This window comes from Streptomyces sp. NRRL S-37, assembly GCF_000721605.1.
In the GTDB taxonomy this organism is placed as follows: domain Bacteria; phylum Actinomycetota; class Actinomycetes; order Streptomycetales; family Streptomycetaceae; genus Streptomyces.
In genome coordinates, this window is the sequence record NZ_JOIZ01000005.1 from 683,119 (window position 1) to 795,271 (window position 112,153).

General features: G+C 71.5%; 107 protein-coding genes and 3 tRNA genes (1 of these 110 cut by a window edge). 49 read left to right on the plus strand and 61 right to left on the minus strand.

Annotated features, from left to right (window positions below; all coding sequences use genetic code 11):
- On the minus strand, positions 1–614 hold the 5' portion of the coding sequence (locus tag IH50_RS0109975; protein ID WP_030859495.1) for a sensor histidine kinase. Its footprint begins 529 nt before the window's first position; only the first 614 of its 1,143 coding nucleotides appear in the window; the start codon lies at positions 612–614; its stop codon lies beyond the left edge, outside the window.
- Between the two features lie 131 nt (positions 615–745).
- Between IH50_RS0109975 and IH50_RS0109980 the strand changes: the two genes are divergently transcribed.
- Positions 746–1,534, plus strand: a complete 789-nt coding sequence (locus tag IH50_RS0109980; RefSeq protein WP_051767235.1) for a DedA family protein — start codon at positions 746–748, stop codon at positions 1,532–1,534.
- 43 nt (positions 1,535–1,577) lie between these two features.
- Here IH50_RS0109980 and IH50_RS0109985 read toward each other — a convergent pair whose 3' ends face one another.
- From IH50_RS0109985 to IH50_RS0109995, 3 genes are read right to left on the minus strand one after another with little or no spacing between them, the layout of a single operon-like run.
- Positions 1,578–2,390 (minus strand): hypothetical protein, encoded by an 813-nt coding sequence (locus IH50_RS0109985; protein WP_030859503.1) that lies wholly within the window; start codon positions 2,388–2,390, stop codon positions 1,578–1,580.
- Entirely contained in the window at positions 2,390–5,056 is a 2,667-nt protein-coding gene (locus IH50_RS0109990; protein WP_030859506.1) for a phosphoribosyltransferase, read from the minus strand. The genes IH50_RS0109985 and IH50_RS0109990 overlap by 1 nt, the downstream gene beginning before the upstream one ends.
- A 59-nt stretch (positions 5,057–5,115) precedes the next feature.
- Positions 5,116–6,282 (minus strand): HpcH/HpaI aldolase/citrate lyase family protein, encoded by a 1,167-nt coding sequence (locus IH50_RS0109995; protein WP_030859508.1) that lies wholly within the window; start codon positions 6,280–6,282, stop codon positions 5,116–5,118.
- A gap of 181 nt (positions 6,283–6,463) precedes the next feature.
- Here IH50_RS0109995 and IH50_RS0110000 point away from each other — a divergent pair, with 181 nt between their 5' ends.
- A complete protein-coding gene (locus IH50_RS0110000) occupies positions 6,464–7,405 on the plus strand; it encodes a TerD family protein (RefSeq protein ID WP_030859510.1) in 942 nt (313 codons plus the stop codon).
- 29 nt (positions 7,406–7,434) lie between these two features.
- Here the strand turns inward: IH50_RS0110000 and IH50_RS0110005 are convergent, their stop codons facing one another.
- The 6 genes from IH50_RS0110005 to IH50_RS0110030 form a co-directional block, all read right to left on the minus strand.
- Positions 7,435–8,172, minus strand: a complete 738-nt coding sequence (locus tag IH50_RS0110005) for a TerD family protein (RefSeq protein WP_030859512.1) — start codon at positions 8,170–8,172, stop codon at positions 7,435–7,437.
- 127 nt (positions 8,173–8,299) lie between these two features.
- Complete coding sequence (locus IH50_RS0110010) at positions 8,300–9,439, minus strand: DUF475 domain-containing protein (RefSeq protein WP_030859514.1); 1,140 nt, start codon at positions 9,437–9,439, stop codon at positions 8,300–8,302.
- A 49-nt stretch (positions 9,440–9,488) separates the two neighbouring features.
- Positions 9,489–10,064, minus strand: a complete 576-nt coding sequence (locus IH50_RS0110015; RefSeq protein ID WP_030859516.1) for a TerD family protein — start codon at positions 10,062–10,064, stop codon at positions 9,489–9,491.
- Between the two features lie 136 nt (positions 10,065–10,200).
- On the minus strand, positions 10,201–10,776 hold the full coding sequence (locus tag IH50_RS0110020; protein ID WP_030859518.1) for a calcium homeostasis/redox stress adaptation protein: 576 nt from the start codon (positions 10,774–10,776) through the stop codon (positions 10,201–10,203).
- A 161-nt stretch (positions 10,777–10,937) separates the two neighbouring features.
- Positions 10,938–11,396 carry a peroxiredoxin gene (locus IH50_RS0110025; protein WP_030859520.1) on the minus strand — a complete coding sequence of 153 codons (459 nt, stop codon included), beginning with the start codon at positions 11,394–11,396 and terminating at the stop codon, positions 10,938–10,940.
- A 108-nt stretch (positions 11,397–11,504) separates the two neighbouring features.
- Positions 11,505–11,942, minus strand: a complete 438-nt coding sequence (locus IH50_RS0110030) for a DUF3052 domain-containing protein (RefSeq protein ID WP_030218400.1) — start codon at positions 11,940–11,942, stop codon at positions 11,505–11,507.
- Positions 11,943–12,348: 406 nt separating this feature from the next.
- Here IH50_RS0110030 and aceE point away from each other — a divergent pair, with 406 nt between their 5' ends.
- The gene (aceE, locus tag IH50_RS0110035) at positions 12,349–15,096 is read left to right on the plus strand and encodes a pyruvate dehydrogenase (acetyl-transferring), homodimeric type (RefSeq protein ID WP_030859522.1); all 2,748 of its coding nucleotides are present in this window, start codon (positions 12,349–12,351) and stop codon (positions 15,094–15,096) included.
- A 232-nt stretch (positions 15,097–15,328) separates the two neighbouring features.
- Here the strand turns inward: aceE and IH50_RS0110040 are convergent, their stop codons facing one another.
- Positions 15,329–15,637: a hypothetical protein gene (locus IH50_RS0110040; RefSeq protein ID WP_030859524.1), complete on the minus strand. Its 309-nt coding sequence runs from the start codon at positions 15,635–15,637 to the stop codon at positions 15,329–15,331.
- A gap of 171 nt (positions 15,638–15,808) precedes the next feature.
- Positions 15,809–17,428, minus strand: coding sequence for an MFS transporter (locus tag IH50_RS0110045; RefSeq protein WP_030859526.1), 1,620 nt, complete (start codon positions 17,426–17,428; stop codon positions 15,809–15,811).
- 111 nt (positions 17,429–17,539) lie between these two features.
- On the opposite strand from IH50_RS0110045, the gene IH50_RS0110050 reads away from it, so the two are divergent.
- The 3 genes from IH50_RS0110050 to IH50_RS0110060 all read left to right on the plus strand — a co-directional run bounded on the left by IH50_RS0110050 (position 17,540) and on the right by IH50_RS0110060 (position 20,416).
- The gene (locus tag IH50_RS0110050) at positions 17,540–18,229 is read left to right on the plus strand and encodes a TetR/AcrR family transcriptional regulator (protein ID WP_030859529.1); all 690 of its coding nucleotides are present in this window, start codon (positions 17,540–17,542) and stop codon (positions 18,227–18,229) included.
- Between the two features lie 54 nt (positions 18,230–18,283).
- The gene (locus tag IH50_RS0110055; protein ID WP_030859531.1) at positions 18,284–19,501 is read left to right on the plus strand and encodes an alpha/beta hydrolase; all 1,218 of its coding nucleotides are present in this window, start codon (positions 18,284–18,286) and stop codon (positions 19,499–19,501) included.
- A gap of 66 nt (positions 19,502–19,567) precedes the next feature.
- On the plus strand, positions 19,568–20,416 hold the full coding sequence (locus IH50_RS0110060) for a DUF4429 domain-containing protein (RefSeq protein ID WP_030859533.1): 849 nt from the start codon (positions 19,568–19,570) through the stop codon (positions 20,414–20,416).
- A gap of 108 nt (positions 20,417–20,524) precedes the next feature.
- Here IH50_RS0110060 and IH50_RS0110065 read toward each other — a convergent pair whose 3' ends face one another.
- Both IH50_RS0110065 and IH50_RS0110070 read right to left on the minus strand, forming a co-directional pair.
- The gene (locus IH50_RS0110065; protein ID WP_030859535.1) at positions 20,525–21,541 is read right to left on the minus strand and encodes an aldo/keto reductase; all 1,017 of its coding nucleotides are present in this window, start codon (positions 21,539–21,541) and stop codon (positions 20,525–20,527) included.
- Complete coding sequence (locus tag IH50_RS0110070; RefSeq protein ID WP_030859538.1) at positions 21,541–22,011, minus strand: MerR family transcriptional regulator; 471 nt, start codon at positions 22,009–22,011, stop codon at positions 21,541–21,543. Before IH50_RS0110070 ends, IH50_RS0110065 begins: the two co-directional genes overlap by 1 nt.
- Before the next feature lie 96 nt (positions 22,012–22,107).
- Here IH50_RS0110070 and IH50_RS0110075 point away from each other — a divergent pair, with 96 nt between their 5' ends.
- Both IH50_RS0110075 and IH50_RS0110080 read left to right on the plus strand, forming a co-directional pair.
- Positions 22,108–22,578 (plus strand): GNAT family N-acetyltransferase, encoded by a 471-nt coding sequence (locus IH50_RS0110075; protein ID WP_030859540.1) that lies wholly within the window; start codon positions 22,108–22,110, stop codon positions 22,576–22,578.
- 18 nt (positions 22,579–22,596) lie between these two features.
- Positions 22,597–23,418 (plus strand): serine hydrolase domain-containing protein, encoded by an 822-nt coding sequence (locus IH50_RS0110080; protein ID WP_030859542.1) that lies wholly within the window; start codon positions 22,597–22,599, stop codon positions 23,416–23,418.
- A 60-nt stretch (positions 23,419–23,478) separates the two neighbouring features.
- On the opposite strand, the gene IH50_RS0110085 is transcribed toward IH50_RS0110080, so the two are convergent.
- The 3 genes from IH50_RS0110085 to IH50_RS0110095 all read right to left on the minus strand — a co-directional run bounded on the left by IH50_RS0110085 (position 23,479) and on the right by IH50_RS0110095 (position 25,201).
- On the minus strand, positions 23,479–23,745 hold the full coding sequence (locus IH50_RS0110085; RefSeq protein WP_030859544.1) for a hypothetical protein: 267 nt from the start codon (positions 23,743–23,745) through the stop codon (positions 23,479–23,481).
- 155 nt (positions 23,746–23,900) lie between these two features.
- On the minus strand, positions 23,901–24,335 hold the full coding sequence (locus IH50_RS0110090) for an ATP-binding protein (protein ID WP_420709042.1): 435 nt from the start codon (positions 24,333–24,335) through the stop codon (positions 23,901–23,903).
- A gap of 203 nt (positions 24,336–24,538) precedes the next feature.
- Positions 24,539–25,201 carry a pirin family protein gene (locus IH50_RS0110095; RefSeq protein ID WP_030859548.1) on the minus strand — a complete coding sequence of 221 codons (663 nt, stop codon included), beginning with the start codon at positions 25,199–25,201 and terminating at the stop codon, positions 24,539–24,541.
- A gap of 59 nt (positions 25,202–25,260) precedes the next feature.
- Between IH50_RS0110095 and fasR the strand changes: the two genes are divergently transcribed.
- The 5 genes from fasR (at position 25,261) to fabF (ending at position 30,246) form a co-directional block, all read left to right on the plus strand.
- A complete protein-coding gene (gene fasR, locus IH50_RS0110100) occupies positions 25,261–26,466 on the plus strand; it encodes a fatty acid biosynthesis transcriptional regulator FasR (RefSeq protein WP_030859550.1) in 1,206 nt (401 codons plus the stop codon).
- An 89-nt stretch (positions 26,467–26,555) separates the two neighbouring features.
- Positions 26,556–27,467, plus strand: coding sequence for an ACP S-malonyltransferase (locus IH50_RS0110105; protein WP_030859551.1), 912 nt, complete (start codon positions 26,556–26,558; stop codon positions 27,465–27,467).
- A 22-nt stretch (positions 27,468–27,489) separates the two neighbouring features.
- Positions 27,490–28,521 (plus strand): ketoacyl-ACP synthase III, encoded by a 1,032-nt coding sequence (locus IH50_RS0110110; RefSeq protein ID WP_030859553.1) that lies wholly within the window; start codon positions 27,490–27,492, stop codon positions 28,519–28,521.
- Positions 28,522–28,601: 80 nt separating this feature from the next.
- Positions 28,602–28,850, plus strand: a complete 249-nt coding sequence (locus tag IH50_RS0110115; RefSeq protein WP_004931691.1) for an acyl carrier protein — start codon at positions 28,602–28,604, stop codon at positions 28,848–28,850.
- Positions 28,851–28,974: 124 nt separating this feature from the next.
- Positions 28,975–30,246 (plus strand): beta-ketoacyl-ACP synthase II, encoded by a 1,272-nt coding sequence (gene fabF / locus IH50_RS0110120; protein ID WP_030859555.1) that lies wholly within the window; start codon positions 28,975–28,977, stop codon positions 30,244–30,246.
- A gap of 235 nt (positions 30,247–30,481) precedes the next feature.
- Here the strand turns inward: fabF and IH50_RS0110125 are convergent, their stop codons facing one another.
- Positions 30,482–30,976 (minus strand): DUF3145 domain-containing protein, encoded by a 495-nt coding sequence (locus tag IH50_RS0110125; RefSeq protein WP_030859557.1) that lies wholly within the window; start codon positions 30,974–30,976, stop codon positions 30,482–30,484.
- 183 nt (positions 30,977–31,159) lie between these two features.
- On the opposite strand from IH50_RS0110125, the gene IH50_RS0110130 reads away from it, so the two are divergent.
- The 3 genes from IH50_RS0110130 to IH50_RS0110140 all read left to right on the plus strand — a co-directional run bounded on the left by IH50_RS0110130 (position 31,160) and on the right by IH50_RS0110140 (position 34,879).
- Entirely contained in the window at positions 31,160–32,071 is a 912-nt protein-coding gene (locus IH50_RS0110130) for an SGNH/GDSL hydrolase family protein (RefSeq protein ID WP_030859559.1), read from the plus strand.
- 15 nt (positions 32,072–32,086) lie between these two features.
- Positions 32,087–33,064 carry an aldose epimerase family protein gene (locus tag IH50_RS0110135; RefSeq protein ID WP_030859561.1) on the plus strand — a complete coding sequence of 326 codons (978 nt, stop codon included), beginning with the start codon at positions 32,087–32,089 and terminating at the stop codon, positions 33,062–33,064.
- A 564-nt stretch (positions 33,065–33,628) separates the two neighbouring features.
- Positions 33,629–34,879 (plus strand): hypothetical protein, encoded by a 1,251-nt coding sequence (locus tag IH50_RS0110140; protein ID WP_030859564.1) that lies wholly within the window; start codon positions 33,629–33,631, stop codon positions 34,877–34,879.
- Here IH50_RS0110140 and IH50_RS0110145 read toward each other — a convergent pair.
- The 3 genes from IH50_RS0110145 to IH50_RS0110155 all read right to left on the minus strand — a co-directional run bounded on the left by IH50_RS0110145 (position 34,851) and on the right by IH50_RS0110155 (position 37,391).
- Positions 34,851–35,465, minus strand: coding sequence for a LysE family transporter (locus IH50_RS0110145; RefSeq protein ID WP_030859566.1), 615 nt, complete (start codon positions 35,463–35,465; stop codon positions 34,851–34,853). The two genes, IH50_RS0110140 and IH50_RS0110145, sit on opposite strands and share 29 nt — an antisense overlap.
- Positions 35,462–36,256, minus strand: a complete 795-nt coding sequence (locus tag IH50_RS0110150) for an EI24 domain-containing protein (protein WP_030859568.1) — start codon at positions 36,254–36,256, stop codon at positions 35,462–35,464. Before IH50_RS0110150 ends, IH50_RS0110145 begins: the two co-directional genes overlap by 4 nt.
- 115 nt (positions 36,257–36,371) lie before the next feature.
- Complete coding sequence (locus IH50_RS0110155; protein ID WP_030859570.1) at positions 36,372–37,391, minus strand: NADP-dependent oxidoreductase; 1,020 nt, start codon at positions 37,389–37,391, stop codon at positions 36,372–36,374.
- 92 nt (positions 37,392–37,483) lie between these two features.
- On the opposite strand from IH50_RS0110155, the gene IH50_RS0110160 reads away from it, so the two are divergent.
- Complete coding sequence (locus tag IH50_RS0110160) at positions 37,484–37,921, plus strand: MarR family winged helix-turn-helix transcriptional regulator (protein ID WP_030859572.1); 438 nt, start codon at positions 37,484–37,486, stop codon at positions 37,919–37,921.
- Between the two features lie 250 nt (positions 37,922–38,171).
- Here IH50_RS0110160 and IH50_RS0110165 read toward each other — a convergent pair whose 3' ends face one another.
- Positions 38,172–39,038 (minus strand): SCO2400 family protein, encoded by an 867-nt coding sequence (locus IH50_RS0110165; RefSeq protein WP_030859574.1) that lies wholly within the window; start codon positions 39,036–39,038, stop codon positions 38,172–38,174.
- A gap of 241 nt (positions 39,039–39,279) precedes the next feature.
- Between IH50_RS0110165 and IH50_RS0110170 the strand changes: the two genes are divergently transcribed.
- The 8 genes from IH50_RS0110170 (at position 39,280) to IH50_RS0110205 (ending at position 49,801) form a co-directional block, all read left to right on the plus strand.
- Positions 39,280–40,443, plus strand: coding sequence for a mandelate racemase/muconate lactonizing enzyme family protein (locus IH50_RS0110170; protein ID WP_030859576.1), 1,164 nt, complete (start codon positions 39,280–39,282; stop codon positions 40,441–40,443).
- A gap of 28 nt (positions 40,444–40,471) precedes the next feature.
- Positions 40,472–41,476 (plus strand): zinc-dependent alcohol dehydrogenase, encoded by a 1,005-nt coding sequence (locus IH50_RS0110175; RefSeq protein ID WP_030859578.1) that lies wholly within the window; start codon positions 40,472–40,474, stop codon positions 41,474–41,476.
- Between the two features lie 151 nt (positions 41,477–41,627).
- Positions 41,628–42,596 carry a hypothetical protein gene (locus tag IH50_RS0110180; RefSeq protein ID WP_030859579.1) on the plus strand — a complete coding sequence of 323 codons (969 nt, stop codon included), beginning with the start codon at positions 41,628–41,630 and terminating at the stop codon, positions 42,594–42,596.
- A 137-nt stretch (positions 42,597–42,733) separates the two neighbouring features.
- Positions 42,734–43,843, plus strand: coding sequence for a multiple monosaccharide ABC transporter substrate-binding protein (chvE, locus tag IH50_RS0110185; protein ID WP_030859582.1), 1,110 nt, complete (start codon positions 42,734–42,736; stop codon positions 43,841–43,843).
- Positions 43,844–43,875: 32 nt separating this feature from the next.
- Positions 43,876–45,426, plus strand: coding sequence for a multiple monosaccharide ABC transporter ATP-binding protein (mmsA, locus tag IH50_RS0110190; RefSeq protein WP_030859584.1), 1,551 nt, complete (start codon positions 43,876–43,878; stop codon positions 45,424–45,426).
- The gene (gene mmsB, locus IH50_RS0110195; protein WP_030859586.1) at positions 45,423–46,670 is read left to right on the plus strand and encodes a multiple monosaccharide ABC transporter permease; all 1,248 of its coding nucleotides are present in this window, start codon (positions 45,423–45,425) and stop codon (positions 46,668–46,670) included. Before mmsA ends, mmsB begins: the two co-directional genes overlap by 4 nt.
- Positions 46,671–46,725: 55 nt before the next feature.
- Positions 46,726–47,883, plus strand: coding sequence for an aldose epimerase family protein (locus tag IH50_RS0110200; RefSeq protein WP_030859588.1), 1,158 nt, complete (start codon positions 46,726–46,728; stop codon positions 47,881–47,883).
- 157 nt (positions 47,884–48,040) lie between these two features.
- Positions 48,041–49,801 carry a pyridoxal phosphate-dependent aminotransferase gene (locus IH50_RS0110205; RefSeq protein WP_030859591.1) on the plus strand — a complete coding sequence of 587 codons (1,761 nt, stop codon included), beginning with the start codon at positions 48,041–48,043 and terminating at the stop codon, positions 49,799–49,801.
- A 20-nt stretch (positions 49,802–49,821) separates the two neighbouring features.
- Here the strand turns inward: IH50_RS0110205 and IH50_RS0110210 are convergent, their stop codons facing one another.
- From IH50_RS0110210 to IH50_RS0110275, 14 genes are read right to left on the minus strand one after another with little or no spacing between them, the layout of a single operon-like run.
- On the minus strand, positions 49,822–51,081 hold the full coding sequence (locus IH50_RS0110210; protein ID WP_030859592.1) for a lytic transglycosylase domain-containing protein: 1,260 nt from the start codon (positions 51,079–51,081) through the stop codon (positions 49,822–49,824).
- Between the two features lie 49 nt (positions 51,082–51,130).
- Positions 51,131–51,871, minus strand: coding sequence for a hypothetical protein (locus tag IH50_RS0110215; protein WP_030859594.1), 741 nt, complete (start codon positions 51,869–51,871; stop codon positions 51,131–51,133).
- 49 nt (positions 51,872–51,920) lie between these two features.
- Positions 51,921–52,469: a nuclear transport factor 2 family protein gene (locus tag IH50_RS0110220; protein WP_030859596.1), complete on the minus strand. Its 549-nt coding sequence runs from the start codon at positions 52,467–52,469 to the stop codon at positions 51,921–51,923.
- Between the two features lie 26 nt (positions 52,470–52,495).
- Positions 52,496–53,122, minus strand: a complete 627-nt coding sequence (locus IH50_RS0110225) for a membrane protein (protein ID WP_030859598.1) — start codon at positions 53,120–53,122, stop codon at positions 52,496–52,498.
- Positions 53,119–53,634: a hypothetical protein gene (locus IH50_RS0110230; protein WP_030859600.1), complete on the minus strand. Its 516-nt coding sequence runs from the start codon at positions 53,632–53,634 to the stop codon at positions 53,119–53,121. The genes IH50_RS0110225 and IH50_RS0110230 overlap by 4 nt, the downstream gene beginning before the upstream one ends.
- Entirely contained in the window at positions 53,631–54,905 is a 1,275-nt protein-coding gene (locus tag IH50_RS0110235) for an MCE family protein (protein ID WP_030859603.1), read from the minus strand. The genes IH50_RS0110230 and IH50_RS0110235 overlap by 4 nt, the downstream gene beginning before the upstream one ends.
- Positions 54,902–56,134, minus strand: coding sequence for an MCE family protein (locus tag IH50_RS0110240; RefSeq protein WP_030859604.1), 1,233 nt, complete (start codon positions 56,132–56,134; stop codon positions 54,902–54,904). Before IH50_RS0110240 ends, IH50_RS0110235 begins: the two co-directional genes overlap by 4 nt.
- Positions 56,131–57,153 (minus strand): MCE family protein, encoded by a 1,023-nt coding sequence (locus IH50_RS0110245; protein ID WP_030859606.1) that lies wholly within the window; start codon positions 57,151–57,153, stop codon positions 56,131–56,133. Before IH50_RS0110245 ends, IH50_RS0110240 begins: the two co-directional genes overlap by 4 nt.
- Positions 57,153–58,193, minus strand: coding sequence for an MCE family protein (locus IH50_RS0110250; RefSeq protein WP_030859609.1), 1,041 nt, complete (start codon positions 58,191–58,193; stop codon positions 57,153–57,155). The genes IH50_RS0110245 and IH50_RS0110250 overlap by 1 nt, the downstream gene beginning before the upstream one ends.
- Positions 58,190–59,254 carry an MCE family protein gene (locus tag IH50_RS0110255; RefSeq protein ID WP_030859611.1) on the minus strand — a complete coding sequence of 355 codons (1,065 nt, stop codon included), beginning with the start codon at positions 59,252–59,254 and terminating at the stop codon, positions 58,190–58,192. The genes IH50_RS0110250 and IH50_RS0110255 overlap by 4 nt, the downstream gene beginning before the upstream one ends.
- The gene (locus IH50_RS0110260) at positions 59,251–60,516 is read right to left on the minus strand and encodes an MCE family protein (protein ID WP_030859613.1); all 1,266 of its coding nucleotides are present in this window, start codon (positions 60,514–60,516) and stop codon (positions 59,251–59,253) included. The genes IH50_RS0110255 and IH50_RS0110260 overlap by 4 nt, the downstream gene beginning before the upstream one ends.
- A 1-nt stretch (position 60,517) precedes the next feature.
- The gene (locus tag IH50_RS0110265) at positions 60,518–61,324 is read right to left on the minus strand and encodes an MlaE family ABC transporter permease (protein ID WP_030859615.1); all 807 of its coding nucleotides are present in this window, start codon (positions 61,322–61,324) and stop codon (positions 60,518–60,520) included.
- Between the two features lie 6 nt (positions 61,325–61,330).
- The gene (locus tag IH50_RS0110270) at positions 61,331–62,095 is read right to left on the minus strand and encodes an MlaE family ABC transporter permease (protein WP_030859617.1); all 765 of its coding nucleotides are present in this window, start codon (positions 62,093–62,095) and stop codon (positions 61,331–61,333) included.
- On the minus strand, positions 62,092–63,102 hold the full coding sequence (locus IH50_RS0110275; protein WP_030859619.1) for an ABC transporter ATP-binding protein: 1,011 nt from the start codon (positions 63,100–63,102) through the stop codon (positions 62,092–62,094). The genes IH50_RS0110270 and IH50_RS0110275 overlap by 4 nt, the downstream gene beginning before the upstream one ends.
- A gap of 651 nt (positions 63,103–63,753) precedes the next feature.
- On the opposite strand from IH50_RS0110275, the gene IH50_RS0110280 reads away from it, so the two are divergent.
- From IH50_RS0110280 to IH50_RS0110295, 4 genes are all read left to right on the plus strand, one after another.
- Positions 63,754–64,386 carry a hypothetical protein gene (locus IH50_RS0110280; RefSeq protein ID WP_030859620.1) on the plus strand — a complete coding sequence of 211 codons (633 nt, stop codon included), beginning with the start codon at positions 63,754–63,756 and terminating at the stop codon, positions 64,384–64,386.
- 101 nt (positions 64,387–64,487) lie between these two features.
- Complete coding sequence (locus IH50_RS0110285) at positions 64,488–66,092, plus strand: DUF6801 domain-containing protein (RefSeq protein ID WP_030859623.1); 1,605 nt, start codon at positions 64,488–64,490, stop codon at positions 66,090–66,092.
- A 47-nt stretch (positions 66,093–66,139) separates the two neighbouring features.
- The gene (locus tag IH50_RS0110290; RefSeq protein WP_030859625.1) at positions 66,140–67,081 is read left to right on the plus strand and encodes a hypothetical protein; all 942 of its coding nucleotides are present in this window, start codon (positions 66,140–66,142) and stop codon (positions 67,079–67,081) included.
- Between the two features lie 218 nt (positions 67,082–67,299).
- Positions 67,300–68,511, plus strand: coding sequence for a helix-turn-helix domain-containing protein (locus IH50_RS0110295; RefSeq protein ID WP_030859626.1), 1,212 nt, complete (start codon positions 67,300–67,302; stop codon positions 68,509–68,511).
- A gap of 29 nt (positions 68,512–68,540) precedes the next feature.
- On the opposite strand, the gene IH50_RS0110300 is transcribed toward IH50_RS0110295, so the two are convergent.
- The 3 genes from IH50_RS0110300 to IH50_RS0110310 all read right to left on the minus strand — a co-directional run bounded on the left by IH50_RS0110300 (position 68,541) and on the right by IH50_RS0110310 (position 71,234).
- Entirely contained in the window at positions 68,541–69,518 is a 978-nt protein-coding gene (locus IH50_RS0110300; protein ID WP_030859628.1) for an arabinan endo-1,5-alpha-L-arabinosidase, read from the minus strand.
- Positions 69,519–69,689: 171 nt separating this feature from the next.
- On the minus strand, positions 69,690–70,424 hold the full coding sequence (locus IH50_RS0110305) for a PH domain-containing protein (protein WP_107062005.1): 735 nt from the start codon (positions 70,422–70,424) through the stop codon (positions 69,690–69,692).
- 159 nt (positions 70,425–70,583) lie between these two features.
- Positions 70,584–71,234 (minus strand): DUF4360 domain-containing protein, encoded by a 651-nt coding sequence (locus tag IH50_RS0110310; RefSeq protein WP_030859633.1) that lies wholly within the window; start codon positions 71,232–71,234, stop codon positions 70,584–70,586.
- A gap of 294 nt (positions 71,235–71,528) precedes the next feature.
- Here IH50_RS0110310 and IH50_RS0110315 point away from each other — a divergent pair, with 294 nt between their 5' ends.
- Positions 71,529–74,366, plus strand: coding sequence for a beta-galactosidase (locus tag IH50_RS0110315; RefSeq protein WP_030859635.1), 2,838 nt, complete (start codon positions 71,529–71,531; stop codon positions 74,364–74,366).
- Between the two features lie 17 nt (positions 74,367–74,383).
- On the opposite strand, the gene IH50_RS0110320 is transcribed toward IH50_RS0110315, so the two are convergent.
- Genes IH50_RS0110320 through IH50_RS0110335 form a run of 4 tightly spaced genes read right to left on the minus strand, consistent with a single transcriptional unit; the run spans position 74,384 to position 79,102 of the window.
- Positions 74,384–75,889, minus strand: coding sequence for an alpha-N-arabinofuranosidase (locus tag IH50_RS0110320; protein ID WP_030859637.1), 1,506 nt, complete (start codon positions 75,887–75,889; stop codon positions 74,384–74,386).
- Positions 75,890–75,945: 56 nt separating this feature from the next.
- A complete protein-coding gene (locus tag IH50_RS0110325; protein ID WP_030859638.1) occupies positions 75,946–76,809 on the minus strand; it encodes a carbohydrate ABC transporter permease in 864 nt (287 codons plus the stop codon).
- Positions 76,806–77,747, minus strand: a complete 942-nt coding sequence (locus tag IH50_RS0110330) for a carbohydrate ABC transporter permease (RefSeq protein WP_030859640.1) — start codon at positions 77,745–77,747, stop codon at positions 76,806–76,808. Before IH50_RS0110330 ends, IH50_RS0110325 begins: the two co-directional genes overlap by 4 nt.
- Positions 77,744–79,102 carry an extracellular solute-binding protein gene (locus IH50_RS0110335; RefSeq protein ID WP_030859642.1) on the minus strand — a complete coding sequence of 453 codons (1,359 nt, stop codon included), beginning with the start codon at positions 79,100–79,102 and terminating at the stop codon, positions 77,744–77,746. The genes IH50_RS0110330 and IH50_RS0110335 overlap by 4 nt, the downstream gene beginning before the upstream one ends.
- 286 nt (positions 79,103–79,388) lie before the next feature.
- Between IH50_RS0110335 and IH50_RS0110340 the strand changes: the two genes are divergently transcribed.
- From IH50_RS0110340 to IH50_RS0110355, 4 genes are read left to right on the plus strand one after another with little or no spacing between them, the layout of a single operon-like run.
- Positions 79,389–79,886, plus strand: a complete 498-nt coding sequence (locus IH50_RS0110340) for a toxin (RefSeq protein ID WP_234328120.1) — start codon at positions 79,389–79,391, stop codon at positions 79,884–79,886.
- Complete coding sequence (locus IH50_RS0110345) at positions 79,883–81,073, plus strand: MAB_1171c family putative transporter (RefSeq protein ID WP_030859647.1); 1,191 nt, start codon at positions 79,883–79,885, stop codon at positions 81,071–81,073. The genes IH50_RS0110340 and IH50_RS0110345 overlap by 4 nt, the downstream gene beginning before the upstream one ends.
- Positions 81,074–81,104: 31 nt before the next feature.
- On the plus strand, positions 81,105–82,304 hold the full coding sequence (locus IH50_RS0110350; RefSeq protein WP_030859650.1) for an MAB_1171c family putative transporter: 1,200 nt from the start codon (positions 81,105–81,107) through the stop codon (positions 82,302–82,304).
- Positions 82,294–83,700, plus strand: coding sequence for an NAD(P)/FAD-dependent oxidoreductase (locus IH50_RS0110355; RefSeq protein ID WP_107062006.1), 1,407 nt, complete (start codon positions 82,294–82,296; stop codon positions 83,698–83,700). The genes IH50_RS0110350 and IH50_RS0110355 overlap by 11 nt, the downstream gene beginning before the upstream one ends.
- 181 nt (positions 83,701–83,881) lie before the next feature.
- On the opposite strand, the gene IH50_RS0110360 is transcribed toward IH50_RS0110355, so the two are convergent.
- Both IH50_RS0110360 and IH50_RS0110365 read right to left on the minus strand, forming a co-directional pair.
- Positions 83,882–84,736, minus strand: coding sequence for an SMP-30/gluconolactonase/LRE family protein (locus tag IH50_RS0110360; RefSeq protein ID WP_030859655.1), 855 nt, complete (start codon positions 84,734–84,736; stop codon positions 83,882–83,884).
- Positions 84,733–85,506, minus strand: a complete 774-nt coding sequence (locus tag IH50_RS0110365; RefSeq protein ID WP_030859657.1) for an IclR family transcriptional regulator — start codon at positions 85,504–85,506, stop codon at positions 84,733–84,735. The genes IH50_RS0110360 and IH50_RS0110365 overlap by 4 nt, the downstream gene beginning before the upstream one ends.
- Positions 85,507–85,614: 108 nt before the next feature.
- Here IH50_RS0110365 and IH50_RS0110370 point away from each other — a divergent pair, with 108 nt between their 5' ends.
- Complete coding sequence (locus IH50_RS0110370; protein WP_051767238.1) at positions 85,615–86,250, plus strand: hypothetical protein; 636 nt, start codon at positions 85,615–85,617, stop codon at positions 86,248–86,250.
- Here IH50_RS0110370 and IH50_RS0110375 read toward each other — a convergent pair.
- Both IH50_RS0110375 and IH50_RS0110380 read right to left on the minus strand, forming a co-directional pair.
- The gene (locus IH50_RS0110375; RefSeq protein ID WP_030859662.1) at positions 86,231–87,103 is read right to left on the minus strand and encodes an ATP-grasp domain-containing protein; all 873 of its coding nucleotides are present in this window, start codon (positions 87,101–87,103) and stop codon (positions 86,231–86,233) included. The genes IH50_RS0110370 and IH50_RS0110375 overlap by 20 nt on opposite strands.
- Positions 87,104–87,205: 102 nt before the next feature.
- Complete coding sequence (locus tag IH50_RS0110380; RefSeq protein WP_030859664.1) at positions 87,206–87,913, minus strand: FadR/GntR family transcriptional regulator; 708 nt, start codon at positions 87,911–87,913, stop codon at positions 87,206–87,208.
- A gap of 180 nt (positions 87,914–88,093) precedes the next feature.
- Here IH50_RS0110380 and IH50_RS0110385 point away from each other — a divergent pair, with 180 nt between their 5' ends.
- The 4 genes from IH50_RS0110385 (at position 88,094) to IH50_RS0110400 (ending at position 93,549) form a co-directional block, all read left to right on the plus strand.
- A complete protein-coding gene (locus tag IH50_RS0110385; protein ID WP_030859666.1) occupies positions 88,094–89,452 on the plus strand; it encodes an SLC13 family permease in 1,359 nt (452 codons plus the stop codon).
- A gap of 79 nt (positions 89,453–89,531) precedes the next feature.
- Entirely contained in the window at positions 89,532–90,983 is a 1,452-nt protein-coding gene (locus tag IH50_RS0110390) for an acyl-CoA synthetase (RefSeq protein ID WP_030859668.1), read from the plus strand.
- The gene (locus IH50_RS0110395; RefSeq protein ID WP_030859670.1) at positions 90,976–92,325 is read left to right on the plus strand and encodes a carboxyl transferase domain-containing protein; all 1,350 of its coding nucleotides are present in this window, start codon (positions 90,976–90,978) and stop codon (positions 92,323–92,325) included. The genes IH50_RS0110390 and IH50_RS0110395 overlap by 8 nt, the downstream gene beginning before the upstream one ends.
- 186 nt (positions 92,326–92,511) lie before the next feature.
- Entirely contained in the window at positions 92,512–93,549 is a 1,038-nt protein-coding gene (locus IH50_RS0110400; protein WP_030859671.1) for a rod shape-determining protein, read from the plus strand.
- 43 nt (positions 93,550–93,592) lie between these two features.
- Here IH50_RS0110400 and IH50_RS0110405 read toward each other — a convergent pair whose 3' ends face one another.
- Both IH50_RS0110405 and IH50_RS0110410 read right to left on the minus strand, forming a co-directional pair.
- Positions 93,593–94,546, minus strand: a complete 954-nt coding sequence (locus IH50_RS0110405) for an anti-sigma factor RsbA family regulatory protein (RefSeq protein ID WP_030859673.1) — start codon at positions 94,544–94,546, stop codon at positions 93,593–93,595.
- Positions 94,543–94,839, minus strand: coding sequence for an STAS domain-containing protein (locus IH50_RS0110410; protein ID WP_030859675.1), 297 nt, complete (start codon positions 94,837–94,839; stop codon positions 94,543–94,545). The genes IH50_RS0110405 and IH50_RS0110410 overlap by 4 nt, the downstream gene beginning before the upstream one ends.
- Before the next feature lie 258 nt (positions 94,840–95,097).
- On the opposite strand from IH50_RS0110410, the gene IH50_RS0110415 reads away from it, so the two are divergent.
- Both IH50_RS0110415 and IH50_RS41990 read left to right on the plus strand, forming a co-directional pair.
- Positions 95,098–95,778 (plus strand): ANTAR domain-containing response regulator, encoded by a 681-nt coding sequence (locus tag IH50_RS0110415; protein ID WP_030859677.1) that lies wholly within the window; start codon positions 95,098–95,100, stop codon positions 95,776–95,778.
- A 66-nt stretch (positions 95,779–95,844) separates the two neighbouring features.
- Positions 95,845–96,009 carry a hypothetical protein gene (locus tag IH50_RS41990; RefSeq protein WP_199822063.1) on the plus strand — a complete coding sequence of 55 codons (165 nt, stop codon included), beginning with the start codon at positions 95,845–95,847 and terminating at the stop codon, positions 96,007–96,009.
- 18 nt (positions 96,010–96,027) lie between these two features.
- Here IH50_RS41990 and IH50_RS0110425 read toward each other — a convergent pair whose 3' ends face one another.
- The 7 genes from IH50_RS0110425 to IH50_RS41995 all read right to left on the minus strand — a co-directional run bounded on the left by IH50_RS0110425 (position 96,028) and on the right by IH50_RS41995 (position 99,520).
- The gene (locus IH50_RS0110425; protein WP_030859679.1) at positions 96,028–96,435 is read right to left on the minus strand and encodes a PIN domain nuclease; all 408 of its coding nucleotides are present in this window, start codon (positions 96,433–96,435) and stop codon (positions 96,028–96,030) included.
- Positions 96,432–96,665 carry a type II toxin-antitoxin system VapB family antitoxin gene (locus IH50_RS0110430; protein WP_030859680.1) on the minus strand — a complete coding sequence of 78 codons (234 nt, stop codon included), beginning with the start codon at positions 96,663–96,665 and terminating at the stop codon, positions 96,432–96,434. The genes IH50_RS0110425 and IH50_RS0110430 overlap by 4 nt, the downstream gene beginning before the upstream one ends.
- A 162-nt stretch (positions 96,666–96,827) precedes the next feature.
- Positions 96,828–97,349: a hypothetical protein gene (locus IH50_RS0110435; RefSeq protein ID WP_030859682.1), complete on the minus strand. Its 522-nt coding sequence runs from the start codon at positions 97,347–97,349 to the stop codon at positions 96,828–96,830.
- Positions 97,350–97,612: 263 nt separating this feature from the next.
- Positions 97,613–97,921, minus strand: a complete 309-nt coding sequence (locus IH50_RS0110440) for a hypothetical protein (protein ID WP_030859684.1) — start codon at positions 97,919–97,921, stop codon at positions 97,613–97,615.
- Between the two features lie 33 nt (positions 97,922–97,954).
- Positions 97,955–98,785, minus strand: a complete 831-nt coding sequence (locus IH50_RS0110445) for a hypothetical protein (protein WP_158801182.1) — start codon at positions 98,783–98,785, stop codon at positions 97,955–97,957.
- A gap of 340 nt (positions 98,786–99,125) precedes the next feature.
- Complete coding sequence (locus IH50_RS0110455; protein ID WP_030859688.1) at positions 99,126–99,353, minus strand: hypothetical protein; 228 nt, start codon at positions 99,351–99,353, stop codon at positions 99,126–99,128.
- A complete protein-coding gene (locus IH50_RS41995) occupies positions 99,350–99,520 on the minus strand; it encodes a hypothetical protein (RefSeq protein ID WP_199822064.1) in 171 nt (56 codons plus the stop codon). The genes IH50_RS0110455 and IH50_RS41995 overlap by 4 nt, the downstream gene beginning before the upstream one ends.
- A 164-nt stretch (positions 99,521–99,684) precedes the next feature.
- Between IH50_RS41995 and IH50_RS0110465 the strand changes: the two genes are divergently transcribed.
- Complete coding sequence (locus IH50_RS0110465) at positions 99,685–99,939, plus strand: GntR family transcriptional regulator (RefSeq protein WP_030859695.1); 255 nt, start codon at positions 99,685–99,687, stop codon at positions 99,937–99,939.
- Positions 99,940–99,991: 52 nt separating this feature from the next.
- Complete coding sequence (locus IH50_RS38705; RefSeq protein WP_051767241.1) at positions 99,992–100,621, plus strand: hypothetical protein; 630 nt, start codon at positions 99,992–99,994, stop codon at positions 100,619–100,621.
- Positions 100,622–100,708: 87 nt separating this feature from the next.
- Here IH50_RS38705 and IH50_RS0110475 read toward each other — a convergent pair.
- The 3 genes from IH50_RS0110475 to IH50_RS0110485 form a co-directional block, all read right to left on the minus strand.
- Positions 100,709–100,785, minus strand: a tRNA-Ile gene (locus IH50_RS0110475).
- Between the two features lie 177 nt (positions 100,786–100,962).
- Positions 100,963–101,035: transfer RNA gene (locus tag IH50_RS0110480), tRNA-Asn, on the minus strand.
- A gap of 5 nt (positions 101,036–101,040) precedes the next feature.
- Positions 101,041–101,113 (minus strand) — tRNA-Asn (locus IH50_RS0110485).
- 147 nt (positions 101,114–101,260) lie between these two features.
- Here IH50_RS0110485 and IH50_RS0110490 point away from each other — a divergent pair.
- From IH50_RS0110490 to IH50_RS0110505, 4 genes are all read left to right on the plus strand, one after another.
- The gene (locus IH50_RS0110490; protein WP_030859698.1) at positions 101,261–101,566 is read left to right on the plus strand and encodes a YtxH domain-containing protein; all 306 of its coding nucleotides are present in this window, start codon (positions 101,261–101,263) and stop codon (positions 101,564–101,566) included.
- A gap of 172 nt (positions 101,567–101,738) precedes the next feature.
- Complete coding sequence (locus tag IH50_RS0110495) at positions 101,739–103,193, plus strand: FGGY family carbohydrate kinase (RefSeq protein WP_037872202.1); 1,455 nt, start codon at positions 101,739–101,741, stop codon at positions 103,191–103,193.
- A 104-nt stretch (positions 103,194–103,297) separates the two neighbouring features.
- A complete protein-coding gene (locus IH50_RS0110500; RefSeq protein WP_030859704.1) occupies positions 103,298–105,031 on the plus strand; it encodes an ABC transporter ATP-binding protein in 1,734 nt (577 codons plus the stop codon).
- Positions 105,031–106,959: an ABC transporter ATP-binding protein gene (locus tag IH50_RS0110505; protein ID WP_030859706.1), complete on the plus strand. Its 1,929-nt coding sequence runs from the start codon at positions 105,031–105,033 to the stop codon at positions 106,957–106,959. The genes IH50_RS0110500 and IH50_RS0110505 overlap by 1 nt, the downstream gene beginning before the upstream one ends.
- Before the next feature lie 164 nt (positions 106,960–107,123).
- On the opposite strand, the gene IH50_RS0110510 is transcribed toward IH50_RS0110505, so the two are convergent.
- Entirely contained in the window at positions 107,124–108,395 is a 1,272-nt protein-coding gene (locus IH50_RS0110510; protein WP_030859708.1) for an RNA polymerase sigma factor, read from the minus strand.
- Between the two features lie 137 nt (positions 108,396–108,532).
- On the opposite strand from IH50_RS0110510, the gene IH50_RS0110515 reads away from it, so the two are divergent.
- Entirely contained in the window at positions 108,533–109,153 is a 621-nt protein-coding gene (locus tag IH50_RS0110515) for a hypothetical protein (protein ID WP_030859709.1), read from the plus strand.
- The gene (locus tag IH50_RS0110520) at positions 109,150–110,142 is read left to right on the plus strand and encodes a nucleotidyl transferase AbiEii/AbiGii toxin family protein (RefSeq protein WP_030859711.1); all 993 of its coding nucleotides are present in this window, start codon (positions 109,150–109,152) and stop codon (positions 110,140–110,142) included. The genes IH50_RS0110515 and IH50_RS0110520 overlap by 4 nt, the downstream gene beginning before the upstream one ends.
- A 6-nt stretch (positions 110,143–110,148) precedes the next feature.
- On the opposite strand, the gene dnaG is transcribed toward IH50_RS0110520, so the two are convergent.
- Positions 110,149–112,077, minus strand: a complete 1,929-nt coding sequence (dnaG, locus tag IH50_RS0110525) for a DNA primase (RefSeq protein ID WP_030859713.1) — start codon at positions 112,075–112,077, stop codon at positions 110,149–110,151.
- Positions 112,078–112,153: the final 76 nt, after the last annotated feature.

Sequence of the window (112,153 nt, forward strand, 5' to 3'; positions counted from 1 at the left end):
CCGTCGTGCAGGTCCCGCTCGATGCGCCGCCGCTCGTCGTTCACCGCGTCGACCACGGCCGCGCGGCTCGCGGACAGTTCGGCGATGCGCCGCTCCAGCGCGTCCTGGTGGCGGGGGCCCAGCAGGCGGCGGGCCAGCTTCCCCTCCAGTTCGGCCACGCCGACTATCCCCTGGACGGCGAGGAAGAGCAGGAAGAGCCCTCCGAGGGAGGTGAGGGTGACCGCTCCTGGGGTGCGTATCTCGTCGACCAGCAGCCAGAGGTACAGCCACGATGTGCCGTAGCCGAGGCCGATCGCCACCGAGAGCATCACCACCGCGCCCAGGACGCCCAGGGTCCAGCGGCAGGCCAGGTATGCCAGGGCCTGAGTGTCCTCGTACGCGGGTGAGGTGTGTGCTCCCAGCCAGGTCCGCAGCCGGGTGCGGTTCAGCTCCGTCAGTCCTCGCGCGCCCGCGAGGACCGGGCGGAGCACGGCGCGACGGCCGCGCGGCCAGGCCACGACGAGCAGGAGGGGCAGGCCGGCCAGGACGGTGTAGAGCAGCTCGACGACGGCCGCGGCGGCGCCCCAGATCAGCCCCACCGCGCACCGCGTCACGCGTCGCACCATGTCTCGCATGATCGCGAGGCTAGTCGGACGCGGCACGAGGGCACACTGCGGAAAACCGCAATCGCCGCTGCGGAGTACCGCAGGGCATCGTGCGGTTTTCCTCAGCGTTCCTTCAGCTCCGGCTCTCTAGCGTGGCAGGCATGACAGCCATCGCAGCGCACACGATCACAGCGGCCGCGGACGGGAGTGCCGGACCGCAGTGGGTCAACGACCTCATGGACGCCCTGGGCGCCCCCGGGGCCGGCCTCGCCATCGCGCTGGAGAACCTCTTCCCTCCCATCCCCAGCGAGGTGATCCTGCCGCTGGCGGGCTTCGCCGCGAGCAGTGGGCGGATGGGTCTGCTCGCCGTGCTGCTGTGGACGACCGCCGGCTCGGTGATCGGCGCGCTCGCGCTGTACGGGGTGGGCGCGCTGCTCGGCCGGGACCGGACGGTGGCGATAGCGGAGCGGCTGCCGTTGGTGAAGGTCGCGGACATCGAGAGGACGGAGGCCTGGTTCCTGCGGCACGGGTCGAAGGCGGTGTTCCTCGGCCGGATGATTCCGCTCTTCCGCAGTTTCATATCGGTGCCGGCCGGCGTGGAGCGCATGCGGCTGCCGCTGTTCCTCGGTCTGACCACGCTGGGCAGCGCGATCTGGAACACCGCGTTCGTGCTCGCGGGGTATGCGCTGGGGGACAACTGGGAGCAGGTGTCGACCATCGTGTCGGCGTACTCGAAGGTGGTCCTCGGCGTGGCCGCGCTGGCCCTGGTGGCGTTCGTGGTCCTGCGGCTGCTGCGTTCGGGTGACGGCCGCCGGCGGCGGGACGGGCGAGCGGGCGCGGATCACATACGCCCGTCGCACCCGGCCGCCGGTGCCGAGCGCGCCGACGGGGGCACACCCGCCCACGGGTCCGACTCCGCCGACACGATGAGTCTGCGGCACCACCGCTGACGCCCCGGCCGCACGGACGTACGGCCTCTCGGCCGGTACGGTCTCACCTGGGTGAGCGCACCGTCTGCAGGAATTCGCGCAGGATGCGCTCGCCGGCCAGGACGCCCCGCTCGGGGAGGGCCCTGAGCGCGGGGGCGGTCCAGTCGGCGTCGGCGAGTTCGCCGTGGCCGGGGCGCCAGCCCCGGTCGGCGGCGAGGAGCAGGTCGGCGTCCAGGAGGGAGTCGCCGGCGGCGAGGGTGAGATCGGCGCCGGTGCGGCGGGCGACCTCGCGCATGGCCGCGCTCTTGGTGAGGGGCTTGGGAACGGCGTAGATCTTGCGGCCCTGGAGGGACACGGTCCAGCCGCGGTTCTCCGCCCACTCCCCGAGTTCCTTCACCCACTCCTCGCGCAGCAGTTCCCGCTCGACGACGAGGTAGGCGAAGAGGTCCTCGGCGACCCGGTGCTTGCGCACCCAGACCGGGTCGGCGGTCCGCAGCAGGTGTTCCTGCACCTCGGACAGCGGGGCGCACTCGTCGGCCAGCCGGGCGAGCACCCGGGCGTGCCAGTCCTGGTCGGACACGCCGTCGACGAGGAGGTGTCCGCCGTTGGCGCAGATCGCGTAGGTCGGCGGCGGGCCGGGGAGGTTGATGCGCTGGTACTGCTTGCGGGTGCGGGTCGTCGTGGGGACGAACACGGCCTCGTCGCCGAGGTCGGTGAGGAGCCGGGCCGCCGTCTCCGTCATGTAGGACAGGGGCTTGCTCTCGTGGACCTCCACGCACAGCAGCCGGGGTGCCCGTGCGTCCGGCATGGTCAGGGCGAGGGCGGCGGCGGAGTAGATGAGTGTGCGGTCGAGGTCGCTGGCGACGATGACGGGCATCAGCGGGTCACCGCCTTGCCGTCGGCGCCGGTGGCGCCACGGGTGTAGCGGGGGTGGATCAGTCCGACGCAGGTGTAGGGGAGTCCGTCGACCTCTTCGACGGGGACGCCCCGCTGCTGGGCGAGGAGGCGTACGTGGGCGAGGTCGCTGCCGGCTCCGGTCCGGGCGAGCACCTTCCAGGGCACCCGGCGCAGCAGCACCCGGGTGGTCTCGCCGACGCCGGGCTTGACGAGGTTCATGTCGTGGATGCCGTACTCCTCGCTGATGCGTTCGACCGCCGCCCAGCCCTCCCAGGTGGGGGTGCGGTCGGTGGAGAGGAGTTCCTTGGCCTGGGCGCGGGCGGCGTCGGTGACCTCCGGGAAGCGGGCGGAGACGGCGTCCAGGAAGGCCACCGAGAGGTCCGCGCCGGCGAGTTCGCGGTAGAACTTGGCGCCGTGGAAGTCGTGCGGGCCGACCAGGTCGGCGCGGAGCACGGTGCGTGAGATCAGGCCGGACACCGTGGAGTTGAGGCAGGCGGAGGGGATCAGATAGTCCTCGCGGGTGCCGTAGGTGCGGACGCAGGAGCCGGGGTCGGCCAGGACCGCGATCTCCGGGTCGAAGCCGGTGATGCCCTCGGTCTTCTCGAACTCCTCGATGGCCTGGGCGAGTTCGCGGGTGATGGCGCCCTTGCCGGTCCAGCCGTCCACGAAGACCACGTCCCGGGGGTCGTGGTGGGCGGCCAGCCAGCGCAGCGCGTTGGCGTCGATGCCCCGGCCGCGGACGATCGAGACGGCGTAGTGAGGGAGGTCGAGACGGTGGTGGTACCGCGCCCAGCGGCGCATCAGGATGCCCACGGGGGTGCCCGCGCGGGCCAGGGAGACGAGCACCGGCCGGGGAGACCGCTCGGCGAGCACGGTCTCGGTGACCACGCCCACCGCGTGGGCCAGGCGTGCCGCCGACTCGTTCAGGGCCGCGTGGAACAGTTCCTGGTACTGCTCGCTCGGCTGGTACTCCACCGGCAGCGACTCCGCGTAGTGGGCGCCGCCGCTCTGGATGGCCTCCTCGCGCTCCTCGGTCGGCGCCTCCAGCGTCACGTCCGAGAGGTCCTGGAGCAGCCAGCCGACCTCCTCGGGCGCGTACGAGGAGAAGGCGGGGCCTCTGAGGGGCTCGGGCAGCATGGTGGCGGGCCTTTCGGGGGCGTCCGGTCGGGCGTCCTTGGGGGCGTCCTGGGGGGCGGGTACGTAGGAGGGTACGACCGCGAGGAGGACCTGCGGGGTGTGCGCGGCGAGCCGGGCGAGCAGGCCGTCGGGCGCGTGCAGTGCGGGGGTGTCGGCGGCCGAGTCGACGACGGCGACGACGGCGTCGAAGCCGCCGCCGGCGACGTTGTAGGCGTAGCGCTCGCCGGGACCGTCGGCGGGGTCGTCGTGGGCGGGGAAGACCAGGCGGGTGCGTATCGCGTAGCCGGGGTCGTCGACGGCGAGGACGGGCGAGCGGGTGGTGGTGGAGAAGCGTACGTCGGCGCGGACGGTCCGCTCCAGCTCGCCCGCCAGGCGCAGCGGGGTGTACATCAGTTCCTCGAAGCCGAGGACGAGGACGCGGCGCGTGTCCTCGGGGAGTGCCTCCGCGAGGCGGGCGGCCATGCCGGGGAGTGCGTGTTCGAGGCGGGCCCGGTGTGCGGGGGTGAAGCCGTGGCGGCCGCCGTCGGGGAGGCCGTCCGGCCAGCGCAGGTCCACTCGTGTGGCGCGGCCGGGCCCGTCGGCCGGGTGCGGGCCGGAGGCGGCCGGTTGCGTCCCCGCGGCGGTGGCCGCGGATCCGACCACGTCCCGCGTCCCCGGAGGGTGAGCCCGGGCACCGGCTTCCGGGCTCGGGGTACGGGCGTCTCCCTCAGGGGGCGCGGGGAACCGCGCGACCGGCCCCGACGCAGCCGCGGACGACCGATCACCCCTCGTGGCGCCCTCGTACCGCGCCACCAGCTCCTGCCCCTTCTCCAGGACGCCGTCGGGCAACCGCACCGTGCCCGACGCGGTCGTCACCAGGTCGATGCGTGCCCCGATCCCGCGGGCGAACTCGTCCAGGCGGCCGGTGTCGGCGGGCGACCGCATGTCGACGAGGGCGACCACGACATACCGCCCCCGCGGATACCGTGCGTGAAGATCCCGGACGGTGTTCAGCACCGTGTTCCCCGTGGAGAACTCGTCGTCGACCAGGACCAGCGGGCCGTCCCCGGCCAGCAGGGACGGGTCCTCCGGGAGCAGCAGGTGGGACGTGGCGTGGGAGTGGGACTCCTCGAAGCCGCCGGCCGTGGCGGTCCCCGTGACCGGGCGGCGGGTGGAGTGCAGGTAGGGGGCGACGCCCAGGCCGTCGGCGACGGAGTGGCCGAGGCCGGTCGCGGTCTCCGCGTACCCCAGGACGACCGCGTCCTCGGCCGAGTCGCCCAGCAGTTCCCGGACCCGGCGGCCGAGCGCGACGCCGTGGCCGTACACGACGGACGGGGACTGGGGGACGTGCTTGCCGAGGACGTTGGAGACCAGCAGGTGGGCCCGCTTGGGGTTGCGGCGCAGTGCCAGCCCCAGCAGGCCGGGCAGACTCTCGTCCCCGGCCAGTTCGACGCCGAGCCGTTCCGTGACCCAGCTGCCGGACCATATGTCCTCGCCGGTCCGGGTTCCGTGACGCACCGGCCGGCGCATCCCCTCGTTCACGGTCTTCTCCGTCCCGGTCTTCCCCGTCCCGGTCTTCTCCGTCCCGGTCATTCGGCCAGGCCCGCCGCGAGCAGTTCCACGAAGCCGATGTCCTCGTTGGTGACGCCGAAGACCTCGGCACGCAGCAGGGTCCGCTCGGCCCAGGCGCGGTGGGGTTTCACCTCGTTCATCTTGTTGGTGTAGGCCGACCTGAGTACACCCCCGCCGCCGCGTTCCGGCCGGAGGATGTCCTGGGCGTCGCTGAACTCCTCGTGACTGACGACGGACAGCGCGTGCACGGGGAGGACGTGGGAGGGGTGGATGCAGGTCTTGCCCAGCAGGCCGTTGGCCCGGTCGAGGGAGATCTCGCGCAGCAGGCCGTCCATGGCGTGTTCGATCAGCTTCTCGCGCAGTGCCACGGCCTGCACCTCGTGGAAGGGGCTCTGCCGCAGGAGCGGCTTGAACATGCGTTCCTGGACCCGGAAGTACTCCCAGACAGGTCCGGTCACGGTGAATCCGGTGCCGTCGGCCCGGGCCAGCATGTTCACCACGTCGGAGATCACGGAGGCGACGACCTGGATGTCGTACGCCGTCATGTCGGGGCCTCTGCGCAGCCCGTAGGAGGAACAGAAATCGGTCACGCCGAGGCGCAGTGCGAGGACGCGGTCGCGGTACTTGTCGACGGCGCGGAAGATGCCTTCGAGGGTCTCGACGCGGGATTCGCGGTAGAGCAGCTCGGGCGACTCCAGCACGGGCATGGCGAAGAGCCGGTGGCCGCTTTCGGCCTCGGCGGTGGCCAGCGCCTCCAGGAACGGCAGACCGCGTTCCGCGGTGAACTTCGGCAGGACGAATCCGGACAGCAGCGCGACGGCGGGGCCGAGGCGGCGGACGAGGTCGGGGATCTGCTGGGGGGTGCGGACCCGGATGAACAGCAGCGGCAGATCCGCCCCGGGCCGCCCGGCCAGGTCGACGAACTGCCGTACGAGGTTCTCCTCACCGGCCGGCACGTCGGCGTCGCTGATGGAGTCCTCCAGGCACAGCACCATGGAGACCACACCGTTTCCGCCCTGCTTGACGATGTCGTCGGCGAGCCGGGGCCGGGTCGCGGGGCTGTAGAGCGTGGCGCCGAGGGCCGCGGAGAGCAGCCGGGCCGGGGAATCCGGCGTGAACTCGCCGGGCTCCCGGTAGAAGAGACGTTTCCGCACCGCAGGGGCAAGATGCCCGAAATGACGCATTGAACTCCCCCGTGGCCTCTCTGAATCCGTGGAATCTCTGGAATGTCGGTAGGTGGCCGGTAATAGTACGTAGGGATCCATGTCGGCGGTTCCCTCGGGGCGTGAACTCGAGGTAACCCCGCCGTGTCGACTCCAACCCCCCGCGTTGTCGTGACCAGGACGGAGAAGGCAGGATGACCGCATGACGCACGCGATGCTCAAGGGGTCGAACGTCCCTCTCGAGGCCACCACAGTACGTGCCGTACTGCGCTGGTCGCCCGGTCAGGGGGTGCCGGACATCGACGCCTCCGCGCTGCTCCTCGGCCCCGACGGTCGTGTGCGCTCCGACGAGGACTTCGTCTTCTACAACCAGCCGCGGCACCCTGCCGGGCAGGTGTGGCGGCTCGGCAAGAAGCGCGTCGCCGAGGGCCTGACCGACACGATCCAGACGGACCTCGCCGGTGTCGAGTCCGGTGTCGGCCGGATTCTGCTCGTCGCGTCGGCGGACGGCGTCGCCTTCGACCGCGTACGGGACCTGCGCATCCTGCTGTACGACGCGCAGGCCGCCGACGGGGACGCGCTGGCGTATTTCGACATCAAGCCGGAGACCGGCGAGGAGACCGCGCTGATCTGCGGTGAGCTGTACCGGCGCGGTGAGGGCTGGAAGTTCCGGGCGCTCGGCGAGGGCTATTCGAACGGCCTGAAGGGGCTGGCGACCGACTTCGGCATCTCGGTGGACGAGTCGGAGGCCGCGCAGGAGCCCGATTCCTCCGACGTCACCCAGCTTCCGCCCCCGACGGCGCACGTACCGGCCTCCGACCGGACCTCCTCCGAGGCGCTGACGCAGCCCCAGGCCCCGCTCGTCCCGTCGGCGCCCGAGGTGTCCCGGCCGCTGCCGCCCGAGCAGCCGGCGGGGGTGCCCGCGCAGCCCGCGTACGGCTATCCGCCGCAGCAGCCCGCGGCCACGCAGCCGGCCTACGGCTATCCCCAGCCGACCAGTCAGCCCGCCTACGGATACCCACCGGCGCCCGCCACGGCCGCCGCGGGGGCACCGGGCGGGTACGGTTTCCCGCCGCCGGCCGCCGTCTCCCCCGACCCGGACTTCCGGCTTCCGCCGCAGGGGCCGCAGTTCATCGGACGCTGACCGGCCGGTACCCGCGCGGTCAGGGGCTCCTAGTGGCCGGCCTTCGTCTTGAAGCCCCTTCCCCACTGGAGCCCCCACCCGTACAGCCGGTCCAGCTCCGCCTGGAATCCGTACACGAACTTCACCTCGCGGCGGACGAGGATCTCGTTCTTGACGTTCTCGATCATCACCACCGCGCAGGAGCGGGCCTGGGGGTGGCGTTCGTCGAGGCCGATCTCGATCCGCGGTCCGCTGCTGGGGTAGAGCGTGACCATGGCGTGCGTGCGGTCGAACGCGGGCGTCTGGTCGTAGATGTAGGCGAAGACCAGCAGGCGCTTGATGTTCTCGCGGTGGTCCAGGTTGACGTACATGGTCTCGCCCGAGCCGGACCCGAACCGGTCGTCGCCGCTGAGCTTGACGTACGGCGCGGCGTTGACGTCGCCGAGGAGGCCGCCGAGGGGCTGGACCACGCCCTTGGTGCCGTCCTGGAGCTCGTACAGGCACCCCAGGTCGAGGTCGACGTTGACCATGGACTGGCTGTGGCCGACGACCTCCGGCGGTTTGAGCGCCTTGAGGGGGTGGCGCAGCAGGCTCTCCCGCTGGGAGCCGCCGAAGTCGGAGGTCCGCATCCGCCAGCTCAGGTTGATCCGCAGATGGCCGGTGGCCGCGCCCTGTTTGGTCAGGGACACCTGACCGTGCCGTTTGGTCAGCTCGATGGCGTTGCTGGCCGCGCTGCCCGAGTCGAAGGCGCTCTCACGTCCGCGCCACAGTCCGTCCAGGAAACCCATTCCCGCCCCAAGTCCAGTCGCCGAGCCCCGCTCGGGCCGCCGGACCTCCCGGACGGCCGACGGGGCGGCCCCGAGGAGTGGTCCTCGGTGGCCGCCCCGTCGAGAGCGTTCCTCACCCGGAGGGCTGTCACACCCCGGAGGTGACCTCAGTCTTGTCTCCGGCGTTCCCCTCGGCTTCCGCGAGCCGCTTGTTGCGGCGTACGGAGGACCAGAAGGAGGCGCCGATCAGGACGACGCCGACGAGGCCGGTGATGATCTCGTTGATCTCGTACTGGATGGTGACGAGCAGGATCAGCGCCAGGGCGCCGATGGCGTAGTGCGCGCCGTGCTCCAGGTAGACGTAGTCGTCGAGGGTGCCCTGGCGGACCAGGTAGACCGTGAGCGAACGGACGTACATGGCGCCGATGCCCAGGCCGAGGGCCATCAGGACGATGTCGTTGGTGATGGCGAAGGCGCCGATCACGCCGTCGAAGGAGAAGGAGGCGTCCAGCACCTCCAGGTAGAGGAACATGAAGAACGCGGCCTTGCCGGCCATGGCCACCACCGTGCGGGGCTTGCCCTCCCGTACGGCCTTCTCCTCCTCCTCGTGCTCCTGCTCCTCCTCCTCTTCGAGCTTGTCCTCGAAGTAGCCGGAGAGACCGCCCACGATCATGTAGGTGATCAGGCCCGCGATGCCGGCGAGCAGGACCGTCTCCGCCTTGTCCACATGGGCGCCGCCGTGCTGGTGGGCCTGGGTGGCGAAGGTGACCGCGGAGATCAGCAGGACGATCAGGGCGATGCAGACCGACAGCATGTCGACCTTGCCCAGCTTGGCCAGCGGGCGCTCCAGCCAGGCCAGCCACTTGATGTCCCGGTCCTCGAAGATGAAGTCCAGGAAGATCATCAGCAGGAACATGCCACCGAACGCGGCGATCGCCGGGTGGGCGTCGGTGACGAGTTCCTGGTAACGGTCCTTGTCGCTGAGCGCGAGGTCGACCGCCTCGATCGGGCCGAGCTGGGCGCTGATGGCGACGATCACGACGGGGAAGACCAGCCGCATGCCGAAGACGGCGATCAGAATGCCCACGGTGAGGAAGATCTTCTGCCAGAAGGCATTCATCTTCTTCAGGATGCCGGCGTTGACCACCGCGTTGTCGAAGGACAGCGAGATCTCGAGGATCGAGAGGATCGCCACGATTCCGAAGGCGGTCCACCCCCCGAAGAGGATCGCTGCGACCAGGCCGAGCGCGGTGACCGCGAACGACCAGCCGAAGGTTTTCAGAACCACTGGCTACCCCAGGTGTGTTAACGGGTCTCCCCCGCTGCCGTGATCGGCTTTACGAAACGTTGACTCCGAAGTCTAGAGCGATGCCCCGCAACCCCGACGCGTACCCCTGTCCCACCGCACGGAACTTCCACTCGCCCTGATAGCGGTAGAGCTCGCCGAAGATCATCGCGGTTTCGGTGGATGCGTCCTCGCTCAGGTCGTAACGGGCGAGTTCCTGGCCGTCCGCCTGGTTCACCACGCGGATGAAGGCATTGCTGACCTGGCCGAAGGTCTGGCCGCGCTCGTCGGCCAGGTGGATGGAGACCGGAAAGACGATCTTGTCGCACTGAGCCGGCACCTTGGGGAGGTCGACCAGCAGGGACTCGTCGTCCCCCTCGCCCTCACCGGTCAGGTTGTCACCGGTGTGCTCCACCGAGCCGTCCGGGCTCTTGAGCTGGTTGTAGAAGACGAACCACTCGTCCCCCATGACCCGGCCGCCGCTGCACATCAGCGCGCTGGCGTCGAGGTCGAAGTCGGCTCCGGTGGTGGAGCGCGCGTCCCAGCCGAGCCCGATCATGACCTGCGTGAGGTTGGGTGCGGCCTTGGACAGGGAGACGTTGCCCCCTTTGGCAAGCGTGACGCCCATGATGCTGGTCCCTCCCCGGGTGGTGATGTTTCTCAGGTGGTCCTGCGCGTCCGGCGCCGCACGTAAACCGTGCGGCGCCGGACGGTGCGGCCGCGGAAGGCGGCCGGGGTCGGGCGTGGCCGCCCCACGGTGCCTCTCAGACGTTCACGCCGAAGTCCTGCGCGATGCCGCGCAGACCCGAGGCGTAGCCCTGGCCGATGGCGCGGAACTTCCACTCCGCGCCGTGCCGGTACAGCTCACCGAAGACCATGGCGGTCTCGGTGGAGGCGTCCTCGCTCAGGTCGTAGCGGGCGATCTCGGCCTCGCCGGCCTGGTTGACGACGCGGATGAACGCGTTGCGCACCTGGCCGAAGGACTGCTGGCGGTTCTCGGCGTCGTAGATGGAGACCGGGAAGACGATCTTCTCGATGTCGGCGGGGACCCCGGCGAGGTTGATCTTGATCTGCTCGTCGTCGCCCTCGCCCTCACCGGTCAGGTTGTCACCGGTGTGCTCGACCGAGCCGTCCGGGCTCTTGAGGTTGTTGAAGAAGATGAAGTGCGCGTCACTGGCGACCTTGCCGCTGCTGTTCAGCAGCAGGGCGCTGGCGTCGAGGTCGAAGTCGGTACCGGTCGTGGTGCGGATGTCCCACCCCAGACCGACGATGACCGCGGTCAGGCCCGGCGCCTCCTTGGTCAGCGATACGTTGCCGCCCTTGCTGAGGCTGACTCCCACGAGTCCTCCATTGGTGTCCTGGGGCGGGGTGCCCCGTAGTGCGTCGGATGTCGGATCAACGAGTCGATCCTAGTGACGGGTTCCCGGCCACCGCAGGCCCGGCGGCCGAGGAATCCCAGGGTGTCGGCCCGGATCCACGGGTGTCGAGCGCTTCGACGTGACTACAGGGCGTCGAGCGCCTTGACGTACTCGTTCAGGTCACGGGCGTCCGGCAGGGCGTTGACGACGGTCCAGCGCACGACGCCCTCCTTGTCGACGATGAACGTCCCGCGCACCGCGCACCCCTTGTCCTCGTCGAAGACGCCGTACGCGCGCGAGACCTCGCCGTGCGGCCAGAAGTCGCTGAGCAGGGGGTACTCCAGGCCCTCCTGCTCGGCGAAGACGCGCAGGGTGTGGATGGAGTCGTTGGAGACGGCGAGTACCTGGGTGTCGCGGTCGGAGAACTGCGGCAGCCGGTCGCGGACCTCGCACAGCTCGCCGGTGCACACGCCGGTGAAGGCGAACGGGTAGAAGAGCACCACCACGTTCTTCCGCCCGCGGAAGTCGGACAGCCTCACGGTCGCCCCGTGGTTGTCCTTGAGTTCGAAGTCGGGGGCCTTGTCGCCGACCTGGATCGCCATCGTCGTGTCCGTCCCTTCGGGGTGGTTCGCTCCGGCCACCCTACGCAGGGAGCACGACAGGCCGACGGACGGGCCGACGCGTGACGCGACCGGCCCGTCCGGGGTGGTTCACCGCTTGGACTTGGCCGCCTTCGGCGTCGCCAGCCGGCTGCCGCTCCAGTCCTTGCCCACACTGACGCTCTTGGCCGCCGTCAGGCCCGCCGTGGTGGCGGCCTCCGAGATGTCGCTCGGCTCCACATAGCCCGAACGGCCCGTCTTCGGCGTGAGGAGCAGGATCGCACCGCCCTCTTCGATGTACGTGGTGGCATCCACCAGCGCATCCGTCAGGTCGCCGTCGTCGTCGCGGAACCACAGCACAACGGCGTCAGCCACGTCGTCGTAGTCCTCATCGACAAGGTCGCTCTCGATGACGCCCTCGATGGCCTCGCGGAGCTCCTGGTCGACGTCGTCGTCGTAGCCGATCTCCTGGACCACCTGCCCGGGCTGGAACCCCAGCCTGGCGGCAGGGTTCGTCCGCTCCTCCGCGTGGTCCGCGGTCGCGCTCACGGGTTGCCTCCTGATCATGTCTTGGGAATAACTCAGCCACGCGCGTGCGCGAAGCATTGGCCGTAGTCCACACGGGCGGGACGGATCGCGCAAGTACCCGGCCGTGCAGACCGCCGAAACGGTGACGATCCTGGCCGGGTCACCGCAACTCCAGGCACACCATCATGGCCTGAAGTGACGCACACCACACCTTTGTGCCCCGTTTGGCCCTTTGGGAACCGTCTACGTGTACGAAGACTCGAATGGACGAGCCCCATGGACACCGTACTGGTACCGACCCCGGATTACCTCCCGGTAGAGATGACGCCGACGGCCCCGAGGTGGACCATGGGGAGCGGCGCAATCCGGGCCGTACCGGCGAAAAACAGCGGCCCGTCTCCCGGCCCTCTGACAGGTAAGGAACAGCGTGGCTTCCGCATCCGATCGCAACCCGATCATCATTGGCGGCCTTCCGAGTCAGGTTCCTGACTTCGACCCCGAGGAAACCCAGGAGTGGCTCGACTCCCTCGACGCCGCGGTCGACGAGCGCGGCCGGGAGCGGGCCCGCTACCTGATGCTGCGACTGATCGAACGTGCCCGCGCCAAGCGCGTGGCCGTGCCCGAGATGCGCAGCACGGACTACGTCAACACGATCCCGACCCGCGCCGAGCCGTTCTTCCCGGGCAACGAGGAGATCGAGCGCAAGATCCTCAACGCCACCCGCTGGAACGCCGCGGTGATGGTCTCCCGCGCGCAGCGGCCGGGCATCGGGGTCGGCGGCCACATCGCCACCTTCGCGTCCTCCGCGTCGCTGTACGACGTGGGCTTCAACCACTTCTTCCGCGGCAAGGACGAGGGCGACGGCGGCGACCAGGTCTTCTTCCAGGGGCACGCCTCCCCCGGCATCTACGCCCGCGCGTACCTGCTGGACCGGCTGAGCGAGCGGCACCTGGACGGCTTCCGCCAGGAGAAGTCGAAGGCCCCGTACACCCTGTCGTCGTATCCGCACCCGCGGCTGATGCCGGACTTCTGGGAGTTCCCGACCGTGTCGATGGGGCTCGGCCCGATCGGCGCGATCTACCAGGCGCGGATGAACCGCTACATGCACGCGCGCGGTATCGCGGACACCTCGCGCTCGCGCGTGTGGGCGTTCCTCGGCGACGGCGAGATGGACGAGCCGGAGTCGCTGGGCCAGCTCACCCTCGCCGCGCGGGAGGGCCTGGACAACCTGACCTTCGTCGTCAACTGCAACCTGCAGCGGCTCGACGGCCCGGTGCGCGGCAACGGGAAGATCATCCAGGAGCTGGAGTCGGTCTTCCGGGGCGCCGGCTGGAACGTGATCAAGCTGATCTGGGACCGCACCTGGGACCCGCTGCTCGCGCAGGACCGCGACGGCGTGCTGGTCAACAAGATGAACACCACGCCGGACGGGCAGTTCCAGACGTACGCCACCGAGTCGGGCGCGTACATCCGCGACCACTTCTTCGGCGACGACCACCGGCTGCGCGCGATGGTCGAGGGCATGACCGACGACCAGATCCTGCACCTGGGGCGCGGCGGTCACGACCACCGCAAGATCTACGCGGCGTACAAGGCGGCGGCCGAGCACAAGGGCCAGCCGACGGTGATCCTGGCGAAGACGGTCAAGGGCTGGACGCTGGGCCCGAACTTCGAGGGCCGCAACGCCACGCACCAGATGAAGAAGCTGACGGTCGACGACCTCAAGCACTTCCGGGACCGGCTGCACCTGCCGATCTCCGACAAGGACCTCGAGTCCGGTCTGCCGCCCTACTACCACCCGGGGCCGGACACGGAGGAGATGCAGTACATGCACGATCGCCGCAGGTCGCTCGGCGGGTACGTGCCGACGCGGGTGGTGCGGTCGAAGCCGCTGCGGCTGCCCGAGGAAAAGACGTACGCGACCGTGAAGAAGGGCTCGGGCCAGCAGTCCATCGCGACGACCATGGCCTTCGTCCGTCTCCTCAAGGACCTCATGCGGGACAAGGAGATCGGCAAGCGGTTCGTACTGATCGCGCCGGACGAGTACCGCACGTTCGGCATGGACTCGTTCTTCCCGAGCGCGAAGATCTACAACCCGCTCGGCCAGCAGTACGAGTCGGTGGACCGGGAGCTGCTGCTCGCCTACAAGGAGGCGCCGAACGGGCAGATGCTGCACGACGGCATCTCCGAGGCCGGCTGCACGGCCTCGCTGATCGCGGCGGGATCGGCGTACGCCACGCACGGCGAGCCGCTGATCCCGGTGTACGTCTTCTACTCGATGTTCGGTTTCCAGCGCACCGGTGACCAGTTCTGGCAGATGGCCGACCAGATGGCGCGCGGTTTCGTCCTGGGCGCGACCGCGGGGCGTACGACGCTGACCGGTGAGGGGCTCCAGCACGCGGACGGCCACTCGCAGCTGCTGGCCTCCACGAACCCGGCGTGCGTCGCGTACGACCCGGCGTTCGGGTTCGAGATCGCGCACATCGTGCGGGACGGGCTGCGCCGGATGTACGGCTCCGACGAGGAGCACCCGCACGGCGAGGACGTCTTCTACTACCTGACCGTCTACAACGAGCCGATCCAGCACCCCGCCGAGCCCGAGAACGTCGACGCGGAGGGCATCGTCAAGGGCCTCTACCGCTTCAGCGAGGGCACGGCGGGCTCGCTCCCGGCGCAGATCCTGGCGTCCGGGGTCGCGCTGCCGTGGGCGATCGAGGCGCAGCGGATCCTCGCCGAGGAGTGGGACGTCAGGGCGGACGTCTGGTCGGCGACCTCCTGGAACGAGCTGCGGCGCGAGGCGGTGGACTGCGAGCGGCACAACCTGCTGCACCCGGAGGAGGAGCAGCGCACCCCGTACGTGACGCGGAAGCTCGCGGCGGCGCGGGGGCCGGTGGTGGCGGTGTCCGACTGGATGCGGTCGGTGCCGGACCAGATCGCGCGGTGGGTGCCGGGGACGTACCAGTCGCTGGGCGCGGACGGGTTCGGGTTCGCGGACACGCGGGGGGCGGCGCGGCGGTTCTTCCACATCGACGCGCAGTCGATCGTGGTGGCGGTGCTGACGGAGCTGGCGCGGGAGGGGCACGTGGACCGGTCGGTGCTGAAGCAGGCGATCGACCGGTACCAGTTGCTGGACGTGGCCGCGGCCGACCCCGGGGTGGCGGGAGGCGACGCGTAGTACCGGGCGGGGCGGGTGGTCGCGCGGCGGCACGGTGCCTCCCCTGGAGGGGGTGCCCCCGGCGCCCACCCGTGCCGCCCGGGTGGGGGTACCTCTCCAGGTCCCTCAGGCACTGGGGGGAGGCCCGACCGCCCGCGGTTCTGTACGTCTCCAGCGGCCCGACCGCCCGCGGCTCCGCGCACAGGGAAAAGCCCCCGGCGTTCCACCGGGGGCTTTTCCCTGTGACGACACGTCAGAACACCGGGTAGCCCGACGTGGTCGCTCCGGCCAGGAAGACGACGGCCAGGAGCGTGTCGATGGCGCCCAGGACGAGGGCGACCAGGGCCGGCACCGAACGGGAACCCGTCCAGCTACGGCCCATGGCCAGCCAGCCGCAGACGATCGCCACCGGGCCGAGGATGATCCCCAGCACGAAGAAACCGGCGATCGCGCAGATGGTTCCGATGATCCCGAGCGTCGCGCGATCCGGCCCGGACCGTGACCACGTCCGGCCACGTGTGCGGGGGTGCCTGCGCGTTCCGTGTCCGAAGCTCGCCATCATCAACTCCCTGAAGGGTTGGCTGACATGGCGGGTACCCCCGCTCCGGCGGCGAATTCACGCGGGCCGGCGCCGGAAAGCCCGCCGCGGCGCGCCGCCTCCTCCGGCGGCGCGCCGCGGCGGGCGCCTTCCGGGCCGGTTCGCCCCGAGGGGCGGACCCTGCCGTACGGTCCGTCAGATGTGGCCGACGCCCGCGCCCGCCTCCGCGTTCTCACCGCGCTTGGTGAGGAAGGCGACCAGCACCGCCACGGCGGCGACTCCGGCGGCGACCAGCGACGCCAGGCTCATGCCGGAGATGAAGGTGTCGTGGGCGACGTCGGCGATCTTCGCGGCGATCTGTGCCGGGGTGCCCTCGGCCACCGGGGCCGCACCGACCTGCACGGCCTCGGAAGCCAGATCGGCCTGCTCCGGGGTGAGCGGCGGGAGCCCCGCCTCCGCCCAGTTGCCCTCGAGGTCGCTGTCCACCTTGGAGGCCATCACGGCGCCGAGCACGGCCGTACCGAGGCTGCCGCCGATCTGCATGGCGGCCTGCTGGAGGCCACCGGCGACACCGGACAGTTCGAGCGGCGCGTTGCCGACGATGACCTCGGTGGCGCCGACCATGACCGGCGCGAGGCCGAGGCCCAGCAGGGCGAACCAGAGCGACATCACGGCGCTGCCGGTGTCCGTCTCCAGCGTGGACATGCCGTACATGGCGAGCGCGGTGAACGCCATGCCGCCGGCGAGCGGGATGCGCGGGCCGACCTTGGTGATCATCACTCCGGCCAGCGGCGATCCGACGATCATCATGCCGGTGAGCGGCAGCAGGTGCAGACCGGCGTCGATCGGGCTCATGCCGTGCACGTTCTGCAGGTAGAAGGTGACGAAGAACAGACCGCCCATGAAGGCGATGGCCATCAGGACCATCAGCACGACACCCGCGGACAGCGGGACGGAACGGAACAGCGCCAGCGGGATCAGCGGCTCCCGCACCTTCGTCTCCCAGAAGGCGAAGGCCCCGAAGCCGGCGAACGAGCCGATGATGAACGACCAGGTCTGGACGTCGCCCCAGCCCCACTCGGGCGCCTTGATCAGGGCCCACACGAGGCAGAACATCGCACCGGACAGCAGGGCTATGCCGAGCAGGTCGAAGGAGCGCGGGGCGTTCTCCGCGCGGTGGTCGAGCAGGATCCACACGCCGAGCACGAGGGCGAGGACGCCGACCGGCACGTTGATGAAGAACACCGACTGCCAGTTGACGTGCTCGACGAGGACACCGCCGAGGATCGGGCCGCCCGCGGTGGAGGCGCCGATGACCATGCCCCAGATGCCGATCGCCATGTTGAGCTTCTCGGCCGGGAAGGTGGCCCGCAGCAGGCCGAGCGCGGCCGGCATCAGCAGGGCGCCGAACAGGCCCTGGAGGGCACGGAAGGTGACGACCATCGCGATGCTGTCGGACAGACCGATGGCCCCCGACGCGGCGGCGAAGCCGACGACACCGATGAGGAAGGTCTGGCGGTGGCCGAAGCGGTCACCGAGCTTGCCCGCGGTGATCAGGCTGACCGCGAGGGCGAGGAAGTAGGCGTTGGTGATCCACTGGAGCTCCGACAGCGAGGCGCCCAGGTCCTCGCCGATGGCCGGGTTCGCGATCGCCACGATGGTGCCGTCGAGGGCCACCATCATCACGCCCACGGCGACGGTGATGAGGGTGAACCAGGGATGCCCGCGCAGCCCCTTGCCCGGGGTCCCGTCCGACGGGGCGGCCGGCGTACCGTCCCCCGGCCCCGTCTTGTCGATGGTGGTCTGACTAGTCATACGTTCGACACTAATGTCAGCCGCTGACAGTTGACAAACCAATTCATCAGTCGGTCACTGACAGGACATCCCCGTATAGCCTGAACTGGGGAAACAGTTCGAGGAGGAACCATGGGGACGGTCGGGACCGCCGTGGGCGCGCCACCGCGGCCGGGTCTGAGGGAGCGCAAGAAGCGGCGCACCCGGGACGCGCTGGTCCGGGCCGCACTGGAGCTGATCGCCACGCGCGGGTACGAGGGGACGACCGTCGACGACATCGCCGCGGCCGTCGACGTCTCGCAGCGCACCTTCTTCCGCTACTTCGCGAGCAAGGAGGAGGTGGCGTTCTTCGTCCCCCGGCTCGCGGAGTCGCACGTCATCGGGGCCGTACGCGAACGCCCGCCGGGCGAGGCGCCGCTGGAGGTGCTGCGCCGGGCCGTGCTGGACAGCTGGGACGGCATCAACGAGGCCGTCGAACAGCTCGTCCCCCTGGAACTGCACATGCGCGTCTACCGGGTGATCGAGTCGACGCCCGCCCTGCTCGCCGCCCATCTGCGGCGCGCCGAGGAGCTGGAGGAGGAGCTGGCACGCATCATCGCCGAGCGCGAGGGACTCGACGTGGACGCCGATCCCCGGCCGAGGATCCTGGTGGCCGCGTTCGGCGGGGTGATCCGCGTGGCGGAGCGGCGCTGGTCCGTCGGGGACGACTTCAGCGCGGCGGCCATGCGGAACCTGATGACGACCTGTCTGGACCACGTGGGACCGGCCCTCGTGGGGAACTGGCGTACGGAGGGGGCCCCGAACCGGCACACCGAAACGTGATCCCGGTCACTTGATTCACGCGAGACTCTCCCGTTCTCCTAGTGTGTCCCTTCAGTGACTTCCTTCGACACCTCCCCGCAACTGAACGTCTGGCGCATGCTGCTCGCGCTCGCCGTCGTTTTCGTGATGCTGGCGACCACGGGCTGGACGGCGCTGCGCCATCAGCGCCACCCCGCTCCGCTCCAGGCATCGCTCGACGCGTGGGAGCGCGGCCGGATAGCGGGCCACCGGCTGCCGGACCCGGATGCGGAGCCCGCGCGGCTGACCCGGTTCTTCGCCTCCCTCACCGTGGGGCAGCGCGCGAGTCTCGCCCGCCGCTATCCGCTCGCGGTCGGCAACATGAACGGCGCACCGGTCCACCTGCGCTACCAGGCCAACCGCATCGCGCTGGAGCAGGCCCGCAAGGTCGAACGGGCACGCGTGCACGACAGCCGCCTCACCGAATCGGGCCAGCGGCAGGCGGCACGCCGGATGAACCGCTTCGAGGCACTGGCGCGCCCCGGCCGGCACATCCTCGCCTTCGACCCGTCGGGCTCCGGCCGGATCGCCGAGGTCTTCGGCGACCTGCGCAGGGCCGAGCGGATCTCGGTCGTCGTCCCCGGTGCCGACACCGACCTGCTCACCTTCCAGCGCACGAACCGCGCGCACTCGGCCCCCGTCGGCATGGCGAGCTCCCTGTACGCGGCGGAGCGCGCCGCCGGTCCTGCGACCCGTACGGCCGTGATCGCCTGGGCCGACTACACGGCTCCCCGCGGGCTCGGCATGGACGCGGCCACGGCGATGCGCGCCGAGGACGGCGCGGTGCGGCTGGACGCGCTGGTGCGCGGACTGCCCGGGATCGCCCCGGTCTCGCTGTTCTGCCACAGCTACGGCTCCGTGGTGTGCGGGATCGCCGCGCACACCCTGCCGGAGCGGGTGTCCGACATCGCGGTGGCCGGCAGCCCCGGCATGCGGGTCGAGAACACCGCCCAACTGCGCACCACCGCCCGGGTGTGGGCGATGCGGGACGCCGACGACTGGATCCAGGACGTGCCGTACCTGGAGCTCGGCGGTCTGGGGCACGGGGCCGACCCGGTGACGGCGGAATTCGGCGCGCGCGTGCTGTCGGCACGGGAGGCCGAGGGCCACGCCGGGTACTTCGCACCGGGCACGGACAGTCTGCGGAACTTCGCCGAGATCGGTGTTGGCGCATACCGCGCGGTGTCCTGCGCGGGCGGGGGCGACCTCTGCCGGACGGGTTTGTCCGGTACGACCACTACCGGACGCGCGTAGAGGCGGAGATACTGCGGTATGCGTGGGGAAGGGACGGAGAAGCTCGTGCCGCATACGATGAGCCGCATGGGTGACGTACTGGCCGGATTTCATGCCGCCTGGGAGTTCGAGTCCGACTCCGTGCTCATCCGTTACGAACGGGGTATTCGAACACCCAAGCTGTTCCAGGCGCTTGGGGAGCGGCGTGTTCCGCTGGAGGCGATCGAGGGGGTGACCCTCGCGCCCGGCAAGCGCGGGACGGTGGTCCTGCGGATCGAGCTCCGGCCCGGTGCCGATCCGCTGATGGAGGCCGCCTCCGGGCAGTTGAAGGAGAGCAGCGACCCCTACCGGCTGGTGCTGCCCGCCGAACGCGAGACGCTCGCCGAGTACTACGCCGACGAACTGCGCGCACGGCTCACCGAGTCCGGGCCCGCCGAACGCCATCTGGTGGCCGCTCCCGAGGTGCCGCTGCAGTTCAAGGCGTACGACGGGAAGGCGTCCTTCGACGGTACGGCGGTGGCGTTCCGGTGGTTCTGGACGGGGGCGTCGTCGGCGAAGTGGAAGGCCGGGGACCAGCGGTTCCCGGTGGGTGAGCTGAGCGGGGTGGAGTGGCGGTCGCCGGAGGTGTTCGAGGGGCACCTGCGGCTGCTGCGGCGGGACGCGGGGACTCCGCCGGCGCAGGCCGACCAGGATCCGGCCGCCGTGGTGTTCGGGCTGGGGTACGGGCCCGTGCACGAGTCGTTGCCGTTCGCGGCGGCCGTGCTGGCGGCGGTGCGCAACTGTGCGCCGGTGCCGGCGGTGTCCACGGCGCGGGCGCGCCGTGACCCCGCGGACATCGCCGAGCGGATCCGGCATCTCGGGGAGCTGCATCAGGCGGGGCTGGTGACGGACGAGGAGTTCTCCTCCAAGAAGGCGGAGTTGCTCGCGGAGCTTTAGCGTCCCGCCTGGTGCGGTGGCGTTGTGGCCTCAGGCCGTCTGTGGCTGGTCGCGCCCGGGCGGCGGGGCCGCACATCGATGCGGCCCCGCGCCCTTGAGGGAGTCGTCCTACTCCCGTCCGGCGGAGACGAAGGTCATGTCCGCGTAGCGGGCGCCGGACACCTCGGACGCGAGGGGCTCCAGGAGGGCCAGTTCCTCCACCGTCAGTTCGATGCGGGTCGCCGCCGTGTTCTCCTCCACCCGGGCGGGCTTGCGGGTGCCCGGGATCGGGATCACCGGGAGGTTGTGGACCTCCGCCTGCTGGTGGACCCAGGCCAGAGCGACCTGGCCCGGGGTGGCGTCATGGGCCTTGGCAACGGTGCGGACCGGTTCCAGCAGCGCCGCGTTGGCCGCCGCGTTGGCGCCCGTGTAGCGGGGCTGATGGCGGCGGAAGTCGCCGGGCGTGAGGTCCTGTTCGGCGTCGGTGAAGGAACCCGTGAGGAAGCCTCGCCCCAGCGGGGAGTACGGGACCAGGGTCACGCCCAGTTCACGCGCGGCGGGGACGACCTTCGCCTCGATGTCCCGGCTGAACAGCGACCACTCCGACTGCACGGCGGCGATCGGGTGCACCCCGTGCGCGGCGCGCAGTTCGCCGGCCGTGACCTCGCTCAGGCCGAGCTGCTTGACCTTGCCCTCGCGCACCAGCTCGGCCATGACGCCGACGGTCTCCTCGATCGGCACGTTCACATCGCGCCGGTGCATGTAGTAGAGGTCGATCACGTCGACGTCCAGGCGCCTCAGGCTCGCCTCGACGGCCTCGCGGATGTACGGCGCGTCGTTGCGGATGATCCGCCGGGTCGGGTCCTCCCGCGGGATCGACAGGGCGAACTTGGTGGCGATGACCACCTCGTCCCGGTGCGCCTTGAAGAAGGGGGCGAGGAACCGCTCGTTCTCCCCCGCGCCGTACGCGTCCGCCGTGTCGTAGAGCGTGACGCCGAGCTCCAGGGCCCGCTCCAGGGTCGCCCGGGAGGCGTCCGCGTCCGTGGGCCCGTACGCGAAGCTCATGCCCATGCAGCCGAGGCCCTGCACGCCCACCTCGGGGCCGCCCTCGCCCAGTGCGGCCGTGCCGATCGTGCCGTTGGTCATCATGCCCTCTCCGACGCCAGGGCCCGCCCGGCGTCCGCATAGAAATCGATCTTCCGGTCGAGCACGGCGAGCGTGCCCTGGAGTTCGGCGATCCGGGACAGTACGTCCTCGCGGGTCTGCTTCAGCAGTTCGAAACGCTCGGTGTACGTGTGGTCGCCCGCGCGGACCAGTTCCGCGTAGCGCACCATGTCCGCGACCGGCATCCCGGTCAGGCGGAGCTTGCCGACGAGGGCGAGCCAGTCGAGGTCGCGGTTGCTGTAGCGCCGCTGGCCGGTGTGGGACCGGTCGATGTGCGGCATCAGACCGATGCGCTCGTACCAGCGCAGGGTGTGCGCCGTCAGCCCGGTGAGGGCGACGACCTCGCTGATCGTGTACCTGTCCGCGCCGTCCGGCCGCCGATCCCCCTGCGGCGGCCCGGCGCAGGTGTCCGCGCCGGGCCCCGTGGTGGTCTCCGTCTCCGTCACCGTCATGGTCCCCACGCTAGAACGCTGGAGTGCACTCCAAGCAAGCGACGAAGGTGAGAAATGGGCAGGACGGGGAGGCCCGCGGCTGATTACCGTACGGCCATGACCTCTGTACGCCGTGCGACGCCGGAGGACGCGGAGGAAGTGCTCCGTCTGCGCCAGGTGATGATCGACTCGACGCCCCTGTCCGACCCGTCCACGGCGTGGCACGCCGAGTCGCTGCCCGTGCTGCGCGGCCGGCTGTCCGAGCCGGACGGCACCTTCGTGGCGTTCGTCGTGGACCACCCGGAGCGGCCGGGCGCGCTGGCGGCGCTGGTGGCCGGCTCGCTGGAGTACCGCATCGGCGGCGCACGCGATCCGTACGGCACCGACGGCTATGTCTTCAGCGTCGCCACCGACCCGGACGCCCGCCGCCGCGGCTACGCGCGCGCCTGCATGGAGGCGCTGCTGGAGTGGTTCCGCGAGCGCGGCGCCCGGCGGGTCCGCCTCACCGCGTCCGCGCAGGCGGAGCCGCTGTACGTGGCACTGGGCTTCAGGCCCAGGCCGGACCCGTTGCTGGAGCTGACCCTGTGAGCGCTTAGGCTCGACGGCATGTCGCTGAAGAGCCTCGCGTTGATCGAGAACTGGCCGGTTCCCACCGCCGCGGCGGGTGTCGTACGGGCGGACGGCACCGTCCTCGGCACCCATGGCCCCGCCGGACACCGCTTCCCGCTGGCCTCGGTCACCAAGCCACTCGCGGCGTACGCGGTGCTCGTGGCGTACGAGGAGGGCGCGATCGAGCTGGACGAGCCCGCCGGCCCGGACGGTTCGACGGTCCGGCACCTGCTCGCGCACACCTCGGGGCTGGCCTTCGACGAACACAAGGTGACCTCGGCACCGGGTGAGCGGCGCCTGTACTCCAACGCCGGGTTCGAGCAGCTCGGCGACCATGTCGCGAAGGCGACGGAGATCCCGTTCGCGGAGTACCTGCGGCAGGCGGTGCTGGAGCCGCTCGGCATGACGTCGACCTCGTTGGCGGGCTCCCCGGCGAAGGACGCCGTCTCCACGGTGGACGACCTGCTGCGGTTCGCGGCCGAGGTGCAGGCCCCGCGCCTGCTGGACCCCCGCACGGTCGCCGCGGCGATGACGGTCCAGTACCCCGGCACCAAGGGCGTCCTGCCGGGCTACGGCCACCAGAACCCCAACGACTGGGGCCTGGGCTTCGAGATCCGGAACTCCAAGTCCCCGCACTGGACGGGCGCGTCGTCCTCCCCGCGCACCTTCGGCCACTTCGGCCAGTCGGGTACGTTCCTGTGGATCGACCCCGACGCGGGCGTGGCCTGCGCGGCCCTCGCCGACCGTGCCTTCGGTCCCTGGGCGATCGAGGCGTGGCCGCCGTTCACGGACGCGGTGCTGGCCGAACTGCGCGGCTGAACCCCGCGCGCCGGCCGGCGGCCCCCACAACCACCGGCCGGCCCCGGCTTCCCGTGCCGGTCACCCGCCCGTCGGCGGCTGGTCCTTCGCGGGAAGGGCCCACAGGACCCAGTACGGGTCGTCCCAGTCGCAGTAGTAGTTCACGTACCCGTGGGCGAGGGCGTACTGCCCGTCATCCACGCACGCGAGTTTGTCCCTCCATCCAGAGATCGCTATGTAGCCCCAGGGGTTGGTGTCGGCGGCGGACGCCGGGGCCGCGGTCAGCGGAATGGCGACCAGCGCGGTACCGATCGCGGCAGCGGCGATACGGGAACGCCACAACTTCATACGTCTCTCCTCATGGACGGAGCCGGGCCCTGCGATGCAGGACATCGGCACCCTGTGCGACTGAACAGGAGATACAACGGCGGAGCCACGGCGATGGTTCAAGGCGCGCAGGGGTTCGGCGAACACAGACGGTCCGGCACCTGCCCGCACGTACCTCAGGGTCCGGCCTCGGCCTCCACGGGCACCGTCCGACGCCGGCCCAGGCGCTCGAACCACACCGTCTTGCCCCGCCCGTAGGGGCGGTCGGTGACCGCGTCCACGATCACCAGCCCGCGCCCACTCTCACCGAGCCCGCCGCCGACGGCCGGCGCGGGCAACTCCGGACAGCCGTCCGCGACTTTCACCCGCACTCCGCCGAGCCGGAGCAGGAAGCAAATGCGGCAGCGGCGGCCGGGGACGTGCCGTACGACGTTGGCGACCAGCTCGGTGAGCGCCAGCTCGGCGGCGTCGGTCACGTCGGCCAGCCCCGCGCCGACGAGGTACAGCCGCAGGATGCGCCGCAGATGCCGGGCCGAGTGCTCCCCCATGGCGAACTCGGCGTGGTACTCACTGCGGATGTCCGCCACCCGCGGACCGGTTACGTGATTCACGCCGCGATGCTGCAACGCTACGCATACGCTCGACTACGGAAAGAAACGAACTCCGTGAGGCGTTGAAGTGAGGTTTCAGGTCGAAGAAGCGGACGGCTTCACGCACGGAACTGCGGTCCGTGTGAAGGGGCTGCGGCCCTGATCCGACCGTTCGCAGGCCCCGCCGAAGCCAAACCGTACCGGCTTCGGCGGGGCCTGCCGCGTCACTTCGCTGCCATCTCCCACACCAGTAGCTCCGCGTCCGACGCTCCCGCCACCGCGTCCACCCCCTGCGCGTCCGTGAGGCGGGCCGCGTCGCCCGCACCCAGCAGTGCGCCGTCCAGCGTCACCTCACCGCGCACCACGTGGACGTACACGTACGCGGCGTCCGGCACCGCCGTCCGCTCTCCCGCCCTCAGCCGGCGTACGTGGAGCATCGCGCCCGCCTCCGGGAGGGCGTACGGGGTGGAGTCGGCTATGCCCCGGACGACCTCGTAGGAGGGGTCGCCGCCCGGTTCCAGGGGGGCCAGCCACATCTGGAGGAAGGTGAGAGGGCGGTCGCCCGCGTTGCGTTCCACGTGGCGGACGCCCGACGCGGCGCTCAGGCGCTGGACGTCGCCGGGGCGGATCACCGTCTCCTCGCCCGTGGAGTCGCGGTGGGTCAGCTCGCCCTCCACCACCCACGTCACGATCTCGGTGTGGCTGTGCGGGTGCTCGTCGAAGCCGGCGCCGGGGGCGAGGTGCTCCTCGTTGCAGGCGATCACCGCGCCGAAGCGCAGGTTGTCCGGGTCGTAGTGGGGGCCGAAGGAGAAGGCGTGCCACGTCTCGATCCCGGCCGCCGGATCGCCGCCCTGGTAGCGCTCCCGCGCATGCCGTACGTCCGTCACAGGGTCCACCGTAGACCCGGCGACACGCGCGGCCGTACCGATAAGGCAGTCTTGTCCCCGTGCCCGAACCCGAAACCAGCACCCCCGAAGCCGCCGCACGCCCCGCCCATCCGCACGCCGCGACGCTGAAGCGGCTGGAGAGGTCGTCCGGCAGTCTCGCCGCGCAGGCGATCGCGCGGATGGACGAGACGCTGTCCTGGTACCGGGCCATGCCCCCGGAGAACCGTTCCTGGATCGGCCTGGTCGCGCAGGCGGGCATCGCCGCGTTCACCGAGTGGTTCCGGCGCCCGGACGCCCCGCAGGCCATCTCCACCGATGTGTTCGGCACCGCGCCGCGCGAGCTGACCCGGGCGATCACGCTGCGGCAGACCGTGGAGATGGTGCGCACCACCATCGAGGTCATGGAGTCCGCCATCGACGAGGTGGCGGCGCCCGGCGACGAGAGCGTGCTGCGTGAGGCGCTGCTCGTGTACGCCCGTGAGATCGCCTTCGCCACCGCCCAGGTGTACGCGCAGGCCGCCGAGGCACGGGGTGCCTGGGACGCGCGGCTGGAGTCGCTGGTGGTGAACGCGGTACTCAGCGGTGAGGCGGACGAGGGGGCCGTGTCGCGGGCCGCCGCCCTGGGCTGGAACTCGCCCGAGCATGTGTGCGTGGTGCTGGGCACCGCGCCCGACGGGGACTCCGAGCTGACCGTGGAGGCCATCCGGCGGGCCGCCCGGCACGCCAAGCTCCAGGTGCTGACCGGGGTGCTCGGCGACCGGCTGGTGGTGATCGCGGGCGGCAGCGACAACCCGCTGGCCGTCGCGAAGTCGCTGATCGGGCCGTATGCGGCGGGGCCGGTCGTCGCCGGTCCGGTGGTTCCCGACCTGCTGGCCGCGACCCGGTCCGCGCAGGCCGCCGCGGCGGGGCTCAAGGCGTGTTCCGCCTGGCAGGACGCCCCGCGCCCGGTGCTGGCGGACGATCTGCTGCCGGAGCGGGCGATCGCCTCGGACCCCTCCGCGCGCGAGCAGTTGGTGGAGGAGATCTACAGACCGCTGGAGCAGGCCGGAGCCGCGCTGCTGGAGACGCTCAGTGTCTATCTGGAGCAGGCGAGCAGTCTCGAAGGCGCGGCGCGGATGCTGTTCGTTCACCCCAACACCGTCCGCTACCGGCTTCGACGTGTGACTGACGTCACCGGATGGTCACCCTCCGATGTACGCTCTGCGTTCACGCTGCGGATCGCGCTGATCCTGGGGCGTCTGGCCGACGGCGATCCTCATCCCTAGTCTTTTGTCGGGGCCCCACAAAACCGCCTCCTGTTCTTCGTCCTTGTCCTCACGGGCGGCCGTGACCGTCCCCAAGAGAGAGTGTGAGAGTGCTCGTACTCGTCGCTCCCGGCCAGGGTGCCCAGACTCCCGGCTTTCTGACTGAATGGCTCGACCTCCCCGGTGCCGGGGAGCGCGTCGCCGCATGGTCCGACGCCATCGGACTCGACCTCGTCCACTACGGCACGAAGGCCGACGCGGACGCGATCCGCGACACGGCCGTCGCCCAGCCGCTGCTGGTCGCGGCCGGGCTGCTGTCCGCCTCCGCGCTCGGAGACGTGGCACCCGGTGCCGTCGCCGGTCACAGCGTCGGGGAGATCACCGCCGCCACCTTCGCGGGTGTCCTCGACGACACCGCCGCGCTCTCCCTGGTCCGCACGCGGGGTCTGGCCATGGCCGACGCCGCCGCGATCACCGAGACCGGCATGGCGGCGCTGCTCGGCGGCGACCCCGAGGTGACCGTGGCGCACCTGGAGAAGCTGGGCCTGACCCCGGCGAACATCAACGGCGCGGGCCAGATCGTCGCGGCCGGCACCACGGAGCAGCTCGCCGCACTGGAGGCGGACAAGCCCGAGGGCGTGCGCAAGGTCGTCGCGCTCAAGGTGGCCGGCGCTTTCCACACCCACCACATGGGCCCCGCGGTCGACACGCTGGCGCAGGCCGCCGAGGCCCTGACGCCGGGCGACCCGAAGGTCACCTACGTGTCGAACAAGGACGGCGCGGCGGTCGCGACCGGCACCGAGGTGCTCGAACGCCTCGTCGGCCAGGTCGCCAACCCGGTCCGCTGGGACCTGTGCATGGAGACCTTCAAGGAGCTCGGCGTCACCGCCCTCCTGGAGGTCTGCCCCGGCGGCACGCTGACCGGCCTCGCCAAGCGCGCCCTGCCCGGTGTGAAGACGCTGGCCCTGAAGACCCCCGCCGACCTCGACGCGGCCCGCGAGCTCGTCGCCGAGCACGCCTGACGCCCTTAAGGAGCCGACCCGCATGGCGAAGATCAAGCCCAGCAAGGGCGCCCCGTACGCACGCATCCTCGGCGTGGGCGGTTACCGGCCCACCCGGGTCGTGCCGAACGAGGTGATCCTGGAGACGATCGACTCGTCCGACGAGTGGATCCGCTCCCGCTCCGGGATCGAGACCCGGCACTGGGCGTCCGCCGAGGAGACCGTCGCCGCGATGTCGATCGAGGCGTCCGGCAAGGCGATCGCGGACGCCGGGATCGACGCCTCGCGGATCGGCGCCGTCGTCGTCTCGACCGTCTCGCACTTCAGCCAGACCCCGGCCGTCGCGACCGAGATCGCCGACAAGCTGGGCACGGACAAGGCCGCCGCCTTCGACATCTCGGCCGGCTGCGCGGGCTTCGGGTACGGGCTCACGCTGGCCAAGGGCATGGTGGTGGAGGGATCGGCAGAGTATGTACTTGTCATCGGCGTGGAGCGGCTGAGCGACCTGACCGACCTGGAGGACCGGGCCACGGCCTTCCTGTTCGGTGACGGCGCGGGCGCGGTGATCGTCGGCCCCTCCCAGGAGCCCGCGATCGGCCCGACCGTGTGGGGCTCGGAGGGCGACAAGTCCGAGACCATCAAGCAGACCGTGCCGTGGGACCGCTTCAGGATCGGCGACGTCTCCGAGCTGCCCCTCGACAGCGCGGGCAACATCAAGTTCCCCGCGATCACGCAGGAAGGCCAGGCGGTGTTCCGCTGGGCCGTGTTCGAGATGGCGAAGGTCGCCCAGCAGGCGCTGGACGCGGCCGGGATCACCGCGGACGAACTGGACGTCTTCATCCCGCACCAGGCCAATGTGCGGATCATCGACTCGATGGTGAAGACCCTGAAACTGCCGGAGCACGTCACGGTCGCCCGTGACATCCGCACCACCGGCAACACCTCGGCCGCCTCGATCCCGCTCGCGATGGAGCGGCTCCTGGCGACCGGCGAGGCGAAGAGCGGCGACACCGCGCTCGTCATCGGCTTCGGGGCGGGTCTCGTCTACGCCGCTACGGTCGTTACCCTCCCCTAGGCACTGCGTGCCGGGCCCTGCGCCCGGTACGCGAGGTACCACCACCCCATCCTCTGGAATCACAACGAAGGAGCGCCATCATGGCCGCCACTCAGGAAGAGATCGTCGCCGGTCTCGCGGAGATCGTGAACGAGATCGCCGGCATCCCGGTTGAGGACGTCCAGCTGGACAAGTCCTTCACCGACGACCTGGACGTCGACTCGCTGTCCATGGTCGAGGTCGTCGTCGCCGCCGAAGAGCGCTTCGACGTCAAGATCCCGGACGACGACGTCAAGAACCTCAAGACGGTCGGCGACGCGACCGACTACATCCTCAAGCACCAGGCCTGAGCCCTGCCGGGCCTTCCGTCCGTCTTCCGTCGGTACGGGAGGCCCGGGGGCCGGGAACCCCGGCCCCGCCACCCGGCGGTGGCGCCGTACGAATCCTCGTAGATCCGTTGGAGAGAGAATTCCGATGAGCCCGACCAATCGCACCGTGGTCGTCACCGGTATCGGCGCAACCACACCGCTGGGTGGCGACGCAGCCTCGACCTGGGAGGGACTGGTCGCCGGACGTTCCGGCGTCAAGGCCCTCACGGAGGAGTGGGCCGCCGAGCAGGCGGTCCGTATCGCGGCCCGGGTGGCCGTGGAGCCCACCGAGGTCATCCCCCGGCCGCAGGCCCGCCGCCTGGACCGCTCGGCGCAGTTCGCGCTGATCGCGGCCAAGGAGGCGTGGGCCGACGCCGGTTTCGTGGCCAAGGCCGGTGAGGACCCGAGCGTCGACCCGGACCGGCTGGGAGCGGTCATCGCCTCCGGCATCGGCGGTGTGACGACCCTGCTGGACCAGCACGACGTGCTGAAGGAGAAGGGCGTACGCCGTGTCTCCCCGCACACCGTCCCCATGCTGATGCCGAACGGCCCGGCCGCGAACGTGGGTCTCGCGGTGGGCGCCCGCGCCGGTGTGCACACCCCGGTCTCCGCGTGCGCGTCGGGTGCCGAGGCCATCGGCTACGGCATCGAGATGATCCGCACCGGCCGTGCCGACGTCGTCGTCGCGGGCGGCACGGAGGCGGCGATCCACCCGCTGCCGATCGCCGCGTTCGGCAACATGATGGCGATGTCCAAGAACAACGACGACCCCGAGGGCGCGTCGCGTCCCTACGACGTCGCCCGGGACGGCTTCGTCATGGGTGAGGGCGCGGGCGTGATCGTCCTGGAGTCCGCCGAGCACGCGGCCGCGCGCGGTGCGCGGGTCTACGCGGAGGCGGTCGGGCAGGGGATCTCGGCCGACGCGCACGACATCGTGCAGCCGGAGCCTGAGGGGCGGGGCATCTCGCACGCCCTGCAGAACCTGCTGGAGCGGACGGATCTGGACCCGGCGGAGATCGTGCACGTCAACGCGCACGCGACGTCCACGCCGGCCGGTGACATCGCGGAGCTGAAGGCGCTGCGGAAGGTGTTCGGGGACGACGCGGACCACTTCGCGGTCTCCGCGACGAAGTCGATGACGGGGCATCTGCTGGGCGGGGCGGGTGGGGTGGAGTCCGTGGCCACCGTGCTCGCGCTGTACCACCGGGTGGCTCCGCCGACGATCAATGTCGAGAACCTCGATCCTGAGGCCGAGGCGGCTGCGGATGTCGTTCGTGGGGAGGCGCGGAAGCTGCCCGTGGACGGGCGGATCGCCGCGCTGAACGACTCGTTCGGGTTCGGTGGGCACAACGTGGTGCTGGCGTTCCGGTCCGTGTGACCTGCGTCGGCCTGAAGGGCCTTCACCCCCTTGGGGGTGGGGGCCCTTTGCCGTGCGGCGCCCGCTGGGGGTGACGGGAGGTTTTCTCGCCCCCGCCGCCCCTACCCGTCCCGTCCCGTCCTCAAGGGGCTTCGCCCCTTTGACCCCGGGGAGCATGGTCGGGTGCGGGTCCGTTGGGGCTTGTCGCGCAGTTCCCCGCGCCCCTTTCAGGGGCGCTTTGCTCTCCCGGTGTTTTCTAGACCACCTGGTGGAGCCAGCGGACCGGGGCGCCTTCGCCTGCGTAGCGGAAGGGTTCCAGTTCGTCGTCCCAGGGTTTGCCCAGGAGTTTGGCGATCTCCGATTCCAGGTCGGTCTGTTCGGTCCGGGAGCGGGTCAGGGCGGCCCGGAGACGGTCCTCGGGGATGAGGATGTCGCCGTGGATGCCGGTGACGGCGTGGAAGATGCCCAGGTCGGGGGTGCAGCTGTAGCGCTCGCCCTCGGCGGTGGGGCAGGGTTCCGAGGTGACCTCGAAGCGCAGCATCTGCCAGCCGCGCAGCGCGGAGGCGAGTTGGGAGGCGGTGCCGGCCTGGCCCTGCCAGGAGAACTCCGAGCGCCAGGTGCCGGGGGAGGCGGGCTGGCGGATCCAGTCCAGGCTGACGCGCGTGCCGAGCACCCCGGCGATGGCCCACTCGACGTGCGGGCACAACGCGCGCGGCGCGGAGTGCACGTACAGAACTCCACGAGTCGTCACCGGAACCTCCGGACGGAACAGGCGCGGTCCGGGTGGACCGCGTTGATGGCGAGGCTACCGTGCGACGGCGCAAGGAGTGTGACGTACCGTCGGTCCCGGTGCCGGGAAACCTCCAGCATTCACCCGGCAGGACGCCTGTACGGGTGTGCAATGAACACACCACGACACACGGGGAGGCGACGAATGGAGCAGACGGCGCGGAGGCCGGCCCGTCGTGCGCGGGCGGCCGTGCTCGCCGTGGTGGCGGCCGTCGCGCTGGGCGCGGCCGGCTGCGATGCCGTCGGCGGCTCCCCCGCCCCGTCGGGCACGGCGGCAAAGAAGGAGCGGCCGTCCCCGAAGCCCACGCCCGTGTGGGACACCAGCCCTGAGTCGGTCGCCGCCGTGGGGGACTCGATCACGCGCGGCTTCGACGCGTGCGCGGTGCTGACGGACTGCCCCGAGGTGTCGTGGGCGACGGGCGGCAGCGAGGAGGTCGACAGTCTCGCCGTACGCCTGCTGGGGCGGGCGGGGGCGGCCGAGCGGAGCTGGAACTACTCGGTGACCGGGGCCCGGATGGCGGATCTGCCGGAGCAGATGGCGCGGGCGGTGGCACGGAGGCCGGAGCTGGTGGCGGTGATGGCCGGGGCGAACGACGCCTGCCGGGAGACGACGTCGGCGATGACGCCGGTGGACGACTTCCGGGCCGACTTCCAGGAGGCCATGCGCACACTGCGCGAGGCACTGCCCAAGGCACAGGTGTACGTGGCGAGCGTGCCGAACCTGAAGCGGCTCTGGTCGCAGGGGCGGACCAATCCGCTGGGCAAGCAGGTGTGGAAACTGGGCATCTGCCCGTCGATGCTGGGCGACGCGGACGCGATGGACGCGGCGGCCACGCTGCGGCGCGAGACGGTGCAGGACCGGGTGGAGGACTACAACGAGGTGCTGGAGGAGGTCTGCGCGAAGGACCGCCGCTGCCGCTTCGACGGCGGCGCGGTGTACGAGTACCGTTTCGGCACCGACGAGTTGAGCCGCTGGGACTGGTTCCATCCCAGCATCGAGGGGCAGGCCGAGCTGGCCGGGATCGCGTACCGGACGGTCACGGCGAAGCGGCCGTGACTTATTGTTTCGCACATGAACGAACTCTTCGGCACACTTTCCGACGGCACGCCGGTGCACCGCTGGACCCTGGAGCGGGCGGGCGTACGGGTACGGGTCCTGTCCTACGGCGGGATCGTGCAGGACGTCGAGGTGCCGGACCGGGACGGGCGGACCGGGAACGTGGTGCTGGGGTTCTCCGACCTGGACGGCTACCTCCGGCACCCGGAACCCTTCCTGGGCGCCCTGATCGGCCGGTACGCCAACCGGATCGCGGGCGCCCGCTTCTCCCTGGCGGGGCGCGACCACACGCTCGCCGCGAACAACGGGCCGAACTCGCTGCACGGCGGTGAGCGGGGCTTCGACAAGCGGGTGTGGGACGTGAGCCCGGTCGCGCACGGCCTGCGGCTCTCCCTGGTCAGCGAGGACGGCGAGGAGGGCTTCCCGGGCCGTCTGGAGGTCTCCGTGACGTACACGCTGGACGAGCGGGGCGCGCTGGGGATCGCGTACGAGGCGGTGACGGACGCGCCGACGCACGTGAACCTGACGAACCACTCGTACTGGAACCTGGCCGGCGCCGGCTCCGGCAGCACGGCCGGGCACGAGCTGCGGCTGGCGGCCTCCCGCTACACCCCGTCCGACGCGGACCTGATCCCGAACGGTGAGCTCGCCGACGTCTCCGGGACCCGTTTCGACTTCCGCGAGGCGCGGAAGGCGGGCACCGGGTACGACGACAACTTCGTGCTCGACAAGGGGGTGACGGCGGCCGCCGAGGAGGTCGCCGAGCTGTACGACCCGGCGTCGGGCCGGGTGCTGACGGTGGCGACCACCGAGCCCGGCATGCAGCTCTACACCTCGGACCACATCGGGGAGCCCTTCACCCCCGGTGACGGCATCGCGCTGGAGACCCAGCACTTCCCGGACTCCCCGAACCGTCCGGAGTTCCCGAGCACGGTCCTGAAGCCGGGTGAGGTGTTCCGGTCGGAGACGGTGTACGGGTTCGGGGTGCGGTAGGGACTGTCCGGCCTCCGCTCGCACATAAGCCCCGGTCCGGGGTCAGGGTCCCGGACCGGGGCTGCTCATGTGGGTGCTTCCCGGATCAGACGTTAATCGCTGTGAGGGGAACGCGGTCCCCGATCAGCATGCCCGCTTGAATCTCGTACGAAGCCTTCACATATGACCATGATGTGGTGGGGTTGCGCCGCCCGGTGCGCTTTACGGGGTGCCCCGCGTCGGTGTGCGCCGGGGGTGGGTTGCGCGGCCCGGCGCTGCACGGGTGCCCCGGCGTGGGTGTGGGCCGGGGGTGGGTTGCGCTGCCCGGCGCTTGCGGGGTGCCTCCCCCACTCTCGGCTTCGCTCGAGCGGGGGGACCCCCATCGCCCACCCGTGCCGCCCTGCGGCACGACTGCCCGCGGATCGCGAGGGGGGTGGCGCGGCTGCCCGCGGAGGGCGGGCGGCGCGCGGCGCGACTGACCGCGGAGGGCGGGTGCTCATGGCCCGTGGCGTGGACCGTGGTGGGCGCGCGATACTGCGGCCTTCGGCATCCCCGTACCCCACGACGACGGAAGGCCCAATTTCCTTGAGATCCGTACGTGTTCGCATCGGTGTTCTCGGTCTGGTCCTGTTGGCCGGTTTCGCCGCCCCTACGACCGCGACCGCCGCCGGGACGGCCCCCGCCCCCACCGTCGAGGAACGCCGCCTGGACGGGGCCGTCCCGCAGGAGATACTCCGCCGTTCCGGATTCGCCGACGTGGCACCGGAGTTGGCCCGTGCGCTCGACCGCGCGCACTCCTACGCCCAGGCCCGCCGTGCCGTCGTGCGCGAGGGGACCCGGCTGTGGCGCAGGGCCGTCGACCGGGCGCAGGGGCGCGGTCCGGCGGGCGGTGACCTCAGCCGGGACGACGACCGGCCGCTGTACTGGGCGCGGCTCGGGATGACCCGCGAACTGCGCACCTGGGAGCCCGGGTTCCGGCTGGGCGAGGAGCGACGGGCGCGACTGCTCGACGAGCTGGAACGGACCTCGCGCGGGCAGACCGCGATCAGCTACCCGCGGCACGACAAGGGGATGAAGCGGGTCCTGCTGACCGGGTTCGACCCGTTCACCCTGGACCGGGACATCCGTATCTCCAATCCGTCCGGCGCGGTCTCGCTCGCCCTCGACGGCACGGTGATCGAGACCGCGGACGGTCCCGCGCGCATCGAGACGGCCGTGTTCCCGGTGCGCTGGCGGGACTTCACGCAAGGGACGGTGGAGCGGGCGCTGCGGCCGCACCTGCCGGAGGTCGACCTGTTCACCACCGTGAGCCAGGGCCGGGTGGGCCGCTTCGACGTCGAGCGGACCAACGGGGCCTGGCGGGGCGGTTTCGGGGACAACGAGAACATCGGCCGCACGGAGACGATCCCGGTCGCCGACCCGGCCTCGCAGCCCCAGTGGACGTCCACGACACTGCCGTACGCGGAGATCGTCGCCGCGGACACCGGGCGGTTCCCGGTCTACGACAACACCAGTGTCACCGAGATCCCGGCGGGAGGCGCCGAGCCCGTCGTACGGCCTCAGGGGCCGACGCCCGGGTCGACGGCGCGGGCCGGGGGCGGCGGGGACTACCTGTCCAACGAGATCGCCTACCGGGCGACGCTGCTGCGGGACCGGCTCGGGCTGCACGACAGGCTGCCGGGCGGGCATGTGCACACGCCCGTGCTGCAGTTCGGCGCCGGGAACACCACCGAGGTCACCGACCCCGAGTTCGTGCGGAACCGGCTGGACATCATCGACCAGGTGCGGTCGATCGTGACCGTGGCGGTCAGTGCGACGGAGCGAACGCGAGGCTGACGCCGAGGCCGGCCAGGACGGACCCGATGACCTTGTTGAGGACCTTCTGGCCGCGCAGCATCAGGGTGCGCATCCGGTCGTGGGAGAAGAACACGGCGACGACGCCGAACCACAGCAGGTGGGCCAGCGACATGAACAGGCCGTAGCCCACCTGCTGGAGGACCGGGGTGCCGGGGCCGACGACCTGCGCGAACGTCGAGACGACGAACAGGGTCGTCTTCGGGTTGAGGACGTTGGTCAGGAAACCGGTGCGCAGCGCGGCGAACGGGGTCAGCCCCGTCCTGTTCTCCAGGTCGACGGTGACCTCGCCGCGGGTGCGGAAGGTGCGGACGCCGATGTACACGAGGTAGGCCGCGCCGACCAGCTTGATCACCGTGAAGAGGAAGGCGGAGGAGGCGATCAGCAGGCCGACGCCGAGCATCGTGTAGGTGACGTGGACGAGGACACCGGCGGCGACGCCGAGGGCTCCGAGCAGGCCGGTGCGGCGGCCGTGGAGGTAGCTGTTGCGGACCACCATGGCGAAGTCGGCGCCCGGCGCGATCACGGCCAGGACGGTGATGACGGCGACCGCGAGCACCTCGGTCATGACCGGGCGCCCTCCTCCTCGGACTCCTCGGAGCCGTCCCCGGCGGTCTCCTCACCGAGCAGGTCGCGTGCCATGAGGGTGGCGCCGGCGACCGCGCCGGGCATCAGGAACACGGCGACGAACGGGACGAGGAAGGCCAGTCCCAGGGGGGTGCCGAAGCCCCAGACGAGGGTCTTGCGGGAGCGCAGCAGGCGGAGCCGCTCGCGCAGTTCGACCCCGCGCCGCTGGAGCGCGACGGCGGTGAGCTCCTCGGTGAGGAAGAAACCGGTGACGAAGAACCCGATCACCGGGACGACGGTCTGCCCCACCACCGGGACGAACCCGAGCGCGAACAGCAGCACGCCCCACACCAGGGCCCGTACGACGATACGGAGGCTGTCGCGGGCGGAGATCCACAGCTCCCGCAGCAGGGGCAGCTCCGACTCGGGCGCGGTGCCGTCGGGCGAGACGTCCCGGTCGACCTGCTCGGAGAGGTTCTCGTAGAACGGCTGCCCGATGAGCAGGGTCACCGCGGTGAAGGTGAGCACGGACAGCAGCAGGCCGAGCGCGAACAGCACGGCGGTGAGGAAGCCGCGGAACAGTCCGGCCCAGGGGCTGGACCAGTCGTCGGCGAACGGCGTCGCCCACGTGACGAAGTCCTCGCCCCACAGCGCCAGCGCCACCAGCGCCGCCGCGTACAGCACGAGGGTGATCAGCCCCGGCAGCAGCCCGAACCCGAACTGCTTGCCGTGCCGGGCCACCCACCGCTGGCCCTTCAGGAGATACCGGAAACCCACCCCAAGATCGCGCATGGGGAAGACCCTATCGGGGCGCCGTCCCCCGGCACGGGCGAGGGCCGCACCCCACGTCCAAGGGTGCGGCCCCGTCGTACGCAACGACCGCCGGCGGTGTCGCGTCACGGCCGGTTCAAAGCTTGACGATCATCTTTCCGGTGTTGTCGCCGCGCAGGACGCCGAGGAACGCCTCCAGGTTGTTCTCGATGCCCTCGACGACCGTCTCGCGGTACTTCAGCTCGCCCGAGCGGACCCAGGGGCCGACCTCCTGGACGAACTGCGGCTGGAGATCGTAGTGGTCGCCGACGAGGAAGCCCTCGATGCGGCCGCGGGTCTGGATCAGCCGGGCGAGGTTGCGGGGGCCGGGGGCGGGCTCGGTGTTGTTGTAGACCGAGATCATCCCGCAGACGGCGATACGGCCGTCCCGGTTGAGGGATCCGATGGCGGCCTCCAGGTGGTCGCCGCCGACGTTGTCGAAGTAGACGTCGACGCCGTCCGGGGCGGCGGCGCGCAGCTGCTCGCTCACGGGGCCGGTCTTGTAGTTGAAGGCGGCGTCGAAGCCGTACTCCTCGACGAGCAGCTTCACCTTCTCGTCGGAGCCGGCCGAGCCGATCACCCGCGAGGCGCCCTTGAGCTTCGCGAGCTGCCCGACCTGGCTGCCGACGGCGCCCGCGGCACCGGACACGAAGACGGAGTCGCCCTCCTTGAAGGAGGCGGTGCGCAGCAGGCCGGCGTAGGCGGTGAGGCCGGTCATGCCCAGCACGCCCAGGTACGCCGAGAGGGGTGCCGCCTCCGGGTCCACCTTGACGGCGTTCTTCGCGTCCACGACGGCGTACTCGCGCCAGCCGAAGAAGTGCAGGACGTGGTCGCCGGGCGAGATCCCGTCGGCGTTCGAGGCGACGACCTCGCCGACGGCGCCGCCCTGCATGGCCTTGCCCAGCTCGTACGGGGCGACGTAGGACTTGGCGGCCGACATCCTGCCGCGCATGTACGGGTCGACGGAGAGGTACGCGTTCCGTACGAGCACCTGTCCCTCGGCCGGGGCGGGGACCTCCGTCTCGACGAGGGCGAAGTCCTCGGGCTTCGGCCAGCCGACGGGGCGGCTGAGCAGATGCCACTCGCGGCCGGTGGTGGGGAGTGCGGGAGCGGTCATGGCCTGGCACCTTTCCTCGAATAGTTCATTACCTGAAACAACCATGCGGCTGAATATTTCAGGATGTCAAGCAACCGGGTACCCTGGTGTGCATGGCCACACCCGATGCCACCCCGCACCGTTCCGACGCCCTCACCCTGGAGGTCGTCGAGCTCATCGGCTCGGTGGTGGCCCGCTACCACGAGGAGTACGAGGAAGCCGCCGCCGGTCATGCCCTTACGGGTGCCCAGGCGAAGCTGTTGAGTCTGCTGTCCTTGGAGCCGCTGCCGATGCGGAAGCTGGCGCAGCGGCTGAAGTGCGAGCCGTCGAACGTCACGGGGATCGTGGACCGGCTGGAGGCGCGGGGGCTGGTGGAGCGCCGGCCGGATCCGGCGGACCGGCGGGTGAAGCTGGCGGCGGCGACGGCGGAGGGGCGGCGGGTGGCGCGGAGTCTGCGGGAGTCTCTGCGGTTCGCGCGTGAGCCGTTGGCGGGGCTTTCGGAGGGGGAGCGGGTGGCTCTGCGGGACGCGTTGCGGCGGATGCTGGGGTAGTCGGCTGCGCCGGTTTTCGGGGGTCTGAGGTTGGCGGGACCCGGTGCTTTACGGGTGCCCCGGCATTGGGGGGGGCGGGGGTTCTCGCGTGGCCCGGTGCTTTGCGGGTGCCCGGTGTTGGTGTGGGCCGGGGGGTGTTCGCGCTGCCCGGCGTTTGCGGGGTGCCGTCGCGCCCACCCGTGCCGCCCCAGCGGCACGACTGCCCGCGGTTGCGCGGCATGCGGCTGCCCGAGGGGTGTTGGGGTGGGGGTTAGGTGCACCACCACAGGAAACGGTCGCATGTTTCCGTGGGTTCGGGTTCTGGGTCGGGCTTTTTCGTGGTGGGGGACGGGGCGGGGGTTTCCGGGTTCTGTGAGGGCTGCGGCGGCTGGGGGGCCGTCGGGTCGGTCGTGGGCGGGGTCGCGGGCGCGGACGAGGGGTCCTGCTCGGTCTCGGCCTCGTCCTCCGCCTTCTCGGACTCCTCGCCCGTCGGGGAGCCGGAAGCCGACGGCGAGTCAGAAGGCTTCGCACTGGGCGACTTCCCGGGTGCCGCCGTGTCCGTGCCGCCGTCGCCCGCCGGCGCCGCCGACTCCGTCGGCTCCATCTCCGTCGCGCCGCCGTCCGCGGTCTCCTCCCCGGCGGCCGCCGGCCTCGAGTCCGAGCCGGGTGCGTCCAGGCCCAGTTCCGCGAGGCTCAGTCCGCCCGCCGCGAGGACGAAACCGGCCGCGATCAGCAGGGTGCGGTTGCGCCGGCGGCGGTGCGCCGCGGCCTTGCGGTCCCGGCGGCTCTCGCCCGCCGCGGAGGACTCGTCCGGGTCGGTGGCGGGGTCCGGGCCCGGCTCCCGGCCCCGGCGCCGGTCAGCACGGCGCCCGCGCGGCACGTCGTCCCGCGGCCCGTCGTGCCGTAGCCCGTCGCCCCGCGCCTCGTCATCCCGCAGCCCGTCGTCGTGCTCGCCGGGGTCGTCCCCGGCATGCGGGGCCCCGGTGGCTCCCCCGGCCCCGTATGCCCCGCCCCCGTACCCCGAGGACCCGGCAGGCTCCTGCCGCTCCTGGACGTGGAGCGTCTCGGCGGGTGTGCCGCAGCCGGGGCAGGCAAGGGCGCCGTTGAGGTGCCTTCGGCACGGGTGGCAAAAGTCCATGACGCGGGAAGGTTAGGTTCCGTTCGGGCCCGCTTCATAGGCCTTGTTGTGAAGGTTTGGTGCGGACCAATGCTCATTGGTTTCGAAACTGTCGAAACCGTTATGCGCGCGACCCATTGACACCCCCGCCGCCCCGTCCTTACTGTCTCGCCAGCATTTCGAACGCGTGACGAAATATCGAACACGTCGAACCGTCGACGACGAAGACCAGGTCCATCACCACAGCGAGGGGCTAACTGCCGTGCGCATCACCGGAATCAGCACACACGTGGTCGGGACGCCGTGGCGCAACCTGACGTACGTCCAGGTGCACACCGACGAAGGCATCACCGGAGTCGGCGAGACCCGGATGCTGGGCCACACCGACGCCCTCCTGGGTTATCTGAAGGAAGCCGAGGTCAACCACATTCTCGGCTCCGACCCGTTCGCTGTCGAGGACCTGGTCCGCCGGATGAAGTACGGCGACTACGGCCGCGCCGGCGAGATCGTGATGTCCGGTATCGCCGTCGTCGAGATGGCCTGCTGGGACATCAAGGGCAAGGCCCTCGGCGTGCCCGTCTGGCAGCTCCTGGGCGGCAAGGTCACCGACAAGGTCAAGGCGTACGCCAACGGCTGGTACACCACCGAGCGCACCCCCGAGGCGTACCACAAGGCCGCGCGGGGCGTCATGGAGCGCGGGTACCGGGCACTGAAGATCGACCCGTTCGGCACCGGGCACTTCGAGCTGGACCACGAACAGACGCTGTACGCGGTCTCGCTGATCGAGGCGGTCCGGGACGCCATCGGTCCGGACGCCGAGCTGATGCTGGAGATGCACGGCCGCTTCTCCCCCGCCACCGCCGTGCGCCTCGCGCACGAGCTCGCGCCGTTCAAGCCGGCCTGGCTGGAGGAGCCGGTGCCGCCGGAGAACCTCAAGGCGCTGGAGAAGGTCGCCGCGAAGGTCGACATGCCCCTCGCCACCGGCGAGCGCATCCACGACCGGATCGAGTTCCGCGAGCTGTTCGAGAGCCAGGCCGTGGACATCCTGCAGCCGGACGTCGGCCACATCGGCGGCATCTGGGAGACCCGCAAGCTCGCCGCGACCGCCGAGACCCACTACATGCTGGTCGCCCCGCACAACGTCGGCGGCCCCGTGCTGACCGCCGCGTCCCTCCAGGTCGGCTTCACCTCGCCGAACTTCAAGATCCTGGAGCACTTCAACGACTTCGCGGACGCGGACATCAAGAAGGTCGTCAAGGGCGCGCCCCAGGTGAACCCGGAGGACGGCTGCTTCCACCTCTCCGACGCCCCCGGTCTCGGCGTGGAGCTGGACGTCGACGCGGCGGCCGAGTTCCCGCAGCAGCAGGCCCGGTTCGACCTGTGGGCCGAGGGCTGGGAGCAGCGCAAGCCCAAGGGCACCAAGTGACCGCCGCGGACCGCCGGGAGGCACGGTGATGAGCACCCAGGTCGTCATCGAGGGACCCGGCGAGCACCGTCTGGTCCCGCACGAGCCGCGTGAGCCCGGGGCCGGCGAGGCCCTGGTGCGGGTGCACGCCTCCGGCATCTGCGGCAGCGACCGCGAGGTGTACCAGGGCAACCGGCCCGAGGGGTACGTGCGGTACCCGCTCACGCCGGGCCACGAGTGGTCCGGGACGGTGGAACGGGTGGGCGCGGGCGTGCCCGCCTCGCTGGCCGGCCGCAAGGTGGTCGGCGAGGGCTTCCGCAACTGCCAGGTCTGCGACCGCTGTCACGCCGGTGAGACGACGCTGTGCTCGGCGGGCTACGAGGAGACCGGCTTCACCCAGCCGGGCGCCATGGCCGCCACGCTGACCCTCCCGGCCCGGCTGCTGCACGTCCTGCCCGACGACGCCGACCTGAGTGCCGCCGCGCTGCTGGAGCCGGCCGCCTGCGTCGCCGCCGCCGCGCTGAAGGCGCACGCCGTGCCCGGTGAGCGGGTGGCGGTGGTCGGCACCGGCACGCTGGGGATGTTCGCCGTGCAGTTCCTGCACGCGGGCTCCCCCGCCGAGCTGCTGGTGGTGGGCACCCGGGACGACCGCGAGGCGCTGTCCCGGCGGTACGGGGCCACCGGCTTCCGCACCAAGGACCAGGCGCTCCCGGACGACTTCGACGTGGTGATCGAGACCGCCGGGTCCGCGGACGCGGCCCGCACCGCGGCCTCGCTGCTGCGGCGCGGCGGGCGGCTGGTCCTCACCGGCATCCCGGCGCCGGGCGCCGACGGGCTCGACCCCACGGACCTGGTCGTACGGCAGCTGGAGGTGCACACCGTCTTCGGTGCTCCGCCGGACGCCTGGGCGCACACCGTGCGGATGTTCGCCGCCGGGCTGCTCGATCCGCTGCCGCTGGTGAGCCATGAGCTGCCGCTCGCCGAGTTCCCGCAGGCCATCGAGCTGGTGGGGTCCGGCGATCCGAAGGTGGGCAAGGTGCTGTTGCGTCCCTAGTCCGTACGCCGGTACGAGGGCGACCCGACGGTCCCCGTACCGGCGTACGCCCGGCCCCGCACCCGGCGTACGCCCGGCCCCGCACCGCACCCGCCCGACTCGTACCCCGAGCCGCGAACCTCGTCCGACATACCGAACCAAAGGACACCCTGTGACCGACGCTTCCGCCACGGCTCCCCGCAGGCCCGGTGAGCAGACCCTCACCGCGCTCGGCCTGAGCGCGCCCGCCCTCGACCCCGCCGACGCCTCGCCGCACACCTTCCCCGGCGGCGGCCGCTGGCGCACCGAGGTCCCCTCGTGCGAGGGGCCCGAGGCGCTGGCCGTGGTCCTGAAGGAGGCCTCGCGCCTCGACGTGCCGATCCACCGGATCAGCCAGGGCAGCGGCGTGTGGATGCTGACCGACGCCGAGATCACCGAGATGGTCGAGGCCACCGCGGAGCGCGACATCGAGCTCTGCCTGTTCACCGGCCCGCGCGGCACCTGGGACATCGGCGGCTCCACCCGTACCGACTCGGGCGGCGCCGGACTGCGCGCCCGGGGCCACGACGCGGTGGCCGGCTGCGTCGAGGACGCCGTGCGCGCCACGGAGCTGGGCGTCAAGTGCCTGCTCGTCGCCGACGAGGGCGTGCTGTGGACGCTGCACCGGGCGCGGGCGGCCGGGCTGCTGCCCGCCGACACCACGCTGAAGCTGTCGGCGCTCGTCGGTCCGGTCAATCCGGCCTCGTACGCGGTCTACGAGCACCTCGGCGCCGACTCGATCAACGTCCCCAGCGATCTGACGCTGGATCACCTCACGGAGATACGGCGGATTTCGGCCACGCCGATGGACATGTACATCGAGGCCCCCGACGACCTCGGCGGCTATGTGCGGATGTACGAGGTCGCCGAACTCATCCGGCGCGGCGCCCCGCTGTACCTGAAGTTCGGCCTGTCCAAGGCGCCCGGGATCTATCCGTACGGGCACCATCTGCGGGAGCTGACCCTGGCGACCGCGAAGGAGCGGGTGCGGCGCGGCCGGCTGGCCCTGGACCTGCTGGCCCGGCACGGCGCGGACGGCGACATGGCGCCGCTCGGGTCCCGGCTTCCGGGCGATCTGATCCGGTTCGACATCTCGTCATAACGTTCCGGAAACTCGACTTCACAGAAGTAGACACAGACGCGCACAATCGCACACACCCCTTTCTCGGTCCCCTGATCCCACCCCGGAAGCGCCCGCTCGTCCGGACCGACCCCGCACACACATCAAGGATGATGACCATGCGTAACCGCAGAGCCGCACTCGCCGCCGTGGCCACCGCCGCCTCCCTCGCCCTCACCCTGTCCGCCTGCGGCCAGAACAGCGAGGGCGGCAGCGAGGAGGACAAGGGCGGCTCCGAGGGGGCCACCGTCGGCATCGCGATGCCGACGAAGTCCTCCGAGCGCTGGATCGCCGACGGCGCCAACGTCGAGAAGGAGCTGAAGGCCAAGGGGTTCAAGACCAAGCTGGTCTTCGGCGAGGACGACCCGGACCAGCAGGTCTCCCAGATCGAGAACATGATCACGCAGGGTGTGGACGCCCTGATCGTGGCGGCGATCGACAACAAGTCCCTGGGCAACGTGCTGCAGCAGGCCAAGGACGCCGACATCCCGGTCGTCTCCTACGACCGGCTGATCCTCGGCACGGAGAACGTCGACTACTACGCCTCCTTCGACAACGAGAAGGTCGGCGAGCTGCAGGGCGGCTACATCGTCGACAAGCTGGGGCTGAAGGCCGGCAAGAAGGGCCCCTTCAACATCGAGCTGTTCGCCGGCTCCAACGACGACAACAACACCAGGTACTTCTTCCAGGGCGCGATGAACGTCCTGAAGCCGTACATGGACAAGGGCCAGCTGGTCGTCCGCTCCAAGCAGACCGACCTCAACCAGGTCACCACCCTGCGCTGGGACGGCGGCACCGCGCAGAAGCGCATGGACGACCTGCTCACCTCCAGCTACCGCAACGCCCGGGTCGACGCGGTGCTCTCGCCCTACGACGGCATCTCCATCGGCATCCTGTCCGCCCTGAAGTCGGACGGCTACGGCACCGGCAGCAAGGCCATGCCCGTCGTCACCGGCCAGGACGCCGAGGTCGCCTCGCTGAAGTCGATCATCTCGGGCCAGCAGACCCAGACCGTCTTCAAGGACCTGCGCGAGCTCGCCAAGGTCGCCGCGAACATGGTCGACGCGGTCCTCAACGACAAGAAGCCCGAGGTCAACGACACCAAGTCGTACGACAACGGCAGCAAGGTCGTCCCCGCCTACCTGCTGCAGCCGGTCAGCGTCGACAAGTCCAACTACAAGCAGGTCCTGGTCGACGGCGGCTACTACACCGAGGACCAGCTCAAGTAACCGGGCCCCTTCAAGGATTGGAAGGCACGACCATGGCGGGACCCGTCCTGGAAATGCGCTCGATCGTCAAGACCTTTCCCGGCGTCAAGGCGCTGTCGGACGTCACCCTGACCGTCCGTCAGGGCGAGGTCCACGCCATCTGCGGCGAGAACGGCGCCGGCAAGTCGACCCTCATGAAGGTCCTCTCCGGCGTCCACCCGCACGGCAGCTACGAGGGGGACATCCTCTTCGAGGGAGAGCCCTGCGAGTTCAAGGACATCCGGGCCAGCGAGCAGCGCGGCATCGTCATCATCCACCAGGAACTGGCGCTGTCGCCGTTCCTCTCCCTCGCCGAGAACATCTTCCTCGGCAATGAGCACGCCACCCGCGGGTTCATCAACTGGAACGCCACCCTCAAGCACGCCACCGAACTGCTGCGCCGGGTCGGCCTGTCCGACCACCCGGACACCCGCGTCGCCGACATCGGCGTGGGCAAGCAGCAGCTCGTGGAGATCGCGAAGGCGCTCTCGAAGAAGGTGAAGCTGCTCATCCTGGATGAGCCGACCGCGGCCCTGAACGACGAGGACAGCGACAAACTCCTCGATCTGATCCTGGAGCTGAAGAAACAGGGCATCACCTCGATCATCATCTCCCACAAGCTCAACGAGATCCGCAAGGTCGCCGACTCGGTGACGATCCTGCGGGACGGGCGGACCATCGAGACGCTCGACGTGAAGGCCGCGGAGACCACCGAGGACCGGATCATCTCCGGCATGGTCGGCCGCGACCTGGAGCACCGCTTCCCGGAGCGCACCCCGCACCGGCCCGAGGAGGGCGCCGCCCCGGCCCTGGAGGTCCGCGGCTGGACCGTGTACCACCCGATCGACCAGCAGCGCAAGGTCGTCGACGACGTGTCCTTCGAGGTCCGGCGCGGTGAGATCGTCGGCATCGCCGGCCTGATGGGCGCGGGCCGTACCGAGCTCGCGATGAGCATCTTCGGCCGCACCTACGGCCGGTACGCCGCCGGCACGGTCCTCAAGGACGGCACGGAGATCCGTACGAAGACCGTCCCCGAGGCGGTGGCGCACGGCATCGCGTACGTCACCGAGGACCGCAAGCACTTCGGCCTGAACCTCATCGACACCATCAACCGCAACATCTCGCTCAGCGCCCTCGGCAAGGTCGCCCGGCGCGGTGTGGTGGACGAGCACGAGGAGCGGCAGGTCGCCGAGGGCTTCCGCACGTCGATGAACATCAAGGCCCCGACGGTGTTCGAACCGGTGGGCAAGCTGTCCGGCGGCAACCAGCAGAAGGTCGTCCTCAGCAAGTGGATCTTCGCCGGTCCCGATGTGCTGATCCTCGACGAGCCGACGCGCGGCATCGACGTCGGCGCCAAGTACGAGATCTACACGGTCATCGACAAGCTGGCCGCCGAGGGCAAGGCGGTCGTCTTCATCTCCTCCGAGCTGCCCGAACTGCTCGGCATGTGCGACCGCATCTACACGATGGCCGCGGGGCGGCTGACCGGTGAGTTCTCGCGGGCCGAGGCCTCCCAGGAATCGCTGATGCGTCAGATGACGAAGGACAAAGAGGTATCCCGATGAGCAGCACCGAAGTCACCGACAAGACGCCGGCGGCCGCGCCGCCGGGCAAGAACGGGGCGGGCAGCGGTGACGGCCTGCTCCAGCTGATGCTGGACGGCATGCGCCGCAACATGCGCCAGTACGGCATGCTGATCGCCCTGGGCCTGATCGTGGCGCTCTTCGCGGTGTGGACCGAAGGCGACCTGCTGCTGCCGCGCAACGTCTCCAACCTGGTGCTGCAGAACAGCTACATCCTGATCCTCGCGATCGGCATGATGCTGGTCATCATCGCGGGCCACATCGACCTGTCGGTCGGGTCGCTGACGGCGTTCGTCGGCTCGATGGCCGCCGTCTTCATGGTGAAGAACGACCTGCCGTGGCCGGTCGCGGTGATCCTCTGCCTGGCCGTGGGCGCGCTGGCCGGCGCGATACAGGGCTGGTTCATCGCCTACGGCGGCATACCGTCGTTCATCGTGACCCTCGCGGGCATGCTGACCTTCCGCGGTCTCACCGAGATCTTCCTGGAGGGCCAGACCCTCGGCCCGTTCCCCAAGGGCCTGCAGACGGTCGCCAACGGCTTCATGCCGGAGGTCGGCCCGGAGACCAACTACCACAACCTCACCCTGCTCCTCGGCATCGCACTGATCGCGCTCGTGGTCCTCCAGGAGGTCCGCGACCGCCGCCGCCAGAAGGAGTTCGACCTGGAGGTCCTCCCCTCCAAGCTGTTCCTGCTGAAGCTCGTCGCGCTCGGCGCCGCCATCCTCGTCGTGACGATGCTGCTGGCCAGCTACAAGGGCGCCCCGATCGTGCTGCTGATCCTCGGCGCGCTGCTCGTCGGCTTCGGCTACGTGATGCGCAACGCCGTCATCGGCCGCCACATCTACGCCATCGGCGGCAACCTGCCCGCGGCCAAGCTGTCCGGCGTGCGGGACAAGAAGGTCACCTTCCTGGTCTTCCTGAACATGGGCATGCTCGCGGCCCTGGCGGGTCTGGTCTTCGCCGCCCGCTTCAACGCGGCCTCTCCCAAGGCCGGCCTCAACTTCGAGCTGGAGGCCATCGCCGCCTCGTTCATCGGCGGCGCGTCGATGAGCGGCGGCGTCGGCACGGTCCTCGGCGCGATCATCGGCGGCCTGGTCCTGGGCGTGCTGAACAACGGTATGAACCTCGTCGGCATCGGCACCGACTGGCAGCAGGTCATCAAGGGCCTGGTGCTGCTGGCCGCGGTCGGCTTCGACGTGTGGAACAAGCGCAAGTCCGGTTCGTAAGTCAGCTCGGGCCCCGCCGGACGGCGGGGCCCCTTCCTTTTGGGGAGCCGCACGGATGGAACTGAACAGACGCACGGTCATCGCAGGAGCCGCGGCGGCCGGTGTCGCCGCCACCACCACCGCGTTCGGCGGCACGGCGCACGCCGCGCCGGGCAGGGGGAAGCCGGTGAAGTCGCTCTTCGGCACACTCGCGGACGGCACCAAGGTCCACCGCTGGTCGCTGGAGAACGGCGGCACCCGGATGAAGGTCCTCTCCTACGGCGGCATCGTCCAGTCCCTGGAGATCCCCGACCGCCGCGGTCGCTACACCAATGTCTCCCTCGGCTTCGACACCCTCGAGGAGTACGTCGCCTCCAGCCCTTACTTCGGCGCCCTGATCGGCCGCTACGGCAACCGCATCGACAAGGGCCGCTTCATCCTCGACGGCACCGCGTACCAGCTCTCCGTCAACGACGGCGAGAACAGCCTGCACGGCGGCGCCCAGGGCTTCGACAAGCGGGTCTGGGACGTCGAGCCGTTCACCCGGGGCTCCGACGTCGGCCTCCACCTGTACTACACCAGCGTCGACGGCGAGATGGGCTACCCGGGCACGCTGCGCACGAAGGTCACGTACACCCTCACCCGGGACGGCGACTGGCGCGTCGACTACGAGGCCACCACCGACAAGGCCACCGTCGTCAACCTCACCAGCCACGTCTACTGGAACCTCGCCGGCGAGGGCAGCGGCTCGATCCACGACCACGAGCTGTCCATCGCCGCCTCCCGCTACACGCCGGTGAACTCGGGGCTGATCCCCACGGGCGAACTGGCGCGGGTCGCGGCCACCCCCTTCGACTTCCGCCGGGCCAAGCCGATCGGCCGGGACATCCGCACCGCCCACCAGCAGGTGCTGTACGGACAGGGCTTCGACCACAACTGGGTGCTCGACAAGGGCATCACCAGCCGTCCCGAGCAGGTCGCGCTGCTGCGTGATCCGTCCTCCGGCCGCACGCTGCGGATCGCGACGAACGAGCCGGGGCTGCAGTTCTACTCCGGCAACTTCCTCGACGGCACCCTCGTCGGCACCGGCGGCCGGGTCTACCGGCAGGGCGACGGGCTGTGCCTGGAGACCCAGCACTTCCCGGACTCGCCGAACCAGCCGTCGTTCCCGTCGACCGTGCTGCGGCCCGGACAGACGTACCGGACGACGACGGTCCACTCGTTCGGGGCGTGAGCCCCGGCGGACCGCCACCGTCACATTTTCCTCACACGGACTGAACGGCGGCGCGTCCCGCTCCGTACTCCTGGGTGGCCCGTGCTCCCCCGCGCGGGCCACCCAGGCATGACGGGCCCGTCCCTCCCCAACGGGCCCGCCGTACACGGAGGTTCCCTTGGCCGACAGCGTCACCTCGTTGTTCCGCAGCACTGCGGCACACAGCCCGTCGATGGCGGCGCTGACACGGGAGAGCGACGGGGCCGGCCCGGTGGACTTCTGCATCCCCTGCAACCCGTACTTCCCCACCCCCGCCATGTTCGAGGACATGGCGGCCCGGCTGCGCGACATCATCACGTACTACCCGAGCAGCGCCGACACCATCACGGCCGAACTGTGCAGCCTGCTCCGACTGCCGCCGCAGTGCGTGGCGATGGGCAACGGATCGACCGAGCTGATCACCTGGATCGACCACCTCCTGGTCCGCGAGTCCCTCGCCGTCCCCGTCCCCACCTTCGGCCGCTGGACCGACCAGCCCATGGAGACCGGCAAACGGGTCGACATGTTCCCGCTCCAGGAGGCCGGCGGCTTCGCCCTGGACCTCGCGCAGTACGCCGAGTTCATCCGGGCGCGCGGCACCCGGGTCGCCGTCATCTGCAACCCCAACAACCCCGACGGCGGCTTCCTGCACAAGCACGCGGTCGTGCAGTTCATGGACGCCATGGCCGACCTGGACCTGGTGGTGATCGACGAGTCGTTCCTGGAGTTCGCCGACGCGGAGAACGAACCGAGCGTGGTGCAGGAGGCGATGCTGCGCCCCAACGTCATCGTGCTGCGCAGCCTCGGCAAGAACTTCGGCCTGCACGGCATCCGCTTCGGTTACCTGGTCGCCAATCCGGCCCTGGCGGGGCGGGTGAGGTCCATGCTCCCCAAGTGGAACCTCAACTCCTTCGCCGAGCACGTGGTGTTCATGCTGAAGGAGCACGGCGCCGAGTACGCCCAGAGCCTGCACCAGGTCCGCCGTGACCGGATGGACATGTCCGGGCAGCTCTCCTCGCTGCCCGGACTGACGGTCTACCCGTCCCAGGGCAACTTCCTCTTCGTGCGCCTCCCCGTGGGCGCCGAGGGCACCGTGGTCCGGGACCGGATGCTCACCGAGCACCGGATCCTGGTCCGCGAGTGCGGCAACAAGATCGGCTCGTCCAGCCGCTTCCTGCGTCTCGTGGTACGCCCCCAGGTGGACGTGCGCCGCCTGGTGACCGGCCTGGAACAGGTGCTCTACGGGACGTCCAGGAGGGGGGCCGCCGCGCCCGAGCAGGCCACGGGGACCGGTTACAGCTCGGGCACGGCGGCCGTGGACCGGCTGGTGAGCCGGACCAACGGGGCCGGCCTGCGGGGGCTCGCCGCTCAGACCGCCGGTGCCGGTGTTCCGGGGCTCGCCGCCGCTCCGTCCGCCGGCACCGGCATGCCGCTCCCCGCCGCCGCGTCCGCCCCCGCGGCGGACGCGGGCGGCGGGATGCCGGTGCCGGCCGCGGCCTCGGTGGTGACGGGGATGCCGGGGATGCCCCAGCCGGTCCCGCAGCAGGTCCCCGCGCCGGTTCCGCAGCCCGTGCCGCAGCAGGCTCCCGCGCCGGTCCCGCAGCAGGTCCCCGCGCCGGTCCCGCAGCAGGTCCCCGCGCCCGTGCCGATGCCGGCGCCCGCCCAGCCGCTCGCGCCCGTGGCACAGGCGCCGATGCCCGCCGCGGCGTTCCCGGCACCGGCCCAGGTGCCTCCGCCGGTGCCGCCGCCCGCCGGTCCCACCCCGCCCGGCGTCCCCGCCCGCGGTGGCCTGACGGCCGCCCAGGTCAGGGGCACCGACGGCCTCTCCATGGCCCCCGCGACGGGCTGGCAGGGGCCGCAGAGCTGGCCGAACCCGGCGGGGATGGACCAGGTGGGCTGAGCCCGGCGGACCGGGCGGGCTCACGCGGAGGACGTGGCCGGGGCGGTCGGGCAGGGCGAAGGGGCCGGGGAGCCGCTCGGGCCGGAAGACGGGGTCGCGGACTCGGGGACGCAGTCGTCCGGTTCGGTGGGCGAGGGGCTCGGTCCGGTCGGGTCCGGCGAGGGCGACGGGGTCCCGGTGGGGGACTCGCCGGGCGGCTGCGAGGGGTCCGGGAGCGTCGGAGACGCCGTCGGGGAGGAGGGCTCCGGGGACGGGGAGCCCGGATTCGGGATGGACGACGGTGAGGGGGCGGAGGGGGACGGCTCGGGGCTGCCCGGCGTACTCGGGTCCGGGCCGATGACGATGCCGCCGCCCCCGTCCCCGTCCCCCTTGCCGCCGCCGCTCCCGCCGTCGACGGGTCCGGTCGCCGGGGTCCCGCCGCCCGCGCCGGGACTCCTCGGGACGACGCCCTCGCCGTCGGGGACGGTGTGCACCCCCCGGCCGTAGAACTCCAGCCAGTACCTGACCAGCCTCAGGTAAGCGGACGAGTGGTTGTAGCTGAGGATCGCCCGGTCCAGGTCCGCCGCCCGGCCCAGATCCCGGTCGCCGGCGCACAGGTAGTGGCCGGCCGCCAGGGCCGCGTCGAAGACGTTGTCCGGGTCGGCGCGGCCGTCACCGTTGCCGTCCGCGCCCCAGCGGGCCCAGGTGGACGGCAGGAACTGCATCGGCCCCACCGCGCGGTCGTAGACCGTGTCACCGTCGTGGGCGCCCCCGTCCGTGTCCCGGATCAGGGCGAAACCCCGGCCGTCGAGCGGCGGTCCGGTGATGCGGCCCAGCGTCGTGCCGTTCCGGTCGACCGCGCCGCCGCGCGCCTGACCGGACTCGACCCTGCCGATCGCCGCGAGCAGCTCCCAGGGCAGCCGGCAGCCGGGGTCCGTGGCGCGCACGGAGGCCTCGGCGGCACGGTAGGCGCGCAGCACGGTGGCCGGGATGCCCGACTGGGAACGGAGGTCCCGCGCCAGCGCCGGGGGCACCGACGCGGCCCGAGCCGCCTCCGCGGTGTCCAGGGGCGGGAGTTCGGTGTGGTAGGAGCCGTCGTCCGGGGAGGCGGGTGCGGTGTACGGGTCGTCCGCCGCCGGTAAGAGGACGTCGTCGGCGGCGTGGTCGTCCTTCGCGTCCCCGGTGAGGCCGGGCGCCTGGGAGGCGGTGAGGGCCGCCATGGCGGCCACGGCGACGGCGGTCGCCCGCAGTCCTCTGCGGGTCCGGCCGCCGTAGGGGCGTCGGGCGCGGCGTACGGGCATGGCTGTCGCTCCTGTCGGATCCGTCGGAGTGGGGGCGGTCCTGCGGGCCTCAGCGGCCGAAGGTGTCGATGCCGGCGACGAGCCAGCGTCCGTCACGGCGCACGACGTCGACGGCGAGCACGGCCCCGGCGTACACGCCCTCGTCCTGCTCGCCCTCGGCCTTCTTCGTGGTTCCGGCGGTGCTGACGCTGCTCTGGTCGGCGTAGACGAGGACCCGCGCGCGGTCGCCGTCGATCCGTTCGACCGCGCTGTCGGTGACCGTCGTGGTGATCACCGCCTTCTGGGCGTCGGCCCGCTCGCGGACGTCGGCGAGCAGGGCGGCGTGCTGGTCGGCGGCCTTTCCCGTGAGGAGGTCCGCCGCGGCCTTCTCCAGGGCGCCGGGGTCGGTGTGGTCGTAGGAGAAGAGCGCGTCGACGGCCTTGGCGGTCTGTCCCTTGATCTCGCCGGTGCGGGCCAGGTCGGTCAGGGCGGTGTTGTGCCGCGCGGGGTCGTCCCGCAGCGCCTCGGCCCTGGCGTGCGCCCACCCGGCGAAGCCGCCGAGGACCAGGGTCAGCGCACAGAGCACGAGGAGCCCGACGGGCCGGCGCGCCCGTACGCGAGCGCTCTCCTCACCGCCGGCCGCGTCCGGTTCCGTCGCGCCCCCGGGGGCCGGCGGCACCGCCGGGCCGGCGGTACGACGCCGGCTTCCCGCACGCTGTGAGGCTCCGGCGCCCGGTACTGTCCCGGCGGGGCGGGTCTCGCGGGCCTGGCGGCGGCGCTGGCGGTTGATGTGGTGGCGGGTCGTCGACATGGTGCGGTGTCCTCCTCGGTGCGGCCGGCTGTCGCGGTACGGGACCGGGTCAGCCGGCCGGTGCGCCGCCCACGGGTGCCTGGCCCAGGGCGCTCAGCTTCCACCGGCCGTCGGTCCGGGTGAGTTCGCCGAGCATGCGGCTGTCCTTGTCGGTCCTCGCGCCGTCGGACGCCTTGACGGTGACGCGCAGGGCGATCAGCACCCGGGCGCGGCCGGCCCGGTCGTCGAGTTCGGTGACGGCGCCCGACAGCACCCGGGCCGTGGTGACCGTCTTCGCCGCCTTCACCTGCTCGGCGAACTCGGCGCGTCCGGAGGTGAGTTGTTCACGCAGTTCACCGGTGGTCGACGACTCCCAGAGGTCGAGGCCCCGGTCCACGTCGCGGTGGTCGAGCGTGTTGAGGTTCTGCACGGCCTGCTCCCCGGCGGCGAGCGCCTCGTCCCGTTGCCCGGCGTACGCGGCCCGGTCGTCGTGGGCCGCGCGGTACCAGTCCTGGCCGGCCCACGCGGCGAAGCCGCCCGCGACGAGGGTGAGGGCGAGGAGCAGGGCCGGCAGCGGCCGGGAGCGGGTGCCGGCGAGGGCGCGGACCGCGCGTTTCATGGGGTGCTCCAGTCTCCCGCGCATGGTCAGCGGGCCTTGATGTCGACGATCCGCCACCGGTCGCCTTCGAGGCGTGCGGTGACGGTGAGCTGGGCCGCCGCGGTGGTGGCCCCGGCCTTGTCGCCGTCCTTGTGGGAGGTCTGGTCGAGGAAGACCAGCAGGCGGGCCTCGTCGCCGTCGAGTTCGGCCACTCCGGTGCGGACGGCGCGGGTGCTCAGGGTGACGCGCTGTTCGGTGAGGTCGTCGCGGACCCGCGCGAAGAGGGTCGCGTACTGGCGGGCGGCGCGGCCGTCGAGGACGATGCGCGCGGAGCGTTCGGCGGCCGCGGTGCCGTCCGGTGTGGAGGAGAAGATCCGGGCGAGGGCGTTGCCGACATCGCCGGCGACGCGGGTGGTGGCCCCGGGGTCGGTGAGCGCGTGGTTCCGGGCGGACGCGGCCGACCTCAACTGGTGGGCGCCGTAAAAGAAGGCGCAGCCGCCGAGGACGAGCACCAGGGCGGTTGCGACGAGGACGGCCCGCCGCAGCCGCCCGCCCGCCTTCCCGGCGGGCGCGTCCGCGTCCCCGCGCTCCTTCTCGCCGGCCCCGGGCGCGGAGTCCGTCTCCGCGCCGGGGTCCGGCGTACCGCCCCTGCGCAGCAGTCGCGTCAGCGTCATCGGTCGCCGCCCTCCTTCTCGCCCTCGACCGGTACCGCGCTCAGCGCCCTCACCTTCCACTCCCCCTCGCCCGTGCGGGCCAGGACCGCCTCCAGGCGTTTGCGGTCGGTGGCCGGCCGCTTCGTTCCGGCGGGCGTGACCTCGACGCGGACGGTGGCGATGAGCTTGGCCGTGCCGGACCGCGTGTCGAGCGCGGTGACGGCGGCCTCGGTGACCGTGCCGCGCGCCGAGGCGCCCGCCTCGGCACCGGTACGGCCCAGTTCCTCGCGCAGCGGCCCGGTGGAGGCGGCGCGCCAGGCCCGGACACTCCGCTCCGCCCGCTGCCGGGTGGAGGCGTCGAGCGTGGTGAGCGCCGCGATGCCCGCCCGTCCGTCGGCGAGCGCCTCGTCCCGCTCCCTGCCGTACGCGAGCGAGTCGTCGGTGCGGGCCTGCGCGTACGTCCACGCGCCGGTACCGCAGAAGCCGAGGGCCAGCACGAGCCCCGCTCCGGTGAGGATCCGGGCCCCCCTCATCGCGTACCGCCGGTGGGGAGGAGGCCGGACAGGTCGTCCGGTGCCTCGCCGCTCCGTCCGGGCAGGGCGAGGGCGCCGGGGAGCGCAGCGGTCCCCTCCTTCGCCGGTGTCCCGCCGCTGCCCGAGGGCAGCGAGCCGGGTCTGGCCGGTTCGGGCACCGCGCCGCCCTTCGGGGCGTTCGCCGAACCGCGTACGTTCGATCCGCCGGCGGCCGGGGCGGTGCAGGCCGCGCCGGTGTTGAGGGCGGGCGCGGTGCCGAGGTCGAGGCCGTTGCGGTAGCGGGTGGCGCCGTATCCGTCGGTGCAGGGCAGGGGGGCGAAGAAGGTGACGGCCATGCCGAGGTTCAGCTTCCCTCCGTCGACGGCGGTGGCGCCGGCGGCGACGGCCGCCGGGTACTGCACGAGGAGTTCCTCGATGCCGCGCTGCCGGGTGACGGCGACCTCGGAGGTGGTGAGGAGGTTGGCGAGGACGACGCCGAGGCTGGGGTCGAGGTCCCGCAGCAGGCCGCTGACCTGGGTGGCCGCCGCGGGGGTGACCGTGAGGAGGCGGCGCAGGTCGGCGTCGGAGCCCTTGAGGGCACGGGCCAGTTCCTCCGCCCCGCCGGCGAAGTCGCGGATGGCCTCCGCCTCCTGAGCCTGGGTGCGCAGGACCGTCTCGCCGTCGGTGATGAGCAGGCTGGTGGACGGCCACGCGCGGTCGGCGGCCTCGACGAAGTCGCCGCCGCTGTCGAGCAGTGCCTGGAGGTCGTCGCCGTGCCCTTCGAAGGCCTGGCCGAACTCGTCGACGACCGTGCGCAGGTCGTCCAGCGGGACGGACTTCACGAGGTCGTCGACGCTGGCGAGGACGTCGGTGACGGGTGCGGGCACCCGGGTGTCGGCCTGTTCGATGCGGGTGCCGTCGGTGAGGTAGGGGGAGCCGTCGCTCTCGGGCCGCAGGTCGATGTACTGCTCGCCCACGGCGGAGAGTCCGGCGACCACGGCCTTGGTGTCGGCGGGGATGCGGGGGGCGGACTTCTTGATGCGGAGTTCGGCGACGACCCCCTCGTCGGTGAGGCCGATCGGGCCGACGCGGCCCACCGAGACGCCCCGGTAGGTGACGTCGGAGTGGGTGAACAGGCCGCCGGTGTGCGGGAGTCGCACGTCCACCGTGTAGTAGTCGGCGACGCCCACGTACCGGCCGAGGTCGGCGTAGCGGATGCCGAGGAACGAGAGGGCGAGGACGGCGACGACGAGGAAGGCGAGGTTCTTCAGCCGTACGGCGGGGGTGATCATCTGTTCCCACCTCCGGGCCCGGACACGGAGGGCAGCGGCAGCGGCGAAGAGCTCCCCGGCGGCGACGCGGGCGACGACGGCGGCCCGGAGGACGAACCGGAGGACCGCTTCTCCCCCGCCGCGCCCGCCCCGCCGCCCACCGTGAAGGTGGGGGAGGGGGAGGGCGAGGACGGGTCCTCGATCGGCGGGATCACCTGGGTCCCGGGCACGGCGGTCATGGTCAGGTAGGCGTTGAGGTAGTCGCCCTTCACGCCGCGCAGCACCTCGTCGGTGAACGGGTACGTCACCAGTACCTGGAGCGAGTCGGGCAGGTCCGTGCCCGCGTCGGCGAGCGCCTTCAGCGTCGGCGCGAGGGCCTTGAGGTCGGCGATCATGTCGTCCTTGCTCGCGTTGACGGTGGAGACGGCGACGCCGGAGAGGGTGTCGAGGGAGCGCAGCATGGTCAGCAGGGAGCCGCGCTGTTTCTCCAGCGTCTTCAGTCCGGGCGAGAGCTCGGTGAGGACGGTGCCGACGTCGTCCTTGCGGGTGGCGAGGGTGGAGGAGAGCCGGTTGACGGCGTCGAGGGCGTCGGTGATGTCCCCGCGGTGGTCGTCGAGGTCGCCCACCAGGGTGTCGACCCGCTTGAGCAGGGAGCGGACCTGGGGTTCGCGGCCGCCGAGGGCCGCGTTGAGTTCCCGGGTGATGGTCTTGAGCTGGTTGACGCCGCCGCCGTTGAGGAGCAGGGACAGCGCGCCGAACACCTCCTCGACCTCGGTGGTGCGGCTGGTGCGGGCCAGGGGGATGACGCTGCCGTCCGTCAGCCGGCCGGCTCCGGTCTCCTCGGCGGGTGCGACGAGCTGGATGTACTTCTCGCCCAGCAGGCTGGACTGTTCGAGCCGTGCGGTGGCGTCGGCGGGCAGCCGCACATCGCCGTTGATCTCCATGGTGACGCGGGCCGACCAGTCGTCGCGGCCGAGTTCGATGCCGGTGATCCGGCCGACGGCGACGTCGTCGACCTTCACCGCGGCGTGCGGGACCAGGCTGAGCACGTCGTGGAGTTCCGCGGTGACGGTGTAGGGGTGGTCGCCGAGGTCGGCGCCGCCGGGCAGCGGCAGGTCCTCGATGCCGTCGAAGCGCGGTGGTCCGACGGCGGCCGCGCCGAGGGCGAGGGTGAAGCCGAGGCCGAGGGCGATCAGTCCGCCCGCGGTGAGGCCGGCCACCCGGCCGGTGGTGAACGCTCCGCGTCTCATCGGCCGTCCCCCTTCCGCCCGTCGGCGGCACCGGCCACGGGCAGCGGCAGCAGCGGGCCGCCCATGCTGATCTCGTTGAGGTCGGCGCGGCCGTCGAGGGTGCGGGTGTCGGGGTTGTAGGCGTTCACGACGTTCCCGGCGGCCAGCGGTGCCACGTCCAGTGCCTCGGCCAGCGAGGCGCGTTGCTCGACCAGGGTGCGGGTGAGGGGGACGAGCCGGTCGACGTTCTCCTTCAGTTCGCCCCGGTGGTCCTCGATGAAGGTCTTGACCTGGCCGAGGGCCTTGCCGAGTTCCTCCAGCGCGCCGGTGAGGTCGTCCTTGTTGTCGGCGAAGAAGCCGACGACCTCGTCCAGGCGTTCCTGTGCGGTGCGTACGTCGGTGTCCTTGTCCTTCAGCATGGTGGTGAAGGTCTGGAGGCTGCTCAGCGTGGCGAACAGGTCGCCGCTGCCGCCGTCGAGGGTCCTGGCCGCCTTGCCGAACTCCTCGACGCTCTCGCCGATGGCCTCGCCGTTGCCGTCGAGGTTGTCGGCGCCGGTCCTCAGCAAGTCGGACAGAGCGCCGTCGGCGTTGGCGCCGTCCGGGCCGAGGGCCTCGCCGAGTTCGGTGACCGACTCGTAGATCTGGTCGATCTCGACGGGGAGGCGGTTGCGTGAGGCGGGCAGTACGGCGCCGTCGGCGAGGGCGGGGCCCGTGCTGTGGGCGGGGGTGAGCTGCACATAGCGGTCGGCGACGACGCTCGGCGCGACGACGACGGCCCGCGCGCCCTCGGGGACCTTGATCCCCTCGTCCAGGCGGAGGCCGACGCGGACCGTGGTGCCCTCGGGCCGCACCGACTCCACCTCGCCGACCCGTACGCCGAGGACGCGCAGGTCGGACCCGGCGTAGACGCCGGTGGCGCGGTCGAACCAGGCGGTGATGCGGGTGCCGTCGGCTTCGAGGGCCCGGGTGGCGGTCAGGCCGCCGGCGGCGAGCACCGCGAGGGCGAGGACCCCGGTGAGGATCTTTCGGCGTCGGGTCATCACGCACCGCTCCCCTGGGCCGCCGCCGGCTGTTTCGGCGGCAGGCATCCGGTCCCGGGCTGGGAGGTCTCGGGCAGGTAGGCGCGGGGCACGACACCGCACAGGTAGCTGTCGAACCAGCGGCCGTTGCCGAGGGTGTTGCCGACCAGGCGGTAGTACGGGCCGACCAGTGCGAGGGTCTTGCCGAGCTGGGTGTTGTTCTCCTCCAGGACACCGGTGACGCGGCTGAGGGCCTTGAGGGTGGGGCCGAGCTGTTTCTCGTTGTCCTCGACGAGGCCGCCGAGTTCGGTGCCGAGGTCCTTGCTGCCCTTGAGCAGGGCCTTGATGGCGGCGCGGCGGTCTTTCAGTTCGCCGAGCAGGGAGCCGCCGTCCTCGATGAGGGTCTCGAAGCTGGACTTCCTGTTCTCCAGCGTTTTGGTGAACCTGGCGCTGCCCTTGAGGAGTTCGGAGAGTTCCGCGTCGCGCTCGGAGACGGACCGCGACAGGTCGGACAGGCCGGTGGCGGCCTTGCGTACGTGGGGCGGGGAGTTCTCGAAGGTGTCGGAGAGGGTCTCGAAGCTCTCCGCGAGGCGCCGGGTGTCGAGGTCGTCGACGGTGCCGCTGAGGTCCTGGAACGCCTGGGTCACGTCGTAGGGGGAGGTGGTGCGGGTCAGCGGGATGCGGCTGCCGGGGTCCTGCGGGCCGGAGCCGAGCGGGTCGAGCGCCAGGTACTTGTCGCCGAGGACGGTCCTGATGGCGATGGCGGCGGTCGTGCGGTCGCCGATCCAGGCGTCCTCGACCTCGAAGGTGACCTTCACCTTGGCCCCGTCGAGCGCGACGCCGGTGACCCGGCCGGCCGTGACGCCCGCGATGCGCACCTCGTCGCCCTCGTCCAGGCCCGCGGCCTCGGAGAAGTCGGCGCTGTAGGTGGTGCCGCCGCCGAACGGAAGCCGGTCCATGTGGTAGACGAGGAGGGCGACCAGGGTGAGGACGAGCAGCCCGACGACGCCGACGGCGACGGGGTCGCGTTCCTTCACGGGTCTGATGTACGGGCGTCTCATCCGCGGCACCTCGATTCGGTGATCGCGATGCCGGTCGGCGGTTCGGAGCCGTCGGAGGTGGTCACTCCGCTCACGCGCGCCTCGCAGAGGTAGAGGTTGAACCACGATCCGTAGGAGGACAGGCGGGCCAGGGCGGTCATCTTGGCGGGGGTCTTCTGAAGGAAGTCCTCGATCTGCGGGGTGTGTTCGCCGAGGTTGTCCGAGAGCCGGCCCAGTTCGCGGATGTCCTGTTTGAGGGGTGCGCGTCCGTCGTCGAGGAGGCCGGCGGTGACGGTGGTGAGCTCGCTCATGGCGGTGACGGCCTTGCCGAGCGGTTCGCGGTCCTCGTCGAAGCCGCTGACGAGTTCCTGGAGGGTGACGACGAGGTCGTCGAAGCCGTCCTCGCGGTCGTTGAGGGTGTCCAGGACGGTGGTGAGGTTCCCGACGACCTGGCCGATCACCTCGTCCTTGGCGGCGACGGTCGTACTGAGCGAGCCGATGTGGCGGATCAGGCCGTCGACGGTGTCGCCCTCGCCCTGGAGCACCCGCACGATCGATCCGGCGAGTTCGTTGACGTCCTTCGGGGAGAGCCCTTCGAACAGCGGTTTGAAGCCGTTGAAGAGCAGGGTCAGGTCGAGGGCGGGCGTGGTGCGCTCCAGCGGGACGGTGCCGCCCTCCTCCAGGGTGCCGGTGAGGTCGCCGCTGCCGCGGCCGAGGGAGACGTAGCGCCGGCCGACCATGTCGAGGTACTTCACGGCGGCGGTGGTCGACCGGGGCAGCCTGCGGTCGTCGCGGACGGTGAAGGTGACCTGCGCGGTGCGCCGTTCCACCACGCGTATGTCGGTGACCTCGCCGACCTCCACCCCGGAGATCCGCACGCTGTCGCCGTCGGCGAGTCCGGTGACGTCGGTGAACAGGGCCTTGTAGGTGGTGGCGCCGGTGCCGGAGCCGACTCCGGTGCCGGCGACGCCGACGCCGAGCACGGTCGTGGCGAGGGCGGTGACCACCACGAAGGCGAGGGACTTGAGCAGCGGCCCGGTCAGCGGGCGGCGCCGGGTGTGCGTGTCGTGGGCGGTGGTCATCCGAGGGTCACCTCCGTACCGCGGTAGACGGGGCCGGCGAGCAGGCTGCTCCAGTCGGGCAGGCCGGCGGGGCTCTCGCCGGCGGCGGGGGCGAGGAGTTCGTTGAGGAGGTCGTTCTCCGCCGGGGAGTTGGCGGGTCCGAGGTCCTGTTCGGCGGCGGGGACGGCGGCCCGCGCGGTGGGCCGGGGCAGCGAGCCGAGGTAGGGCACGGAGGGGCAGCGGGGGCCGCCGCCGGAGTCGTACACCGGGGTGTCGCGGCCGGGGCGGTAGGCGCCGCGGGAGGCGACGGTGGTGACGTCGACGTGGATGCCGGGCCGGCCGGTGCCCTTGCCGAGCGCCTTGTCCATGGCGGGGACGAACTCGGCGAGGGTGCGCAGGGTGCAGGGGAAGGCGGAGGAGTACGCGGCGAGCAGTTCCAGGGTGGGCCGGCTCGTGGCGCCGAGCCGGATGATGTTGTTCTTGTTCTCGCGCAGGAAGGCCGTCACGTCCTCGGCCGTGCGGGTGGTGGTGCCGAGGGTGGCGGCGAGGTCGGCCTCCTGCTCGGCGAGGGTGCCGCTGGTGGTGGTGAAGTCGGTGAGCGCCGTGATGACGTCGGGCGCGGCGTCCGCGTAGACATGGCTGACCTTCACGAGTTCCCTGAGGTCGCGGTTGAGGGCGGGCAGGTGGGGGTTGAACTCCTTCAGGTGCTCGTCCAGCAGGCTCAGCGTGTCGCCGAGCTGGTCCCCGCGGCCCTCCAGGGCCTGGGAGACGGCGGACAGGGTGGCGGAGAGCTTCTGCGGCTGGACGGCGGTGAGCATCGGCAGGACGTCGTCGAGGACCTGCTGGAGCTCGATGGCGTTCGCGGAGCGGTCCTGGGGGACGACGGCTCCGGCGGCCAGGGGTTCGGGCGAGGGGTTCGCGGGCGGTACGAGGGCCACGAACCGTTCGCCGAACAGGGTGGTCGGCAGCATCTGCGCGCGGACGTCGGACGGTACGTCGTCCAGCGTGCCGGGTTTCAGAGCGAGGGTGAGCCGGGCTCCGTCGCCGGTGGCGTCGATGGAGCGGACCTCGCCGACGACGACGCCGCGCAGTTTCACCTCGGCGCCCGGGCGCATCTGGTTGCCGGCGCTGCCGGTCTCGACGACCACCGGGGCGGAGTCGGTGAACTCCTTGTCGTAGACGGCGACGGCCAGCCAGATCAGCAGGGCGGGCACCAGGACGAACACCACTCCGGCCAGCCGGCGGCGCAGCGTCTCCCCTCGTGCTCCCCGGGGTCCGCTCATCTCACCCCGCCACCTTCACGGTCGTGGTCGCGCCCCACAGGGCGAGCGACAGGAAGAAGTCGGTGACGCTGATCAGCACGATGGCGTTACGCACGGACCGGCCGACGGCGACGCCGACGCCGGCGGGTCCGCCCGAGGCGCGGAAGCCGTGGTAGCAGTGGGCGAGGATCACCATCACGCTGAAGATCAGCACCTTCAGTACGGAGAGCAGGACGTCCGTCGGGGAGAGGAAGAGATTGAAGTAGTGGTCGTACGTCCCCCGGGACTGCCCGTTGAACAGGACGGTGACGTAGCGGGAGGCGACGTAGGAGGAGAGCAGTCCGATGGCGTAGAGCGGGACGATGGCGACGACGCCGGCGATGATGCGGGTGGTGACGAGGTAGGGCAGGGAGCGGATGCCCATGCCCTCGAGGGCGTCGACCTCCTCGTTGATGCGCATGGCGCCGAGCTGGGCGGTGAAGCCGGCGCCGACGGTCGCGGAGAGGGCGAGTCCGGCGACGAGGGGCGCGATCTCGCGGGTGTTGAAGTAGGCGGAGACGAATCCGGTGAACGCGGCCGTGCCGATCTGGTCGAGGGCCGCGTAGCCCTGGAGTCCGACGACGGTCCCGGTGAAGAGCGTCATCGCGATCATCACGCCGATGGTGCCGCCGATGATCCCGAGGCCGCCGGAGCCGAACGCCACCTCGGCGAGGAGGCGCTGCACCTCCTTGAGGTAGCGGCGCAGGGTCCGCGGGATCCACAGCAGGGCCCGGACGTAGAAGAGCAGTTGGTCGCCGGAGCGGTCGAGCCAGACGAGCGGGGAGGCCATCGCTCCTCAGCCTCCCTTCGGCGGGACGATCCGGAGGTAGACGGCCGTCATCACCATGTTGACGAAGAAGAGCAGCAGGAACGTGATGACGACGGACTGGTTGACGGCGTCGCCGACGCCCTTGGGGCCGCCGCGCGGGTTGAGGCCCCGGTAGGCGGCGACGATGCCGGCGATGAACCCGAAGACCAGCGCCTTGAGTTCGCTGATGTACAGGTCGGGGAGCTGGGCGAGGGCGGAGAAGCTGGAGAGGTAGGCGCCGGGGGTGCCGCCCTGCATGATCACGTTGAAGAAGTAGCCGCCGAGGATGCCGACGACGGAGACCAGCCCGTTGAGCAGGACGGCCACCCCCATGGCGGCCAGGACGCGCGGCACGACCAGGCGCTGCACCGGGGATACGCCCATGACCTCCATGGCGTCGAGTTCCTCGCGGATCTTCCGGGAGCCGAGGTCGGCGCAGATGGCCGAGCCGCCGGCGCCGGCGATGAGCAGGGCGACGATGAGCGGGCTGGCCTGCTGGACGACGGCGAGGACGCTGGCGCCCCCGGTGAACGACTGGGCGCCCAGCTGCTCGGTCAGGGAGCCGACCTGGAGGGCGATGACGGCGCCGAAGGGGATGGAGACGAGGGCGGCGGGCAGGATGGTCACGCTCGCGACGAACCAGAACTGCTCGACGAACTCGCGGAACTGGAAGGGTCTTCGGAAGACGGCGCGGGCGACTTCGGCGGCGAGCGCGAAGAGCCGGCCGGTCTGCCGCAGCGCGCCGGTGATCACGCGCCGCTCCCGGCGGCGGGCATCGGCAGGGTGGCCGCTCGGGCGTTCTTCGCGTAGGTGTCCCGGATGGCGGAGCGGGCGGCGGGCGGCAGCGTGTCGATCATGCTCATGACACGCTCACGCCGGCGGGCGACGGCCCGGCGCGGCGGGAGGCCGGGCGACGGCTCCAGCTGCGGGACGATCACCCGGGGCGCGGCGGGGGCGGAGGAGGCGGCGCCCGCCTCGGCGGCGAGGGTGGCCGCGTCCTTCTCCTCGGACATCCCGATGGGACCCTCGCGCCGGCCGCCGAGGAACTGGGACACGACCGGCTCGTCGCTGGTGAGCAGCACCTCGCGCGGGCCGAAGGTGACGAGTTCGCGCCGGAAGAGCATCCCCATGTTGTCGGGCACGGTGGCGGCGATGTCGAGGTTGTGGGTGACGATCAGCATCGTCGCGTCGATCCGCGCGTTCAGGTCGATCAGCAGCTGGGAGAGGTAGGCGGTGCGGACCGGGTCGAGTCCGGAGTCCGGTTCGTCGCACAGGATGATCTGCGGGTCGAGGACGAGCGCGCGGGCCAGGCCGGCCCGCTTGCGCATGCCCCCGCTGATCTCTCCGGGGAGTTTGCCCTCCGCGCCCAGCAGCCCGACGACCTCGATCCGCTCCATGACGATACGGCGGATCTCGGACTCCTTCTTGCGGGTGTGCTCGCGCAGCGGGAAGGCGATGTTGTCGAAAAGGGACATGGACCCGAAGAGGGCCCCGTCCTGGAACATGAGACCGAACAATTTGCGGGTCTCGTAGATATCCCTTTCGGGACTGTTCACCATGTCCACTCCGCCGATGAGGACACGGCCCTTCTCGGGTTTGAGCAGCCCTATGAGCGACTTCAGGAAAACGGTCTTCCCGGTGCCGGACGGTCCCAGCATCACGCTCACCTCTCCGGCGGGAAGGGTGAGTGTCACGTCCCGCCAGATGCTCTGCTCACCGAAGGACTTGGTCAGGCCCTCGACCACCACTTCGATTCCCATATCACCTCCAGCGGACGTCCATCGGATATGCGCCGCGGGCGCACGTTAAGTCGGCGCGGAGCGCACTGACAACGGGTGCGGCACCGGATCCCCGCCGCCCCCGCGGAACTTGTCACCGCGCACACAACACACCGGCCCCGTACTTGTCTCCGGGGAGACAGGGCGGGACCTCGCGGCTCCGGGGGGTGTGGATCCGTGAGGCCCCGCCGACGGACGCCCGGGCCCGGTGGAAGGGGGCCGGAAAGCACCCGTCATGGCTCCGGCCGACGGGGGCCACCGACCTGGAACCGAGCACCACACCGGCACGTTACGGTCGAGTAACCTCAGCGGGCAATACCGGATTCCGAGTTTTCCGGGAGATCGACTCCGGCCATCCGGAACTTGTCACGGGGGACACAGAAAAACCTCCCGGTGTTGTCGGCGGGTGAGTGTCACGCCCCCTGCCGCGCGGCACGCCCGGAGAGCGGGGACATCTTCGCCAAACGGCCCGTCCTTGGCAGTTCGTGACTAAGGCGAACCGCGCATCACTCACCGGGGAAACAGCTTGTTCCCTTTTCAAAAGAATCATGGACAACCGCATTGTTCGGCTAAGTTTCCGGCGAGTAACGTCACCGCTCACCGCAGGTCAACCCTCAAGGAGCGTCCCGAGTCATGAAGAAGAACACGAGAAGATCGGCCATCGTGGTGTGTGCGGCCGCGTCGGCGCTGGGTCTCGCCGCCGGCCCGTCCTCCGCGGTGCCCTCCACGGTGTGGACCGTCACCCCCTCACCGGCCTCGTTCCAGGCCGCGAACGCCGGCAACATCGTGCTGACCGCCACCATCCCGATGACCTGTACGACCTCCTCCGCGGCCGGTGTGATGAACAGCGCCACCGGCAACCCCGGGGACGTCGCCGACATCACCACCATGACCTTCGGTGCCTCCGGCTCGCCGTGCACCAGTGTCCTGGGCAACGTCACCACCACGTCGGTCACCCCCTGGGACGTCGTCGCGGTGGACTACAACGCCTCCACCGGCGTCACCAAGGGGTACGTCGGCAACGTCAAGGCCAACGTGACCGCCGGCGCCTGCAAGTTCACGGTGACGGGCAAGGCCTCGGCCACCTACACCAACTCCACCGGTGTCCTCGCGGTCAGCAGCGTCACCGGTGAACTGTCGGTCAGCAACCCCGTCAACTGCGGTGCGATCGTCACGACCGCCACCAAGCCCACCTTCAAGGGCAACTACGCCGTCAAGCAGGCGGGCACCGGCGTCATCCCGTCCATCGTCGGCTCCAACCCGTAGACCGCCCCCGCTCACGTCCGCCCGGCCGGTGACCCCGGCCGGGCGTTCGCGGGCTCCGTGCCACGTCCCGCCGCCACCGGCCCCCTACCGAGCGGAGTCGTATGAGAGTCCGACGAGCCGCCGCCCCGCGGCCCTCCCGTACCCGCGCCCGGACCACGTCGACCGCCGCGTTCGTCGTGCTCGCCGCCCTGCTCCCGACCACGGCCTCCGCCACGGACCCCCAGGAGACCGAGGCCGAACTCCCCTACGTCTGCGCCCTGCCCTCGGGGCGGCTGCCCGCGACGGTGCGGATCTCCGCGGTCTTCCCGGAACGTGCGGGGAAGGGCGAGGCGTTCACGCCCGACGGCGTCACCACGACCGTGGAGCTGCCGGCGGAGGCGGTCGCGGACCTCACCGCGCGCGGGGCGGCCGAGGTGCGGCCCGCGACCCGGCTCGCGGTGGGCGTCGCCCAGAACGAGGCGACGGCCACGGCGACATGGCGCGGAAGCACCGGACCCGTGTCCCTTCCCGCCTCCGGGCCGCTGACCCTGACCACGACGGGCGACGTCCCCTCGGTGGCCGGCCGGGGCGACGGTGACCTGACCTTCACCGCCGGCGGCCTCGCGATCGACCTGACGCCCGGCCCGGTGGACCCGGCGAATCCGACGGACCCGGCCGCCACCGCCCCCGGCTCGCTGACCGTCGACTGCTCCCTCGCCGAGGACGCGCCGGACCAGGGGCTGCTGGCCACCGTACCGGTCGGCACCGGCGGCCCCGGGGCGAGCGGCTCACCCTCCCCGTCCGGGTCCCCGCAGGCACCGGGCTCACCGGAGGACGGGCCGGGGGACCGGCGGGAGGAGCGGCAGGGGGACCGGTCGCCGAAGGTGCTGGAACCCTCCCCCGGCACCGCCCCGGACCGCGACGACGTACCGCCGTGCCGCTACGACGAACAGCACCCGCCCACGGACGTGTCGCTCAACGCCTACGTCACCGGCTACGCCAACGTGAAGAAGCTGAAGAGCGCCGCGTACCTGCCGCCGTCCTGCGTACTGATCGAACAGGGGCTGCCCGAAACGGGTCCCCCCGACCCGGAGTACCTGATCTTCGACACCGTGTCGTACGCGAACTTCCACTACCGGGAGCGCGAACAGACGCCGCCCTTCGAAGCGACCTTCCTGTCCTTCGACTTCGCCCCGGTGACGGCCACCATGGTGCTGGAGCAGACGGGCCCCATGAGGATCGACTCACGCATGAGGATGAGCCTGTCCGACTTCACCACGGTCACGGACACCTACGTCCGGGCCCCGCTGATCCTGCGCGTACTGGACCTCGAGGTCAACGGGACCCCCCTGGACGTCGGTCCCGGGTGCCGGACCGAGACGTCCCTCACCTCCGCCGACCCGGACCCGGCGAACTTCCCGGGTGACCACCTGGTGCTGTACGGCCGGGGCGAGCAGATCATCGGCCTGCCGGCCACCGGTTACCTGCTCCTCAGCGGCGGCACGCTGTCCGGCGAGACGACCATCCCCGCCTTCACCGGCTGCGGCACCGACGCCGAGGACCTCGACCGCCTGCTCACCGCCTCCGTCTCCGGTCCCGGCAACCACATCAAGCAGGTCCAGGGCCAGACGTGCGCGATCGCCGCCCCCGTGTTCCCGAGCCCGACCGACGAGGGCCAGTGCACCGAGGACCTCCAGCCCTACGAGATCCCCGTCGCCGAGCGCTGACCTGGCCCCTCCCTCCGCCCCTCCCACCTCCACGGAAGGCCACCACCATGCCCCCGATCTCCTCCCGCGCCCGGCTCGCCGCCGTCTCCGCCCTGACCGCGCTCGGCGCCTTCGCCTCCCTGGGCACGGCGACCGCCGCCGGCCCCGCGCTGAACGGCGAGTGGGCCCCCTTCACCCGCTGTCCCGTGGACGCCCCGGCGATGCTGGCCGCCGACGGCTTCGAGCGGACCCCGCAGTGCGTGGTGTCCACCTCGGCGAGCGGTTCCATCAAGCTGGGCGACACCACCGTGACCACCGGCAGGACCAACCTCCAGATCGGCGTCGTCCAGAACGCGGACGGCACCAGCAGCGTGGTCGCCCCGGCCTCCGGCGCGCTGGTCGCCGAGCCCGCCACCGTGCCCGGCGGACTGCTCGGCCTGATGTGCCCGAGCGACATCTTCGTGATCACGGGCATCTGCGAGTCACTGGAGAACTCCAGCCTCAACAAGATCACCGCGACCATGGAGTCCGTCGGCGCGCCCTACGCCTTCGACCAGACCGCGGGCGTCCTCACGGACACGCCCATCATCGCCCTGCCGGTCCGCATCCACCTGGAGAACCCGCTCCTGGGCAGCAGGTGCTACATCGGAACGGCCGCCGACCCGATCGTGCTGCGCCCCGAGAACCGCCAGTACCCGGCCTTCGGGATGAGTTTCTTCCGGGGCGACGGCACCCCCGACGAGGCCGGCGAGATGAGCCGGATCGACCTCACCGGCGCCACCCAGAACGACAGCACCTTCGCGGTCCCCGGCGCCACCGGCTGCGGCCTGAACATCGGCCTGATCAACGCCGCGGTCAACGCGAAGACCGGGCTGCCCTCCGCCTCCGGGAACAACAGCCTGACCCTGAACGACACACGGACCCACCTCACCGGTCTCAACGCCCCCGGGACCGCCGCCCCCGACGCCGGCAAGGTCCTGGCGGAGAACTGGCACTCCGCCGCCGAGTAGCCGCCCGGGCACCATCACCGCGCGGCCGTCCCGGCAGCCGGCCCTCACCACCATGACGCGATTCCTCCACAAGTGATGTACAACACACCGAAGTTGATTTACCGTCAGGTTTCCAAGCCGGTGACCCCCGGTGGACCGGTCCGGGTGCCGCCCCGACGAGGGCGGGGCCCGGCCGGCCGGCCGCCCCACCGGACCTGTCGGAGAGCAAGGGATCACTCATGCCCTCAAGCGCGCGTCCCCCGGTGCTCGGTGAACCGCTCGACCCGCTCCCCAAGAAGTTCGCGGCCTTCATGCGGCCCCTGCTCCCGGGGCTGCTGAACGAGATACGGACCGAGGTCACCCGCACCTACCCGGTGTACGGCAGGCTGCTCAACGGCCCGGACGGGGACGCGATCCGCCAGGGCGTCGAACAGGCGCTGACCGCCTTCGTGGACCGGGTGGCCGACCCCTCCAGCAGCTCGGAACTGCGGGACGAACTGCTGCGCAGATTCGGCCGGGTGGAGGCCTACGAGGGCCGTGACCTGGAGGTCCTGCAGGGCGCCTACCGGCTCGGCGCCCGCATCGCACTGCGCCGGGCCAAGACACTGGGACGGCAGTACAGCCTCTCCCCCGCGCTGATCCTCGCCTTCGCCGACGCCCTCTTCGCGTACGTCGAGGAACTGGAGGCGGTCACCCGCGAGGGGTACGCGGAGGTGCGGGAGCGGGCCGCCTCCGAGGAGTCGGCGTTACGCAGACAGTTACTGCACTTCCTCCTGGCCTCCTCGCCGATGCCCCGGACGGCCCTCTCCGAACTGTGCAAGGCCGCCGCCTGGGAGCTGCCCCGCTCGTGCTTCCTCGTCGCCCTGCGCCTTCCGGTGCCGGAACACATCCAGGCGGGCCTCGACCGGGACGTCCTCGCCGACCTGGACATACCGCAGCCGCACCTGCTGGTCCCCGGGGACCTCACCCCCCGGCGCCTCGACATGATCCGTACGGCCCTGGCCGGCACCCGTGCCGTGGTGGGCCTGACCGTGCCGGTCACGCAGGCCGCCGACTCCGTCCGCTGGGCCCGCCGTGTGCTCCAGCTCGTCGACGACGACGTCATCCCCGACGCCCCGCTGATCCACTGCGAGGATCACCTGACGACCCTGTGGCTGCTGTCCGACTCCGCCCTCGTCGACCGTGTCGCGGCGCGTGAACTGGCCGCGCTCGACGCGTTGCCCGCCAAGCGGCGCGACCGGCTCGTCGAGACCCTCCGGGTCCACGTCTCCACCCGGGCGTCCGCCGAACAGGTCGGCGAGATCCTGGGCGTGCACGCCCAGACCGTCCGCTACCGCCTGCGGATGCTGGACACCCACCTGGGCGACCGGCTCGCCGACCCCGACCACCGCTTCGCCATCGAGGTGGCCCTCCGCTCGCTCCACCTGCGGGGCCACGACAGCACGGAGTGACCCCGCGGGCGGGCGGACGGGCGGCGCGGTCAGTAGGCGACGGGCCAGCCGCTGCTCCAGTTCAGGAGGTTGATGCCGAGCTTGGGGGTGCCGTTGTCGTTGCCGTCGTAGTAGTGGTAGACGATCAGGTCCCCGTCGACGTCGTTCATGATCGACTGGCCGCCGGGGCCGATGACGCTGCCGTGCGACTCGAGGACGGGCGTGCCGCCGTTGTTCGTCATCGCGACGCCGTTCTTGTCGCGGTAGGGCCCGGTGACGCTGGTGGCGCGGCCGACCTTGACCTTGTAGGTGGAGCTCGTGCCGGCGCAGCAGGTGTCGTACGAGGCGAAGAGGTAGTAGTAGCCGTTCCGTTTGACGACGAACGGCGCCTCGACGGCCTTCGTCCCGGTAGGGCGGGAGGCCAGCGAGTAGCGGGTGGTGTCGGACGAGAGCTGCTTGCCGGTGGAGGGGTTGATCCGGATCATCTTGATCCCGGTCCACCAACTGCCGAAGGACAGCCACCACTTGCCGTCGTCGTCGACGAAGAGGTTGGGGTCGATGGCGTTGTAGTCGCTGGAGGAGTTCGAGGTGTAGACGGTCCCGTAGTCGGTCCAGCTTCCCGGCTGTCCGGTGGCCGAGCCGGCCAGGCCGATGGCGGAGGTGTTCGAGCCGAACGAGGAGACGGAGTAGTACATCAGGTACTTGCCGCCGTGGTACGAGATGTCCGGCGCCCAGGCCTCCGGCACGGAGGAGTAGGTGCGCCACCAGCCCGGGCGGGACGAGAACGCGTCGGCGCCGGCGGAGAAGGCGATGCGGTCGGTGGAGGTCTTGTTGCTGATGCCGCCGCCGGTGGCGTAGAGCAGGTACTGCCCGGAGGAGGTCCGGATCATCGACGGGTCGTGCGTGACGACGGACCCGGTGACGCGGCCGGGGTTGGGGTACGCCGAGGCGGTGGTCGGCATCAGCGCCAGAAGGGCGGCGGTGGGGATCGCGAGAAGGGCGGTGCGCTTGCGGAGGGTGCGGCTCATGCGGGGTTCTCCTTGCGGTGGGGGTGAGGAGGTCGTTCGGAATTCCGAACGGCGATCGCAAGTTCGAACGGACCGTAGAATCGAACCACTTGCGCGTCAATGCCCCGCGCGGCACCGGCCCCCGACGACGGCCCGAGCCGGGAATCCCCTCCCCGAAGGGAGGGGAGGATGTCACTCCCCTCCGGACAGGAGGCGGACGCGCTTGCGGTAGGACAGGACCGCCGCGGTGACGAAGACGGCGGGGAGGCCCACGCCCAGGACGACGAAGGGGGACAGGCCCGTCTCCAGCGGCCCGGGGACGTCCGCGAACAGCGGGACGAACATCAGCACCACCAGCGGGACGAACGCCAGCATCGCCCACGCGAAACCGGACATCAGCGCCAGCCTGCGCGCCTCGCCGCGTTCGATGCGGCGGGCGACGTCGGGCGAGCGCGTCCAGTCCGCACCGCGCGGTTCCTCCCACGCGGCGCGCAGCACGCCGACCTCGCGCTCCAGGTCGACGGTCGCGTCGTCCAGGTACATCAGCTGCACCCGTCTGCCGTCGGCCCGGTAGGCGTACGAGACGAAGTCGGTCCGCGCCGGGCCCTGCTGGGCGCCCGCGCCGGGGTTGATCTCGACCCGGATGTCCTGGATCTCCTCCCAGGCCAGTCGCCGCGTGCCCGTGAAGCCCCTGACCCGGATGCCCTTGAGGTCCGCGGTGGTGGAGGCGCGGAGGGAAGCGGTGACGAGCCAGGCGACGAGCACGAAGAGGGGAAGGGTGACCGACCACTTCACCGGGGCGGAGAGGTCCTCCGCGGTCCAGAGGGGGAGCATGCCGAGCACGCTCGTCACCCCCACGGCGGCCACGACGCCGGTGGCCCGCCCCTGGCTGATCCGGTACTCACGCGGCAATGACCGAGCACTCATCCCATCCACCCCCGGCTCCTGCGGCACAGACCGCCGCGCACACACGTGCGAAGAAAGTGTGGAGCTTCAACTCGCTTCATGACAAAGGTTGTTGAGCCATACAGTCGAAGCGGGCGGGCCCGCGCGTCCGCGCCGGCCCGCCCGCGCACCGGCGGCCGGTCAGTCCTGCGGACACTCCTTCCACGCGAGGTGGTACACGGTGCTGATGTCCCCGTCCGTGGAGTCCATGGTCATGAAGCTGACCTCGTCGGAGGACGAGCTGCCCGCGCTCACCCGCAGCTCCGTGTTGATGTTGAAGTTGCGCTGGACCCCGCAGGGCGCGTAGACGAGCTGGGCCCAGTCGGTCTCGTCCGTGGCCTGCCAGTTGTCGTCGTAGGGGCCCGCGAAGGGGTGGCTGCGGTACTCCGTGTTCGGGGAGCCCTGGAAGTAGTACGACGCCCGCTGCGTCCCCCTCGCGCCGGGCTGGAGCGAGGCGAAGCCCCGGTAGTCGGCGCTGGCGATGGCGTAGGTGAAGCCCTGGGGGACGTGCACCAGCAGGCTGAGCTGGCAGTTCTTGCGGAAGGCCGTGGGGTCGGAGTCCCCGCCGGCCTGGGCGAGGTAGTCGCTGTACGTCACGGTGAAGGCGGTGTTGTCCGCGGAGACGGCGACCGCGGCGGTGCCCTGGGGGCAGCCGGAACCGTTCACTGTGGCGACCTTGATGACGATCTTGTCCGGCGGCGGGTCCTCGAAACCGGCCGACGGGTCGTGCGCGGGTAACGCGGCGGCGAGGAGCGCGGCTGCCGCCGCACCGAGAAGCATTCCACCTGCCATGGTTCTCCGTCCTTCGGTGGGGGGTGGTTGAAGCGTCATGTACATGCCAACAAGGCGCATACATGTGCTCCCGCCCTCGTGAAGGAGGCATGAAGGTGCGGTGAAGGCCGGGAGCGGTCGCATCGTACGAAGCCCCGCGACCGGCGGACAGGGCGAACTCCGGCCATTCACTTCCGTCACACCGGAACGGGAGGAAACAGACGTACCGGAACCCTCGTGTGAACGCGAAGGCGCCGGTTCATGGACAATGTCCCACCGGCACCCCGTGTGGCAGTACAAGCAGGAGGCGCTCCCTTGGAGCTCAGCAGGCGTACCTTCACCGCCCTGGCCGGTACGGCGGCGCTCGGTCTCGCGCTGGCCGGCAGCGGCGGAGCGGCGACCGGCGCGCACGGACCGCGCGGCGTGCCGACGGGTCCGCCGCCCCCTCCCCCGAGCGCGGACGGCAGACGGCACCGGATCGGCCACGACCGGTACTCGCTGCTGGTCGACGGCCGGCGCCTGGTGCTGTGGTCCGGCGAGCTGCACCCCTTCCGGCTGCCCAGCCCGTCCCTGTGGCGGGACGTGCTGCAGAAGCTGCGCGCGGCGGGGTGCAACGCGGTCGGCGTCCCCGTGCCGTGGAACCACCACTCCCCCGCCCCCGGGACGTACGACTTCACCGGCGTGCGGGACCTGGACCTCTTCCTGACCATGGCCGCCGAGGAGCGGCTGTACGTCATCCTGCGGCCCGGCCCGCACCTCGGCTCCGCCGATCTCGACGCCGGCGGCCTGCCCGGGTGGCTGACGGCCACCGGGGGCCGCTCCCGCATCGCCGACCCGGAGTACCTGCGGCACGTCGACGAGTGGCTGAGCGCCGTCGACCGCATCGCCGTCCGGCACCTGTTCACCGCGGGCGGCGGCACCGTGCTGCTGTACCAGTTCGAGGACGGGTTCGACGTCTTCGCCGACGAGCCGGCCGGACGGGCCTACCTGACCCGCCTGTACGACAAGGCGCGTGCCGACCGCATCGACGTACCGCTCTTCCACGCGGACGGGCGCCTCGGCCGGCAGGCACCCGGCATGCTCACCGGGGCGGCCGGCGGGGCGTCCGATCCCTGGGGCGGGGCCACCTCCGGCGGCAAGGGGTACGCGCAGGTGCGGCGGACGCACGACGCGGCCCGCGAGCGGCGCGAGCGCCTCGCGAGCCTCGCCGACGGCGTCACCGTGCACAACGTCCGCGTGGCGTTCGGCGGGACCTCGTGGGGCTGGCTGCCCGCGCCGGACGTCTACACCTCGTACGACCACGGGGCGGCGATCGACGAGGGCCGCCGGCCCACGCCGAAGCTGGCCGCGCTCCAGCAGCTCGGCCATCTGCTGCGGACCGTGCCCGACCTCGCCCGGCTGGACCCGGCGAAGGAGGTACGGGCCGAGGACGACCGGCTGAAGGTGCGCCACCTGGCCAACCCCGACACCGGCGCCCAGGTCTACGTCCTGCACAACGACTCCGCGCAGCCGGTCGGCTCGATGCTGCCGGACACCGGCATCGACGTGCCGGTCACCGTCGGCGCCCACGACGCCAAACTGCTCACCACCGGCCTGGAACTGGGCCGGCGGACACTGGCGTACACCACCGCGCAGCCCATGCTGAACATGACCGTCGGGCGGCAGGACATCGCCCTGTTCACGGGCCGCGCCGGTGAGACGGCGCAGGTCGCACTGGACTGCGACACCGAGCCGCTCACCAGCCGGCTGGACGCCGAGCCCGGATGGTCCTACGACCGGGGCAGGCTGAACGTCGTGGTGCCGCTCGGGGTGGGCGGGCTGAGCAGGGTGCTGGTCGAGGGCGGGGACTCCGAGACGCCCATGCTGCTGCTGTTCGCCGACGACGCGACGGCGCTGCACCTGTGGCCGTACGAGACCCCGTCCGGCCCGCTGCTGGTCCACGGCCCGGCGCTGCTCCGCTCGGTCACCCTGCGCGGCTCCACCGCCCACCTCGTCGGCGACCACGTCGGCGGGATGGGCCTGGAGGTGTGGGCACCGCGCGGGATCACCGCCGTGACCTGGAACGGGCGGCCGGTGCGCACCCGGGTCAGCCGGGCCGGGAGCCTGGTGGCGGAGGAGCTGATGCCGGACGTGCCCGAGGTGCGGCTGCCCGCGCTGAGGGGCTGGCGCAGGCAGGCGGAGAACCCGGAGGCCGAGACCGGTTTCGACGACTCGGCGTGGCCGGCCGCCGATCTCACGTCGTCGCACAGCACCACGCCCGTGCCCGGGGGCGGCCCCGTCCTCTTCGCGGACGACTACGGATTCCACCACGGCGACGTCTGGTACCGGGGGCGGTTCGAGGACACGCGCGATGTCGCATCCGTGTCGCTGTCCTACAGCACCGGTACGCAGGGACTGCTGATGGCCTGGCTGGACGGCCGCCCGCTGGGCACGCACCGCATGCCGGTGCCGGACGCGGACACCGCCCGGCGGGGCACATGGACGGCGACGGCCTCCTTCGACGTGCCCGAGAAGCGGCGCGAGCGGGGCCCGCACGTGCTGTCGGTGCTCGTACGGCCGATGCAGCACGACGGGGACGAGCGGGCGCAGGGCACGCACAAGGCCGCGCGCGGGCTGGTCGCCGTCGGCTTCGGGGGCCGCTCCCGGGACGTGGAGTGGCGGATCCAGGGCGCCGCGGCACCGGACCGGGTGCGCGGGCCGCTGAACAACGGCGGCCTGTACGGGGAGCGGGAGGGCTGGCATCTGCCCGGCTTCGACGACCGGGAGTGGCGGACCGCGGACTTCCCGCGGGAGGTGCGGCGGCAGGGGGTGACCTGGTGCCGGACGGACTTCCGGCTGGACGTGCCCGCCGGCGTGGACGCCTCGGTCGGGCTCACGATCGACGACGACCCGGAGCGCGCCTACCGGGTCCAGATCTTCCTCAACGGCTGGAACATGGGCCAGTACATCAACGATGTGGGCCCCCAGCACACCTTCGTCCTGCCGAACGGGATCCTGCGCACCCGGGGGACCAACACCCTGGCCCTGGCGGTGCTGTCCGACGGGACCACCCCCTCGGGCCCGCGTGACGTGCGGCTGACGCTGCTGGGCGCGGTGCGGGGCGGGGTGCCGGTGAAGGCGGTGGACTCACCCGGGAGACGGCCCGTCGGGTGAGCCCACCGCCGGGCGGCTCACGCCAGCCGGATCACGTTCCAGGACAGCGGCTCCAGTACGGCGGAGAGCCGGCCGTCGTCCAGGGCCGTGCCGTCGACCGGGTGCGGGACGACCCGCTCGGGCTCGGCGAGGGTGTTGCGGGCGTCGGGGTCGGCGTCCGCGAGGGCGCTGTGCTCGACGACCGAGGTGAGGCCGAGGCCGCCCAGGGCGACGTCCAGCGGCAGCGGCTCGGTGCGGCTGCGGTTGACGGCGAACACGGTGACCGTGCCGTCCCCGGCGCGCACGGCGGTGGCGTGCAGCAGGTCGGCCTCGCCGTACCTCTTCGTCTCGTACGTCGGTGAGTCCACGCGGACGTCGAGCACCTCACCGCGGCCGTACCTCGAGGCCTGGGCGAACGGGAAGAACGTCGTCTGCCGCCAGGCCGGGCCGCCGGGCTCGGTCATGATCGGGGCGATCACGTTGACGAGCTGGGCGAGGCAGGCGACGGTGACGCGGTCGGCGTGCCGGAGCAGGGCGATCAGGAGCGAGCCGAAGACGACCGCGTCCATGACGCTGTAGTTGTCCTCCAGGAGGCGGGGTGCCTCGGGCCAGTCCAGGGCGCTCACCTCGGCCTGGGTCTTGGCCATGTACCAGACGTTCCACTCGTCGAAGGAGAGGTTGATCCTCTTCTTGGACTTCAGACGGGCACCGACGTGGTCGCAGGTGGCGACCACGTTCTCGATGAAGGACTCCATGTCGACGGCGGAGGCGAGGAAGGAGTCGACGTCGCCGTCGAGCGGCTCGTAGTAGGCGTGCAGGGAGATGTGGTCGACCAGGTCGTACGTCTCCTTGAGGACCGTCGCCTCCCACTCGGCGAAGGTCTCCATGGACTGGCCGGAGGAGCCGCAGGCGACGAGTTCGACACCGGGGTCGATCTGGCGCATGGCGCGGGCGGTCTCGGCGGCGATCCGGCCGTACTCCTCGGCGGTCTTGTGGCCGGTCTGCCAGGGGCCGTCCATCTCGTTGCCGAGGCACCACAGGCGGATGCCGAACGGGTCCTTGTCGCCGTGTTCGACGCGCAGGTCCGACAGGGCGGTGCCGGAGGGGTGGTTGGCGTACTCCTGGAGCTCCAGGGCCTCGGCGACGCCCCGGGTGCCGAGGTTGACGGCCATCATGGGCTCGGCCTGGGGGCCGATCTTCCTCAGGAACGCGATGTACTCGGAGAGGCCGAAGCGGTTGGTCTCGGTGGAGCGCCAGGCGAGGTCGAGGCGGCGGGGGCGGTCCTCGACGGGGCCGACGGAGTCCTCCCACTTGTAGCCGGAGACGAAGTTGCCGCCGGGGTAGCGGATGGTGGTGACGCCGAGTTCCCTGACGAGGTCGAGGACGTCCTGACGGAGGCCGGCCTCGTCCGCGGTGGGGTGGTCCGGTTCGAAGATGCCGGTGTACACGCAGCGGCCCAGGTGTTCTACGAACGATCCGAAGAGACGGGGGTTCACCTCACCTACGGTGAAGGCGGGGTCCAGGGTGAAACGGGCGGTGCGCATGGGTTCCTTTCGCTGCGTTCTCGGGTGCGGGTGCGGGGGCGTGGTGGCCGGCTTCGTCACTGGCCGGCCAGGCCGGTGTGGGCGACGCCCGCCACGATCTGGCGCTGGAAGAAGACGAAGACGACGATCAGGGGCAGGCCCGCCATGAGTCCGCCGGCCATGAGCTGGGCCCACTGGATGCCGTAGGAGTTCATGACGGTCGCGATGCCGTTCGGCATGGTCATCAGGTCGGGGTTGTTGGTGACCATGTAGGGCCACAGGAAGTTGTTCCAGGAGCTGATGAAGGTGAAGATGCCGACGGCCGCGAGGGAGGGGCGGGAGAGCGGCACGATGATGGTGAGGAAGACGCGCCAGCGGCCGGCTCCGTCGATGAAGGCGGCCTCCTCCAGTTCGCGCGGGACGCCCTGGAAGAACTTGTAGAGGATGTAGACCATCGCGGCGGGCGCGCACTGCGGCAGGATCATGCCCCAGTAGGTGTCGACCATGCCCATCTGCTGGACGGTGGTGAACAGGGGGACGCCGAGCACGGCCGGGGAGACCATGAGGCCGGCCATGACGACGCCCATCAGGATGTTCTTGCCGCGGAACTCGGTGCGGGCGAAGCCGTATCCGGCGAGGGCGCTGGTCACCAGCACGATCGTCGTCACGCAGACGGACACCACCAGGGAGTTCACGAACCAGTCGGTGATGTTGCCGGTCTCGAAGATGGCCGTCCAGGCCTGGCCGGTCCACTCCTTCGGCAGCCAGTGCGTCGGTACCTCGACGGCCTCGGTCTCCGACTTGAGGGAGGTGAACAGGGCCCAGGCGAGCGGGGCGAGGAAGACGGCGGAGACGGCGGTGCCGAGGAGGGTGAGGACGATCTGGCCGGGTGTCCAGGGGCGGCGGGGCTTGACCGGTGTCTGCTGTGCGGCGGTGGTCATCGGCCGCCCTCCTCACGGTTGCGCAGCAGCCACATCCGGGCGAGGGCGACGGCCGCGATGATCACGAAGAAGATGATGGAGATGGCGGAGGCGTAGCCCACGCGGTAGCTGGTGAAACCCTCTTCGAGGGTGTACTGCACGAAGGTGCGGGTCGAGCCCTCCGGGCCGGGGCCGAAGTCCTGGATCACCACGGCCTGGTCGAAGACCTGGAGCGAGACGAGGATCTGCAGGGCGACGACCAGGCCGGTGATGTTGCGCAGCATCGGCAGGGTGATGCGGACCATGCGGTGCCAGGCGTTCGCGCCGTCGAGTTCGGCGGCCTCGTAGAGGTGGGCGGGGATGCCCTGGAGGGCGGCGAGGTAGAGCAGGAAGCTGAAGCCGACGGTCCACCACAGGGTGGTGACGACGATGGCGAGCATGGCGTACGACTTGTCGGTCAGCCAGGGTGTCTCGATGCCGAAGACGTGGTTGATCATGCCGGTGCCGGGGTTGAACAGCCACTGCCAGAGGTTGGCGGCGACGGTGGACGGCAGCAGGAACGGCAGGAAGAAGCAGAGCCGCCACAGCCACTTCCCGCGCTCGATGTGGTGGGCGAGCATGGCGAGGAGGAAGGCGAGGACGGTGATGCAGGGGACGACCAGGAGTGTGAAGTACGCGCTGTGGCCGAGCGATTCCCACACCAGGGGGTCGTCGAGGGCCTCGCGGTAGTTGTCGAGGCCGACGAAGCTCGCGCCGTCGCCGGAGATGTTGGCGTCGGTGAAACTGAGGTAGAGGCCGCGCAGCAGCGGCCAGATCACGAAGAGCGCGAACAGCGCGAGGAACGGGGCGATGAACCAGCCGCCGTGCTGGAAGCCCTGTTTGCGGCGGACGGTGGCGCTGTCGGCGGCGGTCGTGGCGCGTGCCGGACGGATGACGGTCCCGGCGCTGGTCGTCGTCATGCGGCGGCACCTCCCTGCGCGGCGGTCTTGCCGTCCATGGGGTTCTTCGAGGCGAGGAGCGTGGTGAGTTCGCTCTTCATCCGGCGGGCGACGGTGTCAGGCTCGGCGGAGCCCGTCGTGGAGGAGACGACGAGGGGGCCGACGCGCTGGGCGAGGATGCCGGTGGAGCCGGCGAACCACACCTTGGGCTCGGTGGCCTGGTGGTCCATCGCGGAGACGTACTCGCTCTGCGGCTGGAGCTTGCGGTACGCGTCCGTGGTGAGGGTGGGCGTGTGGGCGGGGATGTGTCCGCCGGCGGCCCACTGCCGGGCGTGCCGGACGATGTAGGCGGCGAGCCGGTGGGCGCCCTCGTTGGCGGCGCCGCCGCGGCCGGACTGGTGCGGGAGCACGAAGGCGTGCGATTCGGCGTGGGTGGCCTGTCTGCCGAAGACGGGCGGCAGGGGCGTCGCCCCGTACTCGACCTTCGCGGCGTCGAAGACCGGCACCGACCAGTTGCCCTCCCAGGCGAAGGGGGAGCCGTTGACGAACTGTTCGGCGCCCGCGCCGCCGCCGAAGCCCGGGTCGGCGTACCCGTCGGTGATGTGGCGGCGCAGGAACTCCAGGACCTGGGTGGCCTTGTCGGTGTCGAAGGTGACCCGGGTGTGGGCGTCGTCGAACCAGGTACCGCCGAGCTGGGTGTAGAAGGCGACGAAGAACCACCACTGGAAGTTCTGGTCGTTGTGCCACAGGCCGATGGTCTGCAGGCCCTTCCCGGTGGCCTTCTTGGCTTCCTTCAGGACGTCGAACCACTGGTCTGCCGACGTCACCGGGATCATCCGGCCGTCGTCGCCGAGCAGGCCGGCCTTCCTCAGGACGTCCTTGCGGTAGAAGCAGAGCTGGACGTGGATGTCGAGGGGGAGGGCGTAGAGCGTGCCGTCGACGACGGCGCGTTTCCACAGGTCGGGGTTGAAGTCGGCTTCCTTGACGCCGTACTTGGCGAGCAGGCCGACGTCCCAGGGGTCGAGGAGGCGGCCGGGTGAGAAGCCGGTGACGCGGCCCAGGTGCATGACGCCGAGGTCGGGTGCGCGGTTGCCCGCCGCGGCCATGGCGAGCTTGGTGTAGAAGGGGCTGCCCCACTGGAGGGTGGAGTCCTTCACGTCGATGCCGGGGTTGTCCTTACGGAAGGAGTCCAGCATCGCGATCATGTTGTATCCGTCGCCGCCGCTGAAGAGGTTCCAGTAGCGCACGCGGGTGTCCGCGCCGGAGGCGAGCGCGTCGGCCCCGGTCCCGAGCGCCGCGAAGCCGAAGCTCCCGGCGACGGTCAGCCCGCCCAGTCCGGTGAGGAGGTGCCTGCGATTCAGGCCAGGTCGTCCCATGCCCTGCCCCATCTATTCATGGAGTGTTCGAGATATCGGATGGCGCCCGTAACTTCGAACGGACCGTAGAGGTGATGAACCGGCGCGTCAATGGTTCGGGCAAGAACTCACAGCGGGACTTCCCGCGCCCCTACCCTGGCCGTGGCACCCGGGGACACCACGGCGGTCACCGAGTGACCGCGTCACACAAGGAACTGGCCGGAACGGCACCCGACTTGGCATATTGCACAGGTGACCGGGCGACACCCAGGGGAACAGGGAGACAGCGGTGCGTACCAGGAAGGAGATGCGTCGTCTCGCTGACGCCCTCATCGGCCCCATCCGGGTGCCGGTCCCGGCGGACCCCGAGGTCCTCTTCGAGGCACTGGTCGCCTCCGTCAGCGCCTGGCGGGGACGTGACGTGGTCGTCCACCGGGCGGCCTTCCCCCCGCACACGGCGAGCGGACTGTGGCTGGAGCGCGAGGGCCACGACGACGTGGTGGTCGACGAACGGGCCGCCGTCTGGCACCAGATCGTGATCCTCTGCCACGAGGTGTGGCACATGAACCGCCGGCAGGCGGAGGCCGGCGACCGGCCCGGACCCGTCGCCGCGCGCACCGACTTCAGCCTGGCCGAGGAGCAGGAGGCCGACCGCTTCGGCATGCTGATGGGCCGCCGGCTGCGCACCTGGCTGGAGGCGTCCACCGACTCGGTGTACGCCGCGGAGGGCGGCGACCCCGGGAACCCGCGGGACCTCGCCGGACGCATCGGCGCCGCGCTCAACTACCGCGGGACCAGGAGATGAGCGGCCTGATCAACTACGTGAGCTGCGGGGCGCTGTGGCTCGGCCTGCTGGTGCGGGCCCCCGACCTGGTGCGGCACCGGCACGACCCGTACCTGCGGGCGATCTGCGCGGTGCTGGGCCTGGCGGGACTGTGCTTCTTCCTGGGGGCACCGCCGACGGTCGGCGCCGTCAACCGGATCGGCGACGTGCCGAACCTCGCGGCGCCGGTCACCTACGTGGTGATCACCGGGTACTGCGCCGCCTCCCAGCTCCTCGTCGTGCACTGGCGCGGCGGACCCCGGGTGCGCCGCACCGCCCGCCGCTGGCTGCTCGCCTACGCCGTCGTCGTCCTCGGCATCACGGTGACGTTCGCCCTCGGCGAGGCGCCCGTGGAACGCCGTACCGACCTGGACACCTACTACGCGACGACGCCGTTCATCGCCCAGATGATCGTGCTCTACCTGGTCGCGCACCTCACCGCGGTGACCGTCACCACCGTGTCGGCGCTGCGCTGGGCACGCCGGGTACGGGGCGGACTGCGGGCGGGGCTGACGCTGCTCGGCACCGGTTCGCTGTGCGGGGCCGGATACAGCGCGGCCAAGCTGGTCGCGGTGGGCGCCCGCTGGTCCGGGCGGGACTGGTCGAAGCTCGCCACCACCGTCTCCCCGGCCGCCGCCGGGCTCGGCGCCCTGCTGACGGTCGTCGGGGTGCTGGTGCCGCTGGCGGCGCCCCGGATCACCGAGTGGCGGCGGGCACGGCGGACGTACGCCCGGCTGGAACCGCTGGAGCGGGCGCTGGACGACCTCCTCACCCGCCGGACGCTGCGGCTGCCCCGGCCCAGGCTCGCCTCCCCCGCCACCCGGCTGATGTGGCGGCAGACCAGCGTCCACAACGCGCTGAGCCACCTGGACCCCTACTTCGACCGGGAGCTGTACGACCGGACCCGCGCCGGTGTGCTGGCGGCGACGGGGGAGACGGAGCGCGCGGAGGCCGCCGCGTGGGCGGCGGTGATCACCGCCGCGGTGCGCGACGAGGCGGACCCGGCACACCGGGTCCCGCCGTACGACGGCGACGACGGCGGCCGGTCCCCGGAACGGGTGCCGGACCCGGCCGCCCTGGTCCGGATCGCCGACGCGCTGGCCGGCGCGGCCCCGGCGCCGGCGGCCGGCGCGGTGCCGAGCGGTACGACCACGGCGGGGACCCCGTGAACCGCGCCCCGGACGCAAGGAGCCGGACGGTATGAGTCTCGTCGTCTACCTGGCGGCCCTCGTGTTCGGGATGACGTCCGTGCTGCTGTTCCGCCGCCCCCGCACGGCGGCCCCGCGCAACCCGCTCACCCTGTCCACCTGCGCGGCGATCGTCCTGGGCGCCCTGGTCTTCGTGTGCGCCGCCCCGGCCACCCTGGCCTGCGTCAACTCCCTCACCGGTGTCCCCAACTTCGGGGCCCCGCTGACCTACGGCATGCTCTCCGCGTACAGCTGCGCGGTGCTGGTGCTGCTGATCAACTGGCGGGGCGGGTCGCGGGAACGGGTGCGGCGCATGGTGCTGCGCAGCGTGGCCGCCTACGGGCTGCTGATCGCCGCCATCGTCGTCCTGTTCACGCTCGCCGAGGCGGACACCGAACGGCTGACCGACCTCGACACGTACTACGCCAACACCCCGTTCATGCGGGAGATGATCCTGCTCTACCTGGTCGGGCACAGCGCGGCGATGCTGGTGATGTGCGCCGTCTGCGTCAAGTGGGGGCGCGAGGTCGGCGGGCTGCTGCGGACCGGGCTGCGGCTGATCCTCGGAGGGGCGCTGCTGGACGTGGTGGGCTTCCAGCTCACCAAGTACACGGCCCTGGTGGCCCGTTGGACGGGCCACGAGCTGGACTTCCTGTCCACCACGGTCGCCCCGCCGATGGCCTCGCTGGCCGCGCTGCTGTGCTCGGCCGGGTTCGTGCTGCCGAGACTGCTGCCGTCCGTCCTCGCCCAGTGGCGGGGGCTCGGCGACTACCGGCGGCTGGGCCCGCTGTGGTCGCTGGTGGGGCCGGTGCCGACCGCGCCCAAACCGCGGGCCGCCTGGTGGCAGCTGCCGCGGGCGCGGCTGCAGTGGCGTGAGGTGTCGATCCACGACGCGCTGCTCGCGCTGGCGCCGTACTTCGACCACCGGGTCCGCGAGCGGGTCCGGGACACCGCCCTGCGCGCGGGCCGCTCCCCCCACGAGGCCCGGCTGGCGGCGGAGGCGGCCATGCTCGCCGACGCGGCACGCCGGGCCGCCGCCCGCGAGGAACCCCCCGAGACCGCCGGAACGTACCGGCTGCACGCCACCGAGGTCTCCGGCACCGGCGGGCTGGTGGAACTGGCGCAGGCGCTGCACCGCCCACCCGACGCGCGCACGGCGCCGTCCTCCCCGACCGGAACCGTGACCGAACCCGAGGAGCCCCATGTCGCGTAGAGCTGTCGTCATCGGTGCCGGCCTGGCCGGCATGCTGGCCGCGGCGGTGCTGTCCCGCGCCGGAGCGGACGAGGTGATCGTCCTGGACCGCGACGAACTGCCGGACGGCCCGGAGCACCGCAAGGGGCTGCCGCAGGGCCGGCACGCGCATCTGCTGATGGCGGGCGGCCTGGACGCCATGGAGGAGCTGCTGCCGGGCGCGGGGCTGCGCGGGCGGCTGCTCGCCGCCGGGGCGCACGAGATCCCGCTCAGCTCCGGGATGCTGGCGCTCACCCCCGAGGGCTGGCTGCGACGGTGGCGGCGCGAGGGCCCGGCGATGGTGACGTGCAGCCGGGCGCTGGTGGACTGGGTGGTGCGGGCGACGGTACGGGAACGGGTGCCGGTGGAGATCCGCAGGGCGGCGGTGGTGGGCCTCACGGGCTCCGCGGGGCGGGTGCGCGGGGTGCGGATCGCGGCGCCCGGCGGGGACACGGACCTGGAGGCGGACCTGGTCGTCGACGCGAGCGGCCGCGGGACGCGGATCACCGGCTGGCTGGACGGGCTCGGGCTGACCGGCGTGGAGGAACGGGCGGTGGACTCCGGGCTGGTCAACGCGTCGCGCGTGTACCGGGTGCCGGACGGGGCGGAACGGTGGCCGCTGACGATCGTGCAGGCCAACCCGTACGTGTCCCGGCCGGCCCGGAGCGCGATGGTGATGCCGATCGAGGGGGGCCGCTGGCTGGTGAGCTGCGGCGGCTCGCGCGGCGGCGAACCCCCGGCGGACCCGGCGGGGTTCCTGCGCTACACCCTCGACCTGCCCGACCCCATCGTGGGCCGCCTGATCTCCGGCGCGGAGCCGCTCTCCGACGTGCACCTGAGCCGTTCGACCAGCAACGTACGGCGGTACCTGGAGCGGATGCCCCGGTGGCCGGAGGGCCTCGCGGTCCTCGGGGACGCGCTGGCCACGTTCAACCCGGCGTACGGGCACGGGATGTCGGTGGCGGCCTTCGGGGCGCGGGTGCTCGGGCGGGAGCTGGGGCGGGGCGGGGGGATCGGCGCGCCCGGACTGGGGCGGCGGGTGGTGCGGGGCGCGGCGCGGGCGGCGGACCCGGCGTGGGCGATGGCGGTGGGACAGGACGTGCTGTACCCGGACGTACGGGGCGGGACGCCGCCGGGTGTCGGCGAGCGGGTGATGACGGCGTACACGCGGCGGCTGGCGAAGGCGGCGACGGGCTCCTACGCGGCGGCTTCGGCGATGTGGGACGTCACCAGCCTGCGCACGCCACCGGGCCGCATGTTCCGCCCCTCGGCGATACTGGCGGCCCTGGCCGGCTCCCCGCTGCCGCCATCGGTGGAGCCTCCGCTGACCACGGGCGAACGCGAGATCCTGCGCGGGCTCGACCGCACGGGGGTGTGAACCGAGGGGGTTTTCGCCCCCGCCGCCCCTTCCCGTCCCATCCCGGGGGCGCTGCCCCCGAACCCCTGCTCCTCAAACGCCGGAGGGGCTCATTCCAGCCCCTCCGGGGGAGTTCGAGGAGCGGGGTCTGGGGCGGAGCCCCAGTTTCGGGACGGGAAGGGGCGGCGGGGGCGATCCGAAGTCAGCCCGCGAACGCCGGCTGGGGCACCCCCTTGCCCGCGCCCGGTATCACCAGCAGGGAGCCCGCCAGGGGGTGCGGGGAGTCGAGGCCCACACGGGCCGTGGTGATGTAGAGGTCCGTCAGGTCGGGGCCGCCGAAGGCGCAGGCCGTGACGAGGGGGACGGGGAGCGGGATCACCCGGTCCAGGTCCCCGGAGGGGGTGTAGCGGCGGACCGCGCCACCGTCCCACAGGGCGACCCACACGCAGCCCTCGGCGTCCACGCACAGACCGTCGGGGGAGGCGGCGCCGTCCTCGATCGCGGCGAACGAACGGCGGTTCGTGATCCGGCCGTCCGCCTCGCCGACGTCGAAGACGTCGATCCGGCGGGTCGGCGAGTCGATGTAGTACATCAGCCGCCCGTCCGGGCTCCAGCCGATGCCGTTGCTCACCGCCACGTCGTCAAGGAGGACGTCCACCGTGCCGTCGCCGGTGACGCGGGAGAGCGTGCCGCCGCAGGGCGCCTCGTCGTAGCGCATGGTGCCCGCCCACAGGCTGCCGTCGGGGGCGACGGCGGCGTCGTTGGCGCGGCGGCCGGGGACGGCCTCGCGGTGCAGCCAGCGGAAGGCGCCGTCGGGGTCGAGCAGGCCGATGCCGTCCCGCAGGTTGAGGACGAGTCCGCCGCCCGCGCGGGGCTTGACGGCGCCCACGTGCTGGTCGGTGCGGCGGACCGTGCGCCGGCCGGTGGCGGGGTCGTAGGTGTGGACGCGGGAGCCGAGGATGTCGATCCACAGCAGGCGGCCGCCGGCCGGGTCCCAGGTGGGGCCCTCGCCGAGGGTCGCCTCCGCACGGACGGCGACGTCGTAGGTGTATGTCATGCCACGCTCCTGTAACCCAGCCGCTCGGACAGTTCGGCGGCGCCCTTCACGGCGAGCTGCTCCAGCTCGCCGAGCCGCTCGTCGCTCCAGCGGATCATCGGTACGGAGATGGACAGCGCGGCGACCACCTGCCCCGTACGGTCGCGCACCGGGGCGGCGACGCAGGAGACGTCCGGGTTGGACTCGCGGCTCTCCACGGCGACGCCCCGGGCGCGGATCTCCGCAAGGGTCTCGCGCAGGACGGCCACGTCGGTGATGCTGTTGGGGGTCATCGCGGGCAGCTCGGCGTCGTCGGGGACGCGCGCGGTGAGTTCGTGCTCGGGAAGGGAGGCCAGCAGCATCTTGCCGACGGAGGTGCAGTGGGCGGGCAGCCGGCGGCCGGCCGCCGACACCATCCGCACCGCGTGGGTGGAGTCCACCTTGGCGATGTAGATGACGTCGGTGTCCTCCAGGATCGCCACGTGCACCGTCTCGTCGCAGGTCTCGGCGACCGAGCGGGCGACCTGCTGGCCCTCGGCGGCGAGGTCGAGGTGCTCGGCGTAGCGGGCGCCGAGCTGGTACGGGCGTACGCCGAGCCGGTAGCGGCCGGGCTGGCCCGCCACCGGGACGATGTACTTCCGGGCGGCGAGCGTGGTCACCAGCTCATGGACGGTGGTGCGCGGCAGTTGGAGCCTGCGCACGATGTCGGGGGCGGAGAGCGTGCCGTCCCCGTCGAGGAAGAGCTCGAGAATGTCGAGAGCCCGGGTCACGGCTGGTACGAGGCGTCCCACGACCGGCCCCCTCCCTAATGTGTCTCAGGCGCCTGCGGTCGTTCGAGATTTCAACAGGCGATCGGAATGGCGAACACACAGGCTAGCGATACCGGGCGACCCCGGGCAATGGGATGGCCACCCCCATCACCGTACGAAGATGGGCCCGTGCCCACCGGAAAACAGTCCCCCTTCACCGCGCTCGACTTCCAGCTCGTGCTGCTGCGCCGCATGGCCGACCACAACCCCGGCCCGGTGGAGGACGCCCGGCGCCGGCTGGGCGTCTCCCTCGCGGACATGCGGGAGGCCAACAAGCGCTGGCAGGCGATGGTCCGCTCGCCCCGCTCCCGCCCGGCCCTCTCCCGCTACCGTTCCGTCCTCGGCGAGCCGGAGTCCCGCACCCCGCGCAGGATCGGCGACCTGGACTGCGAGGCGTGGCGGTGGCCGGTCCCGCTCTGGCCCGGCCTGCGCTTCGAGGTGCTGACGGCGGCGGCGGGCGGCGCGGTGTGGAACGAGTGGCTGGTCCGCGCGCCGGGCGCCGAACCGCCCGCCCTCCGCACGGTCGAAGACCTCACCCCCTGGTCCTGCACGGTCGACGAGGCCGCCCGCGCCTTCGCCCCCGCCCGCCCGCTGGAGGGCTCGGCCCCGACGCGGTGGGGGCTCGCCTTCACGGCCCCGGACGCGAGCGGCGTACGGCGCGAGGTGGTCGCCGAGTTCACGTGGGGGCTGCTGCAGCGTACGGAGGTCAGCGGACCGCGGCCTTGAGGATCTCCTCCACGACGTAGCGCTCCGACTCCGGGTGCAGCCACAGGAACAGGTTCGGTTCGACCAGTTCCAGCTCCATCACGCGGGGCCGGCCGTCGTCCCCGTCCACGAGGTCGACGCGCGCGTACAGCAGCTCGGGCCGGCCCGGTACGGAGGCCATCGCCTTTCTGGCGATGGCGGTTTCCTCGAGGGTCGGGGTCCAGTCGGTCAGTCCGGGGTGGGCCGTCTTGCGCTGGTCGTAGGGCGTACCGGAGGCGAGGACGGGCCCCTTGCGGCTCACGTGCAGCAGGTTCCCGCCGAAGAACTGCAGCGCCCGCTCGCCGGACGTCTCGATGCCCCGCAGGTACGGCTGCACCATCGCGGTGAACCCCTCGGCGTGCATGCGCCGCAGGTGCCGTACGGCGGTGTCGTGCTCGTCGGGGGTGTAGCGGGCGGCGAACCGGGCGCCGGCGCCGGAGGTGGGCTTGACGACGTACTCGTGGTCGTCGGGGAGGTCGAGCGGGTCGCCCGCCGCGATGTACCGGGTGTCCACCACCGGCACCCCGGCGGCAGCAAGCTCCCCCAGGTACCGCTTGTCGCTGTTCCAGCGCACCACGTCCGCCGGATTGGCCAGCCGGGTGAGCATGCCGCACCGCTCGGCCCACGCGGTGAACTCCGCCGACCGCCAGCTGTAGTCCCAGGTGGAGCGGATCACGACGAGGTCGAAGCCGGCCCAGTCGACGGCGGCGTCGTCCCACACCTCGGCGGACGCCTCGGCCCCCGCCTCCCCCAGCGCCCGCACCAGCCCCGGCAGATCCCGATCCTCGGAGATGTCGGGTCCGGGCCGGCAGGTCACGAGCGCGATACGGGGCACGACGGTTCCCTCCACGTACGAACAGTTGATCGACGGGCAGGGTAACAACCGCGCCGGGGCCGCGACAGGCCGTTCGCCGGCCAGGAAGCGGTCAGGAGGCGGTCAGCGGTCCGCCTCCGGGTCCCAGTCCAGGAGGCGGACCTTGGCGACCGTGCGGACGTGGCGGCGCATGGCGGCGGCGGCCTGCCGGGGCCGGCCCTCGGCGATCGCGTCGAGGATGGCCTGATGCTGGGCCAGGGAGCGGTGGGGGCGGCCGGGCTGGCGCAGCGACTCCGTGCGGCTCTCGGCGATCTGCTCGGCGATGGAGCGCATGAACTCCGCGAGCAGACCGCTGTGGGCGGCCGCCGTCACCGCCGCGTGGAAGAGGCGGTCGCCCTCCACTCCCCCGCCGCCCGCCTCGATCTCCTCGGCCATGTGGGCGAGCGCCGACCGCATCGCGGCGAGGTCGTCGTCCGTGCGGCGTTCGGCGGCCAGTTCGGCGAGCTTCGTCTCCAGCGCCTCCCGGGCCTCCAGGACGTCGGGCAGGCGCCGGCGGCGTTCCACCATCCGCTCGACCGGCTCGACGTCGAGGCTGTCCCGTACGAGATAGGTGCCGCCGCCATGGCGGGCCTCCACCAGGCCCTGGACCTCCAGGACCACGATCGCCTGCTTCACCGAGGCACGGCTGACACCGAGCCGCTGGGCCAGGTCCCGTTCGGGCGGGAGGCGGTCGCCGGCGCGCAGGCCGCCCTCGGTGACGTACTGGCGCAACCGGTCCAGCACCTGCTCGTACAGGCGCTGCTTCGTCATGGGGCGCAGGGCGTCGGTCACGGAAGTCCCCCTCTCGTCGGGAGACTAGCACCGGGGCCCGCACAGTGGACGAGTGGCTGAGCCAATTCCTGCGCGACCCCTTGACGGCTCCCGCACCGGGGCCCACGCTGTCCGACCAAACGGACCACGCCACTCCAGCGGTCAAGTGGTTCAGCCACTTAGCCAGTCGGGAGCCCCCGCATGTCCCCCGAACTCCTCTCGATCCTCGTCCTGGCGGTGGTGTTCGTCATCGCCACCACCCGCTCCGTCAACATGGGCGCGCTGGCCTTCGCCGCCGCCTTCGGGGTCGGCACGCTCGTCGCCGACCTCGACGCGGACGGCGTCTTCGCCGGTTTCCCCGGCGATCTGTTCGTCGTCCTGGTCGGCGTCACGTATCTGTTCGCCATCGCCCGCGCCAACGGCACCACCGACTGGCTGGTGCACGCCGCCGTCCGGCTGGTGCGGGGGCGGGTCGCGCTGATCCCCTGGGTGATGTTCGCGCTCACCGGCGCGCTCACCGCGATCGGCGCGGTCAGCCCGGCCGCGGTCGCGATCGTCGCGCCGATCGCGCTGAGCTTCGCCGCCCGGTACGGCATCAGCCCGCTGCTGATGGGCGCGATGGTGGTGCACGGCGCGCAGGCCGGCGGCTTCTCCCCGATCAGCATCTACGGCTCGATCGTCAACGGCATCGTCGAGCGGGAGAAGCTCCCCGGCAGCGAGATCACCCTGTTCCTCGCCTCGCTGCTGGCGAACCTCGTCATCGCGGCGGTCGTGTTCGTCGTCTGCGGCGGGCCGAGGCTGTGGAGCCAGGGGGCCGTGACCGAGGAGCGCGGGAGCGGCGCGGAGGACGGCGGCGGCTCCGGTGCCACGACCGGCACCGGCAAGGACAGCGGCGGCGGCACCCGTACCGCCCCCGCCCTCACCGCCGTGGCCACCCGCCCCGGCGCCCCCGCCGCCGTACCGCTCACCGCTCCCGTCCTCGCCACCCTCGTCGCCCTGGCCGCCCTCGTCGTCGCCGTCCTCGGCTTCGACCTGGACGCCGGTCTCACCGCGATCACCCTCGCCGTCGTGCTGAGCACCGCCTGGCCGGACGACAGCCGCAGGGCGGTCTCCGAGATCGCCTGGCCCACGGTGCTGCTGATCTGCGGTGTGCTCACCTACGTCGGGGTGCTGGACGAGATGGGCACCATCACCTGGGCCGGTGAGGGCGTCGGCGGCATCGGCGTCCCGCTGCTCGCCGCGGTGCTGCTCTGCTACATCGGTGCGATCGTGTCGGCGTTCGCCTCCTCCGTCGGCATCATGGGCGCGCTGATCCCGCTGGCCGTACCGTTCCTGGCGCAGGGTGAGATCGGGGCCGTCGGCATGGTGGCCGCCCTCGCGGTGTCCGCGACGGTCGTCGACGTCAGCCCGTTCTCCACGAACGGCGCGCTGGTGCTGGCCGCCGCGCCGGACGTCGACCGCGAGCGGTTCTTCCGGCAGCTGATGACGTACGGCGGGATCGTCGTCGCGGCGGTCCCGGCGGTGGTGTGGCTGGTGATGGTCGTGCCCGGGTGGGGGTAGGTCCCGGGTGGGGCGAGCACCTGGCAGCCTTCACCACGACAGCCGGTCAAGTACGACAGCTAGTTAAGGAGTACGACGCGTGTCCTCTCTCTTCCCGGCCCTGACCGACGGCCCGGCCGCCGACCGGCCCGCCCTGCGCTTCGGCGAGCGCTCACTGACGTACGGGGAGCTCGCCTCGGCGGCCGGCGCGGTGGCCGGGGAGCTGGCGGGGGCGCGCCGGGTCGCCGTCTGGGCCACGCCGGCGCTGGAGACGGCGGTCGCGGTCACGGCGGCGCTGGCCGCCGGGGTGACCGTCGTCCCGCTCAACCCGAAGTCGGGCGGGAAGGAGCTCGGCCACATCCTGACCGACAGCGCCCCGGACCTGGTGCTCACCGCGCCCGGCGAGGAACTCCCCGCCCCGCTGGGCGACCTGCCCCGCGTCGACGTGGACCCGGCGGCGCGCGGCGCCCTCCCCGACGACCGCGAGCGGGACCCGGAGGACCCCGCCCTGATCGTCTACACCTCCGGCACCACCGGCCCGCCCAAGGGCGCCGTCATCCCCCGCCGCGCGATCGCCGCCACCCTGGACGCCCTCGCCGACGCCTGGCGGTGGACCGGCGAGGACGTGCTGGTGCACGGGCTGCCGCTGTTCCATGTGCACGGCCTCGTCCTCGGCACCCTCGGCCCGCTGCGCCGCGGCGGAAGCGTCCGGCACCTGGGCAGGTTCACCCCCGAGGGCGTGACGCGCGAGCTGAGCGGCGGCGCGACCATGCTGTTCGGGGTGCCGACGATGTACCACCGCCTCGCGGAGGCGCTGCCCGGCGAACCCGAGCTGGTGAAGGCGCTGGCCGGGGCGCGGCTGCTGGTGTCGGGGTCGGCCGCGCTGCCGGTGCACGACCACGAGCGGATCGCGGCGGCGACCGGGCGCCGGGTCATCGAGCGGTACGGCATGACGGAGACCCTGATGAACACCGCCGTACGGGCGGACGGCGAGGCCCGGCCCGGCACGGTGGGCGTGCCGTTGCCGGGCGTGGAGCTGCGGCTGGTGGAGGAGGACGGGTCGCCGGTCACGTCGTACGACGGGGAGACGGTCGGCGAGATCCAGGTGCGCGGGCCGAACCTGTTCACGGAGTACCTGAACCGGCCGGACGCGACGGCCGCCGCGTTCACGGCCGACGGCTGGTTCCGCACCGGGGACATGGCGGTGCGCGACCCCGACGGGTACGTCCGGATCGTCGGCCGCAAGGCCACCGACCTGATCAAGAGCGGCGGGTACAAGATCGGCGCGGGTGAGATCGAGAACGCGCTGCTGGAGCATCCGGGGGTGCGGGAGGCCGCGGTCACCGGGGAGCCGGACGCCGATCTGGGCGAGCGGATCGTGGCGTGGGTGGTGCCGGCCGATCCGCAGTCCCCGCCCGGCCTGGAGGAGCTGGCCGGCCATGTCGCCGGGCGCCTCGCCCCGCACAAGCGGCCGCGCGTGGTCCACCACCTCGACGCCCTCCCCCGCAACGACATGGGGAAGATCATGAAGCGGGCGCTGTCCCGTGGCTGACCGGCTGTCCGCGCGGGAGGCCGTCGCCCTCCTCGCGGACGACTTCACCGAACTCGGCCACCCCACGAGGAAACCGTCCCCCGACGGCCCGCTCGGCTGGCCCGGTTACGGCGCCGCCCGCGCCCGTGCCGCCGAGCGCACCGGCGAGCGGGAGTCCGTGGTCTGCGGCACCGCGAGCGTCGAGGGCACCCGGGCGGTCGTCGTCGCCTTCGAGTTCGGGTTCCTCGGCGGCTCGCTCGGCGAGCGCACCGGCGACCGGCTGGTGGCGGCGTACGCCCATGCCCGCGCCCACCGGCTGCCGGTGGTGCCGCTGGTCGCCACCGGCGGCAGCAGGATGCAGGAGGGCATGCTCGCGCTCACCCAGCTCCAGCGGGTGGCGCGGGAGTCGGCGCTCACGCGGGAGGCCGGGCTGCCGCAGATCGCGGTGGTGCGGGATCCGACGACCGGCGGCGGCTGGGCCACCCTGGGCGCGGGCGCCGACGTGGTCCTCGCCCTGCCCGGCGCGCAGGTCGGCTTCGCCGGCTCACGGGTGCGGCCGGCGGACGCGGACCCGGCGGCGTACACGGCCGAGGCGCAGGTGGCGGCGGGCGCGGCGGACGCCCTGGTCCGGCCGGAGGAGCTGCGCGGGACGCTGGGCCGCTGGCTGCGGCTGCTGACCCGGCCCTCCTCCGCGCCGGTCCCGCCGCCGCCCGCGCTGGGCAGGGCGGACCTCCCGGCCACCGGCTGGGACGCCGTCCGCCGGGCCCGCGCGCCCGAACGCCCGCGCGCCACCGCCTACCTGGACGCCTTCCTCACCTCCCGCGTCACCATCAGCGGCGACCGCTGCGGCGGCACGGACCCGGACGGCATGCTGTGCGGCTTCGGCGAGCACCAGGGCCGTACGGTCGCCTACGCGGCGCAGACCGGGGCGGCGACCCGGCCCGCCGGGTACCGCACCGCCGCCCGGCTGGTCCGGCTCGCGGACCGGCTCGGCATCCCGGTGCTGACGCTGGTGGACACGCCGGGCGCGGCGAACGACGCGGAGGCGGAGCGGCAGGGCGCGGGGCCCGCCATCGCCGACCTGTTCGGCGCCGTGGCCGCCGCCCGTACGCCGGTCACCACGCTGGTCGTCGGCGAGGGCGGCTCCGGCGGCGCGCTGGCGCTCGCGGCCCCCGGCAACACCTGGGCCACTCCGGACAGTTACTTCTCGGTGATCGCCCCGGAACTCGCGGCGGCCATCCTCAAACGGCCCCCGGAGGAGGTGGAGAGCACCGCGGACCGGCTCCGCGTCCGCCCACAGGACCTGGTGGAGCTGGGGGTGGTCCGGGGGATCGTGGAACCGGCCGTCGGACCAGCGACCTGACCGGCCGCCGGACCAGTGGCCCGACCGACCGCCGACCCGGCCGCCCGCCCCCTCGCGGCCGAGAGACCCGTTCGGCGGCCCCCCGCCCGGCCCCCCAGGAAAGGCGCCCGCCCCGTCCGTCGCGCACGATGCCTGAGAGGTCCGCCGCCCGGCGGGCCGCTGGGTGCGCACTCGGGAGGATCCGCCGTGACCGCCAGTCTGGAGCAGCTGCGCCGCTGCCACATCGCCGTCGACCTGGGGGCGGCCCGCACCCGGGTGTATGTCAAGGGCGCCGGACTCGTCGTCGACCAGCCGTCCACCGCCGCCGTGAACACCCGTACCGGAGCGCTGATGGCGGTCGGTGAGTTCGCGGAGAGGATGACGGGCCGTACGCCGGACTACATCCACGTCGTCCGTCCCGTCTCCGGCGGCACGGTCGTCGACATCGAGATGGCGCAGCGCATGCTGCGGCAGCTCATCGGGGACAAGATGCGCCGCACGCTGCGCCGCAGGCCCCGGCTGCGGGCCGCGGCCTGCGTCCCGCACGACGCCGATCCGCTCGCCCAGCGCGCCGCGATCGAGACGCTGGTCGGTCTCGGCGCCCGCCGGGTGGAGCTGGTCGACACGCTCATCGCCGCCGCCGTCGGCTGCGGCCTGCCGGTGGAGCGGCCCGAGGCCACCATGATCATGGTGTGCGGGGCGGCGGCCACCCAGGTGGCGGTGCTCTCCCTCGGGGCGATCGTGACGGCGGAGCGCGTCCCCGTCGGCGGGGAGGCCGTGGACAACGCGATCGTGCAGCACCTGCGCCACCAGCACGAGCTGATGCTGCCGAGCCAGTCCGTACGGCCCCTGCAGCTCGCCCTGCACGGCACCGGGCTCACCCCGCAGGGCCCGGAGTCGACGGAGATCCACGGGCGGGACGTGGCCACCGGTCTGGCCCGTTCCGTGCGGGTCGACACGGCCGCCGTGCGGCGGGCCATCCAGACACCGCTCACCGCCGTCCTCGACGGCATCGGCAAGGTGCTGCGGGAGTGCCCGCCGGATCTGGTCGCCGACCTGGTCGACCGGGGGATCATGATGGTCGGCGGGAGCGCCCTGCTGCCGGGCTTCGACCAGATGCTGCGTCAGGCGACGGGCATGCCGGTGCACATCGCGGAACGGCCGGAGCTCTGCGCCGTACAGGGGCTGGGCGAGATGCTGGAGGGCAGGATCGCCCCGATCGTGCTGGACCCGCTGCGCGCCTGAGCCGGGCGGGCACCGGCGCCGGCGCGGGCTGCCGGGCGGGCCGTCAGCGGGGGAACCAGCATCTGATCGTGGTGCCCTCGTCGCCGGTGTGCACGCGCACCAGGGCGGCGATCAGGTTGACCATCAGCAGGCCGCGTCCGCCGCGCTGGTCGCGGGAGGCGGGACGGCGCCCGGCGAGGGGGTCGGTCATCCGGCCCCGGTCGCGCACCTCGCACAGGACGTGGCCGTCCTCGGCCCAGACCCGCAGCACTCCCGAACCGCCGCCGTGCAGCACGCTGTTCGTGGTCAGCTCGGCCGTGGCGAGGGCCAGGTCGTTCAGGGTGACGCCGGTGAGGCCGAGCCGCCGTCCCTCGTCGGACGCGGCGTGCCGGGCCGAGGGCAGCGAGTCGGCGACGAACGGGAAGGTCATCGCGTCCGCCACGAGCGGCAGCGGCTCGTTGTAGCGGGCGACGACCGCGTCGGGGTCGTACGCCTCGCTGTCCCGCGCCGGGCGGGCACCGGCCGGGACGACGGTGGGGTGGGTGGCGTGGGCGTCGGCGAGGACGTGCGCGGGCAGGCGTACGGCGTCGTAGGGGCACAGGATCGTCGCCGTACGGCCCCGGAAGGCGGCGTTGATCAGCGCCTCGTGCTGGACGCAGGCGGGGTACTCGGCCGCGGAGCGGCCGGCCCAGACGGGCTCGCCGACGATCCGCACCCGCTTCCCGGCCGGCTGGGCGTCGGCGAAGGCGCGCAGCACGCCGGGGATGATCCGGCCGGGGTTGCGTCCGGCCTCGCGCATGTCGAGGAGGCGGACGGTGTCCGCGTCGTCCCCGAGCGCGTCCCTGATCAGGCGCAGCCGGTCGCCGGGGACGGCGACCGCCACGGGCTCGCCGGCCGCGAGCCCCTCGCGCACGAAGGGGACGGTGCCCTCCAGGTACTCCCGGTCGTCCCGGTAGAAGAGGGCGGGGTGGACGAAGGGACCGGTGGGGGCTTCCAGGGGTCCGGCCGCGGCGCTCATGACATCGACACCTCGATCGTCGGCAGGTCGGGCCAGAACAGGTCCAGCACCCGGCTCAGGGCGGGCGGCGGGCGGCGCACCACGAACCTGCGGCCGTCCCCGAGGCGTCCGGCGGCCGCCGCGAGCGCTCCGGCGCCCGCGACGTCGACGAACGTCACCTCGGACAGTTCCAGGTAGTACACGGCCTCACCTTCGCGCACCGCCTGCTCCAGCACGCGCTCCCAGATCGTATGCGTGGCCAGGCCGATCTCCCCGGCCGCGCGGACACCGCGGCCGCCCGCCAGCGGGCGCACCGTCAGACAGGGTGCCGGGGTCCCGGGCCCGTACGACGTCCGGTGGTGATCACCCAACACCCGTCTCCCCACGCTCCCGGCCTTCACGTACCCCGCCGGTTCCCGGCCATTCCCCGGCACGGTGTGTAGCACGCCGCGGGCGGGGCAGGCGCACCCGCAGCGCAGCCGGGACCGTGCGCAGCCTACCGCTCCGGTGCCGGCGTCGGCCGGACTCACCCGAAACGCCCCGACCACCCACGAGCACCACAAGGCGGTGACATGTCCTCCGCGGCATCACTCCCTCCCCCGGGAAGGCTGAACACCTTGGTCATCGGCGGTCGCACGGACGCGGACCGGGCGCTGCTCACCCCGCGCGGCGAGCTGGTCCGCGGATGTGCCCAGGCCCTGGCCGAGAAGCTGGCCGGGCTGCCCGCCGGCACGGCCCGGGTCGACGTGGACATGAGCGGCGTGTACTTCATGGACACGGCGGGGCTGGATTTCCTGGAGGTGCTGCGCGACCACGGCCGGCGGTGGTCGGTGCCGGTCACGGCCACCCGCTGGAACGGCCAGCCGCGCCGCATCCTGGAACTCGCCGGCTTCGACACCGCGGACCCGCTGCGCTCCCCGGCACCGGAGGGCACGCCGTCGCGGACCGTCTCGGCGGTGGCGCTGGAGCGGGAGGAGCGGCTGCACCTGCTCCGGGAGGAGGTCGAGCAGTTGCGGCAGGCGATCGCCTCCCGCCCGGTGATCGACCAGGCCCGCGGCATCCTGATGGCGACGTGCGGCTGCACCCCGGACGAGGCGTGGCACCTTCTGCGGGAGGTGTCCCAGCTCTCCAACACCAAGCTCCGCACGGTCGCGGAGGCGCTCACCGCCGGTACGGGGGCCGAGGGCGCCGCCCCGCCCGAGGAGGTCCGCGCCGCCCTGTCCAAGGTCCTGGCCCGCCGCTCGGCACGGTGACACCGGCCCCGCGCGGGGTACCCGGCGACGGACCGACCACCGGCCCCGCGATCGGGAGGCAGCACCATGAGCGAGCTGAGCGAGCACACTCCGTCCCAGGCCGAGGGCGACCGGGACGACGACGAGTGGACCACCCCCGAGATCCCGCACTCCACCCCGTCCCAGGCGGAGGGCGAACGCGACCCGTCGGACGCGCCGGCCTCGTCCGACGGCGCCGCCGAGAACGGGTGAGCCCGGGGCCCCGCCGCCTCAGGCCCGTACGTCCCGCTGCTCCACGTCCTTCAGGACGGCCGCGACAGTGCCGAAGTCGTTGTCCACATGGAGCACGGTATGGCCGTGGTGGACCGCGGTGGCGCACACCAGAAGATCGATGGCCCCTGCGGAGCGGTGCTGCCCACGCTGGGTGAGCTTGTACTGGGCTGTGTCCACCCAGCGCCACGCGTTCTTCGGCACCGGCGAGAGCCGGCACAGCGCGTCCAGTTCTTCGGCGAGTTCGTCGCGGTGCGCCGGGCTGGTGGCCGAGTAGAGGAACTCAGCCCTCGTAGGTTCACAGATATGGAAAACTCCGGCGGCGATATGTCCTTCCCAGGGCAGGATCGCCCCCGGAGTACGGAACAGATGCCACAGGGCCGAGGCGTCGAGCAGGTACGTGATCACTCGAAGGCAGCCCGCCGCGCACGCTTGACCGCGTCATGCGCAGCCGCCGCGGCCTCGAATTCGCCGCGCTCACCGCGAGCGGCCAGCCGCTCGGCCGCCTCAAGCCGTTTGACACGTGCCACGTAGTCCCGGAGGGCTTCGTTGACCGTGTCCTTCTTCGTGGTGGATCCCATGAGACGCATCGCCTCGGCGAGCGCGTCGTCATCCAGGTCGATCTGTGTGACAGACATCCGCCACCACCTCCATACGTCATGTATGTCAACAAGGTACATCATCAACATGCAGCAGGCGGAGAACGGACTGTCGACGAGTGCCGGACCCGCCCACCACGCTCTCCCTTGATCCGGAACTCGCAGGCAGAGCCCGGCGGGAGTGGAACTCTGAGGGAAGCGCTACCCGGCCTCCTCCAGCTCGAACAGCCGAGCCAGAATCCGCTGTGGCAGCTCCGCAGTCGTCAGCCGGTACGGCGTCCAGCGGTCCTTGGAATCCGGCTTCAGGGAGGCGGCGAACCGGTACTTCCCCTTGCCGTTGGGCTCGCTCACCATCTCGCCGAAGACGCCGCTCGGTATCAGCCAGGCAGTCATGATCGCCCTGCGCTCGACGTCCACCGCCACAAAAAGCATGTCCAGGTCATCGCGAGGCCGGAACGTCTGAGACCGCACATCGGCCAGATACTGGCCCTTCTGGACGATCGACGTCGTGGACATGCGCGACTTCACCTGCACGGCCAGAGTCACCGAGCTCCCCCGCCGGTGGAAGACCAGATCCACCCCCGCGTTGTCGACCTGGGACGTCGAGACGTTCAGCTCACCCTGGGTGGCGAGGATGCAGGTGGCCGCGACCAGGTACTCCGCCGCCTTGCCCATCTGAGCAGCTGACGGGCTCTTGTCGAGGTAGTCCTCGTCTTCAGTCATGACGGGAAGGTACCGGACCGGACCGACAGGGCCCGGTGGTCCTTCCAGGGATGAGACAGCCTGAAGTCCACTCCATGCGACGCTGGAGCTCCCATGCTCCGGTGACTCTCCGAGGGGGTGGACGACGACGGATTGAGCCCGCGACACGCGTCCTCTGGGTTGAGTTGAGCTGATCCCAGGAACGGGTGCCGACCAGTAATCCGCCGGCCGCGCCCCTTCCTGATCCGGCGCGGGGCCTCTACGCCCTTGGCCTGCGAGCGAAGCTACCCGGCCTCCGCCATGGGCTGATCATCGTTGAAGGGGTTGTTGTCGTAGGGAGTGTTGGGCTCTGTTTCCACGACCAGGGCGGTGTACTCGTCCTTGGAGATCGGCTCTCCGCACTCGTCCGGACGGAAAAGATGCACATCCATGAGCTCGTCTCCAGCGGGGTCGTTGCGGACCTCCATGATCGCCTCGCGGCAGGACCTCAGTTGCTCATCGGTGGCCCCGCCATCCTGAAGCATGAACGCCACTCGGACGCCCACAACCAAAACGATCACGGCAAGAACCCAAAGGAACGGGCGCTTCTTCACGGGTGTCTCCTTACGAGGAGGAAGCTCACAGCCCTACGCCATCAGGTGCCTGAGAAAGGTGTCCACGAACTTCTCCACCTCGGCCTTGGAGGTCGAGTCACGCACGTCGATGCGGTCGATGTGCTTGATGCCGGCATTGCGCAGCAGCCGTTCACGGCTGGCATCGTCAGACCGGCGCCCCTTGTGGTGCGGGCCATCGATCTCGATGACTCCGGCTCGCCCCTTGTATGTCACGAGCAGGTCCGGCTCGAAGGTGTGTCCGAGCACTCGCATGCCGGGGAGCGGGAGGATCCCTATGGTCTCGATGTCCGGCAGAGCGGCCTGTCGCTCTCGAAGCACCACATAGACCCTGTGCTCCCACTCGTTGGTGAGGTGCAGATTGTCTACGACAGGGTGCTTGGGCTCTAGCCTGACCCTGCGCGCCTGATTGGACTGCCGCCCACCCTTGAGATCCCGGGCAAGCTGCTCACGCCAACCGGGGCCGACTGCGGGAATGACCTCGCGCACCCAGACATCCCGGATCTCCCTGTCGTGCGCCACCCCCACAGCCTTGAAGGCGGACCGAATCTGGTCGACGAGCTCTCTCTCGAAGTCGATGACCAAGTGAGGATCGGTCTCGAGAATGACGTTCTCGTGCTCGTTCCACGAGGTGTAGTCGATGGTCTCCTCATAGTTCGTTATGTGCTTGTCGAACTTGAAGGACGCCACGTCCAGCATGAGTTCTGCCGCCATACGCTGCCCCCGCTGCGACAGCAGTACCGCTGCGGCCCCGACCATCTCGTCATCACTCAGCGGAGGCCGACCCTGTTCGGTCGGAGCTGAGCGGCCTTCCACTGGCTCGTCCACCGAGCGCGAAGCTCCCATACGGACATGCTCGCACCCAGCACTGACAACAGGCCGCGCTGTGGGGCAGATTGAGCGCGGCCTGTGTCGTGGGGATGCCTAAGCTCCGCACTCTCTCGCCAGGACGCTCTTGTACACCCGGGTCAGGATCGACCCCGTGGAGCAGGTGCCGTCCGTGCACCCTCGACAGTCGGAGACGTGCTTCAGGTACTGATGCCATGCCTCCTCAGCGTTGAGGTAGTGAGGTGCACACTCAGGGCAGGCGTAGACGCTCCATCCCGGCCCGGTGTTGGCGCGGATCGTCCGGACCGTCACGGGCATCGGGGTGGTGCGCTCGCAGCGGACGCACATCCTCATGCCGTCAGTTCCTACGTTGTCGCTGCCCAGCGCCATCGCAGCGCAAGCACTCACACGGCGGCCAGGCCGAACTGAACGCGAACGGATCGAGCGGGGCATCGGACATGATGCGCACCTCGCTGCGTTGCTCGATCACCTGGCCGTCACGTACGCGGATCACCTGCATCGTCATCAGGTGTACGGGCGCAACGGGCGTCTTCTCGCCGCCTTCGGCGACCTGTCCGGCGGTCACTGCTCTCCCCCGTGCGTCTCGGCGTGATGCCGAGCGAGCAGCACGCGACAGTCGGACGCCCGCGAGTGGTCCCGCTCGTCCTGCGCGGTCTCCTGCTCGCTGGTGAGGCGGGTGCACTCGGCGCACGCGGGCGCTGCCGGTGCGGGTGCGGCTGCTCTACGATCCATAGGTCGTCGCTCCTTAGTAAGCGGTGGCCACGCCCCCCGGACCGGTCGCTCGGTCGCGGGGGTCTTCCATGGCCGATCCTAGAGCACCTGTATACCCCTGTCAGCCCATGTCTACAGATAGGCGCTTCTATGCGCGCGTGTAGGTCAATACGTACGCTCAGGTCGTGACCGATTTTGAGTTCGACCCGACACGACCGAAGTGGGAGCAGATTGCCGACGCCCTCAGGGCTCGCATCGCTGACGGCACCTACCCTCCTCGGCACCTGATCTCAGAGGTACAACTCGAAGCGGAATTCGGGGTCGCACGGGTCACGGTCCGCAAGGCGACTGCGGCACTCCGCGAAGAGAAACTGATCGTCACCACTCCGGGCATGGGCTCGTTCGTGGCCGACGAGGAGCGGCCGAGCACCCCTTCGTGACAGGGAGCGGAGGTGGGCCCGAAGGAACCCAGCCGCGGGAGGGGACGAGGGCATGAACCTTGATGAGGCCGATCTACTGCCCGGCGAGATCCTGCTGCTGACCAAGAACGCCAACGCGGTCGTCGACGTCCAGGAGGCAGGCCTCAGCCGGTTCGCCTTCGACGGTCTGATGTGGACTGTCGGCATGGGCGGGCAGGAGGCCATCGGGGGCCGTCTGCACCTGACCAATTACCGACTGGTGTTCAAGTCACACCGCTTCAACCGGTTGCGAGGCAAGTTCAGCATCTTCCTGCCAACCATCAGAAGTGTGCGCAACGCCTCCTTCGGGCCCACCCGCCAGGTGGAGGTGATGACCGGCATACAGAGCTTCGCGTTCGTACTTTGGGGCGTCCCGCGGTTCATGACCGCCATCGAGGAAGCAAGGCGCACGTTCGCGCCTGCATGGTCGCCGGGACTGGCGCACGCCATGATGGCCGACCTCGGCAAGGTCGGCGAAGGGCTCAAGATCGTTCATCGCCTGGAAGCGGCGAACATCGTACTGACCTGTCTCACGCCCGGCGACGCCATAACGGCAATCAGTAGAGCAATCAGCCCGGACTCCGATGCGATCGAGATCGCTGGCGCCCTGCAGCTTGTTGATCTCCTGGCCTGCATCAGGCCGCCCAGCCCCCCTTCGCGGTGAAGGGAGCAGAAGCCGACCTGAGAAGAGGGCTCCGAGGGGACGCCGCTCGCTCCTTCGGGGCGGGGCGGCGTTCCTCCCTGGTGCGCATGGTGGGGCGGGTGGGACTCGAACCCACGGCCGACGGATTATGAGTCCGCTGCTCTAACCGGCTGAGCTACCGCCCCATGACGGCGTGTCGCGTACACGTGTGCGCGCCGTCTGCCGCAGCATAGCCGCTCATACGATCTCCTGCTCCGGATGGTCGGCCGCGTGCGGTCTTCGTGACCATGGAGACTTCGCCGAGCCTCGCACGGTTCCCCCGGACATGAAAAAGGACCCCTACGGGGCCCTCGTTCACCATGCTCCCCCGACTGGACTCGAACCAGTAACCTGCCGGTTAACAGCCGGCTGCTCTGCCAATTGAGCTACGGAGGACCGAGCTCCCCCGACTGGACTCGAACCAGTAACCTGCCGGTTAACAGCCGGCTGCTCTGCCAATTGAGCTACGGAGGAATGTCTCGTTGCATCGAACGTACCCGCCTGGGTATCCGCCAGGGGGCACTCGCTCGCTGCGACACATACATTAGCGCAAGCAGGGGGGTGCTCCGCCAATCGGTACTCCCCGGCGCCGTCGCCGGAACAACGGGAAGGGTGGCCGTCATGCGTTACCGGCTCACGTTCGTCGCCGGAGTCGTCCTGGGTTACGTGCTGGGCACGAAAGCCGGACGCGAGCGCTACGAGCAGATCAAGAGGTCCGCGCAGCAGCTCACGCAGAACCCCGCCGTGCGCAACACCGCGGAGAGCGCAGCGCAGCAGGGCCGAGAGTTCGCGGACAAGGCGTACCACGTGGTCAGCGACAAGGTCGGCGACCGCATGCCCGACTCGGTCGCCCAGCGGGTGCGCACCCTGCGCGAACGCACGGCCCACGGCCCGGCGGAGGACGACTGGGGCACGAGCAACACGTGAGAGCCACCCGGTGGGCGCCGGGTGACCCCTCCCGCCCGGGGGGCGCGGGGCCGTATTCGGCACGCGGCTCCGCCGCGTGGGCGCGCGCGACCGCACACGGCCCGCGCCCGCCACGAGGACCCCGGCGGTGCCCACCGCCCACGCGAGCGCGGCGGTACGGCAAAATCGCCGTATGGGGATAGTCGCCGGACTGGACAGCGCGCCAGACTTCACTCGCATCGTCGTCTGTGACACGGACACCGGAGCCGTGCTCAAGCAGGGCTATGCCCCGCATCCGGTACAGGGCACCGACGGCGGCGGCCGTCCCTCCGACGTCGACCCGCAGGCCTGGCTGCTGTCCCTCGGCGAGGCCGCGGGCGGCGGCCTGCTGGAGGGCGTGCAGGCCATCGGCGTCTCCGCGCAGGCGAACGCGCTGGTGCCGCTGGACGCGCAGGGCAACACCGTGCGGCCGGCGATGACCGGCGGCGACAAGCGGGCGCAGGTCGCGGCGGCCGATCTGATCGACGCGTTCGGCGGGCGTGAGGCGTGGGCGCGGGCCGTGGGCTGTGTGCCGGGGGCCGCGCAGCCGGTGACCAAGCTGCGCTGGATGGCCCGCAGCGAACCGGAGAACGCGGTGCGCACCGCCGTCCTGATGCAGGCGCACGACTGGCTGGTATGGCAGCTCCTCGGCCGGCCGGTGCGGCGCACCACCGACCGGGGCGGGGCGTCCGGCACCGGGTACTGGGCGGCGGCCACCGGCGGCTACCGGCCCGATCTGGTGGAGCTGGCGCTCGGGCACCAGGCGATGCTGCCCGAGGTGATCGGCCCGGCGGAGGCGGCGGGTACGACTCCGGAGGGGCTGCTGATCTCCGCCGGTACGGGCGAGACGATGGCGGCGGCGTTCGGGCTGGGGATCGGGCTGGGCGACGCGGTGGTGTCGCTGGGCGCGTCCGGGTCCGTGATGGCCGTGCACCCCGAGGCGCTCGTCGACCAGCACGGGATGATCACCTCCCTGGCGGACGCGACCGGCATGCACCTGCCCGTCGTCACCACTCTGAACGCCGTACGCGCCCTGCGCGGGACCGCCGAACTGCTCGGGGTGCCCGATCTGGAGACCCTGTCCGACCTGGCGATGAAGTCGACGCCGGGGTCGCACGGGCTGGTGCTGCTGCCGTACCTGGAGGGCGAGCGCACCCCGAACCTGCCGCACACCGCGGGGACGCTGGCCGGGCTGCGGCGCGAGTCGATGAAGCCGGAGCACCTGGCGCGGGCCGCGTTCGAGGGCATGCTGTGCGGGCTCGCGGACGCGCTGGACGTGCTGCGCGGCCGGGGCGTGGAGGTGCGGCGGGTCTTCCTGCTGGGTCCGGCCGCGGAGCTGCCGGCCGTGCAGTCGGCGGCGCCCGCGCTGTTCGGGGCACAGGTGGTCGTACCGCAGCCCGCGGACTACGCGGCGATCGGCGCGGCCCGGCAGGCGGCCTGGGCGCTGGGTGTGTCACAGGGCACACTCGATCCGCGTACCCCGCCGCTCTGGCAGGGCCCGGTGGCGCAGGTGCTGGACCCCGGGGAGGACCTGGCGGTGGGGCAGGCGGTGCGCCAGCAGTACGTGTCGGTGCGCGAGCAGACGCACCCGGGAGCGTTCCGCGCATAGCACGGGCCGGTGGATTAATTCGGTTGAGGTAACGCGGGTGGAGTGTCCGACGATGGGGGCCACGGGCAACCAACGCCCCCGCCGACCACTCCGAGAGATTCAGCGTGCTCATACGACTCCTGCGGATCCACCTGAGGCCCTACAAGAGACCCATCACCCTACTGGTGCTGCTGCAGTTCCTGCAGACCTGCGCCTCGCTCTACCTGCCCACCCTCAACGCGGACATCATCGACCAGGGCGTCGTCGAGGGCGACAGCGGCTACATCCTGGGCTACGGCGCCCTGATGATCGGCATCTCGCTGGTCCAGGTCGTGTGCAACATCGGGGCCGTGTACTACGGCGCCCGGACCGCGTCGGCCCTGGGACGGGACGTGCGCGCCGCCGTGTTCGACCGGGTGCAGTCGTTCTCCGCGCGTGAGGTGGGCCACTTCGGCGCGCCCTCGCTGATCACCCGTACGACGAACGACGTCCAGCAGGTGCAGATGCTGGTCCTGATGACGTTCACCCTGATGGTGTCCGCGCCGATCATGTGTGTGGGCGGCATCGTGATGGCGCTCGGCCTGGACGTCCCGCTGTCCGGGGTGCTGGTCGCGGTGGTGCCGGTGCTGGGCGTCTGCGTGACGCTGATCGTGCGGCGGCTGCGTCCGCTGTTCCGGACCATGCAGGAGCGGCTCGACACGGTGAACCGGGTGCTGCGCGAGCAGATCACCGGCAACCGGGTGATCCGCGCCTTCGTGCGGGACACGTACGAGCAAGGACGGTTCCGGAAGTCCAACACCGAGCTGACCGACATGTCGCTGCGCACGGGCAACCTGCTGGCGCTGATGTTCCCGGTGGTCATGACGGTGGTGAACCTGTCGTCGATCGCTGTGGTGTGGTTCGGCGCACACCGCATCGACAGCGGCGGGATGCAGATCGGCGATCTGACCGCGTTCCTCGCCTATCTGATGCAGATCGTCATGTCCGTGATGATGGCCACCTTCATGTTCATGATGGTGCCGCGCGCCGAGGTGTGCGCCGAGCGCATCCAGGAGGTGCTGGACACCTCCTCCAGCGTGGTGCCGCCCGTCGCGCCGGTCACCGAGCTGCGCCGGCACGGCCATCTGGAGATCCGGGGCGCGGGCTTCCGCTACCCGGGGGCCGAGGAGCCGGTGCTCAAGGCCGTCGACCTGGTGGCGCGGCCCGGTGAGGTCACCGCCGTGATCGGTTCCACCGGCAGCGGCAAGTCCACCCTCCTCGGTCTGGTCCCCCGGCTGTTCGACGCGACCGACGGGGAGGTGCTGGTGGACGGCGTGCCCGTGGCGGACGTCGAGCCGGCGCTGCTCGCGAAGACCGTCGGACTCGTACCGCAGAAGCCGTACCTGTTCGCGGGCACGGTGGCGACGAACCTGCGCTACGGCAATCCGGACGCCACCGACGAGGAGCTGTGGCACGCCCTGGAGGTGGCGCAGGGCAAGGACTTCGTGGAGCGCCTGGAGGGCGGACTCGACGCGCCGATCGCCCAGGGCGGGACAAATGTCTCCGGCGGTCAGCGCCAGCGCCTCGCAATCGCCCGGACGCTGGTGCAGCGCCCGGAGATCTACCTCTTCGACGACTCCTTCTCCGCGCTCGACTACGCCACCGACGCGGCCCTGCGGGCGGCCCTCGGACGGGAGACGGCCGAGGCGACCGTGGTGATCGTCGCCCAGCGGGTGGCGACCATCCGGGACGCCGACCGGATCGTGGTCATGGACGAGGGCCGGGTCGTCGGCACCGGCCGGCACCACGAACTGATGGCGGACAACGAGACCTACCGGGAGATCGTGCTCTCCCAGCTCACGGAAGCGGAGGCTGCCTGATGGCGGGGCCCGGAGGACGGATGATGGCCGGGGGCGGCCCCGACCAGCGGACGATCGACTTCAAGGGGTCGAGCAAACGGCTGATCGCCCGGTTCAGGCCCGAACGCCTCACCATCTACGGGCTGCTGGCCTGTGTCGTCCTGAGCGTCGGACTCAGCGTGATCGGGCCGAAGATCCTCGGCAGGGCGACCGACCTGGTCTTCGCGGGCATCGTCGGCCGCGACATGCCGGAGGGCGCCACCAAGGAACAGGTGCTCGACTCGATGCGGGAGCGGGGCGAGGGCGACGTCGCCGACATGCTCCGCGGCACCGACTTCACCCCCGGCGAGGGCATCGACTTCACGGCGGTGGGCAACGTCCTGCTGTTCGCGCTGGCGGTGTTCGGCGTCGCCGGCCTGCTGATGGCGGTGGCGACCCGGCTGGTGAACCGGGCGGTCAACCACACCATGTTCCGGATGCGCGAGGACGTGCAGACGAAGCTGTCGCGGCTGCCGCTGTCGTACTTCGACAAGCGGCAGCGCGGTGAGGTGCTCAGCCGCGCCACCAACGACATCGACAACATCGGGCAGACGCTCCAGCAGTCGATGGGGCAGCTGATCAACTCGCTGCTCACCATCATCGGCGTGCTCGCGATGATGTTCTACGTCTCGTGGATCCTGGCGCTGGTCGCGCTGGTGACGGTGCCGCTGTCGTTCGTCGTCGCCACCCGCGTCGGCAAGCGGTCGCAGCCGCACTTCGTGCAGCAGTGGAAGTCGACCGGCACCCTCAACGCGCACATCGAGGAGATGTACACCGGGCACAGCCTGGTGAAGGTGTTCGGGCGGCAGGAGGAGTCGGCGAGGAAGTTCGCCGAGGAGAACGACGCGCTGTACGAGGCCGGGTTCAAGGCGCAGTTCAACAGCGGCGTCATGCAGCCGCTGATGTTCTTCGTCTCGAACATCAACTATGTGCTGGTGGCGGTCGTCGGCGGGCTGCGGGTCGCGTCGGGCACGCTGTCCATCGGTGACGTGCAGGCGTTCATCCAGTACTCGCGGCAGTTCTCGATGCCGCTGACGCAGGTCGCCTCGATGGCGAACCTGGTGCAGTCGGGTGTCGCCTCGGCGGAGCGGGTCTTCGAACTGCTGGACGCCGAGGAGCAGGAGGCCGACCCCTCGCCGGCCGAGAAGCCGGCCGAGCCGCGCGGGCGGGTGGCGCTGGAGCACGTGTCGTTCCGGTACGACCCGGAGAAGCCGCTGATCGAGGATCTGTCGCTGACGGTCGAGCCGGGTCACACGGTGGCCATCGTCGGCCCGACGGGCGCCGGCAAGACGACCCTGGTGAACCTGCTGATGCGGTTCTACGAGGTCTCCGGCGGGCGGATCACCCTCGACGGGGTGGACATCGCGAAGATGTCCCGGGACGAACTGCGCTCCGGGATCGGCATGGTGCTCCAGGACACCTGGCTGTTCGGCGGCACCATCGCGGAGAACATCGCCTACGGTGCGGCACGCGAGGTCACCCGGGAGGAGATCGAGGAGGCGGCGCGGGCCGCGCACGCGGACCGGTTCGTCCGCACCCTCCCCGACGGGTACGACACCGTGATCGACGACGAGGGCAGCGGGGTGAGCGCGGGTGAGAAGCAGCTCATCACGATCGCCCGGGCGTTCCTGTCGGACCCGGTGATCCTCGTCCTGGACGAGGCGACGAGCTCCGTGGACACCCGTACGGAGGTGCTGATCCAGAAGGCGATGGCCCGACTGGCGCACGGCCGGACGTCGTTCGTGATCGCACACCGGCTGTCCACGATCCGGGACGCGGACACGATCCTGGTGATGGAGAACGGCTCGATCGTCGAACAGGGCGCCCACGAGAAGCTGCTGGCGGCGGACGGGGCGTACGCCCGCCTGTACAAGGCGCAGTTCGCCCAGGCGGTGGCGGAGGTCGACTGACGCCTTCCGCCGGAGGGGCTGCATGCAGCCCCTCCGGCGTTTGAGGAGCGGGGGTCCGGGGGCGGCGCCCCTGAACTCCAGCCTCTCCGGCGTTTGAGGAGCGGGGGTCCGGGGGCGGCGCCCCCGGGTCGGGACGGGAAGGGGCGGCGGGGGCGAGGAAAACCTCAGTCCAGATACCCGCGCAGCTGATCCGCGAAGGCATGGTCGCGAAGCTTGTTCAGCGTCTTGGACTCGATCTGCCGTATCCGCTCGCGGGTCACCCCGAAGAGACGGCCGATCTCCTCCAGCGTGCGCGGACGCCCGTCCACCAGCCCGTAGCGCAGCTGCACCACCTTGCGCTCCCGCTCCCCCAGCGTCGACAGCACCGCCTCCAGATGCTCCTTGAGCAGCAGGAACGCGGCCGACTCGACCGGGCTCGCCGCATCCCCGTCCTCGATGAGGTCACCGAGCGCCACGTCCTCCTCCTCACCCACCGGCGCGTGCAGCGACACCGGCTCCTGCGCGAGCCGCAGCACCTCCCCGACCCGCTCGGGCGGCAGGTCCAGCTGCGCGGCGACCTCGTCCGGCGTCGGCTCGTAGCCGCGCTCCTGCAGCATCCGCCGCTGCACCCGCACCACCCGGTTGATGAGCTCCACCACGTGCACGGGCACGCGGATGGTCCGGGCCTGGTCGGCCAGCGCCCGCGACATGGCCTGGCGGATCCACCACGTGGCGTACGTGGAGAACTTGTACCCCCGCGCGTAGTCGAACTTCTCCACCGCCCGGATCAGCCCGAGGTTCCCCTCCTGGACCAGGTCGAGCATGGTCAGCCCCCGGCCCACGTACCGCTTGGCGACGGACACGACGAGCCGCAGGTTCGCCTCGATCAGCCGCCGCTTGGCCATCCGCCCCATGACGACGAGCCGGTCCAGGTCGACGGCGAGCCGGCTGTCCAGATCGGGCGTCAGCCGCAGCTTCTCCTCGGCGAACAGGCCCGCCTCGACCCGGCGGGCGAGTTCGACCTCCTCGGCGGCGGTCAGCAGCGGGATGCGGCCGATCTCGCGCAGATACTGGCGGAACAGGTCCGAGGAGGGACCGCCGGTCTCGGTCCGGACCGGCGCGGACGGTCCGGCGGGTTCGGCCGGTTCCGAAGCCTCGGCCGGGGACTCGGCCAGGGGTTCGGCCGGGGGTTCGGCCGGCTCGGGCGGGGTCTCGGGGTGGTGCGCGGCGCGGCTCTGCGCGGGCATGGCGGCGAGAACGCCGGCGCCGGGCTGGGTGAGGGTCTGGGTCTGCACCGGGGCGACCTCCAGGATGATCGCTGCCAGGGGGTGGGGCAGCGGCACTTCGGGGACGGAGTCGGCGGCCTCGCCGCTGTCCGTCCCGTACGCGATGAGCGGACCCGCGGATGTCCGGGACCCGTCGGTGACGGACCGGCCGCGCTCCGAGGACTCAGGCACCGCCCCCAGTGTGGGGTACGACACATCGTCCCCACGAGGGGCGTGCGGTGACTTTTTGCGTCCGTCCGGTGACCGGCCGGATACTCCGCACCGAAACCCGGATGCCGGGGCCCGCCCCGGTCTGGGACGATCGGCGGATGTCCCGTCCCCTGTACGAAACCCATGTGACGGTCCGTTGTTCCGGCCCCGAGGAGGCGGAGGAGCTGGGCCGGTGGGCCGCCGCGGCCGGTCTCAAGCTGACGCACATCGTGCTGGCCCGGGGCCGGATGCGTGACCAGCCCATGCTCACCCTGGCCGGTTCCCGCGCCTACGCCGAGGAGTCGGCGCGGGCGCGCGAGGTGACGGCACGGCTGAGGGCGGACGGGTTCGAGCCCGTGCGGGTGAAGACCGAGTCGTCCCCGTGGGCCCCGGAGGTGCCGGACGGGCCGTGCGCGGACGGACGGTACTTCGAGCACCACGTGAAGCTGCTGCTCACCGCGGGGACGGACCTGGACGCCCTGGCGGCCCTGGTCGTGCCGCACGGCGCCCATCTGTCGTGGAACGCCCGGCGGGTGCGCACCGGGGCACGGCACGAGCGGTTCGTCACCCAGCGCTGTCACGGGGTGGACGCCGAGGGCGCCGGACGGGCCCTGGACCGGCTGCTGGCGGATCTGGACGGGTACGAGGTGCTGGGCGTGGAACGGGAGTTCGTGCTCCACGACAGCGACGTGTCGGTGGACGAGGGATGGCTCACGGAGCCGGCGGGGGTACGGACATGAGCGGCACGGGGTGGCGGAACTTCGGCTGGCGGAGCGAGGAGATCCCCCGCGAGCCGCTGGACGAGGACACCCGCAGGGCGGTCGACCTGCCGCGGACGCTGCGGTGGGTGCCCGGGGACGACGTGGTGCAGCGCCCCGTGTTCGACCCCGCCCTGAAGCACCATCGGAACGCCTACCGGGCGACCGACCCCCGGTTCACCGACCCGGCCAGGGGCGAGGCGTGGCGGACGGCGCGGCGCCGGGCGCTGGACCTGGTGCTGGAGGCGGTCGCGGACTCGGAGTGGGTGGACGCGCTGGTGCTGCGCGGCAGCGTGCTGATGTCGGCGTGGTTCGGCGACGCCGCCCGCGAGCCGGGCGACCTGGACTTCGTCGTCGTCCCGCACACCTGGCGGATCGACGACGGGCGGACGGAGCGGATGCTGTCCGGGATCGCCGGGGCCGCGCAGGCGCTGGCCGACGCGCGCGGGCGGGAGATCGGTGTCTCGGCCCGGGGCGCGGTGGTCGAGGACATCTGGACCTACGACCGGGTGCCGGGGCGGCGCATGGTGCTGCCGTGGGGCTCGCCGGGGCTGCCCGGCGGTCATGTGCAGCTCGACTTCGTGTTCAACGAGAAGCTGCCCGAGGACCCCGGGCCGGTGGAGCTGCCGGGCGGCGCGGTCGTGTGGGCGGCGACGCCGGAACTGTCCCTGGCGTGGAAGCTGATGTGGCTGATCACCGACGTGCACGGGCAGGGCAAGGACCTGTACGACGCCGTGCTGCTGGCCGAGCGGCACCCGCTGCGCCGCGAGCTGCTGCACGAGGTGTTCCGGCTGTCCGGCGAGTGGCCGTACCCGTACCGCGAGGAGATCCTGCTGGAGGACGTGGTGGAGGCGGCCGGGTACGTCGAGTGGGATCACTTCGCCACGGAGTACCCGCGCTTCAAGGACGCCGAGCGGGAGTTCGCCGACCGGCTGGTGCGGGCGCTGGCGCCCACCTTCGCGGACACCTGAGCCCGCCTACAGCGCGGCCGCGCCGTGCTCCCGCAGGGCCTGGTCGTACTGCTGGAGCACCCACAACTCGTTCTGCACGGCGGCCAGTTCACTCGGGTCGCCGTGGTTGCTGAGGCGGGTGAGGCGGCTGGTGATGTCGCGGATGCGGCGCTCGACCGCGCGGCGGCGGACGGTGACGAGCTGGGCGCCCGCGTAGGTCTCGTCGACGCCCTTGACGCCCCGGTGCAGCATGATCGCCTCGACGGCGAGTTCGGTGACCATGGCGCGGACGGTGTCGTCGGGGGCGGCCTCGCGGACCCGGATCAGGTATTCCTGCGGGTCCTGGACGCCGTGCTCCGCGCCGCCCGCGTCCATGATCGCCTGGCGTACGGCCGCGTAGGGCGGGGCGGTGAACTCGTCGACGCCGTACGCGTCGAAGGCCGGGGAGACCAGCTCCGGGCGCTGGAGGGCGAGCTTGAGCAGTTCGCGTTCGGTGGCGAAGACCGGGTTGCGGAGGTTGAGGGCGGGACCGCGCGGGACGGCCTGGGCGGGGACGTACTGCGGGGCCTCACCGCCGCCCCCGCGCTGCCGGTGGTCCGGCGCCGGGCCCTTGCCGCCGCGGTCGCGGGCCCAGCGGGCGAGCTGGGCGACCCGCTTGACGACGAACTGGGTGTCGAGGATGCCGAGCATCCCGGCGAGCTGGACGGCGACCTCGTGCTGGGCGCCGCTGTTCTTGATCCGGGCGACGATCGGCGCGGCCTCGTCGAGGGCGGCGGCGCGGCCGGCCGGGGTGTCGAGGTCGTAGCGGACCACGATCTGGCGGAGGGCGAACTCGAAGAGCGGGGTGCGGGGTTCGGCCAGGTCGGCGACGGCCTCGTCGCCCTTGGCGAGGCGCAGGTCGCAGGGGTCCATGCCGTCGGGGGCGATGGCGATGTAGGTCTCGGCGGCGAACTTCTGGTCGTCCTCGAAGGCGCGCAGGGCCGCCTTCTGGCCGGCCGCGTCACCGTCGAAGGTGAAGATCACGCGCGCCGAGCCGTTGTCCATCAGCAGGCGGCGCAGGATCTTGATGTGGTCGGAGCCGAAGGCGGTGCCGCAGGTGGCGATGGCGGTGGTGACGCCCGCGAGGTGGCAGGCCATGACGTCGGTGTAGCCCTCGACGACGACCGCGCGGGAGGACTTCGCGATGTCCTTCTTCGCCAGGTCGATGCCGTAGAGGACCTGGGACTTCTTGTAGATCGCCGTCTCGGGCGTGTTGAGGTACTTCGGGCCGGTGTCCGCCTCGTAGAGCTTGCGGGCACCGAAGCCGACGACCTCCCCGCCGATGTCGCGGATGGGCCACATCAGCCGGCCGCGGAAGCGGTCGATGGGGCCGCGGCGGCCCTCCTGGGAGAGGCCGGAGAGGATCAGCTCCTTGTCGCTGAAGCCCTTGCCGCGCAGGAAGCGGGTGAGGTGGTCCCAGCCCTGGGGGCTGTAGCCGACGCCGAAGTGGACGGCGGCGGCCTGGTCGAAGCCGCGGTCGGCGAGGAAGGCCCGGCCGGTGTCCGCCTCGGGGGAGGTCGCGAGCTGTTCCGCGTACCACTCGGCGGCGATCTTGTGGGCCTCGACCAGGCGGATGCGCTCACCGCGCTGGTGGGTGGGGTTGTACCCGCCCTCCTCGTAGCGCAGGGTGATGCCGGCCTGCCCGGCGAGGCGCTCGACCGCCTCCGAGAAGGAGAGGTGGTCGACCTTCATCACGAACGTGATGGTGTCGCCGCCCTCCTGGCAGCCGAAGCAGTGGAAGAGTCCCTTGCTCGGGCTGACCTGGAAGGACGGCGACTTCTCGTCGTGGAAGGGGCAGAGTCCCTTGAGGTTCCCGCCGCCCGCGTTGCGCAGCTGGAGGTACTCGGAGACGACGGCGTCGATCGGGACCGCGTCCCGAACCGCCTTCACGTCCTCGTCATTGATCCGTCCTGCCACGCGTGAATTCTACGGGGGCGAACTGACAACCCGGCGCGCCGAAGCGCCCCGAAGGGGCGCGGGGAACTGCGCGAGA

Bases quoted from the DNA above. Each gene is read 5' to 3' on its own strand.
- IH50_RS0110080 (WP_030859542.1), top strand. From the start codon at position 22,597: ATGTCGCTGAAGAGCCTCGCGTTGATCGAGAACTGGCCGGTTCCCACC.
- IH50_RS0110005 (WP_030859512.1), bottom strand. From the start codon at position 8,172: ATGGGTTTCCTGGACGGACTGTGGCGCGGACGTGAGAGCGCCTTCGAC.
- IH50_RS0110405 (WP_030859673.1), bottom strand. From the start codon at position 94,546: ATGAGCGCCGCGGCCGGACCCCTGGAAGCCCCCACCGGTCCCTTCGTC.
- IH50_RS0110305 (WP_107062005.1), bottom strand. From the start codon at position 70,424: ATGAGTGCTCGGTCATTGCCGCGTGAGTACCGGATCAGCCAGGGGCGG.
- IH50_RS0110130 (WP_030859559.1), top strand. From the start codon at position 31,160: ATGGAGCAGACGGCGCGGAGGCCGGCCCGTCGTGCGCGGGCGGCCGTG.
- IH50_RS0110275 (WP_030859619.1), bottom strand. From the start codon at position 63,102: ATGGGAATCGAAGTGGTGGTCGAGGGCCTGACCAAGTCCTTCGGTGAG.
- IH50_RS0110085 (WP_030859544.1), bottom strand. From the start codon at position 23,745: ATGAAGTTGTGGCGTTCCCGTATCGCCGCTGCCGCGATCGGTACCGCG.
- IH50_RS0109980 (WP_051767235.1), top strand. From the start codon at position 746: ATGACAGCCATCGCAGCGCACACGATCACAGCGGCCGCGGACGGGAGT.
- IH50_RS0110150 (WP_030859568.1), bottom strand. From the start codon at position 36,256: ATGCGCGATCTTGGGGTGGGTTTCCGGTATCTCCTGAAGGGCCAGCGG.
- IH50_RS0110370 (WP_051767238.1), top strand. From the start codon at position 85,615: ATGGGATGGCCACCCCCATCACCGTACGAAGATGGGCCCGTGCCCACC.
- IH50_RS0110110 (WP_030859553.1), top strand. From the start codon at position 27,490: ATGGCGAAGATCAAGCCCAGCAAGGGCGCCCCGTACGCACGCATCCTC.
- IH50_RS0109990 (WP_030859506.1), bottom strand. From the start codon at position 5,056: ATGCGCCGGCCGGTGCGTCACGGAACCCGGACCGGCGAGGACATATGG.
- IH50_RS0110340 (WP_234328120.1), top strand. From the start codon at position 79,389: ATGCGTCGTCTCGCTGACGCCCTCATCGGCCCCATCCGGGTGCCGGTC.
- IH50_RS0110325 (WP_030859638.1), bottom strand. From the start codon at position 76,809: ATGACCACCGCCGCACAGCAGACACCGGTCAAGCCCCGCCGCCCCTGG.
- IH50_RS0110175 (WP_030859578.1), top strand. From the start codon at position 40,472: ATGAGCACCCAGGTCGTCATCGAGGGACCCGGCGAGCACCGTCTGGTC.
- IH50_RS0110280 (WP_030859620.1), top strand. From the start codon at position 63,754: ATGAAGAAGAACACGAGAAGATCGGCCATCGTGGTGTGTGCGGCCGCG.
- IH50_RS0110330 (WP_030859640.1), bottom strand. From the start codon at position 77,747: ATGACGACGACCAGCGCCGGGACCGTCATCCGTCCGGCACGCGCCACG.
- IH50_RS0110145 (WP_030859566.1), bottom strand. From the start codon at position 35,465: ATGACCGAGGTGCTCGCGGTCGCCGTCATCACCGTCCTGGCCGTGATC.
- IH50_RS0110445 (WP_158801182.1), bottom strand. From the start codon at position 98,785: ATGGGAGCTTCGCGCTCGGTGGACGAGCCAGTGGAAGGCCGCTCAGCT.
- IH50_RS0110355 (WP_107062006.1), top strand. From the start codon at position 82,294: ATGTCGCGTAGAGCTGTCGTCATCGGTGCCGGCCTGGCCGGCATGCTG.
- IH50_RS0110220 (WP_030859596.1), bottom strand. From the start codon at position 52,469: ATGAAACGCGCGGTCCGCGCCCTCGCCGGCACCCGCTCCCGGCCGCTG.
- IH50_RS0110435 (WP_030859682.1), bottom strand. From the start codon at position 97,349: ATGACTGAAGACGAGGACTACCTCGACAAGAGCCCGTCAGCTGCTCAG.
- IH50_RS0110310 (WP_030859633.1), bottom strand. From the start codon at position 71,234: ATGGCAGGTGGAATGCTTCTCGGTGCGGCGGCAGCCGCGCTCCTCGCC.
- IH50_RS0110295 (WP_030859626.1), top strand. From the start codon at position 67,300: ATGCCCTCAAGCGCGCGTCCCCCGGTGCTCGGTGAACCGCTCGACCCG.
- IH50_RS0110300 (WP_030859628.1), bottom strand. From the start codon at position 69,518: ATGAGCCGCACCCTCCGCAAGCGCACCGCCCTTCTCGCGATCCCCACC.
- IH50_RS0110250 (WP_030859609.1), bottom strand. From the start codon at position 58,193: ATGAGACGCCCGTACATCAGACCCGTGAAGGAACGCGACCCCGTCGCC.
- IH50_RS0110245 (WP_030859606.1), bottom strand. From the start codon at position 57,153: ATGACCCGACGCCGAAAGATCCTCACCGGGGTCCTCGCCCTCGCGGTG.
- mmsB (WP_030859586.1), top strand. From the start codon at position 45,423: ATGAGCAGCACCGAAGTCACCGACAAGACGCCGGCGGCCGCGCCGCCG.
- IH50_RS0110200 (WP_030859588.1), top strand. From the start codon at position 46,726: ATGGAACTGAACAGACGCACGGTCATCGCAGGAGCCGCGGCGGCCGGT.
- IH50_RS0110230 (WP_030859600.1), bottom strand. From the start codon at position 53,634: ATGAGGGGGGCCCGGATCCTCACCGGAGCGGGGCTCGTGCTGGCCCTC.
- IH50_RS0110290 (WP_030859625.1), top strand. From the start codon at position 66,140: ATGCCCCCGATCTCCTCCCGCGCCCGGCTCGCCGCCGTCTCCGCCCTG.
- IH50_RS0110070 (WP_030859538.1), bottom strand. From the start codon at position 22,011: ATGACGGTGACGGAGACGGAGACCACCACGGGGCCCGGCGCGGACACC.
- IH50_RS0110160 (WP_030859572.1), top strand. From the start codon at position 37,484: ATGGCCACACCCGATGCCACCCCGCACCGTTCCGACGCCCTCACCCTG.
- IH50_RS41995 (WP_199822064.1), bottom strand. From the start codon at position 99,520: ATGGATCGTAGAGCAGCCGCACCCGCACCGGCAGCGCCCGCGTGCGCC.
- IH50_RS0110025 (WP_030859520.1), bottom strand. From the start codon at position 11,396: ATGGCGATCCAGGTCGGCGACAAGGCCCCCGACTTCGAACTCAAGGAC.
- IH50_RS0110335 (WP_030859642.1), bottom strand. From the start codon at position 79,102: ATGGGACGACCTGGCCTGAATCGCAGGCACCTCCTCACCGGACTGGGC.
- IH50_RS0110515 (WP_030859709.1), top strand. From the start codon at position 108,533: ATGTCCCGTCCCCTGTACGAAACCCATGTGACGGTCCGTTGTTCCGGC.
- IH50_RS0110350 (WP_030859650.1), top strand. From the start codon at position 81,105: ATGAGTCTCGTCGTCTACCTGGCGGCCCTCGTGTTCGGGATGACGTCC.
- IH50_RS0110000 (WP_030859510.1), top strand. From the start codon at position 6,464: ATGACGCACGCGATGCTCAAGGGGTCGAACGTCCCTCTCGAGGCCACC.
- IH50_RS0110065 (WP_030859535.1), bottom strand. From the start codon at position 21,541: ATGACCAACGGCACGATCGGCACGGCCGCACTGGGCGAGGGCGGCCCC.
- IH50_RS0109995 (WP_030859508.1), bottom strand. From the start codon at position 6,282: ATGCGTCATTTCGGGCATCTTGCCCCTGCGGTGCGGAAACGTCTCTTC.
- IH50_RS0110385 (WP_030859666.1), top strand. From the start codon at position 88,094: ATGTCCCCCGAACTCCTCTCGATCCTCGTCCTGGCGGTGGTGTTCGTC.
- IH50_RS0110285 (WP_030859623.1), top strand. From the start codon at position 64,488: ATGAGAGTCCGACGAGCCGCCGCCCCGCGGCCCTCCCGTACCCGCGCC.
- IH50_RS0110165 (WP_030859574.1), bottom strand. From the start codon at position 39,038: ATGGACTTTTGCCACCCGTGCCGAAGGCACCTCAACGGCGCCCTTGCC.
- IH50_RS0110115 (WP_004931691.1), top strand. From the start codon at position 28,602: ATGGCCGCCACTCAGGAAGAGATCGTCGCCGGTCTCGCGGAGATCGTG.
- IH50_RS0110235 (WP_030859603.1), bottom strand. From the start codon at position 54,905: ATGATCACCCCCGCCGTACGGCTGAAGAACCTCGCCTTCCTCGTCGTC.
- IH50_RS0110060 (WP_030859533.1), top strand. From the start codon at position 19,568: ATGGGTGACGTACTGGCCGGATTTCATGCCGCCTGGGAGTTCGAGTCC.
- IH50_RS0110430 (WP_030859680.1), bottom strand. From the start codon at position 96,665: ATGTCTGTCACACAGATCGACCTGGATGACGACGCGCTCGCCGAGGCG.
- chvE (WP_030859582.1), top strand. From the start codon at position 42,734: ATGCGTAACCGCAGAGCCGCACTCGCCGCCGTGGCCACCGCCGCCTCC.
- IH50_RS0110040 (WP_030859524.1), bottom strand. From the start codon at position 15,637: ATGATGGCGAGCTTCGGACACGGAACGCGCAGGCACCCCCGCACACGT.
- IH50_RS0110495 (WP_037872202.1), top strand. From the start codon at position 101,739: ATGGGGATAGTCGCCGGACTGGACAGCGCGCCAGACTTCACTCGCATC.
- IH50_RS0110210 (WP_030859592.1), bottom strand. From the start codon at position 51,081: ATGCCCGTACGCCGCGCCCGACGCCCCTACGGCGGCCGGACCCGCAGA.
- IH50_RS0110415 (WP_030859677.1), top strand. From the start codon at position 95,098: ATGTCCTCCGCGGCATCACTCCCTCCCCCGGGAAGGCTGAACACCTTG.
- IH50_RS0110360 (WP_030859655.1), bottom strand. From the start codon at position 84,736: ATGACATACACCTACGACGTCGCCGTCCGTGCGGAGGCGACCCTCGGC.
- IH50_RS0110135 (WP_030859561.1), top strand. From the start codon at position 32,087: ATGAACGAACTCTTCGGCACACTTTCCGACGGCACGCCGGTGCACCGC.
- IH50_RS0109985 (WP_030859503.1), bottom strand. From the start codon at position 2,390: ATGCCCGTCATCGTCGCCAGCGACCTCGACCGCACACTCATCTACTCC.
- IH50_RS0110215 (WP_030859594.1), bottom strand. From the start codon at position 51,871: ATGTCGACGACCCGCCACCACATCAACCGCCAGCGCCGCCGCCAGGCC.
- IH50_RS0110260 (WP_030859613.1), bottom strand. From the start codon at position 60,516: ATGAGCGGACCCCGGGGAGCACGAGGGGAGACGCTGCGCCGCCGGCTG.
- IH50_RS38705 (WP_051767241.1), top strand. From the start codon at position 99,992: ATGAACCTTGATGAGGCCGATCTACTGCCCGGCGAGATCCTGCTGCTG.
- IH50_RS0110320 (WP_030859637.1), bottom strand. From the start codon at position 75,889: ATGCGCACCGCCCGTTTCACCCTGGACCCCGCCTTCACCGTAGGTGAG.
- IH50_RS41990 (WP_199822063.1), top strand. From the start codon at position 95,845: ATGAGCGAGCTGAGCGAGCACACTCCGTCCCAGGCCGAGGGCGACCGG.
- fabF (WP_030859555.1), top strand. From the start codon at position 28,975: ATGAGCCCGACCAATCGCACCGTGGTCGTCACCGGTATCGGCGCAACC.
- IH50_RS0110155 (WP_030859570.1), bottom strand. From the start codon at position 37,391: ATGACCGCTCCCGCACTCCCCACCACCGGCCGCGAGTGGCATCTGCTC.
- IH50_RS0110505 (WP_030859706.1), top strand. From the start codon at position 105,031: ATGGCGGGGCCCGGAGGACGGATGATGGCCGGGGGCGGCCCCGACCAG.
- mmsA (WP_030859584.1), top strand. From the start codon at position 43,876: ATGGCGGGACCCGTCCTGGAAATGCGCTCGATCGTCAAGACCTTTCCC.
- IH50_RS0110015 (WP_030859516.1), bottom strand. From the start codon at position 10,064: ATGGGCGTCACGCTTGCCAAAGGGGGCAACGTCTCCCTGTCCAAGGCC.
- IH50_RS0110345 (WP_030859647.1), top strand. From the start codon at position 79,883: ATGAGCGGCCTGATCAACTACGTGAGCTGCGGGGCGCTGTGGCTCGGC.
- IH50_RS0110240 (WP_030859604.1), bottom strand. From the start codon at position 56,134: ATGAGACGCGGAGCGTTCACCACCGGCCGGGTGGCCGGCCTCACCGCG.
- IH50_RS0110520 (WP_030859711.1), top strand. From the start codon at position 109,150: ATGAGCGGCACGGGGTGGCGGAACTTCGGCTGGCGGAGCGAGGAGATC.
- IH50_RS0110490 (WP_030859698.1), top strand. From the start codon at position 101,261: ATGCGTTACCGGCTCACGTTCGTCGCCGGAGTCGTCCTGGGTTACGTG.
- IH50_RS0110225 (WP_030859598.1), bottom strand. From the start codon at position 53,122: ATGACGCTGACGCGACTGCTGCGCAGGGGCGGTACGCCGGACCCCGGC.
- IH50_RS0110255 (WP_030859611.1), bottom strand. From the start codon at position 59,254: ATGACCACCGCCCACGACACGCACACCCGGCGCCGCCCGCTGACCGGG.
- IH50_RS0110045 (WP_030859526.1), bottom strand. From the start codon at position 17,428: ATGACTAGTCAGACCACCATCGACAAGACGGGGCCGGGGGACGGTACG.
- IH50_RS0110075 (WP_030859540.1), top strand. From the start codon at position 22,108: ATGACCTCTGTACGCCGTGCGACGCCGGAGGACGCGGAGGAAGTGCTC.
- IH50_RS0110265 (WP_030859615.1), bottom strand. From the start codon at position 61,324: ATGGCCTCCCCGCTCGTCTGGCTCGACCGCTCCGGCGACCAACTGCTC.
- IH50_RS0110050 (WP_030859529.1), top strand. From the start codon at position 17,540: ATGGGGACGGTCGGGACCGCCGTGGGCGCGCCACCGCGGCCGGGTCTG.